The sequence below is a fragment of the Paeniglutamicibacter sp. NPDC012692 genome (genome assembly GCF_042901625.1).
Classification (GTDB): Bacteria; Actinomycetota; Actinomycetes; order Actinomycetales; family Micrococcaceae; genus Paeniglutamicibacter.
Window position 1 is genome coordinate 1 of the sequence record NZ_JBIBDE010000007.1, and the last position, 107997, is coordinate 107997.

The window sequence follows — 107997 nt, forward strand, 5'->3', positions numbered from 1 at the left end:
CCCTACACCCGGGCGCTGATGTCCGCGGCGCCGGAGCTGCGCCGGCACGACGGCACCGACCGCGAACGCATCATCCTGCAGGGGGACCCGCCCTCCCCGATCGACCCGCCCACAGGATGCCGCTTCCACACCCGCTGCCCGATGGCCCAGGCCATCTGCGCCACCACCGAACCCGAACTCATCCGGGTCGGGGACACGCACGCGGCCCGCTGCCACTTCGCCACCGACAACGCGGCAAATTAGCACCGCAGGTGTGCCCGACCCGTCGTCTCAAGACAAGGTCCGGCACGCAAGAAGGCTGGTCAACAGGCAGGGTTAAGCGGTTTCCGGAAGTTTGGTTTCCGGAAGCCGCTTTTCCCATGCCCGGCGGCATCCGGCCGGGCTAGAAGAGCGTTTCCTCGGCCTCGGGAACGATTCCCTCGAGCCGCAGCAGGAACAGCTTGCGGTCGAGGCCCCCGGCGTACCCGGTCAACGAGCCGTCTGCACCGATCACCCGGTGGCACGGGACGATGATCGAGACGGGGTTACGGCCGTTGGCCGTCCCCACCGCACGCGTGAGCTTCGGGTCGCCGAGTTCCAGCGCGAGATCGCCGTAGGAACGGGTCTGCCCGAAAGGGATCCTCGCCAGTTCGGCCCAGACCCGCCGCTGGAATTCCGTGCCCGCGGCATCGAGCGGGACGTCGAAGGAGGTGCGCCGGCCGGCGAAGTACTCGCCCAGCTCGCGTGCCGCCCGGGCGATGAACGGGTCATCACCCGGGTCCTCCAGCCTCCGGCCCAGGGACTCTGCCGACGGCGGGTGCGAGTGGTTCACCATGTAGATGCCGGTCACGCCCCGCTCGTTCGCGGCGATCGTCAGCGGCCCGATGGGCGAATCGACCACCGCATGGCAGGGCTCCGGCCGCTCAGCCAAAGATGCCCCGCAGCGCGCCGGCGAACGTCGGGTGCTCGAACTCGAAGCCTGCGGCCTCCAGCACCTCGGAAGTCACGTGCCTGCCGGTGGTCCCCAGCGCGGGATCGGTGTGCAGCAGCACGGCGCCCGCGGCCAGCACCGGCTTGGGGGTGGGCAGGCCGATCTTCTTCATGATCCCCGGGGCCACGCGGGCCCGCAGCAGGGACATCATCTCCGTGTTGCGCACCGGATGCGGTGCGGCAAGGTTGATGACGCCCTCCGGCAACGCGGTGCCTTCCTCGAGACCCAGGCAGGCCCGGACGATGCGCAGCCAGTCGGCCAGGTGGATCCAGCTCACCCACTGTTGGCCGCCGGCCACCGGGCCGCCCAGGCCTGCCTGCGCCAGCAGACCGAGCCTGTCCACCAGCGGGCTTTCCTGCTCGAAGAGCAGCGAGGTGCGCAGGATGTTGACGCGCTCTGCGTTGGCGCCGGCCACGGCTTCCTCCCACGGCCTGGCCACGCCCGTCATCTGGGGCAGCGCCCGGGAGCCGACGGGCAGCGGCGAGGATTCGGTGAGCCGTTCCTCGCCGGCATCGGCAAAGATCGCGGTGGTGCTCGACTGCAGGAAGGCGGCCAGCGGGCGGGGGAGCGCGGCGCTTGCCTCGACGAGCGCCCGGGTCGAATCAACCCGGGAGGAACGCAGCCGCTTGATGTTTTCCGGCGTCGGCGGCAGGTCCACCAGCTCGCCGGCGAGGTTCAGCACGGCGGTCTCGCGGCCCGGCGCATACAGGGCGCCAGCCCAGGGACCCTGGTTTTTTCCGTCCCAGGGCAGCTGCCGGTAGGGGCTTTCCTTGCGCACGCTGCGGGTGAGGATGGTGACCTGGTGCCCGCGGCAATGCAGGTCCGCGGCCGCGCGGCTGCCCAGGAAGCCGTGGCCGCCGGCGATCACCACGCGCAGGTCCTGCGTCTCGGTGCCGCCGGCCAGGGTGTAGAGCCTGGCGCAATTCTGCGCGAAGTTCGCGGCGATCGGCTTGGCCGCGGTCTGCGCGAAGAGCGGGGAGGCGGGCCCGGAGACGGAGACCAGCTGGGTCAGCTCGCAGCCCCCGGAAACCTCCTGCAGCGACCACCGGACCAGCAGGTAGCCGCCGGGCTGCGGCTGGCGCCAGGTCAGGCTGGAGCCCTCGTCGACCCGGGTGATGACCGCGGGCGGGGCCGTCCTGGCGTGGATCGGGCCGATGACATCCCCGGCGGGCACCAGGTCGATTTCGGTTCCGGCCGTCGCGGGTTGCGTGCGCGGGTCCAGCCGCGCGATGGCGAGGTTCCATTCGGGAACCCGGGCGGGATCCCTCAGCACCTCCCACAGGGCGGAAACGGGAAGGGCGAAGAACTGTGTCTGTGTACGCTGCCAAGCCATGGGTTCAGCTTAGCCACTTCCGGGGGCCCGATCGGACGGGCCGCCCGGAAGCGTGTCGGGGCCGGTCCCCGGTCAGGCCTTGGTGACGAACCCGGCCAGCGCCCCGAGCTGTGCCACGCGCACCTCCGGGTCCACGTACATCATGTGTCCCGCGGCGTAGTAGTAGTGGCTGAAGCGGGCGCGTGCCGCGGCCGGGATCTCCAGGTGCGCCCACACGTACTCGGCGGCGAAGTGCGGGGTGGCGCCGTCGTGGTAGCCGTAGTCCACGTGCACGCGCAGTTCCGGGATGTCGATGAGCAGGCGCTCCAGGTCCCGGGTGACGTCGATCGGCTTGCCCTCGAAGGTCTCGTAGCTCCACGGGTGCACCCGGCCGGTGAGCACCTCGTAGGGCAGGTCCGATTCGTAGCCGAGCTCGGCGCGAACGTAGTGGTTGATCGCCGCGGCGTAGGGCGGGGTGATGGCGCGCAGCGAGGGGTCGTCCCAGGTGTGGGATTCCTGCAGGCGCGGCGGAACCCCGGTGAAACGGCCGTCGATGCGCCCGACCATCAGGCCCTTCTCGCGCAGCAGCTCGGTGGCGAATTCCATGTAGTCCCAGCGCAGGTTGGTGCGGCGGATGAAGGCCTCGGACAGCGTGGTGAGCTCGGCCAGGTGCTTGACCGCCCCGTCGAACCTGCGCTTGGACAGCCGGCTGCCCAGGTGCAGGGCCACCACGTAGTCGCCCGCCGCGTAGTCCTCGGCGTCGCGGATGATCTCATCCAGCGGGCGGTTGCCGTGCCGGCCGTGGTAGTGGGCGATCGCGGCGTAGGTCGGCAGGTGCAACGCATAGGGGGTGTCGTTGCCCGGAGCGAAGTCCAGCGTGGACATGTTCAGCACCGTGGAGATCAGGCCCAGGCCGTTCACGGCCATGCCGTGCGCCTCGTGCAGGCGGCGGGCCACGGCCACGGCGCGCATGGTTCCATAGGATTCGCCGACCAGGTACTTGGGGGAGAGCCAGCGCTGGTTGCGGGTGACCCAGAGGCGGATGGCCTCGGCGATCAGGTCGCGGTCCGCGATGAAGGAGTGGAACTCGTCGGTCTTGCCGCCCTCGACCACGCGGGAGAAACCGGTGTTCACCGGGTCGATCATCACGACGTCGGCGTGCTCCAGCAGGGACTCGGGGTTGTCGATGACCGCGTACGGCGCCGGGGTCATGTTCCCGACATCTCCCGAGTCGACGATGCGCGGGCCCAGCAGGCCCATGTGCAGCCAGAGGCTGGCCGAGCCGGGGCCGCCGTTGAAGGCGAAGACCACCGGGCGGCGGTTGATGCTCGGCGGGCCGCTGGGCTTCTTGGCCCGGGCCTTGCTGGCGGCGGTTGCCGGGGCCGCGGTCTCGGGCTCGTCGGCGGTGTAGGAGATCATGAAGATCTCGGCCTTGGGCTTGAATCCGTCGGTCTTGCCTTCGGCATCCTCTTCCCGGCGCAGCACCATCCGGCCGGTGGTGCTGGTGTAGCGCAGGCCCGAGGCGCTGCGGTGCTGGCGGGTAACAAAATCGTCCACGACTTCGGGCTTTTCGGCGGTCGTGGAGGCGGCAGGGGATGAGGCAGGAACATCAGGCATGGGAAGAGCCTACAGCCTGTTGGCGGCAAATCCTGACTCGGGGAATTCCCGGCAAAGACGGGGCAAATTCCCAATTCGGTGGCCTAAAGCCGACTGCTGTGCGGTGCCCTGCCAGGGCGTCCGAAACACCGCTCGTTTCGACCCGCCGCGCGGGTCGTTTTCAGCCCTGCGGCTGGCCGCCGTCGTAGGGGGTGGCGGGAGGAGCCTGCGGCGGGTTCATCGGTGCGCCGGGGTAGGGATTCTGGACCGAGCTTGGGCCCGGTGCGCTGCCGCCGGCCATGCGAACCAGCTCGCCGGTGTGTTCCGCCGTGCGGATCGTGGCAAGCAGGGATTCGAGCCCCATGCGGGCCAGCGCGAGGTAGATGATGGTGACGAGCGGGCCGATGACCAGCAGGACCAAGATTCCGAGCGCCGCGCTTTCGGAGGAGAACGCGGCGACCACCATGCCCAGATACAACACGGCGAGGCCGACGGTGATCAGGATGTAAACGATCTTGACGATCTTGGGCGTTACGAAACTATCGAAGTTAAAATCAAAAAGCCGTTTCATGCTTGTCCCTCATTTCGACCGCGGGTGAATCGAGCGATGGTTGCCCGCCCAGTCAAACACGAAAAGGACGCCCAGGTGAAGGTCTGGGCCACCGACAAAAACGTCCGCCCGGAGGCACTTCCGGGGCGCGAAAAAGCGGGGCGGTTCATCGTGGATGAACCGCCCCGCTTCCTTCGTCAGGCCGTGAGGCTAGACGGTTGCCTCAACGTAAGGTGCGTTTTCGGCAACTTCCTTCTCCATGGCGGAGAATTCGGCCTCAATGGTTTCGTTGTGCTTGTAGGTCATGCGCGAAACAACGAACGCGACCAGGAGGTTCAGCAGGAAGCCGGGGACGATCTCGTACATGGCATCGTGCAGGACCGTGATGTTGCCCCAGACGAAGACGGTGACGGCACCGGTGATCATGCCGGCCAGCGCGCCGGTCGAGGTGAGCTTGCGCCAGTAGAGGCTCAGCAGCACGATCGGGCCGAATGCGGCACCGAAACCGGCCCAGGCGAAGCCGACCAGGTCCAGGATGCTGGAGTCCCGGTTCAGCGCCAGCACCGAGGCGACGACGGCGACGACGAGCACGCCCGAGCGGCCCAGGGCCACCTCGCGCTTGGGGGTCAGCTTCTTGCCGGCGATGTTGTAGAGGTCCTCAACCAGGGCGGAGGAGCAAACGATCAGCTGCGAGGACATGGTGGACATGATGGCGGCCAGCACCGCTGCCAGCACCAGCCCGGCAACGAACGGGTGGAAGAAGATCTGGCTCAGCAGGAGGAAGACGGTTTCCTCGTCCTTGATTTCCTTGGCCGGGTTGCCGGCGAAGTACACGATGCCCACCAGCGCGGTGACGATCGCGCCGATCGCGGTCAGCGCCATCCAGCCGATGCCGATGCGGCGGGCGGTCTTGGCCTCGCTTGGGGTGCGCAGCGCCATGAAACGCACGATGATGTGCGGCTGGCCGAAGTAGCCAAGGCCCCATGCAGCGGTGGAGAAGATCGCGACGGCTGCCAGCACGCCGTTGGTCCCGTCGAAGCTGGAGAACAGGTTCAGTGCGTCGGGGTTGATTGCCGTCAGCTGGGTGGTGAAGTCGCCCATGTTGCCCATCTGGATGACGGCAACGATCGGCACGGCGATCAGGGCCGCGAACATCAACAGGCCCTGGGCCACGTCGGTGAGGGTAGCGCCCAGGAATCCGCCGAAGAGCGTGTAAAGCAGGGTGATGCCAACGACGATGAACATGCCGGTGAAGTAGTTCCAGCCGAAGGACGACTCGAAGAACTTGCCGGCTGCGACCATTCCGGAGGAGACGTAGAAGGTGAAGAACGCCAGGATGATCAGCGACGAAGCGATGCGCAGGAAGTGGCTGTCGTCCTTGAGACGCTTCTCGAAGAAGCTCGGGATGGTGATCGCGTTCTGGGCGACTTCCGTGTAGGAACGCAGGCGCGGGGCCACGAACTTCCAGTTCAGCCAGGCGCCGATGGTCAGGCCGATCGCGATCCAGGCCTCAATCAGGCCGTTGAGGTAGATTGCACCAGGCAGGCCCATGAGCAGCCAGCCGGACATGTCGGAGGCGCCGGCGGAAAGGGCGGCGACCCCTGGCTTCAGGCCGCGGCCCGCGAGCATGTAGTCGTCGATGTTGTTGGTGCGCTTGTAGGCGAAGTAGCCGATGGCCAGCATCGCCGTCAGATACACGGCAATTGCTGTCAACTGGAACGCTTGTTCAGACATGGGGACCTCGTGAATGTGGTGCGTACCGGGAGATGAATGATCTCTCGGCAAGTTGCACTGCCCCCAGCACCGGCCGGGCGTGCACAACGAAGTTTCGAGTATGACAGCAAAAATGCCCGCACCGCGAAGCCGTCAGCCGCCGCGTTATCGTCCTGTGATACGTATTACAGGGGTAGCGAGGTGCTGTCCTGCGTCGTGGGAAGGCTGCCTGCCTGCTCGTGCAAGGCCCTGCGCACGGCGATCAATCCGGGGTGCTGCGCCGAGGAGTGCCGCATGGCCGTGAAGATCGTGCGCTGCGGTGCGCCGGGCAGGTCCACGATGCGCAGATCGAGCTTGCGCGCCGCCCACACTAGGTCCGGAAGCAGCGCAACGGCGTTGCCGGATTCCACCAGCCGCACGTGCGCCTGGAGGTCGGCCGTTTCATAGCGGACGTCGGGTTCGAAGCCGGCCGAGCGGCAGACCTGTTCGGCCCAGTGACGGGAGGCCGCGCCGTGCGGTTCCATGACCCACGGCAGGCCGGAGGCGGCCTCGATCGAGGCGACGTGGTGGAACTCCTCGGGCATCGCGTCGTTGCGCGCGGGCAGGGCCAACCTGATGGCGTCGTGGGCCAGGATCCTGCGGTCCAGTTCGGCGTAGTGCGGGGCGGCGTGTCCGGGGTATTGTTCCGCTACGACTAGGTCAAAGTCGCGCGCCCAGGTTTCGTGCAGGGCCGTTTCCGGCTCGTGCTGGACCATCTCCACGCGCAGGTGCGGGTAGTCCTGGCGCAGCTGCCTGAGCATCGAGGGGATCAGCGAAAGCACTGCCGTCTGGAACACCGCCATGCGCACCGTCCCGGCGATCTCCGGCTGGGTCGAGGCAAGGTCGGCTTCGGCCCGTTCCATGGAGTCCAGCAGCTCGTCGGTGTGGGCCACCAGGACCTCCGCCTGGGGGGTGAGTTGGAGGCGCCGTCCGACCTTGCGCAACAGCTGTACCCCGGTTTCTTTTTCGAGCAGGGAAAGCTGCTGGGAGATCGACGAGGGACTATAGCTCAAGGCGTCGGACACCTCGGCGATCGTCCCGCGGATGCTGAGCTCGCGCAGCAGGCGCAGACGGCGGATTTCAAGCATTGCGACTCCGGGGGTGTGGGGAAGATCTCGGTGATTCTTCGGCGGCGGGAACACCCCAACAATACATTGGGAAAGCCGAATGAAAACCTTCGGGTTTGTTCACTTTCGCTGAAGGTATGGTTGGGGTCATACTGGCTTGTGAACTCGTCTGCCCGCATCCTCTTTGGTGTGCTCCCGGCGGGCGCGTAATCGACAAATATCTCATCTTCCAAGGAGAAGCAGCCGTGTCCCTCGAGACCTCGCACGTGCGCATTGTGCCCCCGGCACTAGCCGCCGATGGCACCCCCCTGGCCCGTCCCCAGGACCTGGCCGATGAAACCATCAAGTTGGTGCGCCACTGGCTCACCGAGGGTGCAAAGGTTCCGGTTGACGCCTCCGCCGCACAGCTTGCCGGCGTGCTGAAAGATCCCAACGGCCTTGACTTCACCGTCGGCTTCGTCGACGGCGTCATCCGTCCCGAGGACCTGAAGGTTGCCGCCCGCAACCTCAAGGCCCTGGCCCCGAAGGTTCCGTCCTTCCTGCCTTGGTACATGAAGTCAGCAGTTGCACTCGGCGGCTTCATGGCCCCGATCATGCCGGGCGTCGTTGTCCCGATCTCCCGCAAGGTCTTGCGCGAAATGGTCGGCCACCTGATCATCGACGCCACCGATGCCAAGCTCGGTGCCTCGATCTCCAAGATCAAGAAGGAGGGCATCGACCTCAACGTCAACCTCCTGGGCGAAGCCATCCTCGGCGAGGGCGAAGCCGCCCGCCGCCTCGAGGGCACCCACAAGCTGCTGTCCCGCGACGATGTCGACTACGTGTCCATCAAGGTTTCCTCCACGGTTGCCCCGCACAACCACTGGGCCTTCGACGAGGCCGTGCAGCACATCATCGAGAAGCTCGTTCCGCTCTACCGCTTGGCCGCCACCTCGGCACCCAAGAAGAAGTTCATCAACCTGGACATGGAAGAGTACAAGGACCTGGACCTGACCATTGCGGTCTTCACCCAGATCCTTGACATGGAAGAGTTCCGCGATCTGGAGGCCGGCATCGTGCTGCAGGCCTACCTGCCGGACGCCCTCTCCGCCATGATCCACCTGCAGGAATGGTCCGCCAAGCGCACCGCCATCGGCGGCGCACCGATCAAGGTCCGCGTCGTGAAGGGTGCAAACCTTCCGATGGAGCAGGTCGAAGCCGACCTCCACGGCTGGCCGGTTGCCACCTGGAACACCAAGCAGGACTCGGACACCTCCTACAAGTCGGTCCTGGACTACGCGCTGCGCCCGGGCCACGTCGAGAACGTGCGCATCGGCATCGCCGGCCACAACCTCTTCGACGTTGCACTTGCCTGGTTGCTGGCACAGTCCCGCGGCGTCACCGCGGGCATCGAATTCGAAATGCTCCTGGGCATGGCCACCGGCCAGGCCGAGGCAGTCCGCAAGGACGTCGGATCGCTGCTGCTCTACACCCCGGTTGTACACCCGGGCGAGTTCGACGTGGCCATCGCCTACCTGATCCGCCGCCTCGAAGAGGGCGCGAGCCAGGAAAACTTCATGTCCGCAGTCTTCGAACTGGACAAGAACGAGGCCCTGTTCGAGCGCGAAAAGAACCGCTTCCTCGCATCGCTGGCCGACCTTGACGACAAGGTTCCGGCACCGCACCGCATCCAGGACCGCAACATCGTCGACGAGGTCGAGGTTGGCGCCAAGCTTGCCGGCCTGGCCAACGGAACCCTCGACTTCGAAAACACCCCGGACACCGACCCGGACCTTCCGGGCAACCGCGCCTGGGGCCGCAAGATCGTGAACAAGATGGTCGGCTCCACCCTGGGTGCCGAGTCCGTGGCCGCTGCCATGATCCACACCGAGGACGAGCTGAACAAGGTCGTCGAGACCGCCGTTGCAGCCTCCGACTCGTGGGTTGCCATGGGCGCTGCCGCCCGTGCCGCCATCCTGCACCGCGCAGGCGTCACCCTTGAGGCCCGCCGCGCCGAGCTGCTCGAGGTCATGGGCTCCGAATGCGGCAAGACCCTGGACCAGGGTGACCCGGAAGTTTCCGAGGCCATCGACTTCGCCCACTACTACGCACAGCGTGGCCTTGAGCTGGAGAACGTTGCCGGCGCCACCTTCGTTCCGTCGAAGCTGACCGTTGTCACCCCGCCGTGGAACTTCCCGGTTGCCATCCCGGCCGGCTCGACCCTGTCGGCCCTGGCCGCGGGTTCCTCCGTCATCATCAAGCCTGCCGGCCAGTCGGCCCGCTCCGGCGCGGTCATGGTCGAGGCACTGTGGGAAGCCGGCGTGCCGCGCGATGTCCTGCAGATGGTCCAGCTCTCCGAGCGCGACCTGGGCACCGAGCTTGTCTCGCACCCGGCCGTCGACCGCCTGATCCTCACCGGTGGCTACGAGACCGCGCAGCTCTTCCGCTCCTTCCGCAAGGACCTGCCGATGCTGGCAGAGACCTCCGGCAAGAACGCGCTGATCGTCACCCCGAACGCCGACCTTGACCTCGCGGCCAAGGACCTGGCTGCATCGGCCTTCGGCCACGCCGGCCAGAAGTGCTCCGCCGCTTCGCTGGTCGTCCTGGTTGGTTCGGCTGCCGAATCCAAGCGCTTCCACAACCAGCTCATCGACGCCGCCCGCTCGCTGAAGGTTGGCTACCCGCAGGATCCGCAGACCCAGATGGGCCCGGTCATCGAGCCCGCACAGGGCAAGCTGCTCCGCGGCCTGACCGTCCTGGGCGAAGGTGAAAAGTGGGTCCTCGAGCCCAAGCAGCTCGATGACTCCGGCAAGCTGTGGAGCCCGGGTGTACGCTCCGGCGTCAAGCGCGGTTCCGAGTTCCACCTGACCGAGTACTTCGGTCCGATCCTCGGCGTCATGACCGCGGAGACCCTGGAAGAAGCAGTGGCGATCGTCAACGACATCGACTACGGCCTGACCTCCGGCCTGCACTCCCTGGATTCCGATGAGATGGCTTACTGGCTGGAGAACATCCAGGCCGGCAACCTCTACGTCAACCGCGGCACCACCGGTGCAATCGTTCAGCGCCAGCCGTTCGGCGGCTGGAAGAAGTCGGCCATCGGTGCAGGCACCAAGGCCGGCGGACCGAACTACCTGGTGGGCATGGGCTCCTGGGAAGACGCCCCGCTTGCCAAGTCCGGCATCCTCTCCGCCTCGGCATCGGCGCTGTTCACCGCAGCTCGCACCGCGGGCCTCGAAGAAGCCGACCTCACCTGGCTCGAAGCTGCCCTGGCATCGGACAACGATGTCTGGATCAACGAGTTCAACACCGCCAAGGACGTTTCCGGCCTGCACGCAGAGCGCAACGTCTTCCGCTACCGCGCCCTGCCGGTGACCGTTCGCTTCGAGGGTGAAACCTCGGGCCACGGCATCGCCGAGCTGGTTCGCGTCGTTGCCGCTGGCATCGCCGCCGGTTCCCGCGTGACGGTTTCCTCCGCAGTCGAGGTTCCGGCCGCGATCCGCACCGTCCTGACCGAGTCCTCTGCCACCGTCGTGGTTGAAGACGCACAGGCCTTCGGCGCCCGCGCCGCCCGCCTGGCAGCCAAGACCGGCCCGGACTCCGCGGCCCGCATCCGCCTCATCGGTGGCTCGATCACCGATGTCGCCGAGGCAACCAACGGCAAGCCGGATGTTGCAATCTACGCCAACAACGTGGTCTCCGCCGGCCGCGTGGAAATGCTGACCTTCCTGCACGAGCAGGCCGTCTCCATCACTGCGCACCGCTTCGGTACCCCGAACCACCTGAGCGACTCGGTTATCTAGTAACCCGAAGCTCTAACGACGAAGGCTCGTAGCGTTCCCCTCAAGGGGAATGCTGCGAGCCTTCTCTGGTTTGAACCGAGTTCCGACGTTCGATTCGGCTGGACACACGCTGAAACGGGCCAGCAACATCGCCAAATAGCGGCTTCAATCCTCGAGCTTCAGCGCCTTGCGCCAAGACAACGCGCTGCCGGTCTGCATGATCGCACGGCGGTAGATGCGTTCGCCGAGCAACACCATGGCCCAAGCTCCGGCCACGGCAATCGCAAGCGAGGCGAAAGGTTCCCACAGCGGTACATCGGAGCTGAGCAGGCGGATAGGCATAGCAACCGATGAGATCACCGGGATGTAGGACGCGACAACCAGCAGCGTGCCCTTGGCATAGATCCCCACGAACAACACGGCGACCAACACGGTGATCACCGGTCCCGTCGATTGCTGCAGGTCCTCGGTGCGGGAGGCCATCGAGCCAAGGGCCGCCCAGATCGCTGCAAGGATCAGGAACCCGGCCAGGAAGAATGCCAGGAACCAGCCGGAGGTCGCGATGACCACCGAAAGGAACGGAATCGACGTCGGCATCATGCTCAGCGCGAGCAGACCGATGCCCACGAAGAGGCAGAGCTGGCCCATGGCCAGGATCAGGTTGCCCAGGATCTTTCCGGCGAGCAGCTGGCGGATGGGGATCGCGGTGGCGAGGATTTCCACCACGCGGTTCTGCTTTTCCTCCACCACGGAGTTGGCGATCGGCATGCCGAAGATCAGCGCCGACATGTAGAAGAGGAACGAGAAGATGAATCCCATGACGGTGGCCATCGAGTTGCGTTCCTGGTCGCCCTCGAGCAACACCGGGGTGACGGTGGATCCCGCGGTCAAGGATTCGACCGAGACCCCCACGCTCTGGGCGTTGGACTCGAGTGCATGCGCCGCAGCCGCATCGGCGAGCAGCTTCTCCACCGAAGCGGGGACGTCCGCCAGCCCGGTGAGGTTGTAGCCCTCGGTTGTCGGCGTGAGCACCAGATCCGTGTTCTTGGCCCGCAATGCCTCCATGGCCTGTTCCTCGGTTCCGAGCGGAGCGGGCGTCAACACGATCTTTTGGTCTTGTTCCACGGCGAGTTCGTTGGCTGCGTGGACCAGTGCGGCAGCTCGGTAATCTTTGGCGAAGGCCACTGAGGCCTCCGTGGTGCGGTCTGCCAGCAGGCCAGAGATGACCACCGATCCGACGATCAACGCGAGGGTGATGGCCGTGGAAATGATGAAGGACTTGTCGCGGAGCCTCACCGTGACCTCGCGCAGGGTCACGATCAGCCACGGCATGCCTTGCCGGGTCGCGGCCGGTGTTGTGGTGCTCATCGGATGACCTCCCGGTAGATTTCCGCAAGCGAGGGGCGCTGGGGTGCGAACTCCGTGACGCTTCCGCGTTCGATTGCCGCGCGCAGGATGCGCTGGGAGGCTTCTTCACTGGCGAACTCGACGACGGCGCGGGGCCCGGAAACGTCGAGGACGTTCACCTCGGGCTGTTCGCGCAGCCAGCCGGCATCCGGCGGGGTCACCATCACGTGTGTGGACCTGGCGCGGGCGCGCAGCTCGTCGGCGGAACCGGAGGCGACGATCTTGCCCTCGGCGAGCACCACCAGGTTGTCGCAGAGCTGATCGATCAAATCCAGCTGGTGGCTGGAGAAGAGGATCGGAACGCCCGTGGCCGCGCGTTCTGCCAGCAGCGAGCTCATCGAGTCCACGGCGATCGGGTCGAGTCCCGAAAACGGTTCGTCCAAGATCAGCGCCGTGGGGTGGTGCATCAGCGAGGCCGCGACCTGTACGCGCTGCTGGTTGCCCAGAGACAACGATTCGAGCTTGTCCTTGGTGCGGTCGGCAATGCCGAAGCGGTCGAGCAGGTTCAGTGCCTCGGTGCGGGCGTCGTGCCGGCCCATGCCGTGCAGCTGGCCCAGGTACTGCAGCTGGTCGAGCACCTGTTGCTTGGGGTAGAGCCCGCGCTCCTCGGGCATGTAGCCGAAGCGGGCCCGGTCGGTACCCGCAAGCGGCTCGCCGTTGAAAAGCACCTCCCCGCCGTGCACCTTGAGCACGCCCATGATGATGCGCATGGTGGTGGTTTTGCCGGCGCCGTTGGCCCCGACAAAACCCGTCATGCCGTTGGCCGGGACGCCGAAGGAGACGTCGTGCAAGACCGTACGTTCCCCAAAGCGCCGCGTAAGATTCCGTACCTCTAGCAACTGCTGGTTTCCTCACCTTGAAGCTGGTTGTTCCCGTGCCCTCCAATCTATGTCGGGCCCCGCGGCGGGCGGATCGTTCAAACGAATGAACTTGTGGGAAGCGGTTTACTGGATCTCAGTCAAAGGGATGAGGTGCGCGCGGTACGCAAAGACGACTGCCTGGACCCGGTCCCGCAGCCCGGCCTTGGCAAGGATGTTGGACAGGTGGGTTTTCACCGTCGCCTCGGAGATGGAAAGGACCGCGGCGATCTCCGTGTTGGACAGGCCCCTGGCCAGCCTGGTGAGCACCTCGAGTTCGCGGGCCGTCAGCGCGTCGAGGACACGCTGGTCCTCCGGGTCCAGCGGCACCTGCGCGGCGGCGGGCGCCGATCGTTCCGCACCGGTGCCGCGGCGGATGATGCGCAGCGTGACCTCGGGGGAGAGCAGCGCCTGGCCTCCGGCCGCGGCGTGGACGGCGGCCAGCAGCCTTTCAGGTTCCGTGTTCTTCAGCAGGAAGCCGCTGGCCCCGGCGTCGATCGCGTCGAAGAGGTAGTCGTCCCGGTCGAAGGTCGTCAGCACCACGACCTTCGCACTGCTGGCCGCGGTGATCTGTTTGGCTGCAGCAACGCCGTCGAGCACGGGCATCTGGATGTCCATCAGCACCACGTCCGGGTTCAGGGACAGAGCTGCGGCGACTGCCTGCGCGCCGTCGGCTACGGTGCCGACGACCTCAAGGTTTTCGTCGGTGCCGATGATCAGTTCCAGCGAGGAACGGATCAGCGGCTGGTCGTCGCAGATCAGGATGCGGGTCTTGCTCATGCTGTGGCCTCCGTGGCGAGGGGTGAAAGCGGGGTGGTGCCGGGAATGCGCAGGCGTGCTCGCGTGCGCCACCCGGCGGGGGAGCGGGGCCCGATGTCGACGAGCCCGTGGTGCAGTTCGGCGCGCTCGCGGATGCCGCGCAACCCAAACCCGCTGCCACCAGTGCCCGGGCGCTGGTTGCCGTCGTCGGTGACCTCGACCTCCGCCCATTCGCCGGTCCCGTCGACGCCGCTGCGCAGCGACAGCACGGCGGAGCGCGCCGTCGAGTGTTCGCGCACGTTGGCCAGGGACTCGGCGGCAATGCGGTACAGGGCCAGGCCGAGCCCTGCGCCCACCGAGTCGAGGAAGCCCTCGCGGTGTTCGACGGTGATCAGCTCGACGCGGACCCCCGCCCGGGCGGACTGTTCGATGAGTGCCGGAATGTCGGTGAGCCCGGGTTCGGGGGAGCGGTCTGCGTCTGCGTCAGGGGATTCCTCCGCGGCTTGGTCCTCGTGACGCAGCACCCGCAGCAGTGAGCGGGTTTCCCCGACGGCTTGGCGCGCCGATTCCTCGATGCCGCGCATCAGCTCGGATGCGCGCTGCGGATCCCGGGACTGCACCATGCGGGCGGCCGCGGCCTGCACCCCGACCGCCGAAATGTGGTGCGCCACCACGTCGTGCAGCTCGCGTGCGATGCGCAGGCGTTCGTCGATGACGGCCCGGCGGGCAAGCTCCTTGGATTGCTCGCGGAGCTTTTCGGCCTGCGCCACCAGCAGCTCGTGCTGCCAGGCGCTGCGCCACGACGAGAGGCCCAGGAAGATGGCCCCGCCAAAGTAGAAGAGATTGACCAGGAAGTTGTATCCGGCGTAGGCAACCACCGGATCGATGAAACCGGAGGTGTCGATCGCCAGGGGCAGGTCCAGCTCGGAACCGAACACCAGTTTGGCGTTGGTGATCGAAATGACCAGCCATAGGAACATCACCAGGACGACCCCGCCCAGGGCCAAACGAAGGGCCCTGCGGTCCCGTGCCCAGGTGACCGCCGAATAGAGCCCCACGAAGTAGGCAATCTGCGGAGCCAGCTGGATCATGACCTGCGGCAGCCACATGCCAAAGCCGATGAACAGCGCCGAGAGCAACAACATGGAACCGACGGGGAAGCGTCGGCGGACGGCCAGCGGCGCAATCAGTGCACACATGGCAAGGTAGCTCATCGTGCGGTCGGGGGCGTCCTCGGCCGGCGCGAAGCTGAGGACCATTTCCATGCCCAGCAGCGAGCAGGCCATGACCAGCAGCGTCACCCATGCATCGCGGCGAAGCTGTTCCGTGCTCGGCAGGGGTCGTTCCCATTCCGGCGGAGGGAAATCACCCGGAAGGAAGCGCTGGCGCATGGCCGGTGGTTTCATCTTTTTCATCTTCCGTCTGGATCAATCCGTCAAGGTCCCGCCATCGAACCTATCCCATGGCGCCATCGCCGCCGAAAGACTCTTGTCTGGTGTGACAAAAAGGTGTTGTGTGGGGCCATGAGTACGCCCATCGAAGACTACGCATTGCTGTCCGACCAGCGGACCGCGGCGCTGGTGTCGCGCAACGGCTCCGTCGACTGGTTGTGTTTTCCGCGCTTCGACTCCGGCAGCGTGTTTGCCGCGCTGGTCGGAACCAAGGACCACGGGCGCTGGCTGCTGGCGCCGCGCGACGGGCACGTCATTGGCCGAAACTACCTGAACTCGTCCTTTGTCCTGCGCACCCTGTGGGGGAACGACACGGGCCAGGTGCTCGTCACCGATTTCATGCCGGTGGGCAACGGCCGTTCCAGCGTGATCAGGCGCGTCGAGGGCCTGAGCGGTTCGATGCTGATGGAGCACGAGCTGATCATGCGCTACGACTACGGCAAGGTCCTGCCCTGGGTCCGGCGCAGCTTCGACACGGTGCAGGGCACCGAATCGCTGATCGCGGTGGCCGGACCGCACGCGGCCGTCCTGCACGCCACCCGCCTGCCCAAGGCCCACCTGCATGCGCACCGCGACGAGTTTGTGGTGAACGCCGGGGACATCTTCGATTTCGAGTTCGCCTTCCACCCGAGCCACGAAGCGAGCCCCGGCCCGAGCGACGTGGGCCTGAGCATGACCCGGACGGCGAAACACTGGCACGACTGGGCGAGCGACATCCCGCCGCACGGCGACTACGAACCCGTTGTCAGGCGTTCGCTGCTGGTGCTCAAGGCGCTGACCCACGAGGCGACCGGCGGCATCGTCGCTGCCCCCACCACCTCGCTTCCGGAATTCCTGGGCGGGGAGCGAAACTGGGACTACAGGTTCTGCTGGTTGCGCGATGCGGCACTGACCCTGCAGGCCATGATGACGCACGGCTACGGCACCGAGGCTCTGCGGTGGCGCGACTGGCTGCTGCGCGCCATCGCCGGGGACCACCACCAGCTGCAGATCATGTACGGGATCGACGGCAAGCGGGAACTCACCGAGCGCGTCCTGCACCACCTGCCCGGGTACGCGGGATCCGTCCCGGTGCGCATCGGCAACGGGGCCGTGAGCCAGTACCAGGGGGACGTGATCGGTGAGGTCATGGTGGCCCTGGAGGAGCTGCGCATGCTCGGCGGGCACGAGGACCACTTCTCCTGGCCGCTGCAGAGGGCGCTGATCGACTACGTGCTGGACAACCTCTCGCGCAAGGACCGCGGCCTGTGGGAAATGCGCGGGGATCCGCAGCACTTCACGCATTCGCGCGTCATGATGTGGGCCGCCCTGGACAGCGGGGTGCGGGCCGTGAAGCTCCACGGGCTGGCCGGCGAGGTCGAGGCCTGGGCCGATGCCCGCGACAAGCTCAGGGAGGAGATCCTGGCCCGGGGATTCAACACGGAGCTGGACTGCTTTACCCAGACCTACGACGGGACCGAGGTCGACGCGTCCCTGTTGGTGCTGGCGCAGGTCGGGTTCGTCGACCACCAGGACCCGCGGATGCTCGGCACCGTGAAACGCATCGAGGCGGAGCTGGTCGACGACCACGGGTTCATCAGGCGCTACCGGACAGAGGTCGGTACCGACGGGCTGCCGCCGGGCGAATACGCCTTCCTGGTGTGTTCCTGCTGGCTCGTCGAGCAATACGCCCACTCCGGCCGGCTCGCCGACGCCCGCGGGCTCATGGACCGGGTGGCCGGCGTCGTGAACGACCTGGGCCTGGTCTCGGAGGAGTACGACCCCGCCAGCGGGCACATGGCTGGCAACTTCCCGCAGGCGCTGTCCCACCTGGGGCTGATCCGCGCCGCCGACGCCATCGAGGAGGCGGCGGGCAACCGCCCGGCCCACCCGCGCAGGGCGTACACGTAGGCGCGGCGCGGGCGGGCCCCGGAACCTAGTGGTCGGGCAGCGGCAGCGGCTTGTCCAGCGGCTGGCGTGCCGCGTTCATGTCCATGCCGAAGTCCCTGGCGAAGACCGTCCGGGTGGAGGTGTAGATGCCCTCGGCGTTCTCGTCGAGCTCGAAGACGCGGGCGCCGCGCAGCTGGTGCTTGTCCGCGCCGCTCTTGCCGTACGGGCCGAACCCGGTGCCCGGGCCGTAGCCCAGCTCGATCCCGAAGTAGTTGCCCATGTAGGAATTGATGTGGTCGTGGCCGCAGTAGGCGCCGCGCACGTCCCCGCGCTCCAGCAGCGCGGTGAACAGGCCGGAGTTGAAGGCGCCGGCGTAGACGCCCTCGTTCTTCTCGCCGACGATGCTGTGCTTCTTGACCGCGGCCGCGTGGTCGGCCTCGTTGGAGGTGAACTGGGAACCGTACCACATATGGTGGTGCTCCCAGAGGGGGATGTGGAAGAACATGAGCGAGGGGATCTTGCCGTGGCGGCGCTCGGCGGCCATCGAGGCCTCGCGGTACCACTGGACCTGTTCCGGGCGGATCCAGTCGTAGTTCTTCAGGCCCTTGAAGTCCTGTCCGGCGATCTGGCTGGCGGCGTAGCGACCTGAATCCAGCAGCCAGATGCCGAACTTCGGCTTGTTGCCGCTGGATCCGGCAATCAGCAGCTGCGAGTTCGAGGAACCGAAGACGTCGTCCTCGCGGGTGTTCACGTTGTACTCGTAGCCGCGGACGAATTCCAGCATCTTCGCCTCGGTCATGCCGGTGCCGTGGACGAGGGAATCCTCGTCGTGGTTGCCGAAGGTCAGCGCCCACTTCACCTTGCGGGACTCCATCGGCTGGATGACGTTATTGATTGCCTGCTTGACCTCGGTCGCGGTCTTCGGCTGGCCGTCGATGACGTCGCCGTTGATCAGCACGAAGTCGGGCTTTTCGGCCTCGATGACCTTGTCCATCAGTTCCAGGGTGCGCCGGTCGGTCAGCGGCCCGTCCTGGGTGTCGTTGAACTGCACGATCTTGAACTTGCCGTCAGTGCGGAACTTCAGCTTTGCGCTCACCGATGATTCGGGCTGGTTGGCGGCGGAATCGGCGGTTGCGGATTGCGCTCCTGCAGCCAGGATGCCGGTCACAGCCGCTGCGGCGCCGCCGACGAGGATTCCGCGGCGGGGGACCGAAGATAAGGGATTCACACTCATGCCTTTCGAGGATTTCGACCATGGAGAAGTACCGAACACGAAGGGTTCGGGGTCGTGTTCTTGAGCGTAGGAATTACACATGTCCGGAAGGTGGAATGGCGGTGGCGAACACGGTCAGGTCAAGCAAATACTGGGTATTATTTGGGTAAACAATGAAAGGTCCGCCGTTGGTTTCCGTGCCGGTCGCCCCTGCCGCGGAGCTTCCCATTGCCTTGCGGCCATGTCGTGCGATGCTTGCTTCATTCGGTTTCACGAGTCCGAAAGCTGGAAGAGTCCATGAGTATTTCATTCGACCACATGATCATTCCGGCCAAGGACCGAGAGGTCTCGGCGCGGTTCTTCATCGAACTCGCGGAAGCCCGCAGCATCGAAGCCCGGGAGCCCTTCGCCAACGTCGAGCTGGACGACGGGGTCATGCTCCAGTTCGCCGAGTCGCCCCTCGAATTCCCGCCGCAGCACTATGCCTTCAGGGTCGACGACGAGCACTTCGACCGCATCATGGTGCGCATCAAGGAACGCGGGCTCGAGCACTGGGCGGATCCGCTAATGACGCTGCCGGGGCAAACCAATATCGAGCACGGCGGCCGCGGGGTGTACATCCTGGATCCGGCCGGGCACTTCGTCGAGTTCATGACCCGGTCCTACCGCTGAGAAACCCGCCGCCAAATGGCGATGGCGCCCCGGACGGCATCAACCGTTCGGGACGCCACTTGGGCTCGCATCAGCCGCGTTCTTCGACCGGGGTCGTTTCCCGCGGGCCGACGGCGCGGTCCAGCGGATGCTCGATCTCGTCGCGGTACATCTTTCCGGCCAACCAGGCCACGATCCCGATGACGGGGGAGGCAACGCCGGCGATCACGAAGATGGCCCAGATCGGCATGACCGAGGCCAGCGGCCCGGCCAGCGCCATGGACACGGGCATCAGTGCCAGCGAGACAAAGAAGTCAAGCGAGGAAACACGGCCGAGCATGTGCGGCGGGACGCGGCGCTGCAGCAGCGTTCCCCAGATGACCTGTCCCAGTCCGCCGGTAATGCCCACGACAACCAGCAACGCGGCCAACTGCCACGGGGTGGTCGTCATGCCGATGAGCGCCAGTGGCAGCGTGCCGAAGCCCCAGAACATGATCATGAACGTGAGGTAGCGCCGCGGCAGCGGGAAGGACGCCGTCACCAGGGAACCAATGGCGCTGCCGATGCCGAAGGCCGCGAGCATGAAGCCGAAGGTCCGTGCGTCCCCGCCGAGCTGGTCGCCGACCACGAACGGCAGCAACACCTCGATGGGTCCAATGAAACTGAGGACCGAAATGACGGCAAAGAGCAACGTCCACAACAGCCACGGGGTGCCCAGGGTGTAGCCGACGGCTTCGCGAAGGTCCGCCAGCGCGCTCGGGCGCTTCTGGCCCGGTTCCAGATGCTCGTCGTAGGCCTTGTGGTGGCCCAGGGCGTTGAGCACGATGAACGCGACCAGGTGGCAGGCCGCGATTCCGACGATTGCCATGGGCGGGTTGAACGAGGCGACAAGCACGCCCGCAATGGCGGGTCCCGCTGCCTGTTGTAGCACCGGGCGGAACATTCCCTCCATGCCGTTGGCCGCCAGCAGGTCATCGGCGGGCAGGATCCGGGGGAGCAACGCCGAATAGGCCGGGAAGAAGAACGCGGCTCCCGCACCCTGGATGAATCCGGCTGCCGCCAGGTGCCATAGCTGGATGGTACCCGTCGAGGCGAGGACCGCCAGGGTGCTCATGACCAGAAGCGAAAGCACTTCAACGGTGATGATGATTTTCCGGCAGCTGACGCGGTCGGCCGTGATGCCGCCGATGAGCACGAATCCCAGCAGGCCGATCGAGGTCGCCGTGGCCACCACCGAAAGCTGGGCTGGGCCTCCGCCCAGGTGTCTGACTTGGTAGACCATGGCCACGGCCCACATTCCGTGGGCGAACACGCTGATCGCCATGGCGATCAGCAGGACGCGGTAGTCGCGGTGGGCGAATGGTCTAAGGGCGCGCGGGGCCATGATGTGGGTCCTGAAGCTGGTGAATTTTTCGGCGCACGGTGGTGCGACACCTCCAATCTTGTCCCAACTCATTGAGTTAAGTCAATCAGTGCTCATCGGATGATGGGTGACGAATAAGTTACCGGCGAGTAGGCTTTGGTTCATGCATCTACTTCTTCGACTTATCGTCCTGCTGACCACGGCCCGCAAGCGGCCTCGCGTGTCCATTTTCGATCCGGTCTCGACACCGATGCGCGCGATGCTGACGGACATCGACATCGCCATGCACATCAACAACGGGGTGTACTTCTCGCTCTTCGACCTCGGGCGTTTCGAGCTGATGGTGCGCTCGGGAGCCTGGGGCGTGATTCGCAAGAACAAGTGGACCCCGGTGGTCCAGGCCGAGACCGTCACCTTCCGCAAGTCCATCGTCCTCAACCAGAGGTTCACCCAGGAAACCAGGCTCATCGGCATGGACGATCGCTGCATCTACTTCGAGCAGCGGATGGTCGCCAACGGCGAGATCTACGCCCAAGCGACCATTGCCACCCGCATGGTCTCCAAGCGCGGCCCGGTCGCCAATGAGGAGATCATCGCGGCGGTGGGGGAGGAAGTCCCGGCGGACCTAGTGCTTCCCGGATGGATCGAACGCTGGCGGGAAGCCACCGCGCTGCCCGGGGCGCGCAGGCCAGCTCCGCACCAGTGGGTCTAGGAACCGGTCGCCGGGAGATGTTCCATGACGAAGTCCTCGGCAACATCAACGACCTCGCGCGTGTGCAATTGCGCGATGAAGGCCACTGGTGTTTCACCGTCGAGTCCCGGATTCGCATCCAGCATCCAGAGCGCGGCCTTCTCGCGGTTGCCGAGGTTTTCCAGCGTCTTCCACACCCTGTAGCCAAGGCGGATCCGCTGCTCCTCGACAGGCCCGGGCCCCGTTCCCTGCGGATGCGCCCACCGGTGGGGCGCGGTGTTGTCCTTGCTGTCGGCCAGGGCCTGGACGGTTGGCCCCCCGAGGTCCACGAGGAGCCTCCGGGTGAGTTCGCGGACGTCCGTCTCCGTTGACTCCACATATACAGCGCTGTGGTTTGAAGGTTTCATGACACCAGCATCGCCCTGCGGGACGCATAAATCCATGCGCGCCCGGGCCTATTTGGTGCTCCGGAGCAGAATGCCAACCAGCCAGGCCATCACTGCGGTCCCCGCCGTGAAGAAACCGATCGTTCCGAGTGTTTCGCCGTCCATCGTGAGGCCTTCCATGGTCAATGTCCCTGAACCGCGCCATTGGCGATCGCTCCGCTGGAACCAGTGAGTCATGTCCGGTCGGGCCGCGTCGAGGGGAAACAATGAATCCTCATGCTTTCCCTACGCCGAAACCGCAAACCAATACGCCCGTCGCGCGCGGGAAGGACCTAGAGCAGTGTGGCGAACCTTTCGGCGGCCGCGGTCGCTCCCGCCACGATGATCTCGTCCTCCGGGTTCAGCACTGTCTGTGGAGTGGCATAGTCCCACTCCCCGCTTTGGCGCTTGACCGCGACAACCGTGATGTGGTGTTTCGCCCTGATTCCGGTGGTGCCGAGAGGCTGGTTTTGGGCTTCGCGCGGTGGACGGGTCTTGACCATCGCAAAGCCGTCCTCGAATTCGACGTAGTCCAGCATGGCGCCGCGGACCAGGTGGGCGACGCGGCGCCCCATGTCTTGTTCGGGGTGGATGACATGCTTGACCCCGAGCTGTTCGAGGATTTGCCCGTGGGCGGTGCTCACGGCCTTGGCCCAGATTTCGGGGATCTTGAATCGCAGCAAGGCGGAGGTCGTCAGGATGCTTGCCTCAAGGTCGCTGCCGATGCCCACCACGGCCCTGTCGAATTCGTGCACCGAGAGCTGGCGCAGTACCTCCTCCTTCGTGGAGTCGGCGCGCACCACATGGGTGAGAAGGCCATTGAATGACTGGACAATGTCCTCGTCGGCGTCGATGCCCAGGACTTCCGTTCCGGACGCCGCAAGCTCCAGGGCCAGCGAGCCTCCAAAACGGCCAAGCCCTATGACGACCACCGAGTTTGCCTCGGCAATGCGTTCGAGGGATTTGGGGGAGAACAGCGGGTGCTTAGCCAATGAGTGGCCTCTCTTTCGGGAATTCGTACAGCACGGGACGCGAACGCAGGGCCAGGGCCGAGGCCAGGGTGACGGGGCCCAAACGGCCAACAAACATGAGGCCCACCAGCAGGAGTTGACCGGCTGGTGGGAGGGAAGCTGTGATGCCGGTGGACAGGCCGACAGTCGCGAATGCGGAGATTGTTTCGAAAAGCAGCTTGTCGAAGCCGAGGTCGGTGATCAGCATCAGCGCCATGGTGGAGCCGATGACCAGGGCCACCGCCAAGAGGACGATCGTGATTGCCTCGCGGTGTACGGAGCGCGGAAGTCGTTTGCCGAAGACATTGACCGCCACGCCGCCCTGGATCTCGGTGAGCAGGATGAAGAACAGGACAGCGAAGGTGGTGATCTTCAGGCCGCCGGCGGTGCCGGCCGGGCCGCCGCCGATGAACATGAGGATGTCCATGCCCAGCCAGGTTGCGGGGTCCATCTGGCCCAGGTCCAGGGAATTGAATCCCGCGGTACGGGTCATCACGGATTGGAAGAATCCGGCCAGCAACTTGTCGGCCGTGGACAGGGCGCCGAGGGTCTTGGGGTTGTTCCACTCCAGGATGCTGATGAATGCGGTTCCCGCGGCAAGAAGTATGCCCGTGCCGGCCAGGACAAGCTTGGTGTTCATGGTCCAGTGCAGGGGCTTGCGGTAGTGGCGTCCGAGTTCGAAGAGCACGGGGAAACCGAGGCCGCCGATGATGATGGCCAGAGCAATCGGCATGCAGATCCATGGATCCCCGACGAAACCGATGAGGTTGTCGCTGAACAGGGCGAACCCGGCGTTGTTGAAGGCGGACACCGAATGGAAGATCCCCAACCAGAGCGACCCGCCGAAGGAATGGCCGTAGCCGAGCCCGAACCGCAGGGCCAGCAGCACTGCGACGCCCAACTCGACCATCGCGGTAATCCGCAGGACGCCCAGCAGGACGGATTTCACGTCGCCGAAGCCCGTGCTCTTGGTTTCCGCGGCAGCCTGCATCCGGGATTTCAGGCCCAGCCGGCGAGCCATGATCACGCCCAGCAGGGAGGCGAAGGACATGATGCCGAAGCCGCCGAGCTGGATCAGGCACAAGATGGCCACCTGGCCGAACGGCGTCCAGTAGGCGGCGGTGTCAACGACCGCAAGTCCGGTGACACACACCGCGGATGTCGCTGTGAACAGCGCTTCCAGGGGGCCTGCGCCGCCGGGGCCGACCTTGGCGATCGGAAGCATCAGCACCAACGTCCCGATGACGATGGCGGTGCCGAAGCCCAGGGCGATCGCCTGGGCGGGGTGGCGGGGCAATAGTGCCCGGCCCAGGTGCCTGAACCTGTTTGCAGTGGAACGCATGAGTTACAGGGTAACCGCTGTAATCCCCGTTTTCATGCCCGGCGCAGGGAAGGCTAGCGGCAGTTCGCCGCGTGTGTCGGGAAGCGGGCCCCGGATCAGACCTTGTCGGTGTTGATGGCGGCCAATTGTTCGCGGATCCCGTCGAAGTGACTGCAGAGCAAGTCGCTGGCCAGCGCCTTGTCCCCGGCCTTCACGGCATCGAGCAGCTCGCGGTGCGAATGTGCAGTCTCGGCAAGGTGCGCCCGGGTGCTGTCCCGCGTGCCGATGCCCTGGTGGATGGTGCGGTAGACGTCCCAGAAGACGCCCAGCAGGTTGCTGAGCAGCTGGTTGTTGAGCGGCTCGAACAGGACACGGTGGAAATCCTTGTCGGCATCGACGAAGTTCTGGCCGTCCGCGGCGCGGGACTCCATGGTTGCGACGGTTGCCTCGAGCTTGGTCAGCTGCTCGGGGGTGATGGCGGAAATGGCGGATCCGATAAGCCCGGATTCCAGGGCTTGGCGCACGTCGACCAGCTCGTTGGCTTCGTGCCCCTTGTGGCGCAAGGACATCTGCCCGCGGAAGGTCAGCGAATCGGAGAGCGCCAGGAGGTTTTCCTCGGCAACGAACATGCCGAAGCCGTGCCGGATCTCCACGACGCCGAGGGCCTGGAGTACCTTGATGGCCTCGCGCAGGGTGTTGCGTCCGACTCCCAGTTCGGCCGAGAGTTCCTGCTCGGTGGGCATGGCGTCCCCGGGCAGCAGCCCGCGGTCGAGGATGAGGTCGGTGATATCGGCGGTGAGTGCGCGCAGCCGTGCATGGGCATCGAGACGTGGTGTTCGCGTGATGGTCATGTGTGCTGATACCTCCTAGTCGGGCAGGGAAATGCTCCCCGAATCCAATCATGGTCCATTGTGGACCAAAACGTGTGACCCAGTTGACTATGGGTCGTGATGCCGCTTACAGTCTATCTCACAGCATAGGACATCCTACGTCCGACTTTCTCAGTCTTGGATTTGAAAGAGGTTAGATATGACCCTGAAGGACTTGGCCAATAAGCCCCGCGGCCGCCGTGAATTTCTCAAGATGACCGGCATGCTCGGTGCCGCGGCAGCCTTCTCGGCCACGGTCGCCGCATGCTCGAGCCCCGGTGCAGCAACCGGAGGCGGCAGTGCAGCCGCATCCGGAGCCACCACCCACCTGGAAGCCGGCATCTCGTACGCCCTGTCGACCGGCTTCGACCCGATGACCTCCTCCGGCGCGACCCCGTTCGCCGCCAACATGCACATCTTCGAGGGCCTCGTCGACCTGCACCCGGCAACCCGCGAACCGTACCTGGCACTCGCCGCGGCCCAGCCGAAGCAGCTCGGCGACACCAGCTGGGAAGTCAAGCTTCGCTCCGGCGCCAAGTTCCACAACGGCGATGCCGTCACGGTCGACGATGTTGTCTACTCCTTCGAGCGCGTGCTGGACACCGCGAACGCATCGCTCTTCGCGCAGTTCGTGCCGTTCATCAAGACCGTCAAGGCCAAGGGCGACGACACCGTCGTCTTCACGCTGAACTACGCCTTCCCGCTCTTCCCGACCCGCATCTCCGTGGTCAAGATCGTCCCGAAGAAGCTGGCCTCCGCGGACCAGAAGGCCTTCGACGCGGCCCCGGTCGGCTCCGGCCCGTACAAGCTGGTCTCGGCGACCAAGGACGACAAGATCGTCTTCGAGAAGTTCTCCGACTACAACGGCGCCTACGCCGCCAAGGCAGAGACCATGACCTGGTACCTGCTCTCCGATGCGGCCGCCCGCGTCACCGCCGCCGAATCCGGCCGCGTATCGGTGATCGAGGACGTGCCGTACCTGGATGTCGAGCGCCTCAAGTCCAAGATGAACGTCGAGTCGGTGCAGTCCTTCGGCCTGCTCTTCCTCATGTTCAACTGCGCCGAGGGCCCGTTCGCCGACAAGCGCGTGCGCCAGGCCTTCCACTACGCCACCGACACGCAGACGATCATCGACCGCGCGCTGCTGGGCAACGCCAAGCCCGCGACCTCCTACGTGCAGGAAACCCACCCGCAGTACGTCAAGGCCTCGAACGTCTACGGCTACGACCAGGCCAAGGCCGAGGCCCTGCTCAAGGAAGCCGGCGTCACCACCCTCGAATTCGAGCTGCTGACCACCGACACCTCCTGGGTCAAGGACATCGCCCCGCTGCTGCTCGAGTCCTGGAACAAGCTTCCGGGCGTCAAGGTCACCATGCAGAACCTGCAGTCCGGTGCGTTGTACACCGACCACGTGGACACCGGAACGTTCCGCGTCGTCGCTGCCCCAGGCGACCCGTCGGTCTTCGGCAACGACCTGGACCTGCTGCTGAGCTGGTGGTTCCGCGGCGATGTCTGGCCGACCAACCGCTTCCGCTGGTCCAAGGCCGCCGAATACAAGGCGCTGCAGGGCATGCTTGACACCGCGGTGAAGGCCAAGGACGAGGCCGCCGCCACCAAAGCCTGGACCGAAGCCATCAACCTGATCTCCGACCACGTGCCGCTGTACCCGGTGCTGCACCGCCAGCTGCCGACCGCCTGGAACGAAAAGTCGGTTGAAAACTTCAAGCCGCTGCCGACCACCGGCGTCTCCTTCGTCGGAGTCTCGCCGAAGGCCTAACCGCCTCCCGTACTTGCGTGGCGCGCCCGTTGCATCTTCCCCAGCTTGCATCGGGTGCGCCCCGCACCCCCCTGACAATTTGTTGCCTATCCATCGGAGTCCTTGAGTGGGAACCCTCCTACGGCTACTGCTACGTCGCCTCGCCGCACTGCCCCTGATGATCCTGGGAGTCACCTTCCTGGTGTTCATCATCCTCAAACTTTCCCCCGGTGACGAGGCCACGTCCGCGCTGGGCGAAGGCGCCTCCGAGGCGGCCAAGAACGCCTACCGCGAAGAGCGCGGGCTCAACGCGCCGCTGGTCATCCAGTACGTCGCCTTCCTGGGCCGGCTGGTCACGCTGAACTTCGGCATGACCACCCCGCCGGAGCGCCCGGTCGGCGAAATGATCGCCAACGCCTTCCCGCTGACCCTGCAGCTGACCTTCTACGGCGTGCTGATCGCCGTGGTCATCGCCCTGGCCTTCGGCGTCACGGCCGCCCTCTACCGCGACAAGATGCCCGACCAGCTGGTCCGCGTCTTCTCCATCGCCGCGGTGGCCACCCCGTCCTTCTGGCTCGGCATCCTGCTCATCCAGTGGCTGGCCCTGGGCGCGAACCCGCTTTTCCCCTCCGGCGGCGCGGCCCCCGAGGGATCGGGCATCGGCGGCTGGCTGGCCCACATGACGCTTCCGGCGCTCGCCCTGGCCATCCCGGTCTCCGCCTCGCTGATCCGCGTGGTGCGCACCTCCATGGTCGAGGAACTGGACAAGGACTACGTCCGCACCGCGATTGGCAACGGCGTGCCGCGCGGCGAGGTGCTCACCCGCAACGTGCTGCGCAACGCGCTGGTCACCCCGGTCACCGTGCTGGGCCTGCGCATCGGCTACCTGCTCGGCGGCGCCGTCGTGATCGAAATGATCTTCTCGCTGCCCGGCATGGGCCAGCTGATCATGAACGGCATCACCAACTCCGACGTCAACCTGGTCCAGGGCGTGGTGCTGACCATTGCGGTCACCTTCGTGCTGGTCAACATCGTCGTGGACCTGCTTTACCTGCTCATCAACCCGCGCATCAGGACGGTGTAACTCTTCATGGCCACCCTTGCCCCCCGAAACGGCCTGGTCGCACGCCTGAGCTCCGGAACCACGCGCTTCACCGCGCTGCCGCTCGGCTCAAAGATCGCCCTGGCCTTCCTGGTGCTGATCTCCCTCGCGGCTATCCTTGCCCCGGTGCTCGCCCCGCACGACCCGCTGGCCTCCGGCATCCCCGCCCGCCCGCCGAGCGCCGAGAACCTCTTCGGCACCGACCGGCTGGGCCGGGACATCTTCTCCCGCCTGCTCTTCGGCGCCCGCTCCTCGCTGCTGATCGGCATCGGTTCCGTCGCCCTGGCCCTGGTCATTGGCGGCCTGCTCGGTGCGCTTGCCGCGACGAGCGCCAAGTGGGCCAACGAGACCATCATGCGCATCATGGACATGCTCATGGCGTTCCCCGGCATCGCGCTTGCCGCGGCCCTGCTGGCCTCGCTGGGCAACTCGCTGCCGGTGATCATCCTGGCCATCGCGGTGATCTACGTGCCGCAGATCGCCCGCGTGGTCCGCGCCAACGTGCTGGCCCAGTGGGGCGAGGACTACGTCCGCGCCGAACGGGTCATCGGCGCCGGCCGCTTCTACATCCTGGGCGGCCACGTGCTGCGCAACTGCGCCGCCCCGGTGCTGGTGTTCGCCACCGTCATGGTCGCCGACGCCATCATCCTGGAGGCATCGCTCTCCTTCCTGGGCGCCGGCATCCAGGACCCGGCACCGAGCTGGGGTAACGTGATCGCCTACGGCCGCACCCTGGTGCTCAACGGCGCCTGGTGGGCCACCACCTTCGCCGGCCTCACGATCCTGCTCACGGTGCTGGCCCTGAACATCCTGGCCGAGGGCATGACCGACGCCCTGGTGAACCCCAAGTCCACCAAGAAGAGCGCCTCGACCTCGGAAACCGCGGCCGCCAAGGCCGCCAAGCCGGCCGTCGACACCGCCGCGCTGGAACGCCTGCGCGGGGAACTGGCACTGCTCTCGGAGACCGAGTCCCGCCGCACCGACCGCCTGGTCCTTGGGGCCGGCGACAACGCCGCGGGGGAGCCGAAGGTCATCCTCGAGGTCAAGAACCTCTCCATCCGCTTCCCGGCGCGCTTCGGCGACACCCGGATCGTGGACAACGTCTCCTTCACGGTGCGCGAGGGCGAGACCATGGGCCTGGTCGGCGAATCCGGCTGCGGCAAGTCGATCACCTCGCTGGCGATCATGGGGCTGCTGCCCGACACCGCCAAGATCACCGGCTCCATCAAGTTCGGGGACAAGGAATTGCTGCCCGAGGGACCCGACGGGTTCGCGCTGGCCGGCGACGAGAAGGTCTACAGGGGCCTGCGCGGCGAACAGATCGCCATGGTCTACCAGGACGCGCTGTCCTCGCTGAACCCCTCGATGCTCGTGGGCGACCAGCTGCGCCAGCTGACCAAGCGCAACGGCCGCACCAGCCCCGAGGAGCTGCTCCGTCTGGTCAAGCTCGACCCGGTGCGCACGCTGCGCTCCTACCCGCACGAGCTCTCCGGCGGCCAACGCCAGCGCGTGCTGATCGCCATGGCGCTGAGCCGCAAGCCGAAGCTGGTGGTCTGCGACGAGCCGACCACCGCGCTGGACGTCACGGTGCAGAAGCAGGTCGTGGACCTGCTCAACGAGCTGCGCGAGCAGCTGGGCTTCGCGATGGTCTTCGTCAGCCACGACCTGGCGCTGGTGGCCTCGCTGGCGCACCGCGTCACCGTGATGTACGCCGGCCAGGTCGTCGAATCCGGACCGGTTCCCGCGGTGCTCAAGGCCCCGGCCCATGAGTACACCCAGGGCCTGCTCGGTGCCGTGCTGTCGATCGAATCGGGCGCCGAGCGCCTGCACCAGATCCCCGGTTCGGTGCCCTCGCCCTACTCGTTCGCCGCGGGGGACAGGTTCGCCGAACGCTCCCAGCGCGCCGACGCGGATCCGAACACGCCCACCGACTTCGTGCCGGCCAGCTCCGAGTCGGAGCACTTCTGGGCCAGCCACGAAACAGTTTCCCAGGGAGGCCACCAGTGAGTGCCGATACCAACACCCCGGTCGTCGAGCTGCGCGACATCCACGTGCACCACCGTGCCCGCGGCGGCAAGCTCTTCTCCCCGAACATCGTCCGTGCCGTCAACGGGGTGGACTTCTCCGTCTCCCGCGGCGAGACCGTGGGCATCGTGGGCGAATCCGGCTGCGGCAAGTCGACGCTGGCCTCCGTGCTGGTCGGCCTGCAGGAGCCGACCAGCGGACAGGTGCTCTTCCGCGGCAAGGACGCGGCCAAGCGCAACGCGGCCGGCCGCAAGGAGTTCGGCCGCTCCGTGGCCGTGGTCTTCCAGGACCCGTCGACCGCGCTGAACCCGCGCATGACGATCCACGACATCCTCACCGACCCGCTGAAGATCCACGGCATCGGCAACGAGGCTTCCCGCGCGGCCAAGGTCGCGGACCTGCTCTCCGTGGTGGGCCTGCCCGCCTCGGCCGCCTCCGCGATGCCCAACCAGGTCTCCGGCGGCCAGCGCCAGCGTGTTGCCATCGCCCGGGCCCTGGCCCTGGACCCGGACATCATCGTGGCGGACGAGCCGACCAGCGCGCTGGACGTCTCGGTGCGGGCCCAGGTGCTGAACCTGCTCACGGACCTGAAGGCCTCGCTGAACCTCGGCATGGTGTTCATCTCCCACGACATCCAGACCGTCCGCTACGTCTCTGACCGCATCTGCGTGATGAACGCCGGGCAGATCGTCGAGCAGGGCACGGCCGCGCAGGTCTTCGAAAACCCGACCAACGACTACACCCGCACGCTGCTCGGCGCGGCCCCCTCGCTCCTGCAGCTCTAGCACCCCAAGCCCGGCTGGCGGTGCGCGTGCCCCACACATTCACGCGCACCGCCCGCCACCCCCATGCAGCACCCCCTTTAGAAGAAAGATTTTCTCGTGGCATTCGCAAACAACCCCAAGTACACCGGCGTCATCCCTCCGGTAGTCACCCCGCGCACCGCGGATGGCGCCATCGATATCCCGGGTCTGCAGGCCGTCGTCGAGCACCTGATCACCGGCGGCGTCACCGGCCTGTTCGTGCTCGGTTCCTCGGGCGAGGTCCCGTACCTGACCAACGCCGAGCGCGCCCTGGTGGTCTCCACCATCCGCGAGGCCAACGCCGGCCGCGTGCCGCTGATCGTCGGCGCCAACGAGCAGACCACCGAGCGTGTCATCGAGGAAGGCCGCGCGATGATCGAGCTCGGCGCCGACGCCCTCGTGGTCACCACCCCGTACTACGCGCTCTCCAACGCCGCCGAGGTGGAGGCCCACTTCCGCGCCGTCCACGCCGCGCTGCAGATCGACATCTTCGCCTACGACGTGCCGGTCCGCACCCACGTCAAGCTGTCCGTCGCCACCGCCGTGGCGCTGGCCAAGGACGGGGTGATCGTCGGCGTGAAGGACTCCTCCGGCGACGACGTCTCCTTCCGCCAGCTGCTGCTGGCAACCCGCGACATCGAGGGCTTCTCCGTCTTCACCGGCCACGAGGTCGTCGTCGACGGCGCCATGCTCGGCGGCGCCCACGGCGTGGTCCCGGGCCTGGGCAACGTCGACCCGGCCGGCTACCGCCGCCTGTTCGACGCGGCCGTTTCCGGCGACTTCGCCACCGCGGCCAAGGAGCAGGACCGCCTGACCGACGTCTTCGAGATCGTCTACACCCCGGATTCCTCCCGCGTGTCCGGCGGCGCCGCCGGCCTGGGCGCCTTCAAGACCGCACTGGTCGCACTGGGCGTCATCGGCTGCAACAAGATGAGCACCCCGATGGAGGACCTGAACGAGGCCGAGGCCTCGGCGATCTCCGGCATCCTGACCCGCACCGGACTGCTCTAAACCCCGATGGATCAAGCAACAGCACAGATGCGTCCCGAGGAATCGGGGCGCATCGCCGCGTTCGGCATCGATCTGGGCGGCACCAAGATCGCCGCGGGCCTCATCGACGCCGCCGGCACGGTCCTGGCCTCCGCCTCCGCACCGACCCCCGCCACGGAGGGCGCCGAGGCGGTGCTGGATGCCGTCGCCGGGCTCGTGGAGACACTGCTTGCCGGACCGGAAGCCGCCGGCCTGCGGATCCGCGGCCTGGGCATGGGAGCCGCCGGGGTCATCGACAACGGCAACGCGCGCGTGCTCTCGGCCACCGACACCATCGCGCACTGGGCGGGCACCGACCTGGCCGCGGGCCTGCTGGCCCGCACCGGGCTGGACGTGCGCGCCGTCAACGACGTGCACGCGCACGGGCTCGGCGAGGCCTGGTGCGGCGCCGCCGCCGGCAGGGCCAACGCCCTGCTGCTGGCCGTCGGCACCGGCATCGGCGGCTCGCACCTGCTCGGCGGGGTTCCGCAGACCGGCGCGCACCACGTCGGCGGGCACATGGGGCATTTCGCCTCCCCGCTGGCCACCGGCGTCCGCTGCTCCTGCGGGCGCACCGGCCACCTGGAGGCCATCGCCGCGGGGCCGGCCATCCACCGCAACTACCTGCGCCTGGGCGGGGACCCCTACGTCGCGGACACCCGCGAGCTGACAGCCCTCGCCCGTGCGGGGGACCTGCTGGCCGTCCAGACGCTGCGCACCGGCGGGCTCGCCGCGGGCATCGCGGCCGGCTCGCTGGCGAACATCCTCGACCCGGAGCTGATCGTGCTGTCGGGCGGGATGTCCGGCGCCGGGGACCTCTGGTGGGACGCCGTGCGGGAGGGGTTCGCCGCCGAGGCGATCGACCCGTTGCAGCAGCTGGAACTGGTTCCGGCGGCCCTCGGCAACGACGCAGCACTCATCGGCGCGGCAGGGCTCTTCCTGGCGCCGCTTACCCCGAAGGACCGGACATGCTCTTGACCCCCAGCGAACTCGAGGCCCTGCGCGGGCGCCTGATCGTCTCCGCCCAGGCCTACCCGGGCGAGCCCATGCGCACGCCAACCACGATGGCGCAGGTCGCGGCCTCCGCCGTCATCGGCGGGGCCGCTGCGGTGCGTGTCCAGGGCATCGCCGACGTGCAGTTCACCCGCAGCGCGGTGGAGGTGCCCGTGATCGGGCTCTGGAAGGACGGGCACGACGGCGTCTTCATCACCCCGACCGCGCGCCACGCGCTGGCCGTCGCCAACGCCGGGGCACACATCGTCGCCCTGGACGGCACCCGCCGGGAGCGCCCGGACAAGCTCACCCTGAAGCAGACCATCGACATGGTGCACGAGCAGTCGCACGCGCTGGTCATGGCCGACTGCGGCTCGCTGGCCGACGCGCTGAACGCCGTGGAGGCGGGCGCGGACCTGATCGGCACCACGCTGGCCGGCTACAGCGGGGAGCGGCCCAAGACCGAGGGCCCGGACCTGGACCTGCTGGAGGCCATCGCCGCGGCGGGGCTGGAGGTGCCGCTGATCGCCGAGGGCCGCATCCACACCCCGGCCCAGGCCCGCGCGGCGCTTGACGCCGGCGCGTTCGCGGTGGTCGTCGGCACGGCCATCACGCACCCGGCCAGCATCACCGGCTGGTTCGACTCGGCCATGCGGGCGTAGCGTACCGGTTCACTTCCCGGTCAGCCGGTTCAGCGCCGCCGCCCGATTGCGGTGGCCGACCAGCTCGTCGAGGATGATGGCCGCCGCCGGCGTCGCCAGGATCAGCGCCAGGCACAGGGTCAGCGGCAGCCCGGCAATGGCCAGGACGATCGCCGCGGCGCTGCACACCAGCAGCGCCGCGGCGAGCCACAGCTGCAACGGGTCCACGGCCACCATGTAGGCGTGCAGGAACGTCAGCACCAGCGCGAACACCGCCACCGGTACGGCCACCGAGGCCACCACCCCCGCCTCGCCGATCACGGTCTTCCCCTCCAGGTAAAACGCGTAGACGCGCAGCCCGACGCCGGTGGCGGTGATCGACGCGAAGAGCAGCATGTGGGCGTAGCCGAACACGAACGATCGCTCACGCCGGGCATGCAACGCGGTTCCGGCCGGGACCATGAAGTAAAGCCACCACATGGCGAAAGCCAGCCCGGTGCCCGCCAGCCCCACCACCACGGTGTCCAGGCTCCAGCCGCTGCCGGACACCACTGCCCGCAGGGCCGTGACGGTGCCGACCAAACACTCGCCCAGCGCGATGATGGCCAACAGACTGTAGCGTTCGGCAATGTGGTGCGCATGCCAGGGGGTCCGGGACTTCCGTTCGGCGATCACCGGTGTCGCCATTTCAAGGATGAACAGCGGGGCGGCCATCAGGAACATCTCCCAGACGCCGGTGTCCACCAGGATCACGACGATCCAGCCGACCTGTGCCACCGCGAGGTACCGCGCATAGCCGAGGCACGTCGAGCGGCGCTGCGGATCCTGCTTGGCGGCCCGCAGCCACTGGAATATCAGCGGCACGCGCATCACCACGTATCCGAGCACCATCACCCGGTTGTCGACGTGGATGCCCTGCTGGATGGAGGCAAACATGGGTTCCAGTCCCATGGCCAGAATCAGCACGCCCGCCATCTGGACCATTGTCACCAGACGGAACACCCAGTCGTCGGTGTCGTAGGCGCTGGCGAACCAACTGAAGTTGATCCATGCCCAGATGACGGCGAACATGGCAAAGCAGAAGCTGACGACACCCGTTCCCACATGGCCCTTGGCCAGGCTTTCGGCAAACAGGTTCGCGGCGACGCCGAAGGCAATGGCGAACGTCAGGTCGAAGAACAACTCCAGCGGCGTGGACACGCGGTTTTGCTCGTGGGGGTCCCTGCCTCCCATGCGTGCCATGGCGTGCCGCAGCGGATTGTCGCTCATGGATGTCGCTCCCTCCCATGCCTCAGATGTCGTTCCTGTTCCCCATGATGCGCCATTTCCCGCCACTGTCGAAACAAGCAGGCATCGCTCCATGGAAGTTCCGCTTGCTGTACTTCGCATGTGCGTCGATGATGCAATGGGTTCATGAACGAAGCACTGCGCACACTCGGCGTGACGGGTTCCAGCGGCGTCCTTGGCGGGATCGTGGCAAGCACGTTGTCCAAGCTGGGCATCGAACAACGCCTGCTGCTGCGCACTCCAAGCAAGGCACCGCATCTGGCCGGGGCCACGGTGGCGGCGGCATCCTACGAGAACACCGCCCGAACACGCGACGCCCTCTCCGGGATCGGCACCCTGTTCATGGTGTCCGCATCGGAGAGCGCGGATCGCCTGGACCAGCACCGCGCATTCATCGATGCGGCGGTGGCCTCGGGGGTAAAACACGTGGTGTACACGTCGTTCATGGCAGCGGCGCCCGATGCGGTCTTCACCCTGGCCCGCGACCACTACGCCACCGAGGAATACCTCAAGTCCTCCGGGATGGCATGGACGTTTCTGCGGGACAACTTCTACGCCGACTTCATGGGCGCCATGGTCGGTGAGGACGGTGCAATACGGGGACCGGCAGGCAAGGGCCGGTGCTCGATCGTTGCCCGCACGGATGTTGCCCGAACCACCGCAGTCATCCTGCAGGAACCGAGCAGGCACGCCGGCCGGAGCTACGACCTGACGGGCCCCGAGGCGCTGTCCTTCCCTGAAATCGCCGGGATTCTCAGTGAGGTGGGCCGTCGCGAGGTGAACTTCGTGGACGAAACCCTGGATGAGGCCTACGCGTCGCGCGCCGCTTACCAGGCACCGGACTGGCAGGTCGATGCCTGGGTTTCCACCTACACCGCAATCGCGTCGGGCGCGCTCGAACCGGTGAGCGGTGACATCGAGTCCATTACCGGCCAAGCGCCGATGGGACTGCGAGATCTACTGCGTTCCACGGTCTCTTGATCCGGTCTTGCTGACAAACGGGGACTCCTGGATGACCAGACCAATTGTCGAAGATCTGTTCGTTGATTGATGATCCAACGACCAAACCGTCGGTACTATTTTCTATAATTTAGGTATGACAACGAGGTCAGAAACGGGTGGTCTTGGGGGCGGTTCGGAAACCGGTCCTGAAGACCTGACCTATGAGTATCTGGCCGAACAGGGCATCGACTTGCGGCTCTTCCTCCAGCAGGCGCTGAACGCCGAGGGCATCGACGGATTGCGGGCCATCTCGGCAGCCTTGGACCACACGCGCATTTCCACGGCGTCCTATGAACGGGTCGAAAGCATCGCCGCGCTGGAGGAACTCAAGTCCAGCGCCTGCGCACTTCAGGCAAAGACCACTTGCGTTTACGACGATGAAGTTGCCGAACGCCGTGCAGCCAAAGGAGAACGTGCGCTCAATCCAAGTTGGGGAGTGGGGCCGGAGATCGCTTTTGCCCGTCACCAACCGCCACGCACCGGAGCCCAATACCTGGACTTTTGCCATGTTCTCACCGATGACTTGGTCTTTTCCTACGATGCCTTGCATCGCGGAGTGATCACCGAGGCGGAAGCCTTCATTGTCGTCAAGGAAACGCGCGGACTTACCCCGGAACAACGCGGAGAAATCGACATTCGGCTCTTCTCCGAGGGCCATCAATGCTTCGGGCTCGGGGGCAAGAAGCTTGCAGCCATGGTCCGGGAATGGGCGCTGGCGTACGGGTCGGAAAAAGAAGTCGACCTTGAAGCCAATGCCGCGAAGGAACGCTACATCAGTATTTTCCCCATCGACCGCCACCGAATGAAAATCACCGGGATCCTACCCACCGAATACGGGGTGTTGATCTCCCAAGTACTTGAGAGCCTGGTTTCCAGCGCAAAAGTACAAGGCGACGATCGATCTCGTCAGCATTTGGCAGTTGATTCGCTTCTAGAGCGTTTGACCGGTTTGGACAGTCCCACTGCGATTCCCATCCAGCTGGGGTTGGTCATGACAGATCGGACGCTCTTTCAAGGACACTCCGAGCCGGCGCTCCTGCAAGGCTATGGAATCATCTCCGCACAGAAGGCCCGCATGCTCATCAAAGGCAGCGAAGAGAACCCCAACGAGTTGGAGCTCTGGCTGCGGCGCCTTTATACGGCGCCGGGAACCGGTGACCTCATTGCGATGGATTCGGCGCAACGACTCTTTACCGGCGGGCTGAAGAAATTCATCAACATTCGCGACCAGTTCTGCAGGTCGCCGTTTTGCGATAGTCCGATCAGACATCTGGACCACGTGGTTCAAGCCGCCCGGGGAGGGCCTACCTCGGTCGAAAACTCGGGCGGATCCTGTGTTTTCTGCAACCAGACCAAGGAATGTCCGGGCTGGAAAGAAGAGACAATTCCGGGCCCACGGCACACCAAACGAGTCACAACGTTCAGCGGCCACACATATGAATCAACGGCGTTGCCCCTGCCTGGAACCAACCAATACAACGTCCGCCCCGCCTCGCCGCACAATCGACGGTAAAAGGAGCGACCGATGGAGGCAACGGGAATGCCACCTATTGAGGCTTGCGGGCCTCGATAAGGAAACGCGTGGAGTGCGCCACGAACGGCCCCTCCGAAACGATGAGATCGTGCATCTCACGGAGCCGCGGGAGGTGCGCCTCGACAGTGAAGCCCGGAACCATCCAAACGACCATCCGCAGGAAATAGACCACCGCACCGATGTCTTGGAATTCAAGACGCAGTTCTTCGAGCCGCAGATCGGTGATTTCAAGTCCGGCATCCTCCGCGGCCTCGACATCGAAGTCCGGGTGGCGGCTTAGCCGTACTTCCTCGGGCTGTTCACCCAGGAAGTATTCAACGATTTCAAAGACGCTGTGCGGGCCCACATGCTGCGCCAGGTAGCTCCCGCCGGGACGAAGCACACGGGAAATTTCCTCCCAGTAAACCTCCACGGGATGGCGGCTGGTGACCAGGTCGAAGGCGGCATCACCGAAGGGGAGCGGAGGTTCCGGCGAATCCGAAACGACTGCAACGCCCCGGGGGTGGAGCAACGCGGTGGCCTTGGCAATGTTGGGTTCCCAGCCCTCGGTCACCACCATGAGCGGCGGATGGGTGGGAATGCCGGCGATGACCTCGCCGCCGCCGGTCTGCAGATCCAGCGCGGCGGAAACAACGGGAAGACGTTCGGCCAGGAGCCGGGAGTATCCCCACGACGGGCGTTCTTCGGTGGCTCGACCCTCAAACCACGAAAAGTCCCACCCATCGATGGGTGCATTTGCGGCCTCGGAGACAAGCTCCTCAAAGGTGCGACTCATGGCTGGTGATTTTCCGCGTTGGCGATAAGTATGTCCCGGGTGATCTCGAGCTGCCCCAGATGCTGGCAGAGTTCCTCGAACACATGGAGCAGCACGCCATTCGTGGTTGCCGCCCAGAAAGCCTCACGGCCCTCTGGCACAAAAACCGGTGCGGCCGCCGGATCCACCGAGAGGACATCGGTCATGAATTCCTCGCGGACGCCAGCGGCCCGGGCCAGGAGTTCGGCCACCGGACCAACTTGCGTGAATTCCGCGTCACGATCGCGGTGAATCTCGATCCCGCGATTCACCGTGCTGCTCCAGCGGCGCATCATCCCGAGGCAGTGGTTGAGGATGCCGTAGGGGGTGTTGGCCCCCGGCAGGGCCGGGGCCCGCGTGGCAAGTTCATCGCCCAATGCCGCAACGATCCGGGTCATCCCGTCGAACTTCAGCAACGAAAATTCAAGGAGCAGATGGTCACTGGGAACAGACTGCGGCATTGACGTGTCCTTACCTCGAAACGGTTGCATCGAGGTCAAGACTAGCGAACCCCTCGACCTCGGAAATGAACTCGCCACGCACCACGCGCAAGAGAACCTCGCTGAGCAGGTCCACGCCGGCGACCATGTCGTCGTCGCTGGTCAGCTCGCGTTCGTTGTGGCTGATGCCCTCGACGCTGGGGACGAACAGCATGATGGTGGGAACAAGGTCCTTCATGTTCGTCGAATCGTGCCCGGCCAGCGTGCGCACCACGCCATGGCTCAAGCCCAGGCTCTCGGCTGATTCCGCGGCCAGCTTCAGGCCCGCCTGGTCATAGGCCTTGGCGCCCCAAATGTGCTCGGCGCCGCGCTCGATCCTGACATTGGCCATCTTCTCGATCTTGGCCACCCGTGCATGCAGGTCGGCGTCGGCCGCCGCCAACACGTCCGGGTCCGTGGAGCGGACATCCACGAGCAGGTTCACGCGGCTGGCCACGACCACCGGAGAATTCGGGAACACGTTGAATTCGCCGCACGAGGTTATGACCATGTGTTCCTCGGTCGAGTGCTCCAACGCGATTTCGCGGGCGGCGACCACCAGGGCCGAGGCACCCAGCAGGGCGTCCTGGCGGTCGGCGATGACAGTGGCGCCGGTGTGGGCCTGGTCGCCGTGCACCACGAACTCGTACTTGTTTGCGCCCCACGTCGATTCGACAAGGCCGATGGTCAGGCCGCGGTCCTCGAGGGAGCGCCCCTGCTCGATGTGGATCTCCACGTAGGCGGAGACAGGCAGCTCGAAATCGCCGATGGTGCCGATGGATTCCAGGGCCTCGCGGACCGAAACGCCGTCGGGATCGGTGGTTTCCAAGACCTGGGCCGCTGAAAGCTTGCCGGTGTAGACGGAACTGCCCATCATGGAGGGCTTGAACCGGCAGCCTTCCTCGTTGAACCAGTTGATGACGACGATGTTGAACTTCGCGGAGGATTCGCTTCCGGCCGCGGCCAGCATCTCCTGCACGCGCTTGGCTGCGTGGGCGCCCGCGAGCACGCCGTAGGCCCCGTCGAAGCGTCCGCCCAGCGGCTGCGAGTCCAGGTGGGACCCGACCGCGATCCACGGGGCGCCCGGGGACAGCTCGAGCATCGAGTACTGGTTGCCGACCCGGTCGTAGCGGACGGTGAAACCGTGGCCCTCGACCAGGCCGCGGAACCAGTTCCGGTTCTGGCCGTCGGCAACGGTTGCGGCCTGGCGGTCGACGCCGCCACCCGCGGTGGCGCCGTTGCTGCTCATCGAGGCGAAGTCGGCAAGGAACGATGCGTTGTGTGAAGTCATTGGAACTCCTGGGATCGGTGGAACGAGGGGGTGTGGTTAGGCGACGGCCGGGGCATCGGCGGTCAGCGACGAGTAGCTCTGCTTTCCGCCGACGAAGGTCCCGATGATGCGCAGGTCGGCGATGTTCTCCGTTTCCAGCGGGGACTCGGAGAGCACCACGAAGTCGGCAAGCTTGCCGCGGCACAGGCTCCCGCGGTCGTCGAACTGGCCGGTGGCCCTGGCCGCGTTGACCGTGTAGAGGCGCAGGGCCTCAAGCGGGGAGAGGCATTCGGCGGTCCCGCCGAGCACGTGCCCCTTTTCGGTGCGGCGGTCGACCGCCGAGGCCATGGCGCGGCGGACGTTGTTGTCGGCCACCGGCAGGTCGGAGCTGCCCGCGGCCAGGACGCCCGCCTCGAGGAGGGACTTGCCGCGGTACAGCCAGCCCTCGCGTTCGGGCCCGACGAGCTGGGCGAACTGGTCGCCCAGCGGGCCGATGAAGGAAGCCTGCGGGGTCACCGCGATGCCGTGCCTGGCCACCGCCGCCACCTGGTCCGGGCGGGCGATGCCGAAGTGCTCGATGCGGTTGGGCAGCGCGTTGGGGCCGTGGCGTTCCTGCAGGCCGGAGATGATCTCGATCGCCAGGTCGATGGCCGCATCGCCGATGGCGTGCAGGGCCACCGGCCAGCCGGAGCGGTAGGCGGCGGAGACCCGTTCGAGGTACTGCTCCGGGGTGTCGAGCAGGTAGCCGGTGTTGTGCTGGTGCCCGCAGTAGTCCTCCGTGACCGCGGCGGTGGCACCCAGCAGCGATCCGTCCATGAAGACCTTGACGGGACCCAGCGACAGGTGTTCGTTGCCGAACCCCGCCCGGATGCCGAGGTCCAGGCCGCGGCCGCCTCCCGTGCCGTGGGCGTCGGAGGCGTGCGAGGACTGCTCTGCCAGGGCGTCAAGGGCCGGCATGAGCTGGGCGCGGGCGTGCAGGCGGCCGGTGTCCAGGGCCTCCTGGTAGGCGGTGATTTCGACGGGGGAGTGGCCGATCCAACCGCCGCCCACCCCGGCCTCGGTGAAGGAGGTGATGCCCTCGGCCGCGTAGCGTGCGGTTGCCGCGTCGAGCGCTCCGACGATCTGCTCCACCGAGTACGGCAGCAGCAGCTTCTGGATGAGTCCCTGCGCCGATTCCTCGACCAGGCCGGTCGGGTTGCCGTTCGCGTCGCGGACCACGGCGCCGCCCACGGGGTTGGCGAAGTCCCCGGCCAGGGCGCCGGCCAGGCGCAGCGTGGCGGTGTTGGTGATCGAGGCGTGCCCGGAGACATGGCGCAGGTACAGCGGGCGGTCCCCGGTGATCTCGTCGAGCCGCTTGATGTCGGGGAACCGGCCGTCGTGGTGCTTGTGGTTGAACCCGGTGCCGTTGAGCCACACGCCGGGCCGGTCCTCCAACCGCAGCATCTCGGATTCGAGCAGGGCATAGAGTTCTTCCAGCCCGCGTGCGGGGGAGAGGTCCAGCGCCGCCAGACCCAGCCCCCACCAGGTGGTGTGGCAGTGGGCGTCAATGAAGCCCGGGGTGATGGCCGCATCGCCGAAGTCCTCGGTGCGGTCGGCGGTGCAGCCGGCGAGTTCCTCGTCGAAGCCGACGATCCGCCCGCCGATGATGCCCATCTCGCGGGCAACAGGGCGCGCCTCGTCCATGGTCAGGATGGTGCCGGCGCGGACGATCGCATCGAGCCTCATGCGTTGGCCTCCGCACGGTGTGCAACGGTGCTGTGTGCCACGGTGCCCGGGCCCATGGTGGCGGGATCGGTCTTCAGGTGCAGCACGGCCGGCAGCCCGCTGGCAAGCGCCCGCTCAAGGGCCGGGGCGAACTCCTCGGTGGCGGCGACGAATTCGCCGTGTCCGCCGAAGGACTCGATCCACTTCGCGAAGTCGGGGTTGCTCATCGAGGTGCCGGAGGGGCGCTGCGGGTAGTGCCGGCGCTGGTGGTCGACGATGGTGCCGTAGATGCCGTTGTCCACCACGATGACCAGCGGGGTGCCGCCGTGGGCAAAGGAGACCGCAAGCTCCTGGGCGTTCATGAAGAAGTCACCGTCCCCGCAGATCGCCACCACGTGGCGGCCCGGGTGCATGATGCTTGCCGCCACGGCGGCCGGAACGGAAAGGCCCATGGCGCCGTTGCGCGGTCCGGCCAGGGACTTCGGGCCGTGGTGGCTGAGGTAGCGGTGGCCCCAGAGCGTGGCGTTGCCCGCGCCGTAGGTGATGATGCGGTCGGCGTCCAGGGCCGCCTCGAGGGATTCGAACGCCAGCCCCAGGTCGACGCCGGTGCCGCCGTCGGAACCGGGGAGCGTGAAGTCCAGCTGCTCTTGGCGCAGCCTGTCCATCCACGCGGCGCTTCGGGTGCCGCGGACCTGGTCGCCGGCGGGAAGGGCCGCGACGAACTGGGCGGGGCCGATGCCCAGGTGCGCGTCGATGCGCCCGGCATGGCCGGTCAGCTCGGCGTCGGGGGAAACCACGATCGTCGGGGTGTCCAGCGCCGCCTTGTAGCCCTCGGAGAGCACGTCGCCGCGGGTGCAGCCGATGAAGACCAGCAGGTCGGCATCGTTCAGCGCCTGCACCGTGCGTTCGGCGCGGCCGTAGCCCAGCCATCCGGCGTAGGCGGGTGCATCGTGGTCGATCGCGTCGTAGGCGCGCCAGTCGGCCAGCACGGGCACGTTGGCGGCCGCGGCAAACTCGGCAAGCGCGGCCGAGGTCGCCGTGTCCCAGCCATCCCCGCCCACGATGATCGCCGGCCGCGCGGCATCGCGCAGCATGCCGGACAACGACTCGAGGCCTGCGGCGCTTGGTGCGGCATCGGGAAGCGGCAGCACCGAGGGGACGGGGGAGGCCGTCAGGCGGACCAGGACGTCCTCGGGCAGGCCAACGACGACGGGTCCGGGGCGTCCGGTGGCGGCCAGGCGCATGGCCCGCGCCACCACGTCGCCGGCCTGGTGCTCGTCGTCGAGCACAAACACGGCCTTGGCGGTGGTGGAGAACCAGCCCTCCAGGCTGAACTCCTGGAAGGAGTCGCGGCCGCGGTCGGCCAGCGGGATCAGCCCGACGAAGAGCACCATCGCGGTGGCGTCCTGCCACGCGGTGTGGATCGCGATCATGGCGTTCGCGGCACCGGGGCCGCGGGTGACCATGGCGATGCCGGGGGTTTCGCCGAGCCGGCCCTCGGCGAGGGCCATGAAGCCGGCACCGCCCTCGTGACGGGTGACGACCGTGTTGATCGTGGAGTCGTGGAGACCGTCGAGCACATCGAGGTAGCTTTCACCCGGCACCGCGTAGATGCGCTCCACGCCGTGGGCTTCGAGGGTTTTGACGATGAGGTGGCCGGCTGACAGTGACATGAGCGGTCGTGGTCCTTTGTGGTGGAGCGTAAAAAGAAGAGTGAGGGGCCCGGTGTGCCCCGCAGGACTTGGGGGGTTCCCGCGGGGCACACCGGAAGATCGTTAGTGCTTGAAGCCGGGAAGGTCGACGCTGAGCTTCGGGGCGATGACGCCGGCAACCGCGGTGAACAGCGAGAGGAAGATCAGCATCGCGGCGGCCGGCCACCAGTGGTTGGACGCTGATGCAACCAGCGCGGTGGCGGCCAGCGGGATGAACCCGGAGATCATGCCGGCGGTGTTCTGTGCGAAGCCCACGCCGGTGTAGCGGGTCTTGGCCGGGAACAGCCCGGTGAGCACGGTGCCGGAGGCGGCGTAGGGCAGGGACAGCGCGGCGACGGCAAGGGTCATGCCGAGGATCACCAGCACGTCGACGCCGGATTCGATGAGCATGAAGGACGGCCACGCGATGATGGCGGAGAAGATGCCGCCGTAGGTGATGACCTTGGATGAACCGAAGCGCTCGCCGAGGCGGCCGCCGAGGATCAGCACGGGGATTTCAACGACCGCGGCGATGATGCCGCCCAGCAGCATGAGCGAACGCTCGTATTCCAGCACGTTGACGCCGTACCAGACCACAAACGCGGTGACGAGGTAGAAGCCGCCGATGCCGAGCATGCCCGCGGCCATGCCGATGATGATCTGCTTCCAGGATTCCTTCAGCGTGGTGCGGATCGGGGCCTTTTCGGTCTCGCCCTTTTCCATGAGTTCCTTGAAGACCGGGGACTCGTCGAGGCGGCTGCGGATGTACAGGGCAACCAGCAGCATCGGGATGGCTGCCAGGAACGGGATGCGCCAGCCCCAGGCGTCGAAGCTTTCCTTGGAGAAGAACACCGTCATCAGGAAGAAGCCGCCGGAGGAGAGGATGGTGCCGATCGGCGAGCCGATCTGCGGCAGGGCCGCGTAACGGGCGCGACGGTGCAGCGGGGCGTTTTCCACGACGATGGTCATGGCGCCCGACCACTCGCCACCGACGAACAAGCCCTGGGCGATGCGGAGGAACACCAGCAGGATCGGGGCGGCGATCCCAATGGCGGCGTAGGTCGGCAGCAGGCCGATCAGGCCGGTGATGATGCCGATGCCGACGATGGTGACCATGAGCGTCTTGCGGCGCCCGATCTTGTCACCCATCACGCCGAAGATCATTCCGCCGATCGGGCGGGCCACGAGTCCCACGCCGAACGTGGCGAAGGCTGCCATCGCTGCCGCTGTCGCATTCTGGCTTGCGAAGAACTGGACGTTGAACACCAGGGCCGCGGCGGCGCTGAAGAGGAAGAAGTCGTACCATTCCATGGCGGTGCCGATGAGGGCGCCGACGGCGACCTTGGTGGCCTCCTTGTCGGAGATCTGCCGTGTGGCGCCTGCTTCGAATGTTGCAGTGTGGGTCATGGGATTTTTTCTGCCTGATCTCAAGGGCGGGAATTGCTCACGCATTGCCGCCGGTACTTGGGGACAACCATCATCTTGCCAAGGAAGGGACGTGTCCGGGCACACGTTTTCCAACGAGTTCCACGCCACAAACGGTGCAAATGCACATATTATGGGGTGATGTTAACGCCACGTTTCCAAAAGAGCGCGCAAAACGTGCAATTCGATGATGCACGACGGTGGGCTGACCTGCTGGAAAAGCTGGACGTCGGGGAATTGACCGACGAATTCATCGCCCGGGTGACCGGCATCCCCATCTATGCAAAGGCGCCGTTGCCGCTGAGCGAAATCAGGCGCACCGGACGGGCCTCCTTCGAGGCGTTGATCAGGGCCATGAAGGACACCGACGACGCACCGGACTTCCTGCGCGCCCGCAAGGCCATCGCCATGGACGTCGGGGTCTCCCGGGCGCGCGCAGGGGTGCCGATCGAGGCGCTCATGACGGCCATCAGGCTCGACTTCTCGATCATCTGGTCGGCCATCACCTCCATCGCCGGACCGCAGGACGCGTTGCTGCTGGTGGGCCACACGGCACGCGTCTGGGAAGTCGTGGACGGGTATGCGGGTGAAACCCAGCAGGCCTATGTCGCCGAGCTGGCCCGCATCCAGGCCGAGGCCGCAAGCATGCGCCAGGGGTACCTGGCCACGCTGTTCAGCGAAAAGGACCTTGCGGAGGAAACCCTCGAACGCATCGCCGCGGAACTGGGCCAGTCGCTGCAGACCGAGTACGTGGTGGTTGCCGCGATGGGGGAGCAGATCCCGGCCCTGCGCCTGGCGCTTGCCACCGAGCGCGCCTCCGCCGGCGTGTACACGCATTCGCTCTCCGACGCGCTGATCGCCTTCTACCCATTCGACGCACGCGCCGGATCGGAATGCCAGCGGCTGGGGGCCCGGCTGGAAAACACCAGCTGCGGCATGATCACCGACCCCCGCACGCTGGGCGCCATTCCGCGGGCTTCGTTGGTGGCCAGGTCCCTGGCGCAGTTGCTGGAGCCGGGCGAACACGGGGCCATGACGTGGACGCGCGGCTGGGCGCGCATGGCCAGGCTGGAACTCGCGGCCGCGGGCGCGCCCGGACTTGAGGAGGTGGAGCGGGCGCTGGCCAATTGCGGGATCACCGAGCGCCGGCGCCTGGGCGAGTCGGCGCGCGCCTACCTCCGCACGGGCAGCATTTCCGCGGCCGCCGAGGAGCTGTTCTGCCATCGGAACACGCTGATGAACAGGCTCAAGCGCTTCGCGCAGCTGACCGGCGTGGACCCCACGATTCCCGAGCAGGCCGCGCGCCTGGTGGTCGGGTGGTCGTAGCCGCCCCGCGGGTCTACATTGTAGGAATGCCACAAGCTGAACCCATCACCGTTTCCATCACCAGAACGGTGCTTCCCGAACACCACCGTCGTTTCAATGCCTGGGTGCAGGCCGGCCAGGAACTGGCCCGCGAATGGAACGGCTACCTCGGATCCGGGTGGATCCGCACCGCGCCCGACTCCAACGAGTGGCACGTGCTCTACCGCTTTGCCGACGCGAAGTCACTGCGTGCCTGGGACGAATCCGACGAGCGCCGCTGGTGGATGGACAGCGCCGCGGAACTGGTGGAGACCACCCGGGTCGAGCACCGCACGGGGATCGAGGGGTGGTTCGAGCCACCCGGGGAGCGGAACGTCACGATCCCCGAGACCGTGGTGCCGCCGCGCTGGAAACAGGCCGTCAGCATCTTCCTGCCCTTCTTCCCGCTGAGCCTGCTGTCCAACTTCCTGCTGGTGCCGATGCTGAAGGACTGGCCGCTGGTCTTCGCCGTGCTGCTGAACATCTGCATCCTCACCCCGCTGATGACCTACATCTTCCTGCCGGCCACCACGCGGCTGCTGCGGCCGTGGCTGCAACGACCCCGGCGACGTTCCTAGAGCAGCTCGGCGCGCAGCTGTTCCGGGGACTTCGGGGACAGCAGGCCCGGCGCCACGTCGAACACGGTCTTCGCGCCCACCTGGCCGGCGGCGTTCATGCGGTGCACGGCACGGGCGTAGGCAACCAGCACGCTGGCGGTGAACTCCGGGTTGGACTGCAGGGACAACGAGTACTCGATGACCTGGGCATGCTTGTCGGTGGTGTTGCCGCTGCGGAAGACGAATCCGCCGTGCGGCATCGCCGTGTGCTCGGCGGCCAGGGTGGCGGCGTCGATGAAGTTCACCGTGGTGTCGTACTGGTCGAAATAGTGCTCCATCGTCACGATGGCCTCGCGGACGGCATCGGCATTGGCGCCGTCCTCAAGGACCACGAAGCATTCGCGCACGTGCCTCTCGCGGGTGGTCAATTCCGGGCGCTCGCCGGAACGAACGCGGTCGATGGCCTCGGTGCTGGCGATCGTGTACTGCACGCCGCCGGCGACACCCGGCACGCGGCGGATCGCGTCCGAGTGGCCCTGGCTCAGGCCGCGGCCCCAGAAGGTGTAGGTTTCGCCGTCGGGAAGCAACGCCTCGCCGAAGACGCGGTTGATGGAGAACATGCCCGGGTCCCAGCCGGCGGAGATCAGCGCGGTCTTGCCCGCGGCGGTGGCCGGTGCGTCGACGGCGGCGAAGTGCCTGGGGATCATCGCATGGGTGTCGAAGCTGTCCACGGTGTTGAACAGGGCGGCGAGTGCCGGGCCCTGCTCCGGGAGGTCGGACTTGGAGCCGCCGCAGAGGATCAGCACGTCGATGTCCCCGGTGTGCTTGGCCAGGTCATCCATGTGGAAGACGGGGGCGGGGCTGTTCAAGTCGACGGTGGACGGATCCCGGCGGGTGTAGACGCCCGCGAGTTCCATGTCCGGGTTCTTGGCGACAGCGGCTTGCACGCCGCGTCCAAGGTTTCCGTAGCCTGCGATGCCGATGCGGATTGGTGCTCCCACGAACTTCCTCGTTTCTAACGTAAAGACCCTGTTCACCGTAGCCCCTGGGCCGGTGCACCACCTAGACGGATCGGGCATATTGCGGTGCCGTTGCCTAGGATGGATCGGGTGTCTGCGAAAAAGAATCCGGCGGCCCGCGCGCTACCGGTGATCGTCCTGTGTGCCGTGCTCGGCACCGCCGCGTTGTCGGCGCTTGCGCTGCTGCTGGGTGTTGCCATCGACGGGTACCTGGCCGGCGGTGCGGGAGTTCCCGACGCCTGGGTTGCCGCGGCGGTTGCGGCCCTGCTGGTGGCAGGTGCCGCGGCCGTGGCGACCCCGCGGCTCGTTGCCCGGGCCACCGCGGCCCAGGAAGCCGGCGACCGCCAAGCGGTGCTGCTGAAGTACTTCACGCTGGGACAGGGCTACACCGGGGCCCGCGCCGGCGGGGAGCTGGTCTCGCTGGCCACCGATGCGGTGGAGAAGCGCGCACGTTTCAGGGCGGGGTTCAGCGCCCCGGCGCTGGCCGCGGTGCTCGCCCCGATCCTGGTGGTGCTGGCCATCGGGGTGTTCATCGACCCGGTGGCGGCATTGCTGCTGGCCGCCGCCCTGCCGGTGATCCCGCTGCTCGTGACCGGATTCCAGAAGCTCTACAGGACCTCCAGCGCCAACTACCGGCGCAGCCAGGGCATGCTTGCCGCCTCCTTCATGGACACGCTCAACGGGCTGGGGATGCTGCGGCTGAACAACGCCGAGGGCGCCGCGGGAGCCAGGATCGCCGCAGCCTCCGAACGGGTGCGCAGGCAGGTCATGAAGCTGCTGGCCGGCAACCAGCTGGTGCTGCTGGTCATCGATGCGACGTTCGCGCTGGGGCTGATCACCGGTTCCGTGGTGCTTGCGGGCTGGCGGATGGGCGGCGGGCACATCAGCCCCGGCCAGGCGGTGGCCATGGTCCTGCTGAGCACCCTGATGCTCCAGCCCGTCGCGTTCGTCGGCGGCTTCTTCTACATCGGCATGACCGGCCGGGCCGCGGAAAGGGAAATCACCGGGCTGCTGGACACCGATCCGGGGATTGCGACCGAGGTCGCGCCGGGCGAGGGGGAGGCCCCGGGTCATGCCGGAGGGCTGGCCGTCGAGAACCTCAGCGCCGGCTACGGCGGGCGGCCCGTGCTGCAGGGGGTGTCGCTCCAATTCCCGGCGGGCTCCCACACCGCGGTGATCGGTGCTTCCGGGTCGGGAAAGACGACGCTGGTCCGGGTGCTGCAGGGACAGCTGACGCCCGCCCACGGGGCGGTGCATGACGGTTCCGGAAACACGCTTGGCCCGCTGCAGCTGCGGGCCGCAAGCGCGGTGCTTGACCAGGGCGCCGGGTTGCTGGGCGGCACCGTGGCCCACAACCTGCGCGTGGGACGGCCGGACGCCACCGACGGGGAACTGCGCAAGGTTTTGGGTCGGGTGGGCCTGGAGGCGCTGGGGCTCGAGACCCCGGTGGGGGAGGCCGGCCACGGGCTCTCCGGCGGCCAGGCCCAGCGGCTGGGCCTGGCCCGCGCGCTGCTGGCCGCAAGGCCCGTGCTGATCATCGACGAGCCGACCTCCGACCTGGACCCCGACACCGAGGCCCGGGTGTTGGAGACCCTCGCGTCGGCCACGGGGGAGAAGACCACCATCACCGTCACGCACCGGCTGGGGCTGCTCTCCGGCTGCGACAGGGTCGCGGTGCTGGAGCACGGGCGGGTCGTCGAGGCTGGTCCGCTGGATCAGGTGCTTGCCGCCGGCGGCTACCTGGCCGCCGCGCTTGCCGCCTCCCGCGCCGGAACCGATTCGAACCCGCGGGGGGACGCATGAAACACAGGCACTTGGTCATCTGGCTGCTGCGCACCTGCCGCGGCGTGCTGGGCCCGCTGGGCCTGGCCGGCGCGTTGGGCATCGCCCACAAACTCAGCAACCTTGCGCTCTACCTGGTGGCGGGCTTCGCCCTGGGGCAGGGTGCCCAGGCGGTGCTTTCCGGCGGGCAGCCGCCGTCGCTCTGGCCGGTGGCGGCCTGGCTGGCGGGCCTCTCGCTGCTGAAGGGCGCGCTGCGCTACGGCGAGCAGTACTTCGGACACAAGGTCGCGTTCAAGGCGTTGGCGCTGCTGCGCAACGAGCTCTATGCGGCGCTCGCCCCGCAGGCGCCGTTCAACGCGCGCACCCGGGCCAGCGGCGACATGCTCACCCGCGCCACCCGCGACATCGACAGGGTGGAGGTCTTCTTCGCCCACACGATCCCGCCGCTGCTCGCCGCCCTGGTGGTCCCGGTGGCCGTCGTCGTCTCGGCGGGAATCCTTGCCGGTCCGGCGCTCGCCGGGATCCTTGCCGCGGGGTTGCTGCTCACCGGCCTGGTTGTGCCCCTGCTGGGGCTGCGAACCACGCGCGCGGCGGCGCGGGAGGCGACCGCGGCCCGCGCCCGCATTGCCCAGCACGTGAGCGAGTCCGTGCGGGCCGCCGGGACCATCGTCGCCTTCGGCCACGAACGGCCGCGGGCGGCAGAGCTCGCGGAACTGGATGCCGCGCTGGGCGCGGCGCTGGCCCGCGGAGCCGCGGCCGCATCCTGGCGGGCGGGCCTGAAGGCCGTCCTGCCGTGGGGGACCGCGGTCCTGTTGTGTCTGGCCGGGTTGGGCCAGGTGGCGGGCGGGAGCCTGGGCCTGGTCGAATTCCTGTGCCTGCTGCTGGTCGCCGTTCCGGCGTTCGGGCCGGTGCTTGAGGTCGACGGCTTTGTGTCCGGGCTTCAGGATTCCTTCGCCTCCGCCGAGCGGCTGCATGCGCTGGTGCACCGGGCCCCGGCCGTGGCCGACCCGGAGCACCCGGTGGCGCTGCCCGACGGCCCGCTGGACCTGGAGGTGCGGGACGCCGGCCTGGTACTGGAGGGCGAATCCGGCCCGGTGGCCGTGCTGGAGTCGCTGGACCTGTCGGTTCCCGCGGGAGGGTCGCTGGCCGTGGTGGGCGGGTCGGGCTCGGGCAAGTCGACGCTTGCGGCCCTGCTGGTGCGCGCACTGGACCCGGGAACGGGAACCGTCTTGCTGGGGCAACGCGACGTGCGCGACGCGGCGCTCAAGGACGTCCGCGGGGCGATCGCCATGGTCTCCCAGCGCGAGCACCTCATGCGCGGCACGCTGCGTTCCAACCTGCTGGTCGCCAATCCCCGGGCCGGCGACGACGAACTGCGCATCGCCTGCCAACGGGCTGGGCTGGGGGAGTGGCTGGCGGCCCAGCCGAAGGGGCTGGACGCGCCCCTGGGCGAGCGCGGCGGCAGGGTTTCCGGCGGACAGGCCCAGCGGATCGCCCTGGCCAGGGCCTTCGTGAAGGACGCGCGGGTGCTGGTGCTCGACGAGGCGACCAGCGCGCTGGACGTGCACACCGAGTCGCTGGTGATGGACTCCGTGCGGCAGCTGGCGGCCGAGGGCCGCACCGTGGTGGTCATTGCGCACCGCATGCGCACCGTCCTGTGGGTCGATCAAATCGCGGTGCTGGACGGCGGGCGGCTGGTCGAATCCGGTGCCCCGGCCGAGCTGGCGCGGCGCGAACACGGGCGCTTTGCCGCGCTGTTGCGCCGCGAACGCGAGTCGCTCGGGGAGTAGGGCAAACGGCAGTGCCCCGCCGAATTCTCGGCGGGGCACTGCGTCATTTCCGGGTGTTAGCCGCGCAGATGGCGGCGGTTGCGGAGCATGAGCACGGCCGGGATCAGCAGCAGCGCCAGCGGGATGAGCAGCAGGGCCGCGCTGGGCCCGGTGCTGATCTTTGCGGCCGAAACCGCCTGCGTGCTGTTCTCCAGCTTGGAGGTGCCTGACGCAAGTTCCGTCGAGCCGTTGGAGAGCGTTGCCAGACCCTCGGCCAACTGGCCGTTGCCGTCGGCCAGGGCCCCGGCCCCGGCATCGAGCTTCCCGGCGCCGGCGGACAAATCGGAGGCGCCCCGTTCGAGCGTTCCCAGGCCCAGGCCGAGCTTTTCGCTGCCCGCCTCCAGCTTGGAGGCCCCGGCATCGAGATCGCCGGCGCCGCGGTTCAGCTTGGCGTTGCCCTCGGCCAGGTTCGATGCCCCGTTCTTCAGCTTGGTGGCTCCCGCGGCTGCGGAGTTTGCGCCCGCGGCCAGGGCGGGGGTCTTGGAGGCGAGCTTGCCGGTGCCGTCCTTGAGGGTGCCGGTTCCGGCCAGCAGGTCCTCGGTTCCCTCGGCGAGCTTCTTGCCGCCGGCTGCCAGTTTGCCCGCGCCGCCGTGCAGCTCCTGTGCGCCGGCGGAAAGCGTGGACGTCCCGGCGGCGAGGTCCTCGCCGCCTTCGGCAAGCCTGGATCCGCCGTCGCTGAGCAGCTGAGCGCCGTCGGCCAGGCTGCCCGTGCCGGCCGCGAGCTTGCCCGCGCCGTCGCTCAGGTCGGATGACCCCGAGGCCAGCGCCTCGGTGCCCCGGGCCAGCGAGCCTGCCCCGTCGCCGAGCGAACCGAGGCCGGTGAGCAGGCCCTTCTTCGAATCATTGAAGCCGGCATCGAGCCGCCCGAGGCCCTCGTTGAGGTTCCTGGCGCCGGTGTCCAGCGCGGTTGCGCCGGCATTGAGTGTGTCGATGCCGCCGGTCAGCAGCTTGCCGCTGGCACCGAGCTGTGTGAGCCCGCCGTCGATCTTCTGCGCGCCGGTGTTCAGTGCCTTGGCGCCCGAGTCCAGGGCCGTCGTCTGTGCGGGAAGGGACTTCGTCTTGGTTTTCAGCTCGTCGAGGCCGTCCCGGAGCTGGGTGCTCCCGGCGCTGAGCCGGTCCGCGCCCGTGGCCAGCGTGCCGGTGCCCGTCTTGAGCTGCCCCAGGCCGCCCTTGAGTTGGGCCGCCCCGGTCTGCAGGCCCTCGACCTTGGACTGCAGGTCCGCCGCGGTGAGTCCGGGGTTGGCATTCATGAAGGCAACAAGTCCGTCGAGGTTGGCGGACAGGTCCGCGGCGCCGTCCTTCAGGGTTCCGACGCTCCGGTCGGCATTGTCGGCGCCGGCGAGCAGGTCGCTCGCGCCCGCCTTCAGGTTGGTGGCGCCGGCGGCTGCATCGGAGATTCCCTGCTGCAGCGCTGGTGCGGCGTCCGCCAGTGCCTCGGTTCCGGCCTGGAGGTCGGCGCTTCCCTTGGACAGGTCCGCGGAGCCCTTCTTGAGTGCCTCGACGCCAGCGACCAGGGCGGGCGCCTTCGCGGCAAGGTCGCCAAGGCCTGCTGCCAGCTTGCCGCTGCCGGCGGCCAGGTCGGAGGATCCTGCCGCTGCCGAGGAGGTCCCGGCCGCAAGCTGCTTGGCCCCGGCGTTTGCCGCCTGGGCGCCGGCGGCCAACTGCTTGGCGCCGTCGTTTGCGGCGGCTGCGCCCGTGGCGAGTCGCTGGGATCCGTCGCTGAGGGTTTGCGCGCCTGAGTTGACCTCTGCGGTTCCCGCACCGAACGTGGTGAGGCCGGCGAAGAGGTCGGCGGCGCCGTCCCTGAGGTTTTGGGCTCCCTCGTCGAGTGCCGCGGCTCCGCCGGAAAGCGCCAGGGTGCCGTCCTGGAGTTGGGAGGCTCCAGCACTGAGCGCCCCTGCGCCGTCGTTGGCCGCCGAGGCGCCGGCCTGCAGCTTGCCGGCGCCCGCGTCGAGCTTTCCGGCCGCGGCGTCGACCTTGTCGGTTCCGTCAACGAGCTTGTGCACGCCGGTGGAGAGTTTCGCCGCGCCGTTGCTGAGTTTGTTCGAGCCGGCGGCCGCACTTTGCGTGCCGTCGGCGAGCTTGGTGGTGCCCTGGTGCAGGGACCCGGCGCCCTCGGCGAGGTCGCCGGCGCCGGAGTTGGCCTTGCTTGCCCCGTCGGCAAGCTTGGTTGCACCCTCGGAAAGCTCACTCGTGCCTGCTGCGAGGGCAGCGGCGCCCTCCGCCGCGCTTCCGGAGCCGTCGACCAGCTTGGCGACACCGTCGTTGGCCTTGCCCATGCCCTTGTTCAGGGCCGAGGCACCGGTGGCCACCTGGGAGGAGAACATCGCGTAGAACGCGACGAAGGCTATGAGGAACAGGCCGAGCAGGGCGGTGATTACGGCATGCATGAGAGTGTGCCGCTTGGCTGCAACGTGTGCATTCAACTGGACTCCTTGGGTTGTGCGAGCGGTGAGAGTGCCGCGATTTTTGGGCGCACTGAAGTACGCCGCGTCGCGCGGACGGGTGGAACGGGAGGTGGTGCGATTGTGTGATCCGGCTAACAGTTTTCGGGCTAGCTATATTGAACTTACTCGCGGGTAGGTTTGCAAGTGTTTTGGGGAAAAACTTACTCGCGGGTAGGTTTTTGGCCTCCGCTGCACGGATTGATCGACTCATGGACATGATCCGAGAGCCATGCGCGGCGGCGGCAACATGGTGCGGCCGCCGAGGCGGAGGGGGTTTCATTGGCCCGCGGGCTATGGCGGGCGGGAAGGCCAGCAATTCGCAGGTTGGTGCGAATTATCCCGCGAACGATCTCCCGCGGTGCCAAATGGCCTGCGCGCTCACCGGTGTTGTGACCATAGGCTGTTATCGAGAACCGACCCAGACTTGGAGGAACGCATGCTTTTGGCCCTATTGCAGGCGCAGGCGCACGTGCTGGATGGCGCCGCGAACCTGGCCACCATCGAGGATGCCGCCGCGCGTGCTGCCTCGGCCGGGGCGGACGTGCTGCTGACCCCGGAGCTATTCACCGTTGGCTATGCCCCGCGTAGGTTGCGCAGCGAACTGGATCCGGCTTCGCTGCCCGGGCTTCACGAGAACGTGGCCCGGATTGCTGCCCGACACTCCATAGCCATCGTCTACTCGCTCCCGGATGTCCAGGGAGCCAGCTGGAAGATCACTTCCACGTTTGTGGACGACGCCGGAATCGTGCGAGGCAGCTACGTCAAGGTCCATCTCTTCGGGGACGGAGAAAAGGAAGTGTTCAGCCCCGGGGATCGTCCCGCAACCATCATCGACTACCAAGGCCTGAAGATGGGCATGATCATTTGCTTCGATGTCGAGTTCCCCGAGGCAGTCCGTGCTGCGGCATTGCAGGGGGCGCAGCTGCTGTTGGTGCCCACCGCCTTGGGTCGCGGCTACGAATCGGTGAGCACCACCCTCGTTCCCGCGCGCGCCTTGGAAAGCCAGCTCTATGTTGCCTACGCCAACCACGTCGGCGTTGAAGACGGTTTTGCCTTGGGAGGCGGCAGCGTCGTCGCCGACCCGTTCGGCCAAATCCTGGCCGTGGGCGGTCGGGACGAACAGCTGCTCTTTGCGGAGGTCGACCCACAGGCGCTGGAGAAGGCCCGCGCCGAGATTCCCTATCTCACCGAGCGCCGCGCCGACCTGTACCGTGGCTGGGGTCTGTAACCCGCCCGGGTCTCAGGGCAGGAAGCGAAGCGCCAGGTACAGCTCGTAACGCACCTCCGCGCGGGACAGGTCCATGTCCAGGACCTCCGCGATGGAGGCAACATGCCGTCGCACCGAGTTGCGATGCAGCTCGATGGCCGTGGCCGTCGCGTCCCAGGACCCGTTGGCTTCCAGCCACGCCCGCAAAACCTGAAGGTAGAGTTCCCTGCGCTTGGTCGGCAGCTGCAGCAGGTTGCCCAGCAGGTGCTCCGCCAGCTGCCGGCTTGCTTCCCGGGGCAGTAGGGCCGAGAACGACTGTGGCAATTCTTCGGCGCTGAGGCTACGACCCTCGTCGATCAGGCGGGGCACCAATCCGCGGGCCTGCCGAGCCAACTCGCGCAGGTTTGTGGCCAGGGGGCTTCCCTGCCCCTCCGGACGGACTGGATCCGCCGGTTGGCTAAAGGCGGCCAAATAGCCGGCCGCCTCGATTTGATCGAGCAACTCCCGGGTTGGTTCACTGCGCGTGATGGCAGTGAATTGCCCCTCACCGTGGACGACCAGCTTGGTGTCCATGAGGGAGCGAATGCGGGTGAGGGCATGGCTGGGGTCCTGGGCCGGCAGCTGGGGGCGGGGGATGGCCACCACGACCCGCGGGGCTCGGCGCGGGCTGCCGCCGAGTGAACTGTTGAACAGCTCCATGGCTCCGGCACCCAGGGACTCGACGCCGTCCAGCAACAGGGCCGTGGCCAACTGGGTGGGGGCAAAAGATCCCAGGACGCGCTGGCGTGCGACCACTTCCAGCAACCCCAATGCCGTGGACATGAGATTGTGTTCGGCGGCCCCCGGCTGGTTCTCGAAGCTCAGTTGCAGCACCCCGAGAAGCGGCGGAACCCGCGCGCCCGAGATTGCCGTTGGCCTGATGGGAAAGGCCAAATGGTGGCGTCCCTCGGATTCGCTCAACACCAGCTTGGGGCCCTGCGCGGCCGAGACCTGCGCCAGCAGAGTCTCCAGCTCCTGGCCTTGGACGGGCTGGAGGCCTGCGGGAGCCGCGTAGTGGCGCAAGCGACCGCCCTGGTCCAGCAGTTGCACCGCGGCCTTGGCCCGGTGCGCGAGCACCGTGACGATCTCCTGCTCGGGGTGTTCGCTGCCCACGCAGCGCATGAGGTGCCGGTTTGCTTCGGCGTTCTCTCGCAGCAGCCGGGCGTTGTCGGCTTCCATGAGCTTGGCGAAGGCCAGCCCGATGGCGGCGAAGGGGATCGAGGCGGGGATCTGCCACAGGGGCAGGCCCAGCTCGCGGCAGGCGTCGATCACCGTGGGCGGAACGGAGGAGAAATACGGGTCCAGCCCGAATCCCAGCGCCGAGACTTGCGCATCGACCAGACGGGCAATGAATTGGCGGACCTTGACGGCATCCCCGGCATGCTCCACGAGGGGGAAACCGCTGGTGAGAATCAGTTCATGGTCGACCAGGTATGGGGTGGGGTCGTCGATGTCACTGGGTTCCACCCACCTGAGTGGTCGGTCCCCGGCGTCGTGCAGGACTTGGATTCCCTCGGGAAGTTGGCGCAGGAACCTGGCCAAGGTGATTGAATCCCAGGGCCGGGCGAAGTCGTGGCTCGAGGGTAGTGCGGGTTCGTGCTCCGGTGCAATTTGTCCCATGAGGAACAATTTTAGTTCAAATCGGCACGGCATGAGAGCGGGGTCACAAGCTTAGGGTTGGTACCGGCAACTCCTAGAGACCGTTCAAACGAGGATTCGCAAATGCAAACCACCATCAGGACAGAGCACCGGGCACCGGTCCGTCTGGGCCAGCAGCTCAGGCGACGAAAGTCGATCAATTCCATGCTCCGGGAAGCCGAGGACAATGCCGGTGGCGGCAAGATGCGCCGTAACCTCGGGCTGCTGCAACTGACCATGATCAGTGTGGGCGCCACCATGGGCACCGGCATCTTGGTGGTTCTGGGTGCCACGGTTCCGGTGGCCGGTCCGGCGATATGGATCTCCTTTGTTCTTGCCGGCATCACGGCACTGTTTTCGGCCATCTCATACGCAGAGATGGCCGGCATGGTGCCGGTCTCCGGTTCCAGCTATTCGTACTCGTACGCCACCATGGGTGAGGGAATCGCCTGGGTATGCGGCTGGTGCCTGGTCCTGGAATACGCGGTTTCCGTTGCGGCGGTGGCCGTGGGCGCCGGCGAGTACGTCAACGAGGCGCTGCGCACCTTCGGCATGGATCTTCCCGCCGCACTTGCCGGCGGGCCCAGCGAGGGAGGGGTTGTAAACCTCCCGGCGCTGGTGGTCGTGGTGCTCGCCACCCTGTTGTTGGCGCGTGGCGCACGGGAATCGGCAATCGTGAACACCGTCGTGGTGATCATCAAGGCCTGCATCCTGGTGTTCTTCTCGATCGTGGCTTTCACCGCCTTTGACGCCGGCAACTTCGAACCGTTGATGCCGATGGGCGCCGCCGGCGTCACCGGTGCGGCCTCGATCGTCTTCTTCTCCTACATCGGCTTTGATGCTGCCTCGACCGCGGGAGAGGAAGCGATAAACCCCAAACGGGACATGCCTCGCGCCATCATGCTGTCGATGGCCATCGTGACCGTGACCTACGTTCTCGTGGCGGTTTCCGCCATCGGAGCCCGTGACTGGACGTGGTTCGTGGGCACGGAAGCGGCGCTCGTGCAGATCATCGGTGAGCTGACCGGGCAGCCGTGGATTGTGTTGCTCTTCGCGGTCGCCGCCGTGCTGGCCATCGCATCGGTGGTGCTGACGGTTCTTTACGGTCAAACCCGCATCCTGCTGACCATGTCCCGCGACGGACTGGTACCCCCGATTTTCTCCCGCGTTTCAAAGCGCACCGGAACCCCGGTGGCCGGCACCTTCATCACCGGCGGCATCGTGGCCATCACCGCCGGGTTCATTCCGCTCGGTGCGCTGGCCGAGGCGACGAGCATCGGAACCCTGTTCGCCTTCGCGCTGGTCGGCGTCTCGGTCATCTATCTTCGCCGCAAGCAACCGCTTGCCGAGCGCACGTTCAAGGCACCGCTGTATCCGCTCACCCCGCTCTTGGGGATCGCTGCCTGCGTCTTCCTGATGGCCAACCTTTCGTGGCACACCTGGCTGGTGTTCGGCGTCTGGATGCTCGTCGGCGTGGGCCTGTACTTGGGCTATGGACGCCGCCGTTCCCGGCTTGGAGCATTGAGCAAGCAGCAGTACATTGACAGCCACATCGGCAACCAGTAATCCAGAACCAGAGACCCCCGAAGGACCAAAGAGATGACCTCGATTCCGCAGGCTGACGGCACGATCAACATGCTCAATCCCGATTTCCCGTTCAACTACGACCTGTTCCTGCAGCATCCCGCGGGCCTTGGCCATGTTCCGGAAGAGCTGTACGGCACCGAGGTTGCCGTCATCGGTGCAGGATTGTCCGGCCTGGTGACCGCCTACGAGCTGATGAAACTGGGCCTCAAGCCGGTTGTCTATGAGGCCGACCAAATTGGCGGCCGGCTGCGTACCGCCAGCTTCTCCTCTGCCCCGGAGATCACCTGCGATCTGGGCGGCATGCGCTTCCCGGTTTCCAGCAAGGCGTTCTACCACTACATCGACCTGCTGGGCCTGGAGACCTACGATTTCCCCAATCCGTTGGCTGCGCCGACCGACTCGACGGTCATCGAGCTCAAGGGCAAGAAGGTCTACGTGGAAAAGGAAGGCGACCTGCCGCAGTTCTTCCACGAGGTTTCCGATGCCTGGAAGCGGGCGCTGCGCGAGGATGCGAAGTTCGACGAAATGCAGCAGGCCATCAGGTCCCGAGATGCGCATGAAGTGAAGCGGATCTGGAACTCGCTGCTGGAGGACTTCGACGAGGAGAGCTTCTACGGCTTCATCGCCAATTCGGAGGCCTTCAAGGAGGCCGGCTTCGACCACCGCGAGGCGTTCGGCCAGGTCGGCTTCGGATCCGGCGGCTGGGACACCGATTTCTCGAACTCGATCCTGGAGATCCTGCGTGTGGTGTACACCGACGCGGATGACAACCACCGCGGCATCAGCGGCGGGGCGGCTAAGCTGCCGCACGCCTTGTGGAACCACGCACCGGAAAAGATGGCGCACTGGCCCCAAGGAACGACCCTCTCCTCGCTGCACGCCGGAGCCCCGCGTGGTGCCGTGGCCACGATCCGCCGATCGGATGCCGACGGCTTCAACGGCGCCAACGCCATCGAGATCACCGAACGGTTCGGCCGCACCGAGACCTACCCCGCGGTCGTCTCCTCGGTGCAGTCATGGCTGTTGTCCACCGGGATCGACACGGAGGAATCGTTGTTCCCGGCCGAGCTGTGGACGGCGATCGAGCGCTCGCACTACATGCAATCGTCGAAGACCTTCGTGATGGTGGACCGCCCGTTCTGGAAGGACCGCGACCCGGTGACCGGCGAGTACCTGATGTCCATGACGCTGACCGACCGGCTCAACCGTGCCACCTACCTGCTGGACAACGGCGACGACAAGCCGGCGGTGATCCTGCTGTCCTACACCTGGAACGACGACGCACTGAAGTGGCTCGCGCTCTCGGCCGAGCGGCGCATGGAACTGATGCTGCACTCGCTGCAGAAGATCTACCCGGGGGTCGATATCCGCAGCCACATCGTCGGGCAGCCGATCACGGTTTCCTGGGAGGCCGAGCCGAACTTCATGGGCGCCTTCAAGGCCAACCTGCCCGGGCACTACCGCTACCAGGAACGCTTGTACACGCACTTCGACCAGCGCGAGTTGGCCGCCGAGCACCGCGGGATCTTCTTGACGGGCGACGATGTTTCCTGGACGGCGGGCTGGGCCGAGGGCGCGGTGACGACCGGGCTGAACGCCGTGTGGGGCGTGATGAAGCACTTGGGCGGCGAAGACGCGGCGGAGAACCCCGGTCCGGGTCAATTCCTCGCCGAGCTTGGTCCGCTCAAGCTCGAAGATTCCTCGCCGGTCAACGTCTAGGGACCGAACCGGTGGACGCCGCGGTCAACCGCGGCGTCCACCGAATCGCCCCCTTTCCCGACCTTCACCCGGGCACGGTGCCCGGCCGGGTTCGCGGAGGCACGCGGCGGTTTTCGGGCAAATTTCCCCCACGACCACCCCCGGCGCTATAGGCTCACACCCATGGTGAGATTTCTGATTCTGGCATTGCTGTCGTTGTTGGGATTCGTCACGATCGTGGCCGCATCCCTTGGCTCAAGCGGGTGGTGGATCCTCGCCGCGCTGGCGTTGGCACTGCTGGGCCTCGGCATCCACGACGTGCTGCAAACCAAGCACGCGATCCTGCGCAATTTCCCGGTGCTCGGGCGCATGCGCTTCCTGTTCGAATCGATTCGTCCCGAAATCCAGCAGTACTTCATTGAACGCAACACCGACGGGCGCCCCTTCGACCGCGACACCCGATCGCTGGTCTATGCGCGGGCCAAGGGCGCCGACAGCCACAAGGCCTTCGGCACCGAACGCGACGTCAACGAGGCAGGCTACGAATACCTGCTGCATTCAACGGTTCCGGTCAACGTCCCGGCCGAACAGCACCGGGTGCGCATCGGCGGCCCCGACTGCCTGCAGCCCTACGACATCTCCCTGATGAACGTGTCCTCGATGAGCTTCGGCGCGCTGTCCAAGAACGCGGTGCTCGCCATGAACAAGGGCGCGGCCATGGGCGGGTTCGTCCACGAAACCGGCGAGGGCGGACTGACCGAGTACCACCTGGAATACGGGGCCGACCTGTTCTGGGAAATCGGCTCGGGCTACTTCGGCTGCCGCGACACGGACGGCAACTTCGATGCCGACCGCTTCGCCGCCAAGGCGGCCCACGAAAGCGTCAAGGGCATCACCATCAAGCTGTCGCAGGGCGCCAAGCCCGGGCTCGGCGGGGTGCTGCCCGCCGCAAAGATCACCCCGGAAATCGCGGCAGCCCGGGAAATCCCCCTGGGCGTCGACTGCATTTCCCCCGCCTCGCACTCGTCCTTCTCCACGCCGCGGGAGCTCATGGCGTTCGTGAAGCACCTGCGCGACCTCTCCGGCGGCAAGCCCGTCGGCTACAAGTTCTGCGTGGGGTCGCGCACCGACGTGTTGGCGATGTGCAAGGCCATGCTCGAAACCGGCATCACCCCGGACTTCATCACCGTCGACGGCGCCGAGGGCGGCACCGGCGCGGCGCCGCTCGAATACGAGGACCACGTGGGCACGCCGCTGACCGAGGGGCTCATGCTGGTGCACAACGCGCTCGTCGGCTGCGGGCTGCGCCACAAGATCCGGCTGGGCGCCGCGGGAAAGGTGGCTACCGGCTCGGACGTCGTCAAGCGGCTCATCCAGGGCGCCGACTTCACCTTCAGCGCCCGGACGATGATGATGGCCACCGGCTGCATCCAGGCCCAGAAATGCCACACCAACGAATGCCCGGTGGGCGTCGCGACCCAGAACCCGCACCTGGTGCGGGCGCTTGACGTGCTGGACAAGGGCAACCGCGTCTACAACTACCACAAGCTCACCGTCCAGGAGGCGACCCAGCTGATGGCCTCCATGGGTGTCTCCCATCCCTCGCAGCTGAACCCGCGCATGTTGCGCCGCCGCGTCGACCACCTGACCACGCGCAGCTACGCCTCCCTGCACAACTGGGTGGCACCCGGTGAGTTGCTCAACGAACCCGCCCGCGGGTGGCTGGCCGACTGGGAAGAAGCGGACTCCGAGCACTTCGGTGAACACGCTCCCTTGCCGTGGCCGACGCCCCGCGAGCCGGCACCGGCACCCGTGGCGCTTGCCGGCACGGTTGCGCCCAAGCGCGTGGAACCCAAGGACTCGACGCACAAGGCGGTGGCCCCGGTCCACCCGCTCGCCAAACGCCCCGAGGGCCGCCTGGCGCCCAAGAACCCCGTCCCCAAGCGCTAAACCGGCCGTCATCAAGGCAAGGCGGTGAGCCCGGGCACGGAATAATTGCCGGCATGGCAGCATCCGGCCCGGCCCGGCCCCTCGGCTTTCCCTCGATCCTCGCCCACGCATTCTTCCTGCAGGCGTCGGTCTACCTGGTGCGCCCCGCCACGTCCTACCGAGCCCTGGAACTCGGCGTGGACCCCGGGCTGCTGGGCCTGGTCGTGGCGAGCTTCTCCATCCTGCCGGTGTTCCTGGCCGTGGCCATCGGGCGGGCCACGGACCGCGGGCGGGAGAAGGGCGTGTTGCTGGTCGGCGCCGGGCTGATGATCGCCTCCGGGCTGGGGCTGCTCTTTGCCGCCGGTTCGCTGCCGGCCCTGCTGGGCTGGAACCTGCTGCTGGGCGTCGGGCACCTGATGAGCCTGATCGGCGAGCAGAGCAGGCTGGCCTCGGCGAAGAACCGCAACATGGACAGGGTCTTCGGCTACTACACCACGGTCACGGCGATCGCCCAGGCCGCGGCCCCGCTGCTGCTTGGCTTCCTGGGCGGGGAGAGCGTCCGCCCGGACACCGCGGTGCTGCTGCAGGCCTACCTGTACTCCGCGGTGGCGATGGCCGCCGCGACGGTGTTCATGGTGAGGCATGCGGTTCCGCGCGCCGAGGCCAAGGCCCGGACGCAGGTCAGGCTGTCGACCGCGCTGAACGTCGAGCCGGCAACCCGCAACACCCTGCTGGCCTCCATCGGGCTGAGCATGATGGTGCTGTGCACCATCGACCTGCTGCAGGTCTACCTGCCGGCGCTCGCGGTGGAGCGCGGGATCCCCGTGCAGACCGTCGGCATCCTGCTGGCCCTGCGCGCCGGGGCGACAGTCCTGTCGCGGCTGGGGCTCGACCGGCTGGTGCGCACCGTCGGCCGGGCCCGGCTGCTGCTGGCCTCCACCGGGGTCTCCGCGGTGCTCATCGCGATGCTGGTGCTCGACGTGGGAGTGTTCTGGACGGGCGCGCTGCTGGCGCTGGCCGGGCTCAGCCTGGGGATCGGGCAGCCGCTGAGCATGAGCGTCGTCTCCGCCGCGGCCTCCGAGGGCACCCGCGGCACCTGGATGTCCATCCGCCTGCTGGGCAACAGGCTGGGCCAGGCGGTCATCCCCGTGGGCGTCGGGATCTTCGCCACGGGGCTCGGCGCCGGGGGAGTGTTTGCGGTCTTGGGTTCGACGATGGCCGCCGCGACCCTGGGCTCGATCATCCCGCTGCGCTCCATGAAGGATTGAACGCGGAAGGACTAGTTCGGCTCGGCCACCACCGCGGCGACCGCCGCAACGTCCACCTCGCCGATGCTTGCCGGAACCCACGCCGGGTTGCGGTCCTTGTCAATGACCTGGGCCCGGATGCCCTCGGCCAGGTCGCCGCGGTGCATGAGGTACTTGGCCAGGCGAAGCTCGCGGTCCAGCGCCGAGCGCAGGTGCTCCTCGGCGCGCGCCGCCCGGATGGACTGCAGGGCGCACTCCATGGAGGTCGGGCAGTTCGCGCGCATCTGTTCGGCTGCCTCGGCGGCCGCGGAATGGGACATGGCATCGAGACGCTCCAGGATTTCCCCGAGCGTCGGGGCGCCGAAGGCGTGGTCGATCCACGGCTGCGCGGCCATCAGCGGGGACGCCGCGAAGGAACCGAAGAGCACCTCGAGCCCGGCGGCGATGTCCGCGGCGTCCATGCCCTCGAAGTCCGGCAGCGCGTCGAGCACGTCGGCGAACTTTTCCCCGTCCACCAGCATGTCCGCGAAGCCGAGTTCCACCGCGTCGACGCCGGAGAACGTGGATGCCGTCAGCGCCAGGTACTCGCCGATGAAGCCGGGGGCCAGCGCCATCAGGTGGGTGCCGCCCACGTCGGGGGTGTAGCCGATGCGGGCCTCGGGCATGGCATAGCTGGACTCCGGGGTGGCGATGCGGATGGCCGCGTGCGAGGCCAGGCCGATCCCGCCGCCCATGCACAGCCCGTGCGCCAGGGTGACGACCGGCTTGGGGTAGCCGGCGATCATGGCGTCGAGGTCGAACTCCAGGGACAGCAGGTCCGCGAATTCGCCGTGGGCGTCGTTGCTCACCGCACGGTGGAAGTCCTTGATGTCCCCGCCGGCGCAAAAACCGCGTTTGCCCTCCCCGCGCAGGACCACCATGGAGACGGACGGATCGTCCTTCCAGAGCAGCAGCGTGTCGGTGAGTGCCTGGAGCATGCCGCGGGTCAGCGCATTGATCTTTGCGGGGCGGTCGAGCGCCAGGATCCCCAGCGGTCCGGTGATTGAAGCGCGGATGTGCGAAGTGATGGTCGGGGTCCTTCCGGTTCATGCCGTGTGCAGGGCGCAAGATGCTAGTGGAAACGCTACAGGCAGGCGCCCCGAAGTGCAGATTCCCGCAGGTCCGGGGCTGGCTTCACATTCCTCCGCCTTGGCGCTCCCGCGGTAGGCTTCAGGGGGATTTTGGGCCGGGCAACGCCTCGGCCGCACTGCGTTTGAGAGGGGTCCTGGCCGATGGCTGAACACGATGAGGAAAACGACCGCGGAGCATTGGCCAAGCGCATCCTGCCCGGCGGCAGCGAACCGGACCCGCGCTTCACCTTGGCCAACGAGCGAACGTTCCTCGCTTGGATCCGCACCTCGCTGGCCTTCCTGGCCGGCGGCATCGCCCTTGAGGCCTTCGCCGCCCATGAGTTTCCTGCACCGCTCCGTACCGGCATCTCCGTCTTTCTCATCATCATCGGCATGCTGATCAGCGGCGGGGCGGCCCTGCGCTGGCGGAGGATCGAGCTTTCCATGCGCCATGGCAAGCCGCTGCCGCTGCCGCTGATCATCCCCATTCTGGGCCTGGGCGGAGCGATCGCCGCGGCCGTCGTGGCGGTGCTGATCGCGACCAAGCTGTGAGCGTCAACGGGCCGCTGCTTTCCCACGACGATCCGGGGCTGCAACCCGAACGCACCGTGATGTCCTGGGGGAGGACCACGATGTCGCTGTGCGTGGCGGCGCTGGTTTTCCTGAAGTGGTACCCGCACTACGGCGCCGGGATCCTGGTGATGGTCGCGTTGTGCCTGCTGGCGGCCGGCGGCATCTATGCCACCCAGCGCAGGCGCTACGCCCTGGCGTCCCACGGCATTGCGCTGGAACGCGTCCATGCCGATGTCGTGGCCGTGCTCGCAATGAGCGGGGCCGTGGTGGGCGTCGGCGCGCTGGGCATTTTCCTGGTGCTGACCGACTGAGGACGGGCCGAGAGGGGCCGCGCGGCAGGTGATCTTGTACGGATTCGGCCTTTGACGTGTGCCGTCCGGGTGCCGGAATGGGCGGCTCGCGTATGATCGGGGTTCATCGCCCTGCTATCTCGCACCCGAAACGTCGTTCAAGGATGTCCATGAGAAAAACAGCCCTCGCCCTTTCCGCGGCCCTGGTAGCCGCCTTGCTGGTCCCGGCGGCGGCCGCGACGGCCCTTGAACCGGCAGCGGTGAATGTCGCCACGGCGAGCATCGCGCAGGACAACTCCGCGTATCTGACCAAGGCGGCCAAGAGCCTGGGCGGTGCCAGCGACAGCTCAGGAAAACTCGGGGACGGAAGTTCCTGGCGCTCGTACCGCGACGGCATCGTGGTCTACTCGGACAACCGCAGGGCGCTGACTGTGCGCAATGCCATCGCCAAGGCGTGGGCCGACACCGGATGGGAAAACGGCAGGTTCGGCTACCCGAAGGGGGAGCAGTACAAATCCGGAAGCGACACGCGGCAGAACTTCAGCGGCGGCGTGCTCGGTGTGCGCAGCAACGGAACCTCCTACTGGCTGCCCAGCGTCCCGAAGCTGCCGGACTTCACCGTCGCCGGCGCCGGATGGGGCCACGGCGTTGGCATGAGCCAGTACGGCGCCCGGGCGATGGCCAGCGAGGGCAAGAAGAACGCCACGCAAATCCTCGAGTACTACTACAACCCGGCGAAGGTCACTTCGAGCGCCACCGCCGCCTCAAAAGACATCCGCGTGCAGGTGCTCAAATCCGAAAAAAGCTCCGTGAAGGTTTCCGGCGGGGCGATGAAGGTTACGGAAGTACCGGCCAAAAAGACCTATGTACCGGCCAAAAAGACCTACACGGCACCGGCAGGTTCCACCCTTACCTTCAGCCGGAGCGGTTCCCAGTTGAGCTACGCGCTGGAGAACGACAGGGGCCAAAGCGTTGCTTCAAACAAGGTCACGGGCAAGTTGCGCGTCGAGTGGGAAGGTACCCGTGCCTGGCCCTCGAGCAAACGTGCCACGCTTTCCGTTCCAAAGGCCAACGCCGAATCCTCGACCCCAGGAACCTACCGGCACGGAATTCTCGAAGCCGGGATCCTGAACGACCAGGTCAATCTGGTGACCTCGCTTCGACTGAACGACGAGTACCTCTACGGCCTTGCCGAGGTCCCTTCCTCCTGGCCGGGTGCTGTGCTTCAGGCGCAGGCGATTGCGGGACGCACCTACGCCATGCGCAAGATCAACACCGTGAAGTCTTCCTGCGACTGCAACGTGACGGACGAGGTGCAGGACCAGAAGTTCACCGGATGGCACAAGGAAAACGAACAACCCGGATACGGCGCCAAGTGGAAGGCCGCGGTGGACGCCACTGTAACCCGCAGCGGGAGCACGCCGACCACCGGCAAGGTCGTCATGTACGGAGGGCGGCTGGCCGAAACACTCTATTCCTCGTCCACCGGCGGAGCCACCCGCAACAGCGAGGACGTGTGGGGCGGTGCAGCGCTTCCGTACCTGCGATCCCGGGACGACTCATGGTCGCTGAAGCCAAGTGCCAACAACCCCTATGACTCATGGACGCAGAGCGTGAGCCAGGCCAAGATGGCCAAGGTCTTCGGGCTCAACGACGTCGTCTCGGTGAAGATCAGCAGGGCCAAGGACCTGACGATCTCCTCGGCCACTGCCACGTCTTCGGCGGGAAGCACCAAGACGCTGACGGGCATTGCCTTCAGGGGTTCGACCAACGGCATCGGTGCCCGTGCGGCCTGGATCTCCGGCGTGAAGGCTTCGGTGGTCGCCCCGGCGGCCACAACGATCAACCCCAACAACTTCTGCGCCACGACGGTGGCAACCGGTTCGAGCATCCCCACGGCGATTGCCTCACAGAAGGACGGGGCCGTTATCTGTTTGAAGGCAGGCACCCACAAGCCGGCGAACCTGGCGCTCAAGCCCCGCCAGACGTTGGTCGGGCAAGGCAGCAGCACCACCCGCTTCGACGGAACCACTGCGGTAAAAACCAAGAAGTCGGGCAAGATCTACAAGATCTCCTCCAGCAAGATCCCAGCCAAGGCCCCCGGCACGCTCAAATGCACCACCGGATACCAGTGCAACAGCGCCCAGATTCTCTTCGCCAACGGGATCCAGCTCAACCGCGTCAGTTCCAAGGCGAAGGTGAAGGCCGGCACCTACTGGATCGACCACAAGGGACGGGCCATCTACACGGGCAAAGCCGGCAGCAGCAAATACAAGTACTCGATGGCTGTGCAAACCCGCGCCATCACCATGGGCACCTGGTCGCGCATGGGCATGATGAATGTGGTCGGGTACGCCAACCCCAGCAACACGGGTGCCGTGCGGCTCTCGGGCGCGCACTCGGGGCTGTTTTCCTCACGGGTGGCCGTCAACCACGGCATCGGCGTGCAAAGCAACGGTGCCGCCACCGAAATCCTGAATTCGACGATCCGGCTCAACGGCCAGGTGGGAATCAGCGCCTCGGGCGGAAAGAACTCCGTCGTGCGCGGAACCGAAATCAGCAAAAACGGCTGGGCCGGCTACAAACCGGCCACGTTCACCGGCGGCATCGCCGCGGCAAACAAGGCAAGCATGAAGGTCAGCAGCGCGAAAATCCTGGACAACAGCGCCGCGGGAACGCTCGGGGTGCGCAAGAGCTCGGGGGCCAGTGTTTCGGTCACCTCGAGCACGGTGCGTGGGAACAAGTAGTTCCTAGCGCCGTTTGGGCGCGATGCTCAATTCCCCGAGCACGGTGGTGAGCCGGTCCATGAAGACCCGCACCTTTGGGTTGTGGTTGTCGGGGGATTGCAGGGCAAAGATGCTCCGGGCCAACCTGATCTCCGGCGCATCGATGACCCGGATGCCCTCCGGCGCCTGAAGCATGGCCAGCTCGGGAACCAGCGCGGCGCCAAGCCCCGCCGCCGCCATGTGCAGAGACGCATTGAAGTCGTCGCTGTAGGCGACAACCCGCGGGTGGATGTTGAACGCGGAAAAGAGCCGCGAGATGACAGTCGCATCGCTGGTGCCCGGGTGGTGCATGATCCACGGCATGTTGGCCAGCTGCTCGGCACTCACGGTGGAGGAGTTCGAGAGCTTCCAGGAAGCCGGGACCACAACCCGGAACGGATCGTCACCCAGCCACTGGCGCTCCAGTTGGGCGGGCCAGGCAAGTCCGGCCTGTCCCACCTGGAAGATCAACGCCAGGTCGAGTTCGCCGTCCTGGCGCAATCCCGCAACGGTTTGGTGTGGCTCCCCGACATGCACACGCAGCGCAATGCCGAGCTGGTCCCAATCGGGGGAACACAGGAGACGCGGCAACGCGTAGATGGCCAGCGACGGGAAAATGCCGAGCCGCAATTCCTGGAGAGGCTTTCCGCTGGGGTCAAGGTCCGGGGTGGACGTCGCGGCAAGCAGCGCGTCGATGTCGGTGAGCACCCTCTGCGCGTGGCGGACCATGGTCATGGCCGCCGGAGTGGGCTCGATGCTTTTGGCCCCCCGCGTGAAGAGCGTGGTGCCGGTGGCGCGTTCCAGCGCCGTCATTTGTTGCGACACGGCCGAGGGAGTGTAGCCGAGTCGGGTTGCAGCCACGGCAAAGGACCTGTGGTTTACGACTTCGATCAGAGTGCGAAGGTGCACCGGATTGACCACTGATTCTCCCGAGCCTCAAGATGATGGGGTTGGCAACAAAAATTGCCAACCCCAATCCTATGGTGCGGAGGCGAGGCCCTCGGCCTCTTCCTCGGAAATCTCTTCCACCCATTCCACTTCCACGGCGTCTTCGTCTTGGATCGCGTCTTCGGCCGTCAAATCGTCGTCGAGCAGATAGAGGTGTCTGCGCAGCGGATCCAGCGCCCGCATTGTTTCGGGGCTATCGGATGAACCCTCGTAGGGCTGGCCGTCGCGGCCATCGCCAGGCTCATACATGTCGTCGTCAATCGGCTCGTCAAAGACCGTGTCGTCAAAGATGTCGCTCATCGTGTCCCTCCATTCACCAAACGCGGTGTTCGTGGCTGATCCGCGATTGATTACAGCCTATGTCCCATCCCTGGTTATGGGAATGGGCATTTTTCGCGTGTTCCTTGCCCGTCGTTCACCTGCGGGACGTTGATTGCCGCCTCCTGCCGAGGCGTCCATGCCGAGTGATTTCCCCGCGAAAAAGGCCGGGCATCAAACCACCGGGAGAGTAAAACTCCTCGTGGATTGATGCCCGGCCTCATGGCCTTTGGCGACTAGCTAGCTGGCAAGATTCATGGCCCCCGCGGTGATTTCCACGGAGGCCAGACGCTGGGCCGCACTGCTGGAATTGTGCACGGTGATCAGTTCGTCGGCCTGTGCCGTGCGCGCGAATTCCTTAAGGTACTGGGCGACGGTGGCGCCGTCACCCACGGCCGTGTACTTGAGCATGTTCATGATCGATTCCCCGTGCGACGAATCCAGAAGCATATCGATCTCGGCTTCGGTGAACGGGGTGGGGCGGTTCCTGCCCAAGAAGAGCTGGATGCGGTCGCGGCGGACCTGTTCCATGATCCGGTGGGCCTCCGAGTTGCTTTCCGCTGCGACGACCCCCACACCTGCAATGACGTACGGTTCGGCGAGGAATTCGGACGGGCGGAATTCGTTCCGGTAAGCGGTCACGGCCTGGACCAGGGCATCGGGGGCGAAATGCGAGGCAAACGAGTACGGGAGCCCCAGCTGGGCGGCAAGCCGGGCGCCGAAGAGGCTGGATCCCAGGATGTACAGGGGCACGTTGGTGCCGTGTCCCGGGTAGGCGTTCACACCCTCAATGCGCGAAGTCTCGCCGAGGTAGGCCTGGAGCTCGAGCACATCATGGGGGAAGGCGTCGGAAGCGGCCGGGTCGCGGCGCAGGGCCTGGAACGTGAGCTGGTCGGTTCCGGGGGCGCGGCCCAGGCCCAGGTCGATGCGTCCCGGGAACAGCGTCTCGAGGGTGCCGAACTGTTCGGCAATCACCAAGGGGGAGTGATTGGGCAGCATGATTCCGCCCGAACCCAAGCGAATGCTTTTGGTGTGGTGGGCGACGTGGCCAATGAGGACCGAGGTTGCGCTCGAGGCGATCGAGGCCATGTTGTGGTGTTCGGCGTACCAGACTCGGGTATAGCCGTTGGCCTCGGCGGTTTGCGCCAGCCGAACGCTTTCGGCAAATGTTTCGGCGGCTGAACCGCCGCTGCGGATGGGGGCAAGATCAAGGATCGACAAGGGAATGCTCACGTAGGGAGGCAACCTCGGCCGTGCCTGATTCATTCCCTTGCCGGCTGCTACGGGTGGTTTCGTGGTCAAGGGAACGTATTATCTGAGCATGAAGCGGATGCTGCTCGTTCCGGTGTGCGGATTGTTTCTGGGAATGCTGAGCGGGTGCACGATTCTTGTTCCGGATGAAACCGGACCGTCACCGGTTTCGCCGGCCGCGCAGGCAAGGTTGGAGGAGCTCCCTGCCGGGTGCCCCTCCACCGAAGGATTTGTGGTTCCCGAACCCCTGGGAGCTGGAACCGGGGAAGATGGCGCAGAAATGGTGCTGGCGCGTTTGAGCGACTGGGCAAATGCCGGGACTGCCATGGTTGCCAAGGAGTCGGACTGGCTCGCTGCAGCTGGCACAGGGGGATGCTTTGAAGCCCTTGCCGACGCGATAGGGCAGGTCTACGGGCAGGTACTCTATTTCCGAGAGGGGGATGAGACCCTTGCGGAGCTAGGGAAAGCCATGTTGGGGGAGAACCTGGGAAACCTGCGCCGGGCCCGTGCCCAAGCACAAGCTTCGAAAGCCGAGTATTGGCTACTGGGTCTTGTCGGCACCTCGTCGTCCGGTGACGGCCAATTCCTGAAAATGCGCGTGAGCGTCCAGCCCGGAGATTCCACGCAACCGCGGCGCGGGGAGGACTGGATTGTGCTCCTGAAGACGCAGGATGCCGCGCCAACGCTGGCGCACGTGAGCGGTTTCTGGACCCCGGGTCCGCAGTAGCCTGGGTGCTTAAACAATTTGGGCGGTACCTCCGCAAGGAGATACCGCCCAAATAGAATCAGCTAATTAGCCGAAGGTGATGATCCGAACTTAGACAGCGCGGATATCGGTGGCCTGAAGGCCCTTCTGGCCCTGAGTTACTTCGAACTCTACGCGCTGGCCCTCTTCAAGCGAACGGAAGCCGTTCGACTGGATGGCGGAGTAGTGAGCGAAAACGTCATCGGAGTTGTCGTCCGGAGCGATGAAGCCGAAGCCCTTTTCGGCGTTGAACCACTTAACGGTACCTGTTGCCATGATGGGTGTGTCCTTTCGAGACTGTCCTGAAATGGGACGTAGGGGAGCGAACTCCACTGTGGAATTCACTTGCAGCTACGTGATTCACCGCGGTTCAGAAAGGTACTCTCCCCGGCAACGGGGTATTTGCACTGCTTTACTGCGAGAAAAACTAGAACTACAAGCTCTACGGTACGCGACTATCGGCGCACTTACTACCCTTTGGCACATAAATATAGAAAGTTTGCCGTTTAGGGGTCTGCTATTCACCGCTATTTTGGGATTTTGGAACCTGGGGTGGCTGCGGGAAGTGCGGAATTTCGGGGTTTTTGTCAAATTCACGCAAAATGGGTGCCGTAGGAATCACAATTCCTACGGCACCCATTTCATCGGTGGGCATAACTGCCCCTTGGACTTCCTAGGCGGACGGTGCCGCTTCCGGGGCAGGGGCGTGTTCCTGGATCCGGGCCCCGCGGATGGTTTTTGAAATAACGAAAATTGTAATTACCGTCAAGGCAACTGCAATTCCCGAAGTGATAACCACGCCTGCATCAAATGCGTGTGCCGCGGAAGTCAGAAGCTGATCGGCAATCGAGGCCTGGGAGTCGGGAAGGCCCGCTGCGACCTCATGGGCGCCGCCCAGGGTCTGGCGTGCGGCTTCGGCCTGTTCGGCGTCCAGCGCGGCCGGGACCTGGAGGTTCCGGGAGTAGACGGCGTTGAGGATCGAGCCCAACACCGCGGTGCCGAGTACCGAACCGACTTCATAGGACGTCTCGGAAATGGCCGATGCGGCGCCGGCCTTGGATGCGGGCACTGCGGACAGGGCCAGGTCGTTGGACAGGGTTTCGGCCATGCCGACGCCGGCACCCAAAACGCCGAACGCAAGCATCAGCGCCGCGACTGAGCCTGACTGACCGAAGGCCAGTACGATGCCGTAGGCGATGGCGCTCAGCGACAGGCCGGCAATCATCACGGTGGAGACCTTGAATTTGCGCACCAGCGGGACGGCCAGGAGCCCAAACGTCACGGTCAGGGCAAGGCCGGGCAGCATCAGGACGCCTGCCATCATCGGGGTGTTTCCGGCGACCAGCTGCAAGTGCTGGGACAGGAAGTAAATGAAACCAACGAATCCGAAGATGCTGAGCAGGTTCACCGTCAGGGCTCCGGAGAACACCGGGTTGGTGAACAGCCGGACATCAAGCATCGGGTTCGAGCGCTTGAGCTGACGGAGCACGAAGAGCACCCCGCATGAGATGCCGACTGCGATGGCCAGGGAGCCCAGCCATGGAGAGGCGGAATGGGTCAACTCCTTGATGCCGAAGACGACGGGCAACAGTGTCATGATGACCAGGGCAATGGAAATGGGGTCGATGGCGCCCGGCTTGGGATCTCGGGATTCGGGGATAAGCACGGGGCCCAGGAAGAGCAGCGGCAGAAGCATCGGCACGGCCAGCAGGAATACCGAACCCCACCAGAAATGCTCGAGCAGGAAGCCGCCAACGATCGGGCCGAGTGCGGCACCGCCGGAGAATGCCGCCGCCCAGATGGCGATTGCCTTGCGGCGTTCGTTGGCGTCGGTGAAGATGTTGCGGATCAGCGACAGGGTGGCCGGCATCAGCATGGCACCGAAGATGCCGAGCAGGGCGCGGGCGGCGATGAGTTGCTCGGCGCTGGTGGCAAACGCCGCGGCCGCGGATACGACGGCGAATCCGGTTGAACCAATGAGCAGCATGCGGCGCCGGCCGAAGCGGTCGCCGAGTGACCCCATGGGAACCAAGAGGCCGGCAAGAACCAGCGGGTAAATGTCGATGATCCACAGCAATTGGTTGCCGGAAGGCGTCAGTGCCGCGGAAAGCGCGGGTACCGCAAAGCTGAGCACGGTGTTGTCCACCGAGATCAGGAGGACTGGGAACATTAGCACCACAAGGGCAGCCCAACGTTTGCGGTTCATTGAACCGGCTTGCTCTTGCGCTGTTCGGGTCGTGAGATTCGGGGTGCTCATGATGGAGGGTTTCCTGATGGAGTAGTTGCGCGGACATTCATAACTGTACCGTCTGGACGGTACAGTTACAATGTGACGATGCCTACCAGAAAGGGATAAGGTTCACTACATGTCTCGCCCGCCATTAGCCAAGGAAAAGATCATCGAAGCCTATGTTTCGATGCTTTGTGAAGAAGGCGAACGCGCAGCCACCATGGAAGCAACGGCCGCAAAGGCGGGCGTCTCCAAGGGCGGCTTGCTCTACCACTTTGCCTCCAAGGAATCGTTGGCCCAGGGGGCAATCGACGGATTGCTCAGGACCTTTGAGGAAGACCTGCATCGAATGGGGTCCGCCCCCGAGGGGCCGGCCATCTACTTCGTGCGCACCAGCACCGTTATCGGCAGCGATCTGGACCGATACTTCCTGGCCGTACTCCGACTGGCCCAGGGTGGCCATGAACCATCGGTCAAGGCGCTCGATGATGTCCAGGAGGGCTGGCTGAATCTGATCCGTCGCGAGGTCAAGGACAAGTACGCGGCCGAAGCCATCATGCTCATCGGCGAGGGGTTGTACTACCAAACCTCAATGCCCGGTTCGTGGTCGACGGGCACGTTCGGCAAGGATCTCGAACACCTGCTGAAGCAAGTTGAACGACTCAAGGACGGAAACTAGCCCTCATGCCATTGACTCCACCGCGGCAGAAGCTGGCGGGCCGTTTTGGTGCGCTGCTCGGCATTCTTCTCATGGCCTTGTCGCTACGCGCAGCGGTGGTTTCTGTTCCGCCTCTTTTGGGAAGCATCGGACCGGAACTTGGGTTTGATTCGTTCAGCACCGGATTGCTTGCGATGCTGGCACCCATCGTTTTTGCCGTATTCGGGTTGCTGACTCCACGATTGATCCGCTGGTGGGGCCTGGAAAAAGTCTTGCTCACCGCGGTTCTGCTTGCAGTCGCCGGCCAGCTGCTCAGGTCGCTGGTAGGCGATGTCAGCAGCTTCCTGCTGCTGTCGGTCATCACGCTTGCCGGCTACGGAATGGGCAACGTCGTGTTGCCGCCGCTGGTCAAGAAGTACTTCCCTGATCGCCTGGCCGTCGTCACCTCCGGATACGTCACGATGCTGGCCGTGGGCACCTGGATGGCACCGCAATTCTCGGTGCCGCTGGCCAACGCCACCGGCGACTGGCGCACCTCGATCGCCGCCTGGGCGCTGCTCTCGACCATCGTGCTGGTGCCGTGGGCCAGCCAACTCTTCAAGGACCGCAGGCACCCGCGTCCCGACACTCCTCTGGTCAACGGCATGGTTGCCGCCCCGCCGGCCAAGATCAATCCCTGGCGATCACCCGTCGCCTGGGGACTGGCGATTTTCCTGGCGGGCAACTCCGCACAGACCTACGTGTACTTCACCTGGCTGCCGCCGTACCTCGCCTCCCAGGGGCTGGACACCATGACAGCCGGATCCATGCTGGCGCTCTTTGCCATCCTGGGCCTGCCGGTCAGCCTGCTGGTGCCGCTGTGGGTTCCGCGGCTGCGCCATCCGATCGTCGCGGTGCTGGTCTTCACTTCGTTCTGGATCACCGGCCACCTCGGCATGTATCTCTCCCCGGCACAGGGCACCGTCGTTTGGGTTGTCTTTGCCGGACTGGGCCAGGGAACCTTCGCCATCGCACTGCTGATGATGAACCTGCGCTCACGCACCACCTACGGCTCGGGGGTGCTTTCCGGATTCAGCCAGGGCCTGGGCTACGCAGGGGCCGCGATCGTGCCGCTGCTCTTCGGCATGGTCAAGGATGCCACGGGCGGGTGGAGTGCTTCCTTCGCGATGCTCGCCATCTGCATCGTGGTCATGCTCACCGGCGCCGTGATGATCAACGGGCCGCGAAAGATCGAAGACGGTCCCGGCGAAGCGGGGGCCCCTCGACCGCTTGAACGCGTGGGCTAAGAACGGGTCGAGCCGGTCAGATCAATTTGGTATCTCTGTGCCAGGGCCCGACGGCCCGCGGTACGCGCCAGTGGAACGTCAGCGCCAGCACGCGCAACAGGAATACGGCGGCCGCAACGGCCAGCTGCCATGCCCCACCTGTTAATCCCATGCCCCAGAATCCGGCGATGAGACCCGCGCCAAGCATCGCCGGGACGGCGTAGATGTCCCTCGGATTGAACAGCTCGGGTGTCTTGTTGGCCACGACGTCGCGCAGCAACCCGCCGCCGACAGCCGAGGTGACGCCCAGGAGGGCCGACGCAAAGGGATTCATGCCCGATTCCAGCGCCTTGATGGTGCCGGTGATGCAGAACAAGGCCAGGCCCGCCGCATCGAATACAAGCAGCGGGCGCATCATCCGCTGGACCCCGGGCGCCAGGAAAAAGACAAGCAGCGCTGCCAGGACGGGCGGAATGAAGTAGAACGGGTTGGCGAAGGCAGTCGGCGTCTGCCCGAGGATGACGTCGCGGATGATGCCACCGCCGATCCCGGTCAGCCCCGCCAGGAGCAGCGAGCCGACGATGTCGAATCCCCGCCGTGCGGCCAGCAAGGAACCCGAAACCCCAAAGAAAAAGACCCCGAAAAGGTCTAGCACCAGTGGCATTGTCAACGGAGGCTGTCCTATTCGTCGGCGGGGGATCGGTCAATCAGGCAGGCTACAGCATTCGGTGTTGCCGCGGTTAATCACAACGCTCCGCTTCCATATGGTGCTGGATTCCTCCAAGGAGCGGCTGGGGTCCAAGGAATCATCCCCCAAATCCCGAAAGCCTGGACGTCGCAGATGGTGCGGAGCCCCGCGTCGGTCGGCGCCTTGCCGTGGGGGACCGGCGGCCACAACAGAGGCAAGACAACCGCGGGCAAAACAATGGTCGGGTGTACCGGGACAATTTCCCGGTACACCCGACCGTGTTGCCGTACCTGGTTACTTGTTGTCGTCCGAGTCAAGCGCAACAACCAGCGTCTGCGTCTTGGACTCGGTCTGGATCTTCGACCAGATGTTCTTCTTTGCCTTCTTGCCCTTGACCTTCACCACGACCTGCTTGACCAGGCTGCGGTACTCGACCGTGGTGGTGACCTCGTACGTACCGACGCCCAACTTGGCCTTCTTCTTGCCATCCACGAGGGTGGTGCCGTCCTGCACAACGGTCAGGGTCTTGGAGACGACCTTGGCCTGCTTTCCGACCTTGACCTTCGGCGAGATCGTGGCCAGCTTGCCGGCATCAACGGTCTTGTTCTTGATGTCGCGGATGACAACTGTTGCCTTCGACTGCGCCTTCGACTGCGCCTTCGACTGCGCCTTGTGGGCCGTAGCTGCGACCGATTTGGGAGCCGGGGCTGCGGTGGCTACGGTGGCACCGCCCAAGACCAAGGACGACGCAGCAATGATGGCGGCAGCGGTGCGGCCAATACGATTCTTCATATTTCCCCTACTTTTAGGCCGGGGGTGCGGTTCCGGCTGGTTGGCTGTCTCGGGAATCATAAGCATTGCTCGATGGCAAAAACCAGCGACAATTCGGCATATGTAAACAAATTTTGCATATGTTTGGTTGCGCAACGGCAATCACCGGAACGTTTCTCAGGTGCTTGGATCCGGGCTCCTCGGCGGACCCGCGGTGTGCGGGATCGGTTGAGGATCCAGAGGCGAAGTAGCCCGTAAACTGCCCTAGGCCAGTGCCTTGAGCGCCGTGAGCATCTTGTTGACCGTGTTCATGTTTCTCGTTGTGACAAGGGACTTTGAAGCCACCTTTACGAAATGCCTGGCAAGCGGGCTGTCAAGGCTCTGTCCGCGGGGCACCTCCCAACAGATTCCGTGGGCGAGTTGGGCAACGCGTTCTTCATCTGAGGGTTCCGGCGCAGTCTCCAAGATGTTTGCCGCTTCTTCTTCGGACTCGGTCAAGACCAGATATTCATGACGCTGGATTCCGTCATTCGGAGGGACGAACGGGTAATTCTCGGCCAGGTATTCAAGCTGTGCGGTATCCTGCACGATTACACGGGTGCCGTACCCGTAAGCCGAGTTGATTGCAGCCTCGCAGGCCGTTTTCACGGCCGCGGGATCCGCCTCTTCGCTGGCAAGCACCACATTCCCGCTGGCCAAAAGAGTGCGAATCCGGGAAAACCCGGCCTGCTCCAGCAACGCGGTGAGGTCTTTCATGAGAATCTTGACGCCGCCGACGTTTACGCCGCGCAGGAAAACCGCATAGAAATACATGGTGCCAAGTCTGCGCCCCGCGGGGCGGGTACGGCAAGGCGCTTCGCGGCGTGTCCGTCCATTGCGCGGCGACGCGTGAAAACCCACGTCGGAGGATGGATCAAAGCGCGGTGCATGCAGTCTAAAATCTCATCATGACTACGCCCTTGCCCTATGGTTCCTGGCCCTCTCCAATCACCGCCGAACACGTCGCAGCCGGGACCACCCCGGTGGGCGGCGGCGACTTCGTGGGGGATGAGCTGTGGTGGCTCGAGGGCCGCCCCGCCGAAGGCGGGCGCCTGACGGTCGTGGCGCGCAGAGCCAGTACCGACGAGGCTCCGCGTGAAATCGTCGCGGACCCCTACAACGTCCGGAGCAGGGTCAACGAATACGGAGGGTCCGCGTGGGCCGCAATCCCCGTGGACGGCGCCCCGAAGCTGGTCTTCGCGAACTTCGCCGACCAGCGCGTCTATCTGGCCGGCGCGCACGGCGGTGCCCCGGTGCCGCTGACCCCGGAAAGCACGGGGGAGGGCGGCGACCCGCAATTGCGTTTCGCCGAGATCATCCCGGGCACCAACCCGGGCGAAGTGCTTGCCGTCTGCGAGGACCACCGCGAGGGGCTGCGCCGCTACATCGTCGCCATCCCGCTCGACGGCTCGGCGGCGGAAAACGCCGGCAGGCTCCGCGAGGTCACCCCGTCCTCCCGCTTTGTCGCCTGCCCGCGACTCAGCCCCGACGGAACCAAACTGAGCTGGATCTCCTGGGAGCACCCGCAAATGCCGTGGGATGGAACCGAACTCCACGTCGCGGGCCTTGTCGACGGACGCGTCGCCACCGAAGCCGTGTTGGCGGGATCCACCACCGAATCGGTGCTGCAGCCCGAATGGCTCACCGACGGCGAACTGGTCTTCGCCTCCGACCGCAGCGGCTGGTGGAACCTTTACGCACACACGCTGGAAACCGGCCAGCAACGGGCGCTGTGCACCCTCGAGGAAGAATTCGCGGGCCCGCTGTGGTCGCTGGGGCAGAGCTGGTACAAGGTCGAGAACGGGCACAGCCTGCTGGTGACCCACGGAACCCACGGCACCTCGCTGGCCCGCCTCGACATGGCCAGCGGGGAGCTGGCCGAACTTGGGCTGCCGTTCACCAGGATTTCCCCCTCGGCGCTGCGCGGAAACCAGTTGCTGGCAAACGCCACCTCGCTGGTGGAGGGCGACGGCCTGCGGCTGATCGACCTTGAGACGCGCGAGACGGAAAACGTCTCCCTTTCGCTCTCCGCGCTGCCCAGCCCCGAGGCGCTGCCGCACGCCCGCGCCATGGAGTTCGCCACCGCGGACGGGTCGCCGGTCTACGCCCACGTGTACAACCCGCGGCTGGGGGAACACTCCGGGCCCGCGGGGGAGAAGCCCCCGTTCGTCGCGTTCGTGCACGGCGGGCCGACCTCGCAGGCCTTCGCGCAGCTGTCGCTGTCGATCGCCTACTACACCTCGCGCGGCATCGGCGTGGTCGACGTGAACTACGGCGGCTCGACGGGCTTCGGGCGCGCATACCGCGAGCGGCTGCGCGGCCAGTGGGGAATCGTCGACGTGCAGGACACCGTGGCCGTCATGGAGGGGCTCGTCGCCGCGGGCCTGGCCGACGGCAACCGGCTGGCGATCGAGGGCGGTTCCGCCGGCGGCTGGACAGTGCTCAGCGCGCTGACCGACACCGACACATTCTCCGCCGGCATCTCCCGCTACGGGGTCTCGGACCTGGTCGGCCTGGTCACCGACACCCACGACTTCGAGTCCCGCTACATGGAATCCCTCGTCGGCCCCTACCCCGAGGCCGCCGAACTCTACGCGGAGCGCGCGCCGATCAACCACGTCGATGACATCACCTGCCCGGTGTTGCTCCTGCAGGGTGACGAGGACAAGGTGGTGCCGCCGGCCCAGTCGCAGGTCGTCGCCGACGCGCTCGCGGCCAACGGCGTGCCGCACGCCTACGTGCTCTACGCAGGCGAACAGCACGGCTTCCGCCGCGCGGAAACCATTGTCAACGCGCTGGAGACCTCGCTGGGCTTCTACGCGACGGTCTTCGGGTTCGACGCCGACGTCCCGTCGCTGGAACTGGGCCAGCAAGCGTCCTGAAACCCAAACGCGTGAGGCGCCGGACCCCTTGCGGGGTCCGGCGCCTCACGCGCTGTGTCGGGGATCTGCTAGTCGAGCACGGCTTCGCGCTCGGCGGCAAGCGCCGGGGCGGAGGTGTCGGTGACGCGCGGCGGGATCATCGACACGGCAAGGGCCGCAACCACGCCGACGATGGCGAAGAAGACGAAGTTGAACTGGAAGTTCATGCCGGTGGAGGCGATCCAGCCGCCGATGATCGGGCCGGAAATGGCGCCGAGCCGGGCGAAGGACAGCGCCCAGCCGGTGGCCGTGCCGCGCTGCGCGGCCGGGTAGTAGTCGGCGATGTAGCCGGTGAGCACCAGCGAGGTGGAGATCGAGCCGATGCCCGCGAAGGCCACGAAGCACAGGTTGACGAACATGGTGTTCGGGAACATCAGCAGCAGGATGCCGCCGGCGCCCAGCAGGTAGAAGATCACCAGGATCGGCTTCTGCCCGTACTTGTCGGCCATCCAGCCCAGGATCAGGCCGCCGACGGCGGAGGCCAGCGAGAAGACCAGCAGGAAGGTGAGCGAGGTGCCGAGGTCGTAGCCGGCCTTGCGCATGATCTGCGGCAGCCAGGTGTTCAGGCCGTAGACCAGCACCATGCCGCAGAAGAGCGAGATCCAGAAGAAGACCGTCGAGCGCAGGTACTTGCCGGAGAACATGGCGGCCATGACCTCGCGCCACGGAACCTTTGCGCCCGGCTTGGCCGGTGCCACGGGCTTGTAGTCGCGCACGTTGAGCTTCGCGGCAAGCGCCTTGGCCTCGGCGATCTTGCCCTTGGACACCAGGTACTCGAGGGACTCGGGGAGCATCCAGGCGACCAATGGCAGGATCAGCACCGGCAGGGCGCCGACGGCGATGACCCAGCGCCAGCCGAGGGTGGGCAGCAGCGCCATGGCGACCAGCGCCGAAGCCACGATGCCCAGCGAATAGCCGGAGTACATGATGCCGTAGTTCAGCGAACGCTTCTTCGGTGCGGAGTATTCGATGGTCAGCGCCGCGGCCACCGGGATGATGCCGCCCATGCCCAGGCCGCCGAGGAAGCGGAAGAGGCCGAACAGCTCCGGGGTGGGTGCCATGGCGGCTCCGGCCTGCGTGATGGTGAAGATGACCATGGACAGTAGCAGCATCTTGCGGCGGCCGATCACGTCGCTCAGGGTGCCGATGAATAGCGCGCCGAAGAGCATGCCCACCAGGGCGTAGGCGCCGAGGCCGCCGAGCTGCAGCGGGGTCAACGACCATTCCTTGTACTCGGCCAGTGCCGGCAGCACTGCGCCGAGCACGCCGACGTCATAGCCTTCGGCCAGGATGGCCAGCCAGCAGGCGAATAGCACAATGCCGGTGGTGCGCTTGGGGATGTTCCAGTCCGAAACCGTGGATGAGGGCGCCACGTGGTTCTCCTTGTGTGGAAGGGAAGAAAGGGGGGTGGTGGTGCGACGATCCCTAGTAGTATGTCGTTAAAGTGACGTGCGTAACAATAGCTGGATGGAGTTTTGTTAACGATGGACAGAAATGCGTCTGACATGGATCGGGATTCCGACGCCTCGATCGATGCCCTGGTGTCGGGGTTCCTCGCCGGCGGGCTGGCGGGCAATTCCCTGCAACGCACCATCGAATGGGTGGACACCGACGCCGCCGGCCACCAGCACAACTCGGTGATCCTGCGCTTTGTCGAGGCCGCCGAGGCAAAGCTCTTCCGCGAGCTGGGTCAGAACTCGTACTTCGGCATCGCGCCGCGCGTGCGCCACGAGACCGACTACCGTGCCAAGCTCTACTTCGGCCAGCCAGTCACCACCGCCGTGAAGATCGAGCACATCGGGACCAGCTCGATGGACTTCGCCTTCAGGGTGTGGGGGCACCCTCATGAGGGCCGCGGGGCGGTGCTTGCTGCCGAGGGGCGTTTCGTCACCGTGTGCGTGCCGTTGGGTGGCGAATCCTCCGCGCCGTGGCCGGAAGGCATCCGCGCGGCCCTGCGGGGGTAGCGTGCGTGCGGGTTACCTGGGGGAGGGGTTGCGCAACGTCTGCGAGGGCGCAATCCCGAAATGCCGCTTGTAGGCCTGCGCAAACCGCCCCAGGTGCCCGAATCCGCAACGTTCGGCAATGCTTGTCACGCTGTCGAAGCCAGGGTCCGCTTCGCTGAGCATTGCGTGGGCGCGGCGCAGGCGCGCCTCATGCAGCATCCGGGACGGGGTGGAGCCCAGCTCCCTGGCCAGGGCGACCTGAAGCGTTCGGATTGAAACACCGAGTGCCTCGGCGAGGTCGCCGACACTGAGATCCTCCCCGCTGTGTATTTCCAGGAGCTTGGAAAACGCCGAAACCAGGGTCGAATTCTTCGTGCCCGCTGCGGGGGCGTCCCACTGGGCAAGTGAAGCGGAAAAGTTCGACTTCACCGCCGTGAGCCAACGGGCCAGGACCATTTCCTCGTGCAGTCGCCGGGCGTATGGCGTCGGTGCGACCCCGGGGCTGTTGACCAGGTCGTGGTACTCGAAGACCGAGCGCATGAACGACTTGCCCGCCTGGTCGGAGAGGTCCATGCTGTTCGCCAACTTCAGCGGTCCCTCGAGCCTGGCTCCGTAGAGTGCCGCTGCTGCATCGTTGAGCAGCTCGCGCGGGGCGGTGACAATCAACTGCGGGGTCCCGGCCTGCCAGGTCATCGAAAAATCATGGTCGATCGGAGGGATCGTGGCCAGGTTGGGCGTCGACTCGACGGTCGACCCCGCACTGCGCATTTGCGCGCTTCCCGAAAGTGGCACCTGGACCATGTAAAACGTCTCAAGGGCGCCGGGGTCGATCCGCACGGCCGTCCCGTAATCCAGCAGGTGAACGCCGAAGCCAGCGCCGGATGAGCGCAGGTTCAATTTAACGTTCCCGCGCCCCGAAAGCGGCTGCAGCGTGTGCTCGCAAAAAAGCTCGCTGATGCGTTGCTGGGCCTCGTGCGGGTCGGGAGTCTGCAGCGTCGGCAGCGCGTCGAGCACGCGACCGGGCGAAGGCATGGCGGGCTGCTGGGTCAGCATCCAGAATGCTCCTTTGCTGTGCTCGCGCCCTGCGCGCATCGGATGAAAATTGCGCAAAGCGGATAGAGGCGGCCGCGCCCCGGGGAGTAGTTTCTTGTCAGGCCACCCATTATGACATGGGTCACAGGGAACTTGCGGGGAAGGAAAGCCATGAAATTGCTTCAGGATCGCGTCGTACTGCTCACCGGCGGAGCCACCAAGGTCGGCGCCGGGGTGGTGGGTTCGCTCATCGAGGCCGGAGCTCGGGTCATCGTCGTCGACATCGACGGGGTGGGCGGCGCCAAACTGCAGGAGCGCCACCCGGAAGTCGAATTCCACGCCGTGGACATCACCGACGACGCCGCCCTCGAAACCCTGGTCTCCGGCATCGAGTCCCGCCACGGCCGCCTCGACGGCCTGGTCAACCTTGCCTGCAGCTACCTGGACGAGGGCATCGAATCGAACCGAAGTGACTGGCTCACCGCGCTGAACATCAACGTCGTCTCGGCCGTGATGCTGGCCAGGCTGGTCCGCCCGCTGCTGGCCGCCTCGGGGCACGGGGCGATCGTCAACTTCACCTCTATCTCCTCCGGCGTCTCGCAGACCGGCCGCTGGCTCTACCCGGCCAGCAAGGCCACGCTGGTGCAGGTCACCCGTTCCATGGCCGCGGACCTCGCCGCCGACGGCATCCGGGTGAACTCGGTCAGCCCGGGCTGGACCTGGTCCAAGATCATGGACACGCTCTCCGGCGGGGACCTGGCCAAGACCGACTCCGTGGCGGCGCCCTTCCACCTGCTGGGCCGGGTCGGGCGCCCGGGGGAGGTCGGCGACGTGGTCGCGTTCCTGCTTTCGGACCGGACCTCGTTTGTCACGGGCGCCGACTGGGCAGTCGACGGCGGCTACTCCGCCATGGGGCCCGAGCGCAACGAGCCGGCCATCCCGCTGCTGTCGGCGAACTAGTTTTCACCTCCCACTCCCACACCATTACCAGCGAGAACAAGGAACCAGGATCATGACCCCACGCACCATCACCATTGTCGGCGCCGGACAGTCGGGCCTCCAGCTGGGCATCGGCCTGCTGGACGCCGGCTACGACGTCACCCTCGTCTCCAACCGCACCCCCGAGCAGATCCGCACCGGCTCCATCGCCTCCAGCCAGTGCATGTTCGATGCGGCGCTCGGGCACGAACGCGACCTGGGCCTGGACCTGTGGCCCGACGCCCCGATGGTCGAGGGCATTTCCTTCACCGTGGCGCCGCCGGAGGCGCCCGGCGTCAAGGCCATGAGCTGGGCGCACCGGCTCGACGCCCCGGCCCAGTCGATCGACCAGCGGGTCAAGTTCCCCGCGTTCATGGAGGTCTTCGAGGCCCGCGGCGGCACCCTGGTCTTCGAGGAAGCCGGCGTCGAGGAGCTCGAGCGCTACGCCGAGCGGAGCGACCTGGTCCTGGTTGCCGCGGGCAAGGGCGAGATCGCCGGGCTGTTCGAGCGCGACGCGGAGCGCAGCCACTATGCGGCCCCGCAGCGCGCGCTGGCGCTGACCTACGTGAACGGCATGAGGCCGCGCGAGGAATTCTCCGCGGTGAACTTCAACCTCATCCCGGGCGTCGGCGAGTACTTCGTCTTCCCCGCGCTGACCGTCACCGGCCCCTGCGACATCATGGTGTTCGAGGGCCTGCCCGGCTCCGACATGGACTCCTGGAAGGGATTGACCCCCCAGCAACACCTGGAGAACTCGCTGCGCATCCTCCACACCTACCTGCCGTGGGAGGCCGAACGCTGCGCCGACGTGACGCTCACGGACCCCAACGGCGTGCTGCAGGGACGCTTCCCCCCGACCGTCCGGCACCCGCTGGCAACGCTGCCCTCCGGAAAGACCGTGCTGGGCATGGCCGACGTGGTGGTGCTCAACGACCCGATCACCGGCCAGGGCTCCAACAACGCGGCCAAGTGCGCGGCAGCCTACCTCGAGGGAATCCTCGAACACGGCGAGCGCCCCTATGACGACGAGTTCAAGCAGGGCCTCTTCGAGGGCTACTGGGAGTACGCGCAGCACGTCGCGGCCTGGACCAACACCATGCTGGCCCCGCCGGCCCCGCACGCGCTGCAGCTGCTGGGCACCGCCCAGGGGAACCCGGAGATCGCCAAGCGCTTCGCCAACGGCTTCGACTACCCGCCGGACTTCGCCGGCTGGTTCATGAGCGAGGACGCCGCACACGACTACCTGGGCTCCTTCGACCCGGTGCACTAGCGCCGTCGGACCCCGCCACACGCCCCCCACACCACTGGAGTTTTCAATGCGAACCATCGCCATCGTCGGGGCCGGAGAATCCGGTGCCCAGCTAGCCCTCGCCCTGCAGCGCTCGGGCCACAGCGTTACCATGTTCTCCGACCGCTCGGCCCAGCAGATCCGCACCGGGTCGATCACCTCCAGCCAATGCGTCTTCTCCTCCTCCCTGCGGGTCCAGCAGCCGCTGGAAATCCCCGGGGCGAACACCGCGGACATGGGCATCACCGGGGTGCACATGAACATCGCAGGCGGCGAGGGGCGGGAGGCGATCGACTGGCAGGGCACTCTTGACCGCCCGGCGCTGTCGGTGGACCAGCGGGTCAAGTGCGCGCACTGGATCGAGACGTTCATCGGCCGCGGCGGGGACTTCCGCATCGAGAAGCTTTCGGTGCGCAGGCTCGAGGAGCTCGCTGCGCTCTTCGACCTGGTGGTGGTGGGAACCGGGAAGGGGGAACTGGGGCAGGTTTTTGCCACGGACCGGGCCAAGTCGCCCTTCGACCGCCCGCCGCGGGCCGTGGCGGTCACTTACGTGTTGCCCGCGCACGGCCCGGGGGAAGAGGACGATGCATCAAGGATCAGGATGAACATCGTGCCGGGGGTCGGCGAGTTCTTCACCTTCCCGGGGCTGGGCACCGAGGGACCGTGCCAGATGATGGTCTTCGAGGGCATCCCGGGAGGCCCGATGGACTGCTGGGACTCGGTCAACACGGCCGAGGAGCATCTGGCCATGTCGCTGGGGATCCTGCGCGAACACTTCCCCCACGAGTACCCGCGCTTCGCCGGTTCGGTGCTCAACGACCCCGGCGCCGTGCTGCGCGGCCGCATCACCCCGGTGGTCCGCTCCGCGGTGGGGACGCTGCCCGGCGGCCGGGTTGTCATGGGCATGGGCGACGCGATCATGCTCAACGACCCGCTCACCGGCCAGGGGTCCAACAACGCGACGCTGGCCGCGGACCACTATGCCCGGGCCATCGATGCGCGCGGGGACGGGGACTTCGACTCCGAGTGGATGCTGCGCACCTTCGACGAGTTCTGGCGCGGCTGGGGACAGTTCTCCACGGTGTGGACCAACTCCATGCTGCGCGAACGCAAGCCCTGGCAGCTTGAGGTGCTCGCGGCGGCCCAAAACCACGAATCCCTGGCCACCGCGTTGGCCAACGGGTTCGACGACCCGCGCACGCTCTTCCCCTGGTGGTTCGAGCCCGAGGAGGCCGCCGCGTTCATGGAGCGCGCAGTGGCGGAGGAGGGCGCGGCGTTCGACCTGCGCGATTTCCGCTCCACGCTGGGCCAGTTCGCCACGGGTGTCACCGTGGTGACAACGCGGACCCCGCAGGGCGCCAAGGTGGGCATGACCGCCAACTCCTTCACCTCCGTGTCGATGGATCCGCCGCTGGTGCTCTGGTGCCCCAGCAAGTTCGCGCCGTCGCTTGACGACTTCGAGGCTTCCACGCACTTCGCCATCAACGTGCTCGAGTCCTCCCAGCACGTGCTCTCGCGCCAGTTCGCGACCCCGGCGGAGGACAAATTCGCCGGCGTGGACTGCGCCGAGGGGATCGCCGGGGTGCCGCTGCTCGAGGGGGCCGTCGCCACCTTCCAGTGCCGGACCGTCGCCAGGCACGAGGCCGGAGACCACGTGATCTACGTGGGCGAGGTGGAGAAGTACTCCCGGATCGAGGGGGATCCGCTGGTCTTCCACGCGGGGGCGTACCACCGGACGGCCCTGCACCCGGACTTCAGCTAAGCGAGAGGGACACATGGAAACCGACTACGTCGTCATTGGATCGGGCATCAACTCCCTGGTCGCCGCGGCCGAACTGGCGCGCAGCGGGGCTGCAGTGGTGCTGCTGGAGGAGCACGATCGGCTCGGCGGGTTCATCGACTCGGGGGAACTGACGGTCCCGGGCTTCATCCACGACACCTTCTCCTCCTGGCATCCGCTGTTCGTCTCCGGCGGTGCCTACGCCGAGCTGGGCCAGGAATTGCACGATCGCGGCCTGCGCTACCGCAACACCGAGGACGCCAACACACCCTGGGTGTGCGCGAGCATCGGCACCGATGCGCGGGGGAAGACCACCGCCGTCTACGCCCAGCGTGACCCCGGGGCCACGGCCGAGGCCTTCGAACATGCGGAGGACCGCGCGGCGTATGCGCGCATGCTGGAGGACTTCGGGAAACAGGCGCCCGTCATCTTCGGTGCGCTGGGCAGCGAGATGAACCTGCCCAACGCCGCGAAGCTCGGCTTCAAGACGGTGCGCCTTGGAATGGGCAGGGCCCAGCAACTGGTGCGGCAGGGGCTGATGAGCGGGCGCAACCTGACCCGCGCCACCTTCACCGGGACCGAGGCCGACCAGCTCTGGGCGCCCTGGCTGCTGCACGCGGGGCTCGGCCCCGAGCAGGCGAGCGGCGGCGTCATGCTCCCCGTGATGGCGGCCAGCATGCACCAATTCGGCCTGCCCGTCGTGCAGGGCGGGGCCGCGCAATTCGTCGCGGCCTTCGAATCGCTGCTCACGGACCACGGTGTGGTGATCCGCAAAAACACCCGCGCGCAGGGCGTGGTCGTCGCGGGCGGCCGTGCGGCGGCGGTTCGCACCGCCGCCGAGACCTTCACCGCGCGCAAGGGGATCCTCGCCTCCGTCTCGGTGCCTCAGCTCTACAACGAACTGCTCGAGCCCGCCGCGGTGCCGGAGGAAACCCGTGCCGAGGTCCGCGCCCACCGGCCGGGCCGCGCGGCCATGCAGATACACGTTGCGCTTTCCGGCCCCGTGCCGTGGAGCGACGCTCGCCTGGCCCGGACCCCGCTGATCCACATTTCCACGGGCTCCGACTCAACGGCCATTGCCTGCGCCCAGGCGGAGGCCGGCCTGCTTCCGGCCAACCCGACCATCGTGGTGGGCCAGCAATGCGTGCTCGATCCGTCGCGCGCACCGGAGGGCCAGGCGACGCTCTGGCTGCAGCTGCAGGAGCTCCCTTTCGAACCCGTCGGGGATGCCGCCGGGGAACTGGACACCAGCGCCGGCTGGGACGAGCAACTCACGGACGAGTTCATCCACAGGGTGCTGGGCAAGATCGAGCAACACGCCCCGGGCCTCGGGGAACTGGTGCTCGGCATCAAGGCGTTCAACCCGCGGCAGCTGAGCCGCTCGAACAGGAACGCCGTGGCAGGCGACCCCTACGGGGGAGCCGCCGAGCTGCACCAAAACCTGGTGTGGCGCCCGCTGCCGCGGCTCGGCAAGGGGCGCTCGCCGGTCAAGGACCTCTGGCACATCGGGGCGGCGACGCATCCGGGCCCGGGCCTGGGTGGCGGCTCCGGGCACCTGGTGGCCCAGCGGCTCATCCGGAGCGCCGGGAAGTCCAAGCGGCGCTGATCCGACATGCGAGAAGGGTCTTTTGCTGGTCCTGTTGCACTGATACATTGACAATAAATTGAACAACCGTGACGACCGTCACCAATTTTCGATGAACATTTCCCGGTGGACGCAGCTGCATCCACCTTCACCAACACTGGAGTTGCCATGAGTCCCGTACGAGAAGTCCTTGCATCGCTGGCCACTGGTGCCGTCGAGATCCACGACCTGACCGCTCCGCTGTCGGAGGACACCCCGACGCTGGTGCTGCCGGAGCCGTTCTCCAACCTGATCGACTTCCATCTAGACGAGGTCTCCGCCTACAACGAGCCGGGCCCGTTCTGGAAGCACCACAACATCCACACCGGCGAGCACATCGGCACGCACATCGACGCCCCGATCCACTGGATCTCCGGGCGCGAGGGCAAGGACGTCTCCCAGCTCGACCCCGCACGCCTGGTCGGCCCCGCGGTGGTGCTGGATTTCAGCGCAGAGGCCGCCGCGGACCCTGACTTCCTGATCGACATCGCGCACCTGGTCGCGTGGCAGGAAGAGCACGGGGCCTTCCCCGCCAACTCATGGCTGCTCTTCCGCACCGGCTGGGACCAGTACGGGCACGACCAGCAGGCGTTCCTGAACCTCGACGAGAACGGCTCCCACACCCCGGGCTTCACCGCCGAGTGCGCGAAGTGGATCGCGGAGGAGCTCGACATCTCCGGCATCGGCGTGGAAACCGTGGGCATCGACGCCGGCAACGCAGCGGCGCTGAACCCGCCGTTCCCGATGCACTACTTCCTGCTGGGCGCCGACAAGTACGGCATCACCTCGCTGAAGAACCTGGACAAGCTGCCCACCCATGGGGCCATGATCGTGGTGGCTCCGCTGCCGATCGTCGGCGGCACCGGAGCGCCGACCCGCGTGCTGGCCATGGTCGGAAAGGGCTGACCGTGAACGTTGCACAACTAGTGGGCAAGACCCTCGCCGAGCTCGGCGTCGGCCACTGCTTCGGCGTGGTGGGATCCGGGAACTTCACCATCACCAACACCCTGATCGAGCAGGGCGTGCCGTTCACCGCGGCCCGGCACGAGGGCGGGGCCGCGACCATGGCCGATGCCTATTCGCGGGCCAGCGGACAGGTTGCCCTGCTCTCCGTGCACCAGGGCTGCGGGTTGACCAACGCGGCGACCGGCATCGGCGAGGCGGCAAAGTCCCGCACCCCGATGATCGTGCTCGCCGCCGAGGCGGCGCCCTCGGCCGTGTACTCGAACTTCGCCATGGACCAGGACGGCTTTGCCGCCTCCGTCTACGCGGTGCCCGAGCGCGTACACTCGGCCCAGTCGGCCGTTGCGGACACCGTCCGGGCCTACCGCCGCGCGGTGAACGACCGCCGGACGGTGGTGTTGAACCTGCCGCTGAACGTCCAAGCCCAGGAAGTCTCCGACCACCAGACCGCCTTGCCGGTGGGCATTGCCCCGGCCGAACCGATCCGCCCCTCGCGCGCCTCCGTGCGGGCCCTGACCGACCTGCTGGCCGGCGCCCAACGCCCGGTGTTCGTCGCCGGACGCGGCGGCCGTGGGGCCCGGGACGAGATCCTGGCCCTCGCCAGGCACACCGGCGCCCTGGTGGCGACCTCAGCCGTGGCCAAGGGCCTGTTCAACGAGGACGACTTCAACCTCGGCATCTCCGGAGGGTTCTCCTCGCCGCTTGCGGCCGAACTGATCACCGGCGCGGACCTGATCGTCGGGTTCGGCTGCGCGCTGAACATGTGGACCATGCGCCACGGGCACCTGATCGGCGCCGGCACCAAGGTCGTCCAGGTCGACCTCGAGGAGCAGGCCCTGGGCGCCAACCGGCCCATCGACCTGGGTCTCGTCGGGGACTCCGCGGAGTGCGCCGCCGACGTGCTCGAGGCGCTCGTCGCAGGAAACGTGCAGGAACGCGAGGGCTACCGCAGCGCCGCCGTGGCCGTGCGCATCAAGGAATCGATCGACTGGAACCAAGTCGATTTCGAGGACCTCTCCGACGGGCAGTACATCGACCCGCGCACGCTGACCAAGCGGCTCGACGAGCTGCTGCCGGCCGAGCGCATCGTCAGCGTCGACTCGGGCAACTTCATGGGCTACCCCAGCCAGTTCCTCTCGGTGCCCGACGAGTTCGGCTTCTGCTTCACGCAGGCCTTCCAATCCATCGGGTTGGGCCTGTACACGGCCATCGGCGCGGGATTGGCGCAGCCCGGACGCATTCCCGTGCTGGGCACCGGCGACGGCGGGTTCCACATGGCCATCGCCGAGCTCGACACAGCGGTCCGGCTGGGCCTGCCGCTGGTGTGCATCGTCTACAACGACGCCGCTTACGGGGCCGAGGTCCACCACTTCGGCATCGAGAACCCGGAGACGGACATGAGCTCGGTGCGGTTCCCGGACACCGACTTCGCCGCCATCGGCCGCGGCTTCGGTGCCGACGGGATCACCGTGCGGACCCTCGCCGACCTTGATGCGGTGGGCGACTGGGTGGCCTCAAACCCAAGCAAGCCGCTGGTCATCGACGCGAAGATCGCCTCCGACTCGGGCTCGTGGTGGCTCGCGGAGGCCTTCAAGGGGCACTGAGCCGGGCGGCAGCGGCGGCCCCCGAACCTACTACCGGGGGCCGCCGGGGAAATGCCCCGCACGCAGATGTCGGGAGTCCGCATCTTCCCGGAATCCACGGCCGTCGCGAACTTCGCCCAGAACGCGATGCCTGGTTATTCGGGCGTGGATGCTCCCAGCAGTGCTGTTCCCAAGGGGCTTTGGAAGTAGAGCATGCTGTGTCCGTATCTGGTCGAGGTGAGGAGACCGACCTCCCGGAGTGCGCGTAGGTGTTGGTTCACCGCGGATGTGCTCACCCCGAAACGGATCCCGAGCTCTGTCGACGACGCCGGGGTCGCCAAGGCCGTGAGCAGGCTGGCCCGCGTCTGGCCCAGCACCTGCGCTACCGCTTGTGGATTGACGACGCGCTCCGTTTCCCACATTGCTCCCTGTCCTCGAGCCGGATACAAGACCATCGGGGCCTCGTTCAAGCCAATGGGCGCCGAGGCTCGCCTCGTGAACATGGTGGGAACGAGCATGACGCCGCGGCCGTCGGCACCCACGGACCGATCGGTCTGAATCGTCGCCAAGTGGACACTCAACCTGGACGTATCGAACGACATGGCAGAGGAGACATCGTTGAGCATCTCGGCCAGGCCGGCCTGGGCCGCGACCCTGCCCCTGTGGGTGATATCGGCTTCCAGGATGGCGCGCATCCGGGGCCAATGGGGAGCGAAACATGCGTCCCAGTATTCACGCAGAGCCGAGACCATGCGTCGGATGGCCGATTGCGGCGACCCTCCGAAAACGTGGGGCAACTGCCCATGGATGCTTTCAAGCTGCTTGATGAAGCGATCCGGGGAAATCGCCGCCAACTCGGCGAATTCATCCTCAATGCGCGTCAGAGGCGAGGCGGGGCGTGGATTGAGGAAATCCGGTGTCCACAGCAGGTCGTTGACCAGGCCGAGCAAGAGGTCGAGGTCGAGATTCTCCCTCGCCTGCTGGGTCCGCGACAGCCAGGGAAGCTGGAGCGGGTAGCGACTGGGGGCTTTCACCGCGCGCAGCGAAAGGCCCAATTCACAAAGCGGTGAGATCCCAAAACGGATGATCCCCAGGCCGGCATCACCAAGCTCGTAGTGCAACATGAAGCTATACGCTACATTAATTTCGGACAAGGGAGCGGCCGTGGGAAAAATGTTCCATGCCAACAACACGCACCTCAGACCCGGGAACCGACACCCTTCCACGCCGCGACCCCGGGAAAAAATCGTCGCAAGGTTTCCTTCGCCGCCTCAACGGCTCCATGTCCGACCCCGTGCTGCGGATCCTCGTGGTGACCACGCTGATCAGCCGTGTGGGCCGCGGGGTGTTCCTCACCGTCACGGTTCTGTACATGACGTTCGTCATCGGGCTTTCGGCGGGTGAAGCTGCGACCGTTCTCGGGATTTCGAGCGCGGTGGGAGTGGGAACGTCGTACCTCGGGGGTCGTCTCGCTGACCGGCTCAGCGCTAGGCGCTTGTTGTTCGCCCTCATGGCCTTCGAGGGTCTTGCCTTGCTTTGCTACCCGCTTGCGGGGGACTTCATCAGCATCCTGATCATTGCATCAGTGGTTTCGGCCATGGGAAGTGCGTCGAATGCCACGCGAATGGCGATTGTTGCTCGTGCCTTCGAGGGGCCGGCGAGGGTCGATACCCGCGCCATCCTACGGACGGTGACGAACCTATCGATCGCACTCGGCGCCGCCATAGCCGGGGTGGCGCTTCTGGCCGACAGCGCGGCGGCCTACCGCATCGTGATGATTGGCGCAGGAGCCGTGCAGCTGGTTGGCATCATTCCCGTGTGGAATCTGCCACCACGCGTCGATGCGCCGGCACCGGTGCTCGCGGCCGGCGTTTCCGATACGGACGGCCGAGCCCATGACGGGCCGCCGCAACGGGGTCGCTCGCCGTTCAGGGACCGGCGCTACCTCTTCTTGACGGCGCTATCCGCCGTCTTCGGGATGCAGTTTGGTCTCGCCGAGGTCGGTGTTCCGCTGTGGGTTGCCCACCACACGAATGCACCGACAGCAGTCGTTTCGGCCCTGCTGATCCTCAATACCGTGGTGGTGATCTTGTTCCAGATTCCACTCTCGCGCGGCACCGATGACGTGCAAAAATCCGGCAAGGTCGTCGCCCTGGCCGGGGTCTTGATGGCCGGCGCATGCATTGTCTATGGGTTGTCCGCCGGTGTGTCGGTGGGCACCGCCATCGTGCTGCTCTTGGTGGCCGCCACGGCCCACGCCTTCGCGGAGGTCTGGTCGCAGGCCGGAACCTGGGGCCTCTCCTTCGAATTCGCCAACCCGTTGAACCCCGGCGCCTACCAGGGCATGTTCGCCATGGGCGCCGGGCTCGGTTCAATGTGCGCCCCGTTTGTCGTCGCAGGGACGGCGCTCAGGTTCGGGCTTGCCGGATGGGCTGCCCTTGCCGTGATGCTCCTGGCAGCGGCTCTGGGTATCTCGGCGATGGCCCGGCGAGAAGCGCGGCGCGCCGCTGAGGAACGGCCGGTGGACGCCTCGACGATCACAGCTCTCCAGGGCTGAGAACCGCGAGCACCCGGACGAGCTTTGCAGATGCCTTGCCTACCAGCGACGCCATTGCGCCGGCCGCCGCCGGGGTCTCTTATGGGTTTACCTGCTGGCACTGCTGGCCTCCCCGCTGACGGGCATCATCGCCTTCGAGACGGGGTATAGAAGGAAGCTGGTGGACGCACTTGATGCGGTGCTCCGGAAGGGGGCCGGCTGACCACGACGTCATTCCCGCCCCGCCACGACGTATCATCTAGTCAATGTGTGAATCGGTCCGTCTTGGAAGCATTCCGGGGGCGGACCGATTTCGCCGTGGTGGCCCCCTGCAGAGAGACAAGCATGACCGACGACGACTTCGACTTCAACGAACTTGACCTGGCCTTCACCGGGCGCGTGCCCGATGCGGTGCAACGCGTCCAGCAGGCGTTGGCTCCGCTTGGCGTCGTTGGGCTCATCGAGGGCCCGCAATACCTGAGCCACAGCACTGCGGTGAGCGTAGTGCTTAGAGGCGTTGACGGGGCGACCGTGGTGGTTGCCGACGCGCTGGGCCAACTGAAATCCCTGCCGCTGCGGGACGCGATCACAGATCGGCTGATTGCCGGAATCCGCCCCGAGGTGGCGTTCCTGAACGATGAATGCGTGTACGGAACCCCGAGGCCAGGGTACGACCAAGAGGAGCCAGTGCAGTCGTGGGCGGTCTTGGCCGGGCCCGGCCTGCGCGCCGAGCACCTGGTCATCGCGTCGGTCAAGGACAGGAGTGCCCGGTGGCGGTATTGGGAAGAGAACGGCTGCGGGTTCGCGCGCTATGAGGGTGAACGCCGCTACCACGCGTTCAATTTTCCGGCCGATGCTGGAACGGTGATCGCGCTGGTCCCGGCCTACCAGGACCTGACCGCGACGATCTTCGCGCGGGGCCAGCGACTTGATATGGACTTCAGCGAAAGCAATGTTCCGATCACCACCTTTGCCGAGGGGAGCCCGGCCGCCGAACACCTTGAGACCCTTTGCGCCGTTTGGTCAGGCTTCACCCGGGAAGCCTTCGAAGAGCTCGGGGCGATGACGGGCAATGCCCGGGCGGCCGCCGAGCTCGAACGCACCCTGAACAACGGCACGGGCATCCAAGGGCTGCTCGAACTGCTCAGGAACCTGGGCATCGGCCGGAGTGCACTGGACTACGCGAGGAACGGAACCTTCCCCGAGTCGGCACGAACCATCGAGCCCCGGGGCACCCTGGATCGGGTGCGGATCGTGCGCGCGGAGCTGGAACGACGAACCGGCACCAAGCCGTCGTTTTTCGGTGCATTGCGACAGCTCAGATCCGCTCGATAGGATCGGCAGCATCGAGGCTCCCTGATCCGGGCAGCCGGCAACACAGCGGAAGGGGCGACCAGTTCATTGACTGGCCGCCCCTTCCGCTGTGCCGGGAGCTAGACGCTCGGCACCAGGTCCTCGGTGGAGGCGTCCTTGGCCGGCGTCCAACGCAGGTGCACCTGCTCGTCGATCTGCTCTTCCTTCAGCAGCGACAGGCGCGGGCGGACCGCGTCGGTGCGGGCGCTCGGCGGCTTGCGGCGCCCGGCCTTGAACGGCAGCGGCCAGCTGGCGCCGGCTCCCGCGTAGTCCTGCTCCGCTGCGGCCTGCAGCGTCCACTGCGGGTTGTACAGGTGCGTGCGGCCCAGCGCCACCAGGTCCGCACGGCCGGCCAGCAAGATCGAGTTCACGTCGTCGTAGGAGGAGATGGCGCCCACGGCGATGACCGCGACGCCGGCAGCGGCCGCGACCTGGTTGCGGATCTTGTCCGCGAACGGGGTCTGGTAGCTGCGGCCGAACGCCGGGCGCTCGTCGCGCACGATCTGCCCGGAGGAGACGTCGATCGAGTCGATGCCGTGGTCGATGAAGGCCTGGGCGATGGCCAGCGCGTCGTCCTCCGTGTTGCCGCCTTCGACCCAGTCGGTGGCGGAGATGCGGGCGCCGACCGGCTTGTGCGCCGGCCAGGCCGCGCGCACCGCATCGAGCACCTCGAGCGGGTAGCGCAGGCGGTTTTCCAGCGATCCGCCGTATTCGTCCGTGCGCCGGTTCGACAGCGGGGAGAGGAACGAGGAGAGCAGGTAGCCGTGGGCGGCGTGCAGCTCCAGCAGGTCGAAGCCGGCCGCATCCGCGCGGCGGGCGGCGGCCACGAACTGCTCGCGGACCTCGTCCATCTGGGCTCGGGTGATCTCCGCCGGAACGTGGCAGCCCTCGCCGTAGGGGATCGCGCTGGGGGACAGCACCTCCCAGTTGCCGGTTTCCAGCGGCTCGTCGATGCCCTCCCACATGAGCCTGGTGGAGCCCTTGCGGCCGGAGTGGCCGATCTGCGCGCCGATCTTGGCGTTCGAGTTGGCGTGCACGTAGTCGGTGATGCGCTTCCAGGCGGTCGCCTGCTCGTCGTTGTACAGGCCGGTGCAGCCGGGGGTGATGCGGCCGATGTCGGAGACGCAGACCATTTCCGTCATGACCAGGCCGGCGCCGCCCATGGCCTTGGAGCCCAGATGCACCAGGTGGAAGTCGCCCGGCACGCCGTCGACGGCCGAGTACATGTCCATGGGGGAGACTACGACGCGGTTCACCAGTTCCAGCTGACCGATCCGGTACGGCTGGAACATCGCCGGGGCGACCTCCGGGGAGCCGGAGAGGCGCGCGAAGTCGGTGTCGACCTTCTGCGCGAAGCCGGTGTCGCGCAGCTTCAGGTTGTCGTAGGTGATGCGGCGGGAGCGGGTGAGCAGGTTGAAGCAGAACTGCACCGGGTCCTGGTCCTTGTACTGGCCGATGTTCTCGAACCATTCCATGGACGCCTGGGCGGCGCGCTGGGTGGATTCGACCACCGGGCGGCGTTCGGTCTCGTAGGCCTCCAGCGCGGCTTCGACGGTGCCTTGCTCGTGCAGGCAGGCGGCCAGGGCCAGCGCGTCCTCCATGGCCAGCTTGGTGCCGGAGCCGATGGAGAAGTGCGCGGTGTGGGCGGCGTCGCCCAGCAGCACGATGTTTTCGTGGCGCCAGTTCTGGTTGCGCACCGTGGTGAAGTTGATCCACTTGGAGTTGTTGGTCAGCACCTCGTGTCCGGCGAGCTCGTCGGCGAAGATCGCGGTGATCTTCGCGACGGCCTTCTCGTCGCTGACGCCGGGGGCGAAGACCTCGTGCTCGGTCTCGTCGAATCCGGCCGCGCGCCAGACGTCCTCGTGCGTTTCGACGATGAAGGTCGAGCCCTCGTCGGAGTACGGGTAGCCGTGGATCTGCATGGTGCCGGCGTCGGTCTCCTTGACGAAGAACTTGAACGCCTCGAAGACCTGGTCGGTGCCCAGCCACATGTACTTGGACACGCGCGGGTCCAGCGAGGGCTTGAAGGAGTCGGCGAACCTGGCGCGGATGGCCGAGTTCAGGCCGTCGGCGGCGAGCACCAGGTCGTAGTCGGCCGAGAGCTGCTCGACGTCCGGGGCCATGGTGGAGAAGCGCACGTCGACGCCGAGTTCGATGCAGCGGCGCTGCAGCAGTTCGAGCAGTTCCTTGCGGCTCATGGCGGCGAAGCCCTGGCCGCCGACGGTGTGCATCTCGCCGCGGAAGTGGATGTCGATGTCGCTCCAGCGGGCGAAGCGGCGGGACATGTAGTCGGCGATGACGGTGTCCGCGTTGCCGATGCCGCCGAGGGTCTCGTCGGAGAAGACCACGCCGAAGCCGAAGGTGTCCGAGGCCGCGTTGCGTTCCCAGACGGTGACCTCGTGGGCCGGGTCAAGCTGCTTCATGAGGGCCGCGAAGTACAGGCCGCCGGGGCCGCCGCCAACAACTGCGATTTTCATGGGTGTGTCCTTATCTAGGGTCGGCAAGGGCCGGGCCGCCGGTGGGAACCGGTGGCCGCGGGATGCATGCCGGGGAAGAGCTGTGTGTGGGATGCGCGGTGGGGGATGCGCTAGGAGGCGGGGGCGTCGGCCAGGGCCTCGCGGAGCTTGAAGTGTTGGAGCTTGCCGCTGGGGTTCCGGGGCAGCTCGTCGACGAAGCGGACCTCGCGCGGGTACTTGTAGGGCGCGATGACCGTCTTGACGAAGTCCTGGAGTTCCTTGGCCTTGGCCGCGGAGCCGGAAACCCCGTCAACCAGCACCACGAAGGCGCAGACCACCGATCCGCGGTGCTCGTCGGGGCGCGCCACCACGGCGGTTTCCAGCACGTCCGGGTGCTGGATGATGGCCTCCTCGACCTCCGGCCCGCCGATGTTGTAGCCGGAGGAAATGATCATGTTGTCGCTGCGGGCCTGGTAGGTGAAGTAGCCGTCGGCGTCGCGCACGAAGGTGTCCCCGGTGACGTTCCAGCCGTTGGCAACGTAGGCGTGCTGGCGCTCGTCGTCCAGGTAGCGGCAGCCGGTGGGGCCGATGACGGCGAGCCGCCCGACCTCGTCGGGGCCCAGCTCGTTGCCGTCATGGTCCAGGATGGTGGCCCGGTACCCGGGCACCGCCTTGCCCGTGGCACCGGGGCGGATCTGTTCCCCGGCGGCGGAGATGAACACGTGCAGCAGCTCGGTGGAGCCGATGCCGTCGACCAGTTCCAGCCCGGTGGCGTCCTTGACGGCCTGCCAGGTGGCCGCCGGCAGGTGCTCGCCCGCGGAAACGGCGACGCGCAGCCCGCGCAGCAGGTCGGCCTTGCCCTCCTTGAGCATGGCCCGGTACGCGGTGGGCGCCGTGAAGAGGATCGTGGCACCGGCGTCGTGCGAAAGCTGTGCCAGTTCCACCGGCGTGGTGCGTTCGGTCAGCAGCGAGCTGGCGCCGAAGCGCAGCGGGAAGACCACGAGTCCGCCCAGGCCGAAGGTGAAGGCCAGCGGCGGGGAGCCCGCGAAGACGTCGTCCGCGGTGGGCCGAAGGATGTGCCGGGCGAACGTGTCCGCGTTGGCCAGGATGTCCCGGTGGAAGTGCATGGTGATCTTCGGGACCCCGGTGGTGCCCGAGGTCGGCCCGAGCAGGGCCACGTCGTCGGCGGCGGTATCCACGTTGGTGAACTGCCCCGACTTGGCCGCGGCGCGTGCCACGACGTCGTCCGCGGCCCCGGAGCCCACCGGGACGACCGGGTAGTTGCCGGCCGCTGCGGTGCGGGCATCGTCAAGGAAGCGGTGGTCGCAGAGCAGCAGCGACGGCTTGGTCAGCGCCGCGAGCTTTTCGATTTCCGCCGCGCGCAGGGCGGGCATGGTCGTGACGACCACGGCGCCGGCCTTGATGACTCCGAGCCAGCAGGCGACAAGCCACGCGTTGTTCGGGGCGCGCAGCATCACGCGGTTGCCCGGGACGATCCCGAAGTCCTCGGTGAGGATCTGTGCGACCTGGTTGGCCCGCGTGAGCAGTTCGCCGTAGCTCAGCGAGGTTCCGTCCGGTGCCAGCAGGGCCGGCCGGTCGGCGCCGAAGGTAGCCACCGCATCGTCGATGAGGACGGTGGCGGCGTTCAGGCGTTCCGGGTACTGCAGTTCCGGCAGCGTGAACTCCAGCGTCGGCCAGAGTTCGTGCGGCGGCAGGTGGTCGCGGGTGAAGGTGTCTTGATGCGCCGTAAGAGATAGTTCCATGTCGTCTCTTTCCAAGAGTCGGTTCTCGATGGTTCTTTGGAGCTTGTGGTGCGTTCGAACTAGCCGCGCGGTCCGCGGATCATGCCTTCCTGGGCGACGGTTGCCAGCAGCAGGCCGTCGCGGGTGTAGAAGCGGCCGAGGGCCAGGCCGCGGTTGTTCTGGCTGGAAACCGCTTCCTGGACGTAGAGCACCCAGTCATCGACGCGGCCATCGCGATGGAACCACATGGCGTGGTCCAGGCTCGCGGTGACGAGTCCCTCGGTGCTCCAGGAAAGGTTCTGGGTCCGCAGCAGCGGTTCGAGGATGGTGTAGTCGCAGACGTAGGCCAGCGCCGCGCGCTGGGTGATCTGGTCGTCGGGAAGGTCAGTGAAGGCCTTCACCCAGACTGCCTGGTGGGCCGTGTTTTCCCCGTCGACCGACAGGTACATGGCACCCGGGACGTGGCGCATGTCGAAGCTGCGCCCGCGAGACCAGTACTCGGCCGCTGCGCCTTCCGCCTCGGCGAGGACTTCCGAGGCGCTGGCCAGGGTCTCCGGGTCGAGGTCGAGGTACTCGGCCGGGGCCGTAGAGGACTGCTCCGGGCCGGACTCCAGCACGTGGAAGGAACCCAGGGCAGTGTAGACGGCCTTGCCGTTCTGGAAGCCGCGGACCTGGCGGGTCGAGTATCCGCGGCCGTCGCGCATGAGCTCGACCTCGTAGCGGACCGGCACGTGCATGTCGACGGGGCGCAGGAAGTAGGAGTGCATCGAGTGCAGCTCGCGGTCCTCGCCCACCGAACGCATCATCGAGGCTGCGCCCTGTGCCACCATGTCTCCGCCGTAGGCCTTGGGCCACGGCACGTACTGGGGGATTGCGGTGAATGCCTGGTCGAAGACCTCGGCCTCGCACGAGGTCAGCTCGATGGCATCGAGGAAAATTTGCGAACTCATGCCCGGCGGTATCCTTCCAGGGACTCGTCGGAGACGTCGTCGAGGTTGACCACGATGTTCTCCGGGGTGCGTGCCGTGAGCCAGACCAGGTCCTCGGTGATCGACATGTTCGCCTCGACGTGCGGCATGAAAGGCGGGACAAAGACCCAGTCGCCGGCGGTCATGTCCAGGTACTGCTCGTAGTTTTCGCCGAAGTAGATGCGTCCGTGTCCGCGCAGCACGTAGCCGCCGGTTTCGGCCTCGCCGTGGTGGTGCGGCAGCGAGCGGTAGCCGGGGGTGTTGGAGACCTGTCCGAACCAGATCTTGGTGGCCGGGGTGTGCTGGATGCTGACGCCCGAGACGCGGATGCAGTCGCCGGACTGCGCGGTGTTGGTGTCCTCGGCGCCCGCGCGGGTCACCACGGGAACGACGACGCCGTCGGCTCCCGCGTAGATCGAGTTGTCGCCTTCGGTGCGGTAGATCACGGGGGTGCTGCTCATGTGGATGCTCTCCTTTGAGGTGGTGTGGGTGTGGGGATTAGACAGTGGTTGCGATGCGGACGCGGAACGTGTTTGACAGGGTTCCGATGCCGGGGATTTCGGTGTGCAGCTCGTCCCCGTCCTTGAGGAAGCGCGGCGGGACCATGCCCATGCCGACGCCGCCGGGGGTTCCGGTGAGGACCACGTCGCCCGGGCGCAGCACCGTGAACGCGGAAATGTAGGACAGGAGCTTGGCGCAGGAGAAGACCAGGGTCTTGGTGTTTCCGCGCTGGACCTCCTCGCCATTGAGGGTGCAGATGACCTCGAGCCCGGCCTCCGGGTCGATTTCATCGGGGGTCACCACGACGGGGCCCAGGGGAGTGGTGTCGTCGAAGGCCTTGCCCTGGAACCACTGCAGCGTGCGTCGCTGCCAGTCGCGCATGGAAATGTCGTTGGCGACGGTGTAGCCGGCAATCGCTGCGGCGGCCTCTTCTTCGGTGGCGTTCTTGAGCGTGGAGCCGACGACGACCGCGAGTTCGGCTTCCCAGTCGACGTTTTCCGAATGTTCGCTGACGATGTCCGCGTCCGGGTCGGTGAGGGTGTCGGCGAACTTGGCGAAGAGGGTTGGGTACTGCGGCAACTCGCGGCCCATCTCAAGGATGTGGTCGGAGTAGTTCAGGCCGCAGCAGATGACCTTGCGGGGGTTCGGCACGGGGTTCAGGAGGGTTGCTTCCTCGCGTGCGATGAGGTCGCTGGCGCTGTGGCCGTCCAGGGTTTCGCGGGCCTGCGCCTTCCAGCCGGCACGGCCGACCAGCTCGCCGATGTCTCGGGCCGGGAGCGCCACGTATCCGCCTGCAACCTCAATAGCCGCGGTCGATTTGCCGTCGTGGCGAATTGTCGCGAGTTTCATCGATGTTCCTTCTCTGTCCGCCAAATTCATTTGTGTCGACTTTTTGACTGCCGTCACGTATCCTCAATGTAACACGCGTCACTAGTATGACGCTAGGGCGGATTCGCCACGAAAACCATCAGAGTTCACAGGGAGCGAGCAATGACCGAGACAACGGTTCACGAAAACCTCACGATCAACCCCGATTCGTTGCCAAAGCCGTCCGGATACGCACACGGAATGCTGGCCGGCGACACGGTGTACCTAGGCGGGCAGACGGCACTGGACAAGAACATGCAGATCGTTCCGGGCGGCATCGTGGAGCAGTTCAAGCAGGCATTCTCCAACGTGCTGACCACCCTGACCGAGGCCGGCGGACGCCCGGAAGACCTCGTTTCGGTGACGATCTACCTCACCGACGTGGATGACTACATGACCAACGGCCGGGAGATCGGACGCCTGTGGCGCGAAATGGCGGGCACCAAGTACCCGGCGATGGCAGGAATCGGCGTCAGTCGCCTGTGGCAGAAGGAAGCCCTCATTGAGATCCAGGGCGTTGCCGTCATTCAGGATCGCGACAACTAGTTGGTTCGGGTGAACCAAAGCCCGACCCACAAAAATGTGCCGCGTGGTTGGCCAACGAATCCAGGATTCGGAAGCCAGCCACACGGCACATTTTCATTGTCCGCTTCGAAGCGATTATGCAACGGCCGCGCCGTCATCAATGACGCGGCTGGCATGCCTCTCGGCGCGAGGGGAAAGCAGGATATGTAGTTCCTGGAACAGCTGTTCGGCACGCAACGCATTCCAATTCTCTGGCAGGAACTCGATGGGCAGCCCAGGGTCAAGATATGGAAGTCGGCGCCATTGCGTGATGAGCACCAGGTAGTCTGCAAAGGCCCGGGCGTCGGCCTCGCGGCTTGCCGCAAGCTCTTCCTGGCGTTTCCAGGCAGTAAGAAGCCCCCGGTTGTTGTCAATGAAGTCCGAATAGAGCGCGTCAAGCGCGGGCAAGTCCCACCAAGTAGCAACATTCGTGTGCGGGTCGGCGCCGCCGACATGATCCGCCATGAAGAACTCCAGGTATTCGCTGAGCCCGCGACGGTCGAAGTACGCCAGTACCTCATCACGCAGATGTCCGGGGGCGATCCACAGCCCTGGGGTTACGGAACCAAAACCCATACGAACCAGCGAAGAACGGATCTTGTGGCGTATGTTGCGCTGCGATTCCGGGACGGTAAAGGTTGCCAAGAGCCACTGGTCCTGCGTGCTTGCCCGTCGGGGATGGAAAATACGCTCGTCTCCCTCGATGAACGTTTCAATGAGCGAGGGGGCCAAAGCATATCCGCTGCGGTTGTTCACCTGCACGCTGTCAATGATTCCGCGCTTCTTGAGCCTTGAAATGGAGGAACGCGTACCGGCGGCTTCCACACCGATGTCTCGCATGAGAGAGATGATTGCAGCCACCTGCAGGGCCCCGCCGTGCCGTCGGGCATAGAGTCCAAATAGGGAGACTATGAGCTGGTGATGCCGTGGAACCGGAGCCTCGGCGGGGGCTTTTCGGTCGCCTACGTTGGAAGTCATGCGCTCACCATATCCAATGAGGCCGGTAACCTATCCGAAGAACAGAATTTTCCTGGACGTGTCGTTTCTGTGACGTTCGGCCATTATCCGAAGCGAGCCTTGCAGGTTCACTCCGCCATCCACTGAGAACTGGAGCTCCCGTATGCGACCACGGCTGTTGATTGGTTCCTATCTGCAAGATGACCTTGTTGCCAGGATTAGTGATGAAGTGCCGGAAGTGGAAGTGGTCTTCCGCCCGGATCTGTTGCCGACGCCTCGCTTTGCCTGCGATCACTGGGGCGTCAAACGTGAACTCACTGGAAAACAGATGGACCAATGGCGCGGGCATCTGGCGGATGCGGAAATCATGTTCGACTTTGACTGGTGGGAACCGCGAAACTGGCGCAAGAATTGCCCGAAACTCACCTGGATACAGGCTTCTCAGGCAGGGGTCGGAGCACGAGCCGAGTCGCTTGGGCATGTCGACCAGCAGGTGCGCATCACCACTGCCGCAGGGGTGCACGCAAAACCTCTTGCGGAATTTGCGCTGGCCGGATTACTCCATTTCGTGCGCCAGATTCCCGAAATGGAGAACCGGAAAGCGAGTCAGGAATGGGTGTCCGGTTCATCCCAGACGTTGTTCGGCAGGAAGGCCCTGATTGTTGGTGCCGGAAGCATCGGTCGTGAGGTTGCCAAGACCTTGAGTTTTTTTGGCGTTGCATGTGACGGGACTACCCGGACGGCTATGGATCTGGGAGATCCGTTCCGGCACTCGTTGTCACTGGAAACCTGCGATCTGGCTAGGTATGACATTGTCGTGCTGGCATGCCCACTCACCGAGGCGACAATTGGAATGTTTTCTGACCAGAAGATTTCAATGATGAAGCCTGGCGCCCTTCTGGTAAATCTTGCGCGCGGTCAGGTAATTGACCAAGCTGCTTTGATTGAAGCGTTGGAATCCGGTCATTTGGGAGGAGCCGTCTTGGATGTTGCGGAGCCCGAGCCGCTCCCCGCAGGGCATGCGTTGTGGGATGCACCCAACCTCATATTGTCACCACATACTGCGGCCAACGTTGACGCCGAGAATTCCCGGATCGTCGAGCTCTTCATACGGAATCTTCGGCGTCACATCTCCGGCGAACAATTCATAAATCTCTATGATCCTGCTTTCGGCTACTGAATGGCCGGCTATTCGCGCAGGGTCATGTGCCCTGTGAGCACTGCTGTTGAGGAAGGTAGAGTCACCGTGCCGCGGACAATATCGACTCGACCACTCGAATCTCTGCTGAACGAGAGTTGTTCATATGGATATTCTCGTTGATCTTGGTCAGGGATGGTCCCCGCTCCGCATGGCCGGGCGGTGAATCACAGCGAGGCGGTTTGCAATGTTGCTGAGCCGTCCCATCAACTGGCAATGCTCAACCGGCAGGTTTGGAGTAGGCGTGAACCTGCAACCTGTCGTTGCTGACTGTCAGCAGCGGAAAATGATATGCATCCATCGCACCGGAAGTGTCTAAGCTCCCTGAACTGATCGTTGGTGGGCTTCATTCAGATCGCTGGAGAACCGAATTGATGGCAATGCGGACACGTGCACAGGGCGAATGGGCACAACTCATGGATTCAAGACCGTTCACGCCGGCAGAGTTGAAACCTTGGGGGTCCGGCGACTCGGTCAAGATTCGATGCGTTGCCTACCTGAAACCCTGAGAACAAGGTCGTGATTCGTTTTCAATCATCGTGCGAAAGCATCGTTAGAGCCACTAAAGTTCATCCATCCGGACCATGGGGGCGAGATCTCGCCGGACGGCACGATCACGGAGACATGGCAGCGGTGTCCGGATGCCGGCCAATGCGCTGACCGCGATGGCTCTGGCCGTTCCCCTGGAATTCACTATTTGATCCACGAAAACGAATTTCCTGCGAGGCATTTCAGCCTGAATCGCTGCCTTGCATATCCGACAATTTGGCTAACCGGCCACGTGCATCTGCCAGAAAGTGACTATTTCGCATCACCAGGCGTGGATACATGATGTCCGAATTGCTGAAATGATCGCAATCGTTCCGGTCTACCTGATCAGCAAAGTTGAGGACCGGAGCAATGTGGAACGCGCTAAGTAACACCAATTCCACATGTAAAACATGAAATAACTTAGTTCTTATTGACAATAGCCGCTATGGAACGGTTCGCCCTTTGCTTTGACGACGTTCACGAAACATCCATTCGAATCTTCGTCAGGCACGTGTCGCTTACATGTTCTGCCGACGAGTGATTTTTTCCCTGGTGGCTTCGTTCTGAAAATCCATGAGCTGACCAAAATATGCTGGTGTCGAACGTCCGATTGCGAGTCCCTCCTGTCGAAGTAAAAGCTAAGGGGCGTTCCATTCCCGACAGCGGGTATCAGAGGATCGGTGCTACGCCCGCGGGGTTGCATGGCGCATGAGTCCAGAGGTCAACGGAAAGGACGGGCGAGTTACTTCGAGCAAGCCAGCCCGGACTACCAAAACGGCTAATTGAACGCGGTTGTTCACATTCAGTGGCTCCATGATCTTGGCCAACTGAGCCTTGACGGTTCCTTCGCTGACATGTAATAACGATGCAATCTGCAAGTTTGTGTAACCCTGGGCGAGTGCGTTTAGCAGGCGTCGGTCCCTTGGGCTCGTCTGTCGCAAGAACTGTGCCTGCAAATCGTAATCGCTGTCCGATTGGACAGGGAATCGCTCGGCATCCGCTGGCTTCGAAAAGATCATGTTCCCGGAATGGATCATGAGGAGCGCCGCTCCAAGGTCTGTCGAGATTGAGTTCTTTGCAAGATAACTGCAGGCTCCGGCCGAGTGGGCCCGACTCATGGTCTCAAGGTCATGCGTGGCCGAGAGCATAACAACTTTTGTGTTTGGGGCATTGGCTACGATTCGCCTGGTGGCTTCCATGCTGCAAACATTCCTGATGCTCGACTCCATGAGAACGAGATCAGGTTTCGTCTCTAGCGCAGCATTGATTGCTTCATTGCCAGTGGTTGAAACCACTTCAAGTTCGACCTCATGGCTTGATGCCAGCAGGCTTTCCAATCCGATGCGGAGAAAGTAATCTCCATCGGCAAGATGTACGCGTATACGACGTTCATTCATTTTTCCCCCTCAAGAATCATGAACTCGACCATAAATTTACGGAATAGCGGTTGCCTAACGTTGCTCAAGCTTTCGTAATTATGTTTCTCGATAGTAACGCTTCCCATACTAGCTAGCTAGATTAGCCAGTTGGCGAACCTCGGCACTAAAACCACACACATTAAGGATTGGCGGCTAGTTTTTCTAGCCAAGCGGCCATAAACGACTGGTCTTCCGGCGCATTTCTTATGACCGAACAGGGCTAAATCTGTGACCTGGCAGCGTATCGAAAATGCCTAGTGAGGCGAAGGAAATCAGCCGGTTGCTTTTCTAGGGTCAGAGGTGGGAGCACATTAATTTGGGCCCCGGATCATTCCGGTCTCGCCTTGGAGGATGCATTGACACACGATAAACAACCGCCCGGGAAGGGGAAGCGGCGCTTCCCGGTTCCCCGCAAACTTTTGGCTGGCGCAGTAGCGTCCAGCCTCTTTATATTGCCGGCCACTTCGGCATATGCCGCACCAGTTGACTTGTCTGCGGATCAGTCTGAAGCGTTGGGCCAGGTGATCGCATCTGAACTGTTTTCGCTGGAGCTTTTGGAAGCTGCACTGAGCCAAGCAGGCAATCCCACTTCGGTGGGGCCCAACGCCAACCCAATTAATTTGACGGCACTCAACGCTCTCGGGATCGATGTTGGTGCAGTTACGATTCCGCTGATCGACAGTGGATCCAACAACGGACTTCTTAGCCTCGGGGCATTGGGTGCATTGAACAGCTTCGCAGCGGCCCCAAGCGTTGCGAATGCCAAGGCCGCAGCCGGCGTTGTTTCAAACGACGGCTCGATAGCCGTTGACCCCGATGCCGATGGTGGCAGCCCCAACAATGCGACGGTTGACCTCACAGCACTTCTGGCGCAGTTGAATGTTGCGGGCTTGACCGATTCAGTTGTCGACGAAGTGGCATTGGAGCTTGGCGCAGTTGCCTCAACAGCGCAGAAACTCAATGCGGACGTCACCTCCGAATACGTCGTTGCCGATGCAAAAGCAGTAGTCAGCAGCCCGCTCGTCGGCGAAGTCGTAACCGACTTGGGCGGAGTCGTCGACGGTGTGGGCACGACAGTCAATGGGCTCGTCGGAAGCGGCGGCGTCATCGACACGATCGTGTCAGGTATTCCCACGATTGATCTCAACCTTGGCGTCGTTGACGTACTGGTTGGAAACACCACGGCTACAATTGACAACCTGGACCTTGGCGTGATCAAGACGGGGCTGTTGCAGTCCACGATTGACGCCGACAACGGTGTTGTTTCGCTCAACCTTGCCACAGGTCTGGTCACGATCGACCTGGAGCGGGCCGTCAACCCGGGCGCGGTAAATGGGCTAAACGGACTACCGGCCAACACCGATGTCATTGATGCTGCAACGTTGCAGCAGATCACTGCCGGTCTCACGGATATCGTCTCGAAACTCGTCGATCAGCTGACGGAAGCGATTACGGATGCCGTTTACGCAGCAACACTCAATGTAAAGATCGATTTGTCGGTTGACGCCGTGTTGGGGCTCGTTAGCGCCGACGACGGCAGCATCACGATTTCCGGTTCGATCGGTGATTTCCTTGGAATTGACGGGGGCGCCCCCGACGTTGATGTCGACCTAACTGTCGCATTGCTGGGGATTCCGTTGATCAATCTTGGGCCGCTGACAGGGTTCCTCACGGATGCCTTGGTTGAGCCAATTCTTGCCGGAGTCGGGACTGCGCTGGACTCGTTGATTTCGAATCTTGGCGATTCCATCACACCGATCACCGATCAGCTCCTGGACGACCTATCTCCGGTGATCACTGGCGTGCTGGGCGAAATTGTCCAGCTGACGATCAATGACCAGCCATCGGTGGATACTCCTCCACGTGCGGCTGTATTGGGTGCCGGCTCATTTAGCGTTAGTGCCCTTACCTTGACCCTGCTACCCCAAGCAGCAGCGGCCAAGGTCAGTTTGGCTACATCCTCCGTACGCGCGTTGGATGAAGCTCCTTCAATCGTGGCTACGCCGGATTCGGTTGAGGCCGGTCAGACCACGACGGTTACGGGTGAGGGTTACCCGGCGACGACCGATGTCGTTGTTCAGCTCACGGATGCTGCAAACGCTCCGGTTGGTGGCAGTGTTACTGTCACGACCGATGCCGATGGCAAGTTCTCGACGCCGTTGACGGTTCCGGCAGGCGCTGCTCCTGGTACTGACTACAAGGTTGTTGGTTCGGTGAGTGGCGGGCCGTCTGCCTCGACGGGTCTGACCGTTACCGCTCCGGTAGTGGCTCCTTCGATCGTGGCGACGCCGGCTTCAGTTGAGGCCGGTCAGACCACGACGGTTACGGGTGAGGGTTACCCGGCGACGACCGATGTCGTTGTTCAGCTCACGGATGCTGCAAACGCTCCGGTT

At 65.8% G+C, this 107997-nt stretch carries 89 protein-coding genes; 42 read left to right on the forward strand and 47 right to left on the reverse strand.

Annotation, left to right across the window (positions count from 1 at the left end):
- The coding region (locus tag ACFY5D_RS19255) for an oligopeptide/dipeptide ABC transporter ATP-binding protein (protein ID WP_387533680.1) at positions 1–243 on the forward strand (243 nt) is incomplete at its 5' end.
- A gap of 139 nt (positions 244–382) precedes the next feature.
- Here the strand turns inward: ACFY5D_RS19255 and ACFY5D_RS19260 are convergent.
- The 6 genes from ACFY5D_RS19260 to ACFY5D_RS19285 form a co-directional block, all read right to left on the reverse strand.
- Positions 383–880, reverse strand: a complete 498-nt coding sequence (locus tag ACFY5D_RS19260; protein WP_387533682.1) for a methylated-DNA--[protein]-cysteine S-methyltransferase — start codon at positions 878–880, stop codon at positions 383–385.
- 22 nt (positions 881–902) lie between these two features.
- Entirely contained in the window at positions 903–2303 is a 1401-nt protein-coding gene (locus ACFY5D_RS19265) for a DUF1731 domain-containing protein (protein ID WP_387533684.1), read from the reverse strand.
- Between the two features lie 72 nt (positions 2304–2375).
- Positions 2376–3899 carry a S10 family peptidase gene (locus tag ACFY5D_RS19270; RefSeq protein ID WP_387533686.1) on the reverse strand — a complete coding sequence of 508 codons (1524 nt, stop codon included), beginning with the start codon at positions 3897–3899 and terminating at the stop codon, positions 2376–2378.
- A 160-nt stretch (positions 3900–4059) separates the two neighbouring features.
- Complete coding sequence (locus ACFY5D_RS19275; RefSeq protein ID WP_387533688.1) at positions 4060–4449, reverse strand: DUF4282 domain-containing protein; 390 nt, start codon at positions 4447–4449, stop codon at positions 4060–4062.
- Between the two features lie 189 nt (positions 4450–4638).
- Positions 4639–6162: a sodium/proline symporter PutP gene (gene putP, locus ACFY5D_RS19280; protein WP_387533690.1), complete on the reverse strand. Its 1524-nt coding sequence runs from the start codon at positions 6160–6162 to the stop codon at positions 4639–4641.
- 164 nt (positions 6163–6326) lie between these two features.
- On the reverse strand, positions 6327–7268 hold the full coding sequence (locus tag ACFY5D_RS19285) for a LysR family transcriptional regulator (protein ID WP_387533692.1): 942 nt from the start codon (positions 7266–7268) through the stop codon (positions 6327–6329).
- 224 nt (positions 7269–7492) lie between these two features.
- Here ACFY5D_RS19285 and ACFY5D_RS19290 point away from each other — a divergent pair, with 224 nt between their 5' ends.
- Positions 7493–11029, forward strand: a complete 3537-nt coding sequence (locus ACFY5D_RS19290; RefSeq protein WP_387533694.1) for a proline dehydrogenase family protein — start codon at positions 7493–7495, stop codon at positions 11027–11029.
- A 144-nt stretch (positions 11030–11173) separates the two neighbouring features.
- Here ACFY5D_RS19290 and ACFY5D_RS19295 read toward each other — a convergent pair whose 3' ends face one another.
- The 4 genes from ACFY5D_RS19295 to ACFY5D_RS19310 all read right to left on the reverse strand — a co-directional run bounded on the left by ACFY5D_RS19295 (position 11174) and on the right by ACFY5D_RS19310 (position 15437).
- Positions 11174–12376, reverse strand: coding sequence for an ABC transporter permease (locus ACFY5D_RS19295; protein ID WP_387533696.1), 1203 nt, complete (start codon positions 12374–12376; stop codon positions 11174–11176).
- Positions 12373–13206 (reverse strand): ABC transporter ATP-binding protein, encoded by an 834-nt coding sequence (locus ACFY5D_RS19300; RefSeq protein ID WP_387533698.1) that lies wholly within the window; start codon positions 13204–13206, stop codon positions 12373–12375. Before ACFY5D_RS19300 ends, ACFY5D_RS19295 begins: the two co-directional genes overlap by 4 nt.
- 153 nt (positions 13207–13359) lie before the next feature.
- Positions 13360–14052: a response regulator gene (locus ACFY5D_RS19305; protein WP_387533700.1), complete on the reverse strand. Its 693-nt coding sequence runs from the start codon at positions 14050–14052 to the stop codon at positions 13360–13362.
- On the reverse strand, positions 14049–15437 hold the full coding sequence (locus tag ACFY5D_RS19310; protein ID WP_387533702.1) for a sensor histidine kinase: 1389 nt from the start codon (positions 15435–15437) through the stop codon (positions 14049–14051). Before ACFY5D_RS19310 ends, ACFY5D_RS19305 begins: the two co-directional genes overlap by 4 nt.
- Positions 15438–15539: 102 nt before the next feature.
- On the opposite strand from ACFY5D_RS19310, the gene ACFY5D_RS19315 reads away from it, so the two are divergent.
- Positions 15540–17372 (forward strand): glycoside hydrolase family 15 protein, encoded by a 1833-nt coding sequence (locus ACFY5D_RS19315; protein ID WP_387533704.1) that lies wholly within the window; start codon positions 15540–15542, stop codon positions 17370–17372.
- A gap of 25 nt (positions 17373–17397) precedes the next feature.
- Here ACFY5D_RS19315 and ACFY5D_RS19320 read toward each other — a convergent pair whose 3' ends face one another.
- Together ACFY5D_RS19320 and ACFY5D_RS19325 are read right to left on the reverse strand one after the other, a co-directional pair.
- Positions 17398–18585, reverse strand: a complete 1188-nt coding sequence (locus ACFY5D_RS19320; protein WP_387533706.1) for a metallophosphoesterase family protein — start codon at positions 18583–18585, stop codon at positions 17398–17400.
- A gap of 73 nt (positions 18586–18658) precedes the next feature.
- On the reverse strand, positions 18659–18838 hold the full coding sequence (locus ACFY5D_RS19325; RefSeq protein ID WP_387533708.1) for a hypothetical protein: 180 nt from the start codon (positions 18836–18838) through the stop codon (positions 18659–18661).
- Between the two features lie 23 nt (positions 18839–18861).
- On the opposite strand from ACFY5D_RS19325, the gene ACFY5D_RS19330 reads away from it, so the two are divergent.
- Positions 18862–19236, forward strand: a complete 375-nt coding sequence (locus tag ACFY5D_RS19330) for a VOC family protein (RefSeq protein WP_387533710.1) — start codon at positions 18862–18864, stop codon at positions 19234–19236.
- A gap of 70 nt (positions 19237–19306) precedes the next feature.
- Here ACFY5D_RS19330 and ACFY5D_RS19335 read toward each other — a convergent pair whose 3' ends face one another.
- A complete protein-coding gene (locus ACFY5D_RS19335; RefSeq protein ID WP_387533995.1) occupies positions 19307–20599 on the reverse strand; it encodes an MFS transporter in 1293 nt (430 codons plus the stop codon).
- A 142-nt stretch (positions 20600–20741) separates the two neighbouring features.
- Between ACFY5D_RS19335 and ACFY5D_RS19340 the strand changes: the two genes are divergently transcribed.
- Positions 20742–21290 carry an acyl-CoA thioesterase gene (locus ACFY5D_RS19340; protein ID WP_387533712.1) on the forward strand — a complete coding sequence of 183 codons (549 nt, stop codon included), beginning with the start codon at positions 20742–20744 and terminating at the stop codon, positions 21288–21290.
- On the opposite strand, the gene ACFY5D_RS19345 is transcribed toward ACFY5D_RS19340, so the two are convergent.
- The 4 genes from ACFY5D_RS19345 to ACFY5D_RS19360 form a co-directional block, all read right to left on the reverse strand.
- Positions 21287–21676 (reverse strand): hypothetical protein, encoded by a 390-nt coding sequence (locus ACFY5D_RS19345; RefSeq protein ID WP_387533714.1) that lies wholly within the window; start codon positions 21674–21676, stop codon positions 21287–21289. The two genes, ACFY5D_RS19340 and ACFY5D_RS19345, sit on opposite strands and share 4 nt — an antisense overlap.
- A gap of 311 nt (positions 21677–21987) precedes the next feature.
- Complete coding sequence (locus ACFY5D_RS19350) at positions 21988–22686, reverse strand: potassium channel family protein (protein WP_387533716.1); 699 nt, start codon at positions 22684–22686, stop codon at positions 21988–21990.
- The gene (locus tag ACFY5D_RS19355; RefSeq protein ID WP_387533718.1) at positions 22679–24046 is read right to left on the reverse strand and encodes a TrkH family potassium uptake protein; all 1368 of its coding nucleotides are present in this window, start codon (positions 24044–24046) and stop codon (positions 22679–22681) included. The genes ACFY5D_RS19350 and ACFY5D_RS19355 overlap by 8 nt, the downstream gene beginning before the upstream one ends.
- A gap of 95 nt (positions 24047–24141) precedes the next feature.
- The gene (locus ACFY5D_RS19360; RefSeq protein WP_387533720.1) at positions 24142–24876 is read right to left on the reverse strand and encodes a FadR/GntR family transcriptional regulator; all 735 of its coding nucleotides are present in this window, start codon (positions 24874–24876) and stop codon (positions 24142–24144) included.
- 178 nt (positions 24877–25054) lie between these two features.
- On the opposite strand from ACFY5D_RS19360, the gene ACFY5D_RS19365 reads away from it, so the two are divergent.
- The 7 genes from ACFY5D_RS19365 to ACFY5D_RS19395 all read left to right on the forward strand — a co-directional run bounded on the left by ACFY5D_RS19365 (position 25055) and on the right by ACFY5D_RS19395 (position 33264).
- On the forward strand, positions 25055–26671 hold the full coding sequence (locus ACFY5D_RS19365; RefSeq protein ID WP_387533722.1) for an ABC transporter substrate-binding protein: 1617 nt from the start codon (positions 25055–25057) through the stop codon (positions 26669–26671).
- A gap of 106 nt (positions 26672–26777) precedes the next feature.
- Positions 26778–27734: an ABC transporter permease gene (locus tag ACFY5D_RS19370; RefSeq protein WP_387533724.1), complete on the forward strand. Its 957-nt coding sequence runs from the start codon at positions 26778–26780 to the stop codon at positions 27732–27734.
- A gap of 6 nt (positions 27735–27740) precedes the next feature.
- Positions 27741–29759 carry a dipeptide/oligopeptide/nickel ABC transporter permease/ATP-binding protein gene (locus tag ACFY5D_RS19375; protein ID WP_387533726.1) on the forward strand — a complete coding sequence of 673 codons (2019 nt, stop codon included), beginning with the start codon at positions 27741–27743 and terminating at the stop codon, positions 29757–29759.
- Entirely contained in the window at positions 29756–30562 is an 807-nt protein-coding gene (locus ACFY5D_RS19380) for an ABC transporter ATP-binding protein (protein WP_387533728.1), read from the forward strand. Before ACFY5D_RS19375 ends, ACFY5D_RS19380 begins: the two co-directional genes overlap by 4 nt.
- Positions 30563–30658: 96 nt before the next feature.
- Positions 30659–31591 carry a dihydrodipicolinate synthase family protein gene (locus ACFY5D_RS19385; protein ID WP_387533730.1) on the forward strand — a complete coding sequence of 311 codons (933 nt, stop codon included), beginning with the start codon at positions 30659–30661 and terminating at the stop codon, positions 31589–31591.
- Between the two features lie 6 nt (positions 31592–31597).
- Positions 31598–32587, forward strand: coding sequence for an ROK family protein (locus ACFY5D_RS19390; protein WP_387533732.1), 990 nt, complete (start codon positions 31598–31600; stop codon positions 32585–32587).
- Positions 32578–33264, forward strand: a complete 687-nt coding sequence (locus ACFY5D_RS19395) for an N-acetylmannosamine-6-phosphate 2-epimerase (protein WP_387533734.1) — start codon at positions 32578–32580, stop codon at positions 33262–33264. Before ACFY5D_RS19390 ends, ACFY5D_RS19395 begins: the two co-directional genes overlap by 10 nt.
- A 9-nt stretch (positions 33265–33273) precedes the next feature.
- Here ACFY5D_RS19395 and ACFY5D_RS19400 read toward each other — a convergent pair whose 3' ends face one another.
- Positions 33274–34512, reverse strand: coding sequence for a low temperature requirement protein A (locus ACFY5D_RS19400; RefSeq protein WP_387533736.1), 1239 nt, complete (start codon positions 34510–34512; stop codon positions 33274–33276).
- A 144-nt stretch (positions 34513–34656) separates the two neighbouring features.
- Here ACFY5D_RS19400 and ACFY5D_RS19405 point away from each other — a divergent pair, with 144 nt between their 5' ends.
- Positions 34657–35511 carry an SDR family oxidoreductase gene (locus tag ACFY5D_RS19405; protein ID WP_387533738.1) on the forward strand — a complete coding sequence of 285 codons (855 nt, stop codon included), beginning with the start codon at positions 34657–34659 and terminating at the stop codon, positions 35509–35511.
- Positions 35512–35626: 115 nt separating this feature from the next.
- Positions 35627–37045 carry an HNH endonuclease gene (locus tag ACFY5D_RS19410; RefSeq protein WP_387533740.1) on the forward strand — a complete coding sequence of 473 codons (1419 nt, stop codon included), beginning with the start codon at positions 35627–35629 and terminating at the stop codon, positions 37043–37045.
- 34 nt (positions 37046–37079) lie between these two features.
- Here the strand turns inward: ACFY5D_RS19410 and ACFY5D_RS19415 are convergent, their stop codons facing one another.
- The 6 genes from ACFY5D_RS19415 to ACFY5D_RS19440 all read right to left on the reverse strand — a co-directional run bounded on the left by ACFY5D_RS19415 (position 37080) and on the right by ACFY5D_RS19440 (position 44410).
- The gene (locus tag ACFY5D_RS19415) at positions 37080–37841 is read right to left on the reverse strand and encodes a methyltransferase domain-containing protein (RefSeq protein ID WP_387533742.1); all 762 of its coding nucleotides are present in this window, start codon (positions 37839–37841) and stop codon (positions 37080–37082) included.
- Complete coding sequence (locus ACFY5D_RS19420) at positions 37838–38320, reverse strand: DUF664 domain-containing protein (RefSeq protein WP_387533744.1); 483 nt, start codon at positions 38318–38320, stop codon at positions 37838–37840. Before ACFY5D_RS19420 ends, ACFY5D_RS19415 begins: the two co-directional genes overlap by 4 nt.
- 10 nt (positions 38321–38330) lie before the next feature.
- Complete coding sequence (locus ACFY5D_RS19425) at positions 38331–39629, reverse strand: M20 family metallo-hydrolase (RefSeq protein ID WP_387533746.1); 1299 nt, start codon at positions 39627–39629, stop codon at positions 38331–38333.
- A 36-nt stretch (positions 39630–39665) separates the two neighbouring features.
- Entirely contained in the window at positions 39666–41333 is a 1668-nt protein-coding gene (locus ACFY5D_RS19430; RefSeq protein ID WP_387533747.1) for an amidohydrolase, read from the reverse strand.
- Entirely contained in the window at positions 41330–42985 is a 1656-nt protein-coding gene (locus tag ACFY5D_RS19435; protein WP_387533749.1) for a thiamine pyrophosphate-dependent enzyme, read from the reverse strand. The genes ACFY5D_RS19430 and ACFY5D_RS19435 overlap by 4 nt, the downstream gene beginning before the upstream one ends.
- 102 nt (positions 42986–43087) lie before the next feature.
- The gene (locus tag ACFY5D_RS19440; RefSeq protein WP_387533751.1) at positions 43088–44410 is read right to left on the reverse strand and encodes an MFS transporter; all 1323 of its coding nucleotides are present in this window, start codon (positions 44408–44410) and stop codon (positions 43088–43090) included.
- 195 nt (positions 44411–44605) lie between these two features.
- Here ACFY5D_RS19440 and ACFY5D_RS19445 point away from each other — a divergent pair, with 195 nt between their 5' ends.
- Both ACFY5D_RS19445 and ACFY5D_RS19450 read left to right on the forward strand, forming a co-directional pair.
- Positions 44606–45754, forward strand: a complete 1149-nt coding sequence (locus tag ACFY5D_RS19445) for a helix-turn-helix domain-containing protein (RefSeq protein ID WP_387533753.1) — start codon at positions 44606–44608, stop codon at positions 45752–45754.
- Between the two features lie 26 nt (positions 45755–45780).
- Entirely contained in the window at positions 45781–46350 is a 570-nt protein-coding gene (locus tag ACFY5D_RS19450) for an antibiotic biosynthesis monooxygenase (protein ID WP_387533755.1), read from the forward strand.
- Here ACFY5D_RS19450 and ACFY5D_RS19455 read toward each other — a convergent pair.
- A complete protein-coding gene (locus ACFY5D_RS19455) occupies positions 46347–47330 on the reverse strand; it encodes a diaminopimelate dehydrogenase (protein ID WP_387533757.1) in 984 nt (327 codons plus the stop codon). The two genes, ACFY5D_RS19450 and ACFY5D_RS19455, sit on opposite strands and share 4 nt — an antisense overlap.
- A 108-nt stretch (positions 47331–47438) precedes the next feature.
- Between ACFY5D_RS19455 and ACFY5D_RS19460 the strand changes: the two genes are divergently transcribed.
- Entirely contained in the window at positions 47439–49151 is a 1713-nt protein-coding gene (locus ACFY5D_RS19460) for an ATP-binding cassette domain-containing protein (RefSeq protein WP_387533761.1), read from the forward strand.
- Positions 49148–50920: an ABC transporter ATP-binding protein gene (locus tag ACFY5D_RS19465; RefSeq protein WP_387533763.1), complete on the forward strand. Its 1773-nt coding sequence runs from the start codon at positions 49148–49150 to the stop codon at positions 50918–50920. Before ACFY5D_RS19460 ends, ACFY5D_RS19465 begins: the two co-directional genes overlap by 4 nt.
- A 56-nt stretch (positions 50921–50976) precedes the next feature.
- Here ACFY5D_RS19465 and ACFY5D_RS19470 read toward each other — a convergent pair whose 3' ends face one another.
- Positions 50977–53385, reverse strand: coding sequence for a hypothetical protein (locus ACFY5D_RS19470; protein WP_387533765.1), 2409 nt, complete (start codon positions 53383–53385; stop codon positions 50977–50979).
- A gap of 457 nt (positions 53386–53842) precedes the next feature.
- Between ACFY5D_RS19470 and ACFY5D_RS19475 the strand changes: the two genes are divergently transcribed.
- Complete coding sequence (locus tag ACFY5D_RS19475; RefSeq protein WP_387533767.1) at positions 53843–54634, forward strand: carbon-nitrogen hydrolase family protein; 792 nt, start codon at positions 53843–53845, stop codon at positions 54632–54634.
- Between the two features lie 12 nt (positions 54635–54646).
- Here ACFY5D_RS19475 and ACFY5D_RS19480 read toward each other — a convergent pair whose 3' ends face one another.
- Positions 54647–56272, reverse strand: coding sequence for a PucR family transcriptional regulator (locus ACFY5D_RS19480; protein ID WP_387533769.1), 1626 nt, complete (start codon positions 56270–56272; stop codon positions 54647–54649).
- Between the two features lie 102 nt (positions 56273–56374).
- On the opposite strand from ACFY5D_RS19480, the gene ACFY5D_RS19485 reads away from it, so the two are divergent.
- The 4 genes from ACFY5D_RS19485 (at position 56375) to ACFY5D_RS19500 (ending at position 62772) form a co-directional block, all read left to right on the forward strand.
- The gene (locus ACFY5D_RS19485) at positions 56375–57856 is read left to right on the forward strand and encodes an APC family permease (RefSeq protein WP_387533771.1); all 1482 of its coding nucleotides are present in this window, start codon (positions 56375–56377) and stop codon (positions 57854–57856) included.
- A 33-nt stretch (positions 57857–57889) separates the two neighbouring features.
- Positions 57890–59596, forward strand: coding sequence for a flavin monoamine oxidase family protein (locus ACFY5D_RS19490; protein ID WP_387533772.1), 1707 nt, complete (start codon positions 57890–57892; stop codon positions 59594–59596).
- A 162-nt stretch (positions 59597–59758) separates the two neighbouring features.
- Positions 59759–61525 (forward strand): FMN-binding glutamate synthase family protein, encoded by a 1767-nt coding sequence (locus ACFY5D_RS19495; protein ID WP_387533774.1) that lies wholly within the window; start codon positions 59759–59761, stop codon positions 61523–61525.
- A gap of 53 nt (positions 61526–61578) precedes the next feature.
- Positions 61579–62772: an MFS transporter gene (locus tag ACFY5D_RS19500; protein ID WP_387533776.1), complete on the forward strand. Its 1194-nt coding sequence runs from the start codon at positions 61579–61581 to the stop codon at positions 62770–62772.
- An 11-nt stretch (positions 62773–62783) separates the two neighbouring features.
- On the opposite strand, the gene ACFY5D_RS19505 is transcribed toward ACFY5D_RS19500, so the two are convergent.
- The gene (locus tag ACFY5D_RS19505; protein WP_387533997.1) at positions 62784–63818 is read right to left on the reverse strand and encodes an enoyl-CoA hydratase/isomerase family protein; all 1035 of its coding nucleotides are present in this window, start codon (positions 63816–63818) and stop codon (positions 62784–62786) included.
- Positions 63819–64022: 204 nt separating this feature from the next.
- On the opposite strand from ACFY5D_RS19505, the gene ACFY5D_RS19510 reads away from it, so the two are divergent.
- The 3 genes from ACFY5D_RS19510 to ACFY5D_RS19520 all read left to right on the forward strand — a co-directional run bounded on the left by ACFY5D_RS19510 (position 64023) and on the right by ACFY5D_RS19520 (position 67470).
- On the forward strand, positions 64023–64412 hold the full coding sequence (locus ACFY5D_RS19510; RefSeq protein WP_387533778.1) for a YidH family protein: 390 nt from the start codon (positions 64023–64025) through the stop codon (positions 64410–64412).
- The gene (locus ACFY5D_RS19515; protein ID WP_387533780.1) at positions 64409–64744 is read left to right on the forward strand and encodes a DUF202 domain-containing protein; all 336 of its coding nucleotides are present in this window, start codon (positions 64409–64411) and stop codon (positions 64742–64744) included. The genes ACFY5D_RS19510 and ACFY5D_RS19515 overlap by 4 nt, the downstream gene beginning before the upstream one ends.
- 149 nt (positions 64745–64893) lie before the next feature.
- Positions 64894–67470 carry a SpoIID/LytB domain-containing protein gene (locus ACFY5D_RS19520; RefSeq protein WP_387533782.1) on the forward strand — a complete coding sequence of 859 codons (2577 nt, stop codon included), beginning with the start codon at positions 64894–64896 and terminating at the stop codon, positions 67468–67470.
- Positions 67471–67473: 3 nt separating this feature from the next.
- Here ACFY5D_RS19520 and ACFY5D_RS19525 read toward each other — a convergent pair whose 3' ends face one another.
- The 3 genes from ACFY5D_RS19525 to ACFY5D_RS19535 form a co-directional block, all read right to left on the reverse strand.
- Complete coding sequence (locus ACFY5D_RS19525) at positions 67474–68409, reverse strand: LysR family transcriptional regulator (protein ID WP_387533784.1); 936 nt, start codon at positions 68407–68409, stop codon at positions 67474–67476.
- Between the two features lie 57 nt (positions 68410–68466).
- Positions 68467–68736 carry a hypothetical protein gene (locus ACFY5D_RS19530; RefSeq protein WP_387533786.1) on the reverse strand — a complete coding sequence of 90 codons (270 nt, stop codon included), beginning with the start codon at positions 68734–68736 and terminating at the stop codon, positions 68467–68469.
- 258 nt (positions 68737–68994) lie between these two features.
- Positions 68995–69987 carry an LLM class flavin-dependent oxidoreductase gene (locus ACFY5D_RS19535; protein WP_387533788.1) on the reverse strand — a complete coding sequence of 331 codons (993 nt, stop codon included), beginning with the start codon at positions 69985–69987 and terminating at the stop codon, positions 68995–68997.
- Positions 69988–70048: 61 nt separating this feature from the next.
- Between ACFY5D_RS19535 and ACFY5D_RS19540 the strand changes: the two genes are divergently transcribed.
- Positions 70049–70732 (forward strand): hypothetical protein, encoded by a 684-nt coding sequence (locus tag ACFY5D_RS19540; RefSeq protein ID WP_387533790.1) that lies wholly within the window; start codon positions 70049–70051, stop codon positions 70730–70732.
- 90 nt (positions 70733–70822) lie between these two features.
- Here ACFY5D_RS19540 and ACFY5D_RS19545 read toward each other — a convergent pair whose 3' ends face one another.
- The 3 genes from ACFY5D_RS19545 to ACFY5D_RS19555 all read right to left on the reverse strand — a co-directional run bounded on the left by ACFY5D_RS19545 (position 70823) and on the right by ACFY5D_RS19555 (position 73007).
- Complete coding sequence (locus ACFY5D_RS19545; protein WP_007271190.1) at positions 70823–71026, reverse strand: cold-shock protein; 204 nt, start codon at positions 71024–71026, stop codon at positions 70823–70825.
- A 241-nt stretch (positions 71027–71267) separates the two neighbouring features.
- Positions 71268–71405, reverse strand: a complete 138-nt coding sequence (locus tag ACFY5D_RS19550) for a hypothetical protein (protein WP_387533793.1) — start codon at positions 71403–71405, stop codon at positions 71268–71270.
- Between the two features lie 18 nt (positions 71406–71423).
- The gene (locus tag ACFY5D_RS19555; RefSeq protein ID WP_387533795.1) at positions 71424–73007 is read right to left on the reverse strand and encodes an MFS transporter; all 1584 of its coding nucleotides are present in this window, start codon (positions 73005–73007) and stop codon (positions 71424–71426) included.
- A 109-nt stretch (positions 73008–73116) separates the two neighbouring features.
- Here ACFY5D_RS19555 and ACFY5D_RS19560 point away from each other — a divergent pair, with 109 nt between their 5' ends.
- Together ACFY5D_RS19560 and ACFY5D_RS19565 are read left to right on the forward strand one after the other, a co-directional pair.
- Positions 73117–73659, forward strand: coding sequence for a TetR/AcrR family transcriptional regulator (locus ACFY5D_RS19560; protein ID WP_387533797.1), 543 nt, complete (start codon positions 73117–73119; stop codon positions 73657–73659).
- A gap of 5 nt (positions 73660–73664) precedes the next feature.
- Positions 73665–74924, forward strand: coding sequence for a CynX/NimT family MFS transporter (locus tag ACFY5D_RS19565; protein WP_387533799.1), 1260 nt, complete (start codon positions 73665–73667; stop codon positions 74922–74924).
- 16 nt (positions 74925–74940) lie between these two features.
- Here ACFY5D_RS19565 and ACFY5D_RS19570 read toward each other — a convergent pair whose 3' ends face one another.
- The 3 genes from ACFY5D_RS19570 to ACFY5D_RS19580 form a co-directional block, all read right to left on the reverse strand.
- Complete coding sequence (locus ACFY5D_RS19570; protein WP_387533801.1) at positions 74941–75567, reverse strand: trimeric intracellular cation channel family protein; 627 nt, start codon at positions 75565–75567, stop codon at positions 74941–74943.
- Between the two features lie 318 nt (positions 75568–75885).
- The gene (locus ACFY5D_RS19575; protein WP_387533803.1) at positions 75886–76383 is read right to left on the reverse strand and encodes a hypothetical protein; all 498 of its coding nucleotides are present in this window, start codon (positions 76381–76383) and stop codon (positions 75886–75888) included.
- 243 nt (positions 76384–76626) lie between these two features.
- Entirely contained in the window at positions 76627–77262 is a 636-nt protein-coding gene (locus ACFY5D_RS19580; RefSeq protein WP_387533805.1) for a DUF1697 domain-containing protein, read from the reverse strand.
- A 47-nt stretch (positions 77263–77309) separates the two neighbouring features.
- On the opposite strand from ACFY5D_RS19580, the gene ACFY5D_RS19585 reads away from it, so the two are divergent.
- Complete coding sequence (locus ACFY5D_RS19585; RefSeq protein WP_387533807.1) at positions 77310–79283, forward strand: prolyl oligopeptidase family serine peptidase; 1974 nt, start codon at positions 77310–77312, stop codon at positions 79281–79283.
- A gap of 68 nt (positions 79284–79351) precedes the next feature.
- Here the strand turns inward: ACFY5D_RS19585 and ACFY5D_RS19590 are convergent, their stop codons facing one another.
- Positions 79352–80695, reverse strand: coding sequence for an MFS transporter (locus ACFY5D_RS19590; RefSeq protein ID WP_387533809.1), 1344 nt, complete (start codon positions 80693–80695; stop codon positions 79352–79354).
- A 132-nt stretch (positions 80696–80827) separates the two neighbouring features.
- Here ACFY5D_RS19590 and ACFY5D_RS19595 point away from each other — a divergent pair, with 132 nt between their 5' ends.
- Positions 80828–81286, forward strand: a complete 459-nt coding sequence (locus tag ACFY5D_RS19595) for an acyl-CoA thioesterase (protein WP_387533811.1) — start codon at positions 80828–80830, stop codon at positions 81284–81286.
- A 12-nt stretch (positions 81287–81298) separates the two neighbouring features.
- Here the strand turns inward: ACFY5D_RS19595 and ACFY5D_RS19600 are convergent, their stop codons facing one another.
- Complete coding sequence (locus ACFY5D_RS19600; RefSeq protein WP_387533813.1) at positions 81299–82318, reverse strand: AraC family transcriptional regulator; 1020 nt, start codon at positions 82316–82318, stop codon at positions 81299–81301.
- Positions 82319–82468: 150 nt separating this feature from the next.
- Between ACFY5D_RS19600 and ACFY5D_RS19605 the strand changes: the two genes are divergently transcribed.
- From ACFY5D_RS19605 to ACFY5D_RS19630, 6 genes are all read left to right on the forward strand, one after another.
- On the forward strand, positions 82469–83257 hold the full coding sequence (locus tag ACFY5D_RS19605; RefSeq protein WP_387533815.1) for an SDR family oxidoreductase: 789 nt from the start codon (positions 82469–82471) through the stop codon (positions 83255–83257).
- Positions 83258–83309: 52 nt separating this feature from the next.
- Positions 83310–84545, forward strand: a complete 1236-nt coding sequence (locus ACFY5D_RS19610; protein WP_387533816.1) for a styrene monooxygenase/indole monooxygenase family protein — start codon at positions 83310–83312, stop codon at positions 84543–84545.
- Positions 84546–84591: 46 nt separating this feature from the next.
- Positions 84592–86325, forward strand: coding sequence for a flavin reductase (locus tag ACFY5D_RS19615; protein WP_387533817.1), 1734 nt, complete (start codon positions 84592–84594; stop codon positions 86323–86325).
- Positions 86326–86338: 13 nt separating this feature from the next.
- Positions 86339–87949 (forward strand): phytoene desaturase family protein, encoded by a 1611-nt coding sequence (locus ACFY5D_RS19620; protein ID WP_387533819.1) that lies wholly within the window; start codon positions 86339–86341, stop codon positions 87947–87949.
- A 147-nt stretch (positions 87950–88096) separates the two neighbouring features.
- Positions 88097–88873 (forward strand): cyclase family protein, encoded by a 777-nt coding sequence (locus ACFY5D_RS19625; protein WP_387533821.1) that lies wholly within the window; start codon positions 88097–88099, stop codon positions 88871–88873.
- A gap of 2 nt (positions 88874–88875) precedes the next feature.
- Positions 88876–90534 carry a thiamine pyrophosphate-binding protein gene (locus ACFY5D_RS19630; RefSeq protein WP_387533823.1) on the forward strand — a complete coding sequence of 553 codons (1659 nt, stop codon included), beginning with the start codon at positions 88876–88878 and terminating at the stop codon, positions 90532–90534.
- Between the two features lie 134 nt (positions 90535–90668).
- On the opposite strand, the gene ACFY5D_RS19635 is transcribed toward ACFY5D_RS19630, so the two are convergent.
- Complete coding sequence (locus ACFY5D_RS19635; protein ID WP_387533825.1) at positions 90669–91637, reverse strand: DUF5937 family protein; 969 nt, start codon at positions 91635–91637, stop codon at positions 90669–90671.
- 56 nt (positions 91638–91693) lie between these two features.
- On the opposite strand from ACFY5D_RS19635, the gene ACFY5D_RS19640 reads away from it, so the two are divergent.
- The gene (locus tag ACFY5D_RS19640; protein ID WP_387533827.1) at positions 91694–93070 is read left to right on the forward strand and encodes an MFS transporter; all 1377 of its coding nucleotides are present in this window, start codon (positions 91694–91696) and stop codon (positions 93068–93070) included.
- A gap of 324 nt (positions 93071–93394) precedes the next feature.
- Positions 93395–94384 carry a hypothetical protein gene (locus tag ACFY5D_RS19645; protein ID WP_387533829.1) on the forward strand — a complete coding sequence of 330 codons (990 nt, stop codon included), beginning with the start codon at positions 93395–93397 and terminating at the stop codon, positions 94382–94384.
- 98 nt (positions 94385–94482) lie between these two features.
- Here ACFY5D_RS19645 and ACFY5D_RS19650 read toward each other — a convergent pair whose 3' ends face one another.
- The 5 genes from ACFY5D_RS19650 to ACFY5D_RS19670 all read right to left on the reverse strand — a co-directional run bounded on the left by ACFY5D_RS19650 (position 94483) and on the right by ACFY5D_RS19670 (position 100918).
- A complete protein-coding gene (locus tag ACFY5D_RS19650; RefSeq protein WP_387533831.1) occupies positions 94483–96879 on the reverse strand; it encodes a bifunctional salicylyl-CoA 5-hydroxylase/oxidoreductase in 2397 nt (798 codons plus the stop codon).
- 110 nt (positions 96880–96989) lie between these two features.
- Entirely contained in the window at positions 96990–98621 is a 1632-nt protein-coding gene (locus ACFY5D_RS19655; protein ID WP_387533833.1) for an AMP-binding protein, read from the reverse strand.
- A 59-nt stretch (positions 98622–98680) separates the two neighbouring features.
- Positions 98681–99550: an acyl-CoA thioesterase gene (locus ACFY5D_RS19660; RefSeq protein WP_387533835.1), complete on the reverse strand. Its 870-nt coding sequence runs from the start codon at positions 99548–99550 to the stop codon at positions 98681–98683.
- Positions 99547–100029 carry a cupin domain-containing protein gene (locus tag ACFY5D_RS19665; protein ID WP_387533837.1) on the reverse strand — a complete coding sequence of 161 codons (483 nt, stop codon included), beginning with the start codon at positions 100027–100029 and terminating at the stop codon, positions 99547–99549. Before ACFY5D_RS19665 ends, ACFY5D_RS19660 begins: the two co-directional genes overlap by 4 nt.
- A 37-nt stretch (positions 100030–100066) precedes the next feature.
- Complete coding sequence (locus tag ACFY5D_RS19670; RefSeq protein ID WP_387533839.1) at positions 100067–100918, reverse strand: fumarylacetoacetate hydrolase family protein; 852 nt, start codon at positions 100916–100918, stop codon at positions 100067–100069.
- A 141-nt stretch (positions 100919–101059) separates the two neighbouring features.
- Between ACFY5D_RS19670 and ACFY5D_RS19675 the strand changes: the two genes are divergently transcribed.
- Entirely contained in the window at positions 101060–101482 is a 423-nt protein-coding gene (locus tag ACFY5D_RS19675) for a RidA family protein (protein ID WP_387533841.1), read from the forward strand.
- Positions 101483–101596: 114 nt separating this feature from the next.
- Here the strand turns inward: ACFY5D_RS19675 and ACFY5D_RS19680 are convergent, their stop codons facing one another.
- Positions 101597–102478 carry a PaaX family transcriptional regulator C-terminal domain-containing protein gene (locus ACFY5D_RS19680; RefSeq protein ID WP_387533843.1) on the reverse strand — a complete coding sequence of 294 codons (882 nt, stop codon included), beginning with the start codon at positions 102476–102478 and terminating at the stop codon, positions 101597–101599.
- A gap of 142 nt (positions 102479–102620) precedes the next feature.
- On the opposite strand from ACFY5D_RS19680, the gene ACFY5D_RS19685 reads away from it, so the two are divergent.
- A complete protein-coding gene (locus ACFY5D_RS19685; protein ID WP_387533845.1) occupies positions 102621–103637 on the forward strand; it encodes a D-2-hydroxyacid dehydrogenase in 1017 nt (338 codons plus the stop codon).
- 1232 nt (positions 103638–104869) lie between these two features.
- Here ACFY5D_RS19685 and ACFY5D_RS19690 read toward each other — a convergent pair.
- Positions 104870–105583 carry a LuxR C-terminal-related transcriptional regulator gene (locus tag ACFY5D_RS19690; protein ID WP_387533846.1) on the reverse strand — a complete coding sequence of 238 codons (714 nt, stop codon included), beginning with the start codon at positions 105581–105583 and terminating at the stop codon, positions 104870–104872.
- Positions 105584–105861: 278 nt separating this feature from the next.
- Between ACFY5D_RS19690 and ACFY5D_RS19695 the strand changes: the two genes are divergently transcribed.
- The coding region (locus ACFY5D_RS19695) for a choice-of-anchor G family protein (RefSeq protein WP_387533848.1) at positions 105862–107997 on the forward strand (2136 nt) is incomplete at its 3' end.

Coding starts and splice junctions, on each gene's coding strand:
- ACFY5D_RS19585 (WP_387533807.1), top strand. CDS start 77,310: ATGACTACGCCCTTGCCCTATGGTTCCTGGCCCTCTCCAATCACCGCC.
- ACFY5D_RS19635 (WP_387533825.1), bottom strand. CDS start 91,637: ATGTTGCACTACGAGCTTGGTGATGCCGGCCTGGGGATCATCCGTTTT.
- ACFY5D_RS19605 (WP_387533815.1), top strand. CDS start 82,469: ATGAAATTGCTTCAGGATCGCGTCGTACTGCTCACCGGCGGAGCCACC.
- ACFY5D_RS19545 (WP_007271190.1), bottom strand. CDS start 71,026: ATGGCAACAGGTACCGTTAAGTGGTTCAACGCCGAAAAGGGCTTCGGC.
- ACFY5D_RS19270 (WP_387533686.1), bottom strand. CDS start 3,899: ATGCCTGATGTTCCTGCCTCATCCCCTGCCGCCTCCACGACCGCCGAA.
- ACFY5D_RS19295 (WP_387533696.1), bottom strand. CDS start 12,376: ATGAGCACCACAACACCGGCCGCGACCCGGCAAGGCATGCCGTGGCTG.
- ACFY5D_RS19675 (WP_387533841.1), top strand. CDS start 101,060: ATGACCGAGACAACGGTTCACGAAAACCTCACGATCAACCCCGATTCG.
- ACFY5D_RS19450 (WP_387533755.1), top strand. CDS start 45,781: ATGCCACAAGCTGAACCCATCACCGTTTCCATCACCAGAACGGTGCTT.
- ACFY5D_RS19320 (WP_387533706.1), bottom strand. CDS start 18,585: ATGAGTGTGAATCCCTTATCTTCGGTCCCCCGCCGCGGAATCCTCGTC.
- ACFY5D_RS19610 (WP_387533816.1), top strand. CDS start 83,310: ATGACCCCACGCACCATCACCATTGTCGGCGCCGGACAGTCGGGCCTC.
- ACFY5D_RS19405 (WP_387533738.1), top strand. CDS start 34,657: ATGAACGAAGCACTGCGCACACTCGGCGTGACGGGTTCCAGCGGCGTC.
- ACFY5D_RS19330 (WP_387533710.1), top strand. CDS start 18,862: ATGAGTATTTCATTCGACCACATGATCATTCCGGCCAAGGACCGAGAG.
- ACFY5D_RS19495 (WP_387533774.1), top strand. CDS start 59,759: ATGGTGAGATTTCTGATTCTGGCATTGCTGTCGTTGTTGGGATTCGTC.
- ACFY5D_RS19310 (WP_387533702.1), bottom strand. CDS start 15,437: ATGAAACCACCGGCCATGCGCCAGCGCTTCCTTCCGGGTGATTTCCCT.
- ACFY5D_RS19625 (WP_387533821.1), top strand. CDS start 88,097: ATGAGTCCCGTACGAGAAGTCCTTGCATCGCTGGCCACTGGTGCCGTC.
- ACFY5D_RS19340 (WP_387533712.1), top strand. CDS start 20,742: ATGCATCTACTTCTTCGACTTATCGTCCTGCTGACCACGGCCCGCAAG.
- ACFY5D_RS19560 (WP_387533797.1), top strand. CDS start 73,117: ATGTCTCGCCCGCCATTAGCCAAGGAAAAGATCATCGAAGCCTATGTT.
- ACFY5D_RS19265 (WP_387533684.1), bottom strand. CDS start 2,303: ATGGCTTGGCAGCGTACACAGACACAGTTCTTCGCCCTTCCCGTTTCC.
- ACFY5D_RS19650 (WP_387533831.1), bottom strand. CDS start 96,879: ATGAAAATCGCAGTTGTTGGCGGCGGCCCCGGCGGCCTGTACTTCGCG.
- ACFY5D_RS19615 (WP_387533817.1), top strand. CDS start 84,592: ATGCGAACCATCGCCATCGTCGGGGCCGGAGAATCCGGTGCCCAGCTA.
- ACFY5D_RS19420 (WP_387533744.1), bottom strand. CDS start 38,320: ATGCCGCAGTCTGTTCCCAGTGACCATCTGCTCCTTGAATTTTCGTTG.
- ACFY5D_RS19500 (WP_387533776.1), top strand. CDS start 61,579: ATGGCAGCATCCGGCCCGGCCCGGCCCCTCGGCTTTCCCTCGATCCTC.
- ACFY5D_RS19355 (WP_387533718.1), bottom strand. CDS start 24,046: ATGCGTTCCACTGCAAACAGGTTCAGGCACCTGGGCCGGGCACTATTG.
- ACFY5D_RS19665 (WP_387533837.1), bottom strand. CDS start 100,029: ATGAGCAGCACCCCCGTGATCTACCGCACCGAAGGCGACAACTCGATC.
- ACFY5D_RS19520 (WP_387533782.1), top strand. CDS start 64,894: ATGAGAAAAACAGCCCTCGCCCTTTCCGCGGCCCTGGTAGCCGCCTTG.
- ACFY5D_RS19555 (WP_387533795.1), bottom strand. CDS start 73,007: ATGAGCACCCCGAATCTCACGACCCGAACAGCGCAAGAGCAAGCCGGT.
- ACFY5D_RS19550 (WP_387533793.1), bottom strand. CDS start 71,405: ATGCCCACCGATGAAATGGGTGCCGTAGGAATTGTGATTCCTACGGCA.
- ACFY5D_RS19655 (WP_387533833.1), bottom strand. CDS start 98,621: ATGGAACTATCTCTTACGGCGCATCAAGACACCTTCACCCGCGACCAC.
- ACFY5D_RS19530 (WP_387533786.1), bottom strand. CDS start 68,736: ATGAGCGACATCTTTGACGACACGGTCTTTGACGAGCCGATTGACGAC.
- ACFY5D_RS19600 (WP_387533813.1), bottom strand. CDS start 82,318: ATGCTGACCCAGCAGCCCGCCATGCCTTCGCCCGGTCGCGTGCTCGAC.
- ACFY5D_RS19335 (WP_387533995.1), bottom strand. CDS start 20,599: ATGGCCCCGCGCGCCCTTAGACCATTCGCCCACCGCGACTACCGCGTC.
- ACFY5D_RS19640 (WP_387533827.1), top strand. CDS start 91,694: ATGCCAACAACACGCACCTCAGACCCGGGAACCGACACCCTTCCACGC.
- ACFY5D_RS19415 (WP_387533742.1), bottom strand. CDS start 37,841: ATGAGTCGCACCTTTGAGGAGCTTGTCTCCGAGGCCGCAAATGCACCC.
- ACFY5D_RS19360 (WP_387533720.1), bottom strand. CDS start 24,876: ATGACCATCACGCGAACACCACGTCTCGATGCCCATGCACGGCTGCGC.
- ACFY5D_RS19435 (WP_387533749.1), bottom strand. CDS start 42,985: ATGTCACTGTCAGCCGGCCACCTCATCGTCAAAACCCTCGAAGCCCAC.
- ACFY5D_RS19575 (WP_387533803.1), bottom strand. CDS start 76,383: ATGAAGAATCGTATTGGCCGCACCGCTGCCGCCATCATTGCTGCGTCG.
- ACFY5D_RS19510 (WP_387533778.1), top strand. CDS start 64,023: ATGGCTGAACACGATGAGGAAAACGACCGCGGAGCATTGGCCAAGCGC.
- ACFY5D_RS19620 (WP_387533819.1), top strand. CDS start 86,339: ATGGAAACCGACTACGTCGTCATTGGATCGGGCATCAACTCCCTGGTC.
- ACFY5D_RS19390 (WP_387533732.1), top strand. CDS start 31,598: ATGGATCAAGCAACAGCACAGATGCGTCCCGAGGAATCGGGGCGCATC.
- ACFY5D_RS19565 (WP_387533799.1), top strand. CDS start 73,665: ATGCCATTGACTCCACCGCGGCAGAAGCTGGCGGGCCGTTTTGGTGCG.
- ACFY5D_RS19400 (WP_387533736.1), bottom strand. CDS start 34,512: ATGAGCGACAATCCGCTGCGGCACGCCATGGCACGCATGGGAGGCAGG.
- ACFY5D_RS19485 (WP_387533771.1), top strand. CDS start 56,375: ATGCAAACCACCATCAGGACAGAGCACCGGGCACCGGTCCGTCTGGGC.
- ACFY5D_RS19670 (WP_387533839.1), bottom strand. CDS start 100,918: ATGAAACTCGCGACAATTCGCCACGACGGCAAATCGACCGCGGCTATT.
- ACFY5D_RS19365 (WP_387533722.1), top strand. CDS start 25,055: ATGACCCTGAAGGACTTGGCCAATAAGCCCCGCGGCCGCCGTGAATTT.
- ACFY5D_RS19680 (WP_387533843.1), bottom strand. CDS start 102,478: ATGACTTCCAACGTAGGCGACCGAAAAGCCCCCGCCGAGGCTCCGGTT.
- ACFY5D_RS19285 (WP_387533692.1), bottom strand. CDS start 7,268: ATGCTTGAAATCCGCCGTCTGCGCCTGCTGCGCGAGCTCAGCATCCGC.
- ACFY5D_RS19395 (WP_387533734.1), top strand. CDS start 32,578: ATGCTCTTGACCCCCAGCGAACTCGAGGCCCTGCGCGGGCGCCTGATC.
- putP (WP_387533690.1), bottom strand. CDS start 6,162: ATGTCTGAACAAGCGTTCCAGTTGACAGCAATTGCCGTGTATCTGACG.
- ACFY5D_RS19570 (WP_387533801.1), bottom strand. CDS start 75,567: ATGCCACTGGTGCTAGACCTTTTCGGGGTCTTTTTCTTTGGGGTTTCG.
- ACFY5D_RS19685 (WP_387533845.1), top strand. CDS start 102,621: ATGCGACCACGGCTGTTGATTGGTTCCTATCTGCAAGATGACCTTGTT.
- ACFY5D_RS19480 (WP_387533769.1), bottom strand. CDS start 56,272: ATGGGACAAATTGCACCGGAGCACGAACCCGCACTACCCTCGAGCCAC.
- ACFY5D_RS19660 (WP_387533835.1), bottom strand. CDS start 99,550: ATGAGTTCGCAAATTTTCCTCGATGCCATCGAGCTGACCTCGTGCGAG.
- ACFY5D_RS19645 (WP_387533829.1), top strand. CDS start 93,395: ATGACCGACGACGACTTCGACTTCAACGAACTTGACCTGGCCTTCACC.
- ACFY5D_RS19430 (WP_387533747.1), bottom strand. CDS start 41,333: ATGAGGCTCGATGCGATCGTCCGCGCCGGCACCATCCTGACCATGGAC.
- ACFY5D_RS19425 (WP_387533746.1), bottom strand. CDS start 39,629: ATGACTTCACACAACGCATCGTTCCTTGCCGACTTCGCCTCGATGAGC.
- ACFY5D_RS19465 (WP_387533763.1), top strand. CDS start 49,148: ATGAAACACAGGCACTTGGTCATCTGGCTGCTGCGCACCTGCCGCGGC.
- ACFY5D_RS19410 (WP_387533740.1), top strand. CDS start 35,627: ATGACAACGAGGTCAGAAACGGGTGGTCTTGGGGGCGGTTCGGAAACC.
- ACFY5D_RS19375 (WP_387533726.1), top strand. CDS start 27,741: ATGGCCACCCTTGCCCCCCGAAACGGCCTGGTCGCACGCCTGAGCTCC.
- ACFY5D_RS19690 (WP_387533846.1), bottom strand. CDS start 105,583: ATGAATGAACGTCGTATACGCGTACATCTTGCCGATGGAGATTACTTT.
- ACFY5D_RS19440 (WP_387533751.1), bottom strand. CDS start 44,410: ATGACCCACACTGCAACATTCGAAGCAGGCGCCACACGGCAGATCTCC.
- ACFY5D_RS19595 (WP_387533811.1), top strand. CDS start 80,828: ATGGATCGGGATTCCGACGCCTCGATCGATGCCCTGGTGTCGGGGTTC.
- ACFY5D_RS19490 (WP_387533772.1), top strand. CDS start 57,890: ATGACCTCGATTCCGCAGGCTGACGGCACGATCAACATGCTCAATCCC.
- ACFY5D_RS19275 (WP_387533688.1), bottom strand. CDS start 4,449: ATGAAACGGCTTTTTGATTTTAACTTCGATAGTTTCGTAACGCCCAAG.
- ACFY5D_RS19305 (WP_387533700.1), bottom strand. CDS start 14,052: ATGAGCAAGACCCGCATCCTGATCTGCGACGACCAGCCGCTGATCCGT.
- ACFY5D_RS19345 (WP_387533714.1), bottom strand. CDS start 21,676: ATGAAACCTTCAAACCACAGCGCTGTATATGTGGAGTCAACGGAGACG.
- ACFY5D_RS19475 (WP_387533767.1), top strand. CDS start 53,843: ATGCTTTTGGCCCTATTGCAGGCGCAGGCGCACGTGCTGGATGGCGCC.